The 115,343-nt window shown below is 71.4% G+C and carries 96 protein-coding genes and 2 pseudogenes (1 of these 98 running past the window's edge); 63 read left to right on the top strand and 35 right to left on the bottom strand.

Translation table 11 applies throughout. The features are described 5' to 3' along the window. Together ACIP79_RS13870 and ACIP79_RS13865 are read right to left on the bottom strand one after the other, a co-directional pair. Nucleotides 1-766, bottom strand: the 5' portion of a protein-coding gene (locus ACIP79_RS13870; RefSeq protein WP_387180441.1) for an AAA family ATPase. The gene continues 275 nt to the left of window position 1, outside the view; 766 of the gene's 1,041 nt are visible here — the first part of the coding sequence; it begins with the start codon at nucleotides 764-766; its stop codon lies beyond the left edge, outside the window. Between the two features lie 261 nt (nucleotides 767-1,027). Further along, complete coding sequence (locus ACIP79_RS13865; protein ID WP_401222878.1) at nucleotides 1,028-1,579, bottom strand: beta-class carbonic anhydrase; 552 nt, start codon at nucleotides 1,577-1,579, stop codon at nucleotides 1,028-1,030. A 447-nt stretch (nucleotides 1,580-2,026) separates the two neighbouring features. Here ACIP79_RS13865 and rsmH point away from each other — a divergent pair, with 447 nt between their 5' ends. From rsmH to ACIP79_RS13785, 16 genes are all read left to right on the top strand, one after another. Next, the gene (rsmH, locus tag ACIP79_RS13860) at nucleotides 2,027-2,983 is read left to right on the top strand and encodes a 16S rRNA (cytosine(1402)-N(4))-methyltransferase RsmH (RefSeq protein WP_383681438.1); all 957 of its coding nucleotides are present in this window, start codon (nucleotides 2,027-2,029) and stop codon (nucleotides 2,981-2,983) included. A gap of 56 nt (nucleotides 2,984-3,039) precedes the next feature. Further along, a complete protein-coding gene (locus tag ACIP79_RS13855; RefSeq protein ID WP_401222876.1) occupies nucleotides 3,040-3,585 on the top strand; it encodes a hypothetical protein in 546 nt (181 codons plus the stop codon). Between the two features lie 5 nt (nucleotides 3,586-3,590). After that, entirely contained in the window at nucleotides 3,591-5,543 is a 1,953-nt protein-coding gene (locus tag ACIP79_RS13850) for a peptidoglycan D,D-transpeptidase FtsI family protein (RefSeq protein ID WP_401222874.1), read from the top strand. A gap of 188 nt (nucleotides 5,544-5,731) precedes the next feature. Continuing rightward, on the top strand, nucleotides 5,732-7,255 hold the full coding sequence (locus tag ACIP79_RS13845) for a UDP-N-acetylmuramoyl-L-alanyl-D-glutamate--2,6-diaminopimelate ligase (protein ID WP_401223412.1): 1,524 nt from the start codon (nucleotides 5,732-5,734) through the stop codon (nucleotides 7,253-7,255). Between the two features lie 4 nt (nucleotides 7,256-7,259). Then, nucleotides 7,260-8,666, top strand: coding sequence for a UDP-N-acetylmuramoyl-tripeptide--D-alanyl-D-alanine ligase (gene murF, locus ACIP79_RS13840; protein WP_401222872.1), 1,407 nt, complete (start codon nucleotides 7,260-7,262; stop codon nucleotides 8,664-8,666). Further along, nucleotides 8,663-9,736 (top strand): phospho-N-acetylmuramoyl-pentapeptide-transferase, encoded by a 1,074-nt coding sequence (gene mraY / locus ACIP79_RS13835; protein ID WP_401222870.1) that lies wholly within the window; start codon nucleotides 8,663-8,665, stop codon nucleotides 9,734-9,736. Before murF ends, mraY begins: the two co-directional genes overlap by 4 nt. Then, the gene (gene murD / locus ACIP79_RS13830) at nucleotides 9,718-11,154 is read left to right on the top strand and encodes a UDP-N-acetylmuramoyl-L-alanine--D-glutamate ligase (RefSeq protein WP_401222868.1); all 1,437 of its coding nucleotides are present in this window, start codon (nucleotides 9,718-9,720) and stop codon (nucleotides 11,152-11,154) included. The genes mraY and murD overlap by 19 nt, the downstream gene beginning before the upstream one ends. Nucleotides 11,155-11,299: 145 nt before the next feature. Further along, nucleotides 11,300-12,667, top strand: a complete 1,368-nt coding sequence (gene ftsW, locus ACIP79_RS13825; protein ID WP_401222866.1) for a putative lipid II flippase FtsW — start codon at nucleotides 11,300-11,302, stop codon at nucleotides 12,665-12,667. A 6-nt stretch (nucleotides 12,668-12,673) separates the two neighbouring features. Beyond that, entirely contained in the window at nucleotides 12,674-13,765 is a 1,092-nt protein-coding gene (gene murG / locus ACIP79_RS13820) for an undecaprenyldiphospho-muramoylpentapeptide beta-N-acetylglucosaminyltransferase (protein ID WP_383681447.1), read from the top strand. A gap of 25 nt (nucleotides 13,766-13,790) precedes the next feature. Beyond that, complete coding sequence (locus tag ACIP79_RS13815; protein WP_401222864.1) at nucleotides 13,791-14,576, top strand: cell division protein FtsQ/DivIB; 786 nt, start codon at nucleotides 13,791-13,793, stop codon at nucleotides 14,574-14,576. 275 nt (nucleotides 14,577-14,851) lie between these two features. After that, nucleotides 14,852-16,045, top strand: coding sequence for a cell division protein FtsZ (gene ftsZ / locus ACIP79_RS13810; protein ID WP_387180452.1), 1,194 nt, complete (start codon nucleotides 14,852-14,854; stop codon nucleotides 16,043-16,045). Next, on the top strand, nucleotides 16,042-16,779 hold the full coding sequence (gene pgeF, locus ACIP79_RS13805) for a peptidoglycan editing factor PgeF (protein WP_401222863.1): 738 nt from the start codon (nucleotides 16,042-16,044) through the stop codon (nucleotides 16,777-16,779). Before ftsZ ends, pgeF begins: the two co-directional genes overlap by 4 nt. Nucleotides 16,780-16,785: 6 nt before the next feature. Then, nucleotides 16,786-17,505, top strand: a complete 720-nt coding sequence (locus ACIP79_RS13800) for a YggS family pyridoxal phosphate-dependent enzyme (protein ID WP_401222861.1) — start codon at nucleotides 16,786-16,788, stop codon at nucleotides 17,503-17,505. 129 nt (nucleotides 17,506-17,634) lie between these two features. Then, entirely contained in the window at nucleotides 17,635-18,276 is a 642-nt protein-coding gene (locus ACIP79_RS13795) for a cell division protein SepF (RefSeq protein ID WP_383681456.1), read from the top strand. A gap of 62 nt (nucleotides 18,277-18,338) precedes the next feature. Further along, complete coding sequence (locus ACIP79_RS13790; protein ID WP_028803186.1) at nucleotides 18,339-18,623, top strand: YggT family protein; 285 nt, start codon at nucleotides 18,339-18,341, stop codon at nucleotides 18,621-18,623. A gap of 46 nt (nucleotides 18,624-18,669) precedes the next feature. Further along, nucleotides 18,670-19,911 carry a DivIVA domain-containing protein gene (locus ACIP79_RS13785; protein WP_401222859.1) on the top strand — a complete coding sequence of 414 codons (1,242 nt, stop codon included), beginning with the start codon at nucleotides 18,670-18,672 and terminating at the stop codon, nucleotides 19,909-19,911. 261 nt (nucleotides 19,912-20,172) lie between these two features. Here the strand turns inward: ACIP79_RS13785 and ileS are convergent, their stop codons facing one another. Continuing rightward, the gene (ileS, locus tag ACIP79_RS13780; RefSeq protein ID WP_401222857.1) at nucleotides 20,173-23,316 is read right to left on the bottom strand and encodes an isoleucine--tRNA ligase; all 3,144 of its coding nucleotides are present in this window, start codon (nucleotides 23,314-23,316) and stop codon (nucleotides 20,173-20,175) included. A gap of 606 nt (nucleotides 23,317-23,922) precedes the next feature. Between ileS and ACIP79_RS13775 the strand changes: the two genes are divergently transcribed. The 5 genes from ACIP79_RS13775 (at nucleotide 23,923) to ACIP79_RS13755 (ending at nucleotide 28,900) form a co-directional block, all read left to right on the top strand. Further along, complete coding sequence (locus ACIP79_RS13775) at nucleotides 23,923-24,918, top strand: TraR/DksA C4-type zinc finger protein (RefSeq protein WP_401222856.1); 996 nt, start codon at nucleotides 23,923-23,925, stop codon at nucleotides 24,916-24,918. Between the two features lie 99 nt (nucleotides 24,919-25,017). Beyond that, nucleotides 25,018-25,713 carry a signal peptidase II gene (gene lspA, locus ACIP79_RS13770; protein WP_401222854.1) on the top strand — a complete coding sequence of 232 codons (696 nt, stop codon included), beginning with the start codon at nucleotides 25,018-25,020 and terminating at the stop codon, nucleotides 25,711-25,713. An 85-nt stretch (nucleotides 25,714-25,798) separates the two neighbouring features. Beyond that, nucleotides 25,799-26,743, top strand: coding sequence for an RluA family pseudouridine synthase (locus tag ACIP79_RS13765; RefSeq protein WP_401222853.1), 945 nt, complete (start codon nucleotides 25,799-25,801; stop codon nucleotides 26,741-26,743). Further along, the gene (locus ACIP79_RS13760; RefSeq protein WP_401222851.1) at nucleotides 26,740-27,207 is read left to right on the top strand and encodes a GNAT family N-acetyltransferase; all 468 of its coding nucleotides are present in this window, start codon (nucleotides 26,740-26,742) and stop codon (nucleotides 27,205-27,207) included. The genes ACIP79_RS13765 and ACIP79_RS13760 overlap by 4 nt, the downstream gene beginning before the upstream one ends. A gap of 100 nt (nucleotides 27,208-27,307) precedes the next feature. After that, nucleotides 27,308-28,900 carry a Na+/H+ antiporter gene (locus ACIP79_RS13755; RefSeq protein WP_401222850.1) on the top strand — a complete coding sequence of 531 codons (1,593 nt, stop codon included), beginning with the start codon at nucleotides 27,308-27,310 and terminating at the stop codon, nucleotides 28,898-28,900. Between the two features lie 558 nt (nucleotides 28,901-29,458). Here ACIP79_RS13755 and ACIP79_RS13750 read toward each other — a convergent pair. Continuing rightward, nucleotides 29,459-30,574: a mechanosensitive ion channel family protein gene (locus ACIP79_RS13750; RefSeq protein ID WP_401222848.1), complete on the bottom strand. Its 1,116-nt coding sequence runs from the start codon at nucleotides 30,572-30,574 to the stop codon at nucleotides 29,459-29,461. Between the two features lie 122 nt (nucleotides 30,575-30,696). Here ACIP79_RS13750 and ACIP79_RS13745 point away from each other — a divergent pair, with 122 nt between their 5' ends. Further along, complete coding sequence (locus ACIP79_RS13745) at nucleotides 30,697-31,266, top strand: dienelactone hydrolase family protein (protein ID WP_383685673.1); 570 nt, start codon at nucleotides 30,697-30,699, stop codon at nucleotides 31,264-31,266. Between the two features lie 32 nt (nucleotides 31,267-31,298). Here ACIP79_RS13745 and ACIP79_RS13740 read toward each other — a convergent pair whose 3' ends face one another. The 4 genes from ACIP79_RS13740 to ACIP79_RS13725 form a co-directional block, all read right to left on the bottom strand. Continuing rightward, nucleotides 31,299-32,969: an alkaline phosphatase D family protein gene (locus ACIP79_RS13740; protein ID WP_401222846.1), complete on the bottom strand. Its 1,671-nt coding sequence runs from the start codon at nucleotides 32,967-32,969 to the stop codon at nucleotides 31,299-31,301. A gap of 258 nt (nucleotides 32,970-33,227) precedes the next feature. Then, nucleotides 33,228-34,040 (bottom strand): thioredoxin domain-containing protein, encoded by an 813-nt coding sequence (locus ACIP79_RS13735; RefSeq protein ID WP_383685677.1) that lies wholly within the window; start codon nucleotides 34,038-34,040, stop codon nucleotides 33,228-33,230. A 94-nt stretch (nucleotides 34,041-34,134) separates the two neighbouring features. Next, entirely contained in the window at nucleotides 34,135-34,824 is a 690-nt protein-coding gene (locus ACIP79_RS13730) for a hypothetical protein (protein ID WP_401222844.1), read from the bottom strand. A 67-nt stretch (nucleotides 34,825-34,891) separates the two neighbouring features. After that, on the bottom strand, nucleotides 34,892-36,220 hold the full coding sequence (locus ACIP79_RS13725) for a DUF2252 domain-containing protein (protein WP_401222842.1): 1,329 nt from the start codon (nucleotides 36,218-36,220) through the stop codon (nucleotides 34,892-34,894). 293 nt (nucleotides 36,221-36,513) lie between these two features. Between ACIP79_RS13725 and dnaE the strand changes: the two genes are divergently transcribed. Further along, nucleotides 36,514-40,050 (top strand): DNA polymerase III subunit alpha, encoded by a 3,537-nt coding sequence (dnaE, locus tag ACIP79_RS13720; RefSeq protein ID WP_383685683.1) that lies wholly within the window; start codon nucleotides 36,514-36,516, stop codon nucleotides 40,048-40,050. Nucleotides 40,051-40,204: 154 nt separating this feature from the next. Here the strand turns inward: dnaE and ACIP79_RS13715 are convergent, their stop codons facing one another. Then, complete coding sequence (locus ACIP79_RS13715) at nucleotides 40,205-40,384, bottom strand: hypothetical protein (RefSeq protein ID WP_399212636.1); 180 nt, start codon at nucleotides 40,382-40,384, stop codon at nucleotides 40,205-40,207. Nucleotides 40,385-40,607: 223 nt separating this feature from the next. Here ACIP79_RS13715 and ACIP79_RS13710 point away from each other — a divergent pair, with 223 nt between their 5' ends. The 4 genes from ACIP79_RS13710 (at nucleotide 40,608) to ACIP79_RS13695 (ending at nucleotide 44,628) form a co-directional block, all read left to right on the top strand. Then, on the top strand, nucleotides 40,608-41,825 hold the full coding sequence (locus tag ACIP79_RS13710) for an NYN domain-containing protein (RefSeq protein ID WP_401222840.1): 1,218 nt from the start codon (nucleotides 40,608-40,610) through the stop codon (nucleotides 41,823-41,825). A gap of 204 nt (nucleotides 41,826-42,029) precedes the next feature. Further along, on the top strand, nucleotides 42,030-43,004 hold the full coding sequence (locus ACIP79_RS13705; RefSeq protein WP_401223410.1) for an ABC transporter ATP-binding protein: 975 nt from the start codon (nucleotides 42,030-42,032) through the stop codon (nucleotides 43,002-43,004). 111 nt (nucleotides 43,005-43,115) lie between these two features. Beyond that, a complete protein-coding gene (locus ACIP79_RS13700) occupies nucleotides 43,116-43,937 on the top strand; it encodes an ABC transporter permease (RefSeq protein WP_401222838.1) in 822 nt (273 codons plus the stop codon). A gap of 34 nt (nucleotides 43,938-43,971) precedes the next feature. Beyond that, nucleotides 43,972-44,628 (top strand): AAA family ATPase, encoded by a 657-nt coding sequence (locus tag ACIP79_RS13695; RefSeq protein ID WP_401222836.1) that lies wholly within the window; start codon nucleotides 43,972-43,974, stop codon nucleotides 44,626-44,628. A 296-nt stretch (nucleotides 44,629-44,924) separates the two neighbouring features. Here the strand turns inward: ACIP79_RS13695 and ybaK are convergent, their stop codons facing one another. The 4 genes from ybaK to ACIP79_RS13675 form a co-directional block, all read right to left on the bottom strand. Further along, nucleotides 44,925-45,425 (bottom strand): Cys-tRNA(Pro) deacylase, encoded by a 501-nt coding sequence (gene ybaK, locus ACIP79_RS13690; RefSeq protein WP_401222835.1) that lies wholly within the window; start codon nucleotides 45,423-45,425, stop codon nucleotides 44,925-44,927. A 17-nt stretch (nucleotides 45,426-45,442) separates the two neighbouring features. Next, nucleotides 45,443-46,183, bottom strand: coding sequence for an LON peptidase substrate-binding domain-containing protein (locus ACIP79_RS13685; RefSeq protein WP_401222833.1), 741 nt, complete (start codon nucleotides 46,181-46,183; stop codon nucleotides 45,443-45,445). A gap of 11 nt (nucleotides 46,184-46,194) precedes the next feature. Further along, on the bottom strand, nucleotides 46,195-47,214 hold the full coding sequence (locus tag ACIP79_RS13680; RefSeq protein WP_401222831.1) for a hypothetical protein: 1,020 nt from the start codon (nucleotides 47,212-47,214) through the stop codon (nucleotides 46,195-46,197). Between the two features lie 222 nt (nucleotides 47,215-47,436). Next, nucleotides 47,437-49,017 (bottom strand): oxidoreductase, encoded by a 1,581-nt coding sequence (locus tag ACIP79_RS13675; protein WP_401222829.1) that lies wholly within the window; start codon nucleotides 49,015-49,017, stop codon nucleotides 47,437-47,439. A 191-nt stretch (nucleotides 49,018-49,208) separates the two neighbouring features. Between ACIP79_RS13675 and hisD the strand changes: the two genes are divergently transcribed. The 11 genes from hisD to ACIP79_RS13620 all read left to right on the top strand — a co-directional run bounded on the left by hisD (nucleotide 49,209) and on the right by ACIP79_RS13620 (nucleotide 61,142). After that, on the top strand, nucleotides 49,209-50,531 hold the full coding sequence (hisD, locus tag ACIP79_RS13670; RefSeq protein WP_383687025.1) for a histidinol dehydrogenase: 1,323 nt from the start codon (nucleotides 49,209-49,211) through the stop codon (nucleotides 50,529-50,531). Beyond that, entirely contained in the window at nucleotides 50,528-51,637 is a 1,110-nt protein-coding gene (locus ACIP79_RS13665) for a histidinol-phosphate transaminase (protein ID WP_401222828.1), read from the top strand. Before hisD ends, ACIP79_RS13665 begins: the two co-directional genes overlap by 4 nt. Continuing rightward, nucleotides 51,634-52,227 (top strand): imidazoleglycerol-phosphate dehydratase HisB, encoded by a 594-nt coding sequence (gene hisB / locus ACIP79_RS13660; protein WP_266465344.1) that lies wholly within the window; start codon nucleotides 51,634-51,636, stop codon nucleotides 52,225-52,227. Before ACIP79_RS13665 ends, hisB begins: the two co-directional genes overlap by 4 nt. Next, nucleotides 52,224-52,388: a hypothetical protein gene (locus tag ACIP79_RS13655; protein WP_383687021.1), complete on the top strand. Its 165-nt coding sequence runs from the start codon at nucleotides 52,224-52,226 to the stop codon at nucleotides 52,386-52,388. Before hisB ends, ACIP79_RS13655 begins: the two co-directional genes overlap by 4 nt. Continuing rightward, nucleotides 52,385-53,035, top strand: coding sequence for an imidazole glycerol phosphate synthase subunit HisH (gene hisH / locus ACIP79_RS13650; RefSeq protein WP_401222826.1), 651 nt, complete (start codon nucleotides 52,385-52,387; stop codon nucleotides 53,033-53,035). Before ACIP79_RS13655 ends, hisH begins: the two co-directional genes overlap by 4 nt. Before the next feature lie 3 nt (nucleotides 53,036-53,038). Next, complete coding sequence (gene priA, locus ACIP79_RS13645) at nucleotides 53,039-53,767, top strand: bifunctional 1-(5-phosphoribosyl)-5-((5-phosphoribosylamino)methylideneamino)imidazole-4-carboxamide isomerase/phosphoribosylanthranilate isomerase PriA (protein ID WP_401222824.1); 729 nt, start codon at nucleotides 53,039-53,041, stop codon at nucleotides 53,765-53,767. Next, nucleotides 53,764-54,162, top strand: coding sequence for a RidA family protein (locus ACIP79_RS13640; protein ID WP_401222823.1), 399 nt, complete (start codon nucleotides 53,764-53,766; stop codon nucleotides 54,160-54,162). Before priA ends, ACIP79_RS13640 begins: the two co-directional genes overlap by 4 nt. After that, the gene (gene hisF / locus ACIP79_RS13635; protein ID WP_401222821.1) at nucleotides 54,159-54,914 is read left to right on the top strand and encodes an imidazole glycerol phosphate synthase subunit HisF; all 756 of its coding nucleotides are present in this window, start codon (nucleotides 54,159-54,161) and stop codon (nucleotides 54,912-54,914) included. The genes ACIP79_RS13640 and hisF overlap by 4 nt, the downstream gene beginning before the upstream one ends. A gap of 861 nt (nucleotides 54,915-55,775) precedes the next feature. Then, nucleotides 55,776-56,669: an alpha/beta hydrolase family protein gene (locus ACIP79_RS13630; protein ID WP_401223408.1), complete on the top strand. Its 894-nt coding sequence runs from the start codon at nucleotides 55,776-55,778 to the stop codon at nucleotides 56,667-56,669. Between the two features lie 580 nt (nucleotides 56,670-57,249). Then, nucleotides 57,250-59,616, top strand: coding sequence for a LuxR C-terminal-related transcriptional regulator (locus tag ACIP79_RS13625; protein WP_401222819.1), 2,367 nt, complete (start codon nucleotides 57,250-57,252; stop codon nucleotides 59,614-59,616). A gap of 122 nt (nucleotides 59,617-59,738) precedes the next feature. Beyond that, entirely contained in the window at nucleotides 59,739-61,142 is a 1,404-nt protein-coding gene (locus ACIP79_RS13620) for a PucR family transcriptional regulator (protein ID WP_401222817.1), read from the top strand. A gap of 738 nt (nucleotides 61,143-61,880) precedes the next feature. Here the strand turns inward: ACIP79_RS13620 and ACIP79_RS13615 are convergent. Next, the gene (locus ACIP79_RS13615; protein WP_387180502.1) at nucleotides 61,881-62,516 is read right to left on the bottom strand and encodes a TIGR03085 family metal-binding protein; all 636 of its coding nucleotides are present in this window, start codon (nucleotides 62,514-62,516) and stop codon (nucleotides 61,881-61,883) included. 156 nt (nucleotides 62,517-62,672) lie between these two features. On the opposite strand from ACIP79_RS13615, the gene hisI reads away from it, so the two are divergent. The 11 genes from hisI to lgt all read left to right on the top strand — a co-directional run bounded on the left by hisI (nucleotide 62,673) and on the right by lgt (nucleotide 71,994). Next, nucleotides 62,673-63,086, top strand: a complete 414-nt coding sequence (gene hisI, locus ACIP79_RS13610) for a phosphoribosyl-AMP cyclohydrolase (protein ID WP_401222815.1) — start codon at nucleotides 62,673-62,675, stop codon at nucleotides 63,084-63,086. A gap of 11 nt (nucleotides 63,087-63,097) precedes the next feature. Further along, complete coding sequence (locus tag ACIP79_RS13605) at nucleotides 63,098-64,585, top strand: anthranilate synthase component I (RefSeq protein WP_401222814.1); 1,488 nt, start codon at nucleotides 63,098-63,100, stop codon at nucleotides 64,583-64,585. Between the two features lie 52 nt (nucleotides 64,586-64,637). Next, on the top strand, nucleotides 64,638-65,300 hold the full coding sequence (locus ACIP79_RS13600; protein ID WP_401222812.1) for a TIGR02234 family membrane protein: 663 nt from the start codon (nucleotides 64,638-64,640) through the stop codon (nucleotides 65,298-65,300). Between the two features lie 197 nt (nucleotides 65,301-65,497). Continuing rightward, complete coding sequence (locus ACIP79_RS13595; protein WP_401222810.1) at nucleotides 65,498-65,737, top strand: HGxxPAAW family protein; 240 nt, start codon at nucleotides 65,498-65,500, stop codon at nucleotides 65,735-65,737. A gap of 94 nt (nucleotides 65,738-65,831) precedes the next feature. Then, a complete protein-coding gene (locus tag ACIP79_RS13590) occupies nucleotides 65,832-66,287 on the top strand; it encodes a DUF2752 domain-containing protein (RefSeq protein WP_401222809.1) in 456 nt (151 codons plus the stop codon). 175 nt (nucleotides 66,288-66,462) lie between these two features. Next, nucleotides 66,463-67,272, top strand: a complete 810-nt coding sequence (gene trpC, locus ACIP79_RS13585; protein ID WP_383687060.1) for an indole-3-glycerol phosphate synthase TrpC — start codon at nucleotides 66,463-66,465, stop codon at nucleotides 67,270-67,272. A 7-nt stretch (nucleotides 67,273-67,279) separates the two neighbouring features. After that, complete coding sequence (trpM, locus tag ACIP79_RS13580; protein WP_401222807.1) at nucleotides 67,280-67,531, top strand: tryptophan biosynthesis modulator TrpM; 252 nt, start codon at nucleotides 67,280-67,282, stop codon at nucleotides 67,529-67,531. Between the two features lie 298 nt (nucleotides 67,532-67,829). Next, on the top strand, nucleotides 67,830-69,116 hold the full coding sequence (gene trpB / locus ACIP79_RS13575; protein WP_401222805.1) for a tryptophan synthase subunit beta: 1,287 nt from the start codon (nucleotides 67,830-67,832) through the stop codon (nucleotides 69,114-69,116). Then, a complete protein-coding gene (gene trpA / locus ACIP79_RS13570) occupies nucleotides 69,113-69,928 on the top strand; it encodes a tryptophan synthase subunit alpha (protein ID WP_401222804.1) in 816 nt (271 codons plus the stop codon). The genes trpB and trpA overlap by 4 nt, the downstream gene beginning before the upstream one ends. 117 nt (nucleotides 69,929-70,045) lie before the next feature. Next, on the top strand, nucleotides 70,046-70,822 hold the full coding sequence (locus tag ACIP79_RS13565; RefSeq protein ID WP_401222802.1) for a DsbA family protein: 777 nt from the start codon (nucleotides 70,046-70,048) through the stop codon (nucleotides 70,820-70,822). A gap of 119 nt (nucleotides 70,823-70,941) precedes the next feature. Beyond that, nucleotides 70,942-71,994 (top strand): prolipoprotein diacylglyceryl transferase, encoded by a 1,053-nt coding sequence (lgt, locus tag ACIP79_RS13560; protein ID WP_401222801.1) that lies wholly within the window; start codon nucleotides 70,942-70,944, stop codon nucleotides 71,992-71,994. 91 nt (nucleotides 71,995-72,085) lie between these two features. Here lgt and ACIP79_RS13555 read toward each other — a convergent pair whose 3' ends face one another. From ACIP79_RS13555 to ACIP79_RS13525, 7 genes are all read right to left on the bottom strand, one after another. After that, entirely contained in the window at nucleotides 72,086-72,925 is an 840-nt protein-coding gene (locus tag ACIP79_RS13555; RefSeq protein ID WP_401222800.1) for an HpcH/HpaI aldolase/citrate lyase family protein, read from the bottom strand. Beyond that, nucleotides 72,922-74,124: a CaiB/BaiF CoA transferase family protein gene (locus ACIP79_RS13550; protein ID WP_401222798.1), complete on the bottom strand. Its 1,203-nt coding sequence runs from the start codon at nucleotides 74,122-74,124 to the stop codon at nucleotides 72,922-72,924. Before ACIP79_RS13550 ends, ACIP79_RS13555 begins: the two co-directional genes overlap by 4 nt. Beyond that, entirely contained in the window at nucleotides 74,121-75,032 is a 912-nt protein-coding gene (gene rbsK / locus ACIP79_RS13545; RefSeq protein ID WP_401222796.1) for a ribokinase, read from the bottom strand. The genes ACIP79_RS13550 and rbsK overlap by 4 nt, the downstream gene beginning before the upstream one ends. Further along, nucleotides 75,029-76,435, bottom strand: coding sequence for an ADP-ribosylglycohydrolase family protein (locus tag ACIP79_RS13540; RefSeq protein ID WP_401222795.1), 1,407 nt, complete (start codon nucleotides 76,433-76,435; stop codon nucleotides 75,029-75,031). The genes rbsK and ACIP79_RS13540 overlap by 4 nt, the downstream gene beginning before the upstream one ends. 17 nt (nucleotides 76,436-76,452) lie before the next feature. After that, the gene (locus tag ACIP79_RS13535; RefSeq protein ID WP_401222794.1) at nucleotides 76,453-77,607 is read right to left on the bottom strand and encodes an ADP-ribosylglycohydrolase family protein; all 1,155 of its coding nucleotides are present in this window, start codon (nucleotides 77,605-77,607) and stop codon (nucleotides 76,453-76,455) included. Between the two features lie 7 nt (nucleotides 77,608-77,614). Then, on the bottom strand, nucleotides 77,615-79,087 hold the full coding sequence (locus ACIP79_RS13530; protein ID WP_401223406.1) for an ADP-ribosylglycohydrolase family protein: 1,473 nt from the start codon (nucleotides 79,085-79,087) through the stop codon (nucleotides 77,615-77,617). A 572-nt stretch (nucleotides 79,088-79,659) separates the two neighbouring features. Then, the gene (locus tag ACIP79_RS13525) at nucleotides 79,660-80,766 is read right to left on the bottom strand and encodes an ADP-ribosylglycohydrolase family protein (protein WP_401222792.1); all 1,107 of its coding nucleotides are present in this window, start codon (nucleotides 80,764-80,766) and stop codon (nucleotides 79,660-79,662) included. A gap of 300 nt (nucleotides 80,767-81,066) precedes the next feature. Here ACIP79_RS13525 and ACIP79_RS13520 point away from each other — a divergent pair, with 300 nt between their 5' ends. From ACIP79_RS13520 to ACIP79_RS13510, 3 genes are all read left to right on the top strand, one after another. Next, nucleotides 81,067-81,798 (top strand): VIT1/CCC1 transporter family protein, encoded by a 732-nt coding sequence (locus ACIP79_RS13520; RefSeq protein WP_383684523.1) that lies wholly within the window; start codon nucleotides 81,067-81,069, stop codon nucleotides 81,796-81,798. A gap of 399 nt (nucleotides 81,799-82,197) precedes the next feature. Beyond that, nucleotides 82,198-86,793 carry a glutamate synthase large subunit gene (gene gltB / locus ACIP79_RS13515; protein WP_401222791.1) on the top strand — a complete coding sequence of 1,532 codons (4,596 nt, stop codon included), beginning with the start codon at nucleotides 82,198-82,200 and terminating at the stop codon, nucleotides 86,791-86,793. Continuing rightward, nucleotides 86,786-88,246, top strand: coding sequence for a glutamate synthase subunit beta (locus tag ACIP79_RS13510; protein ID WP_401222790.1), 1,461 nt, complete (start codon nucleotides 86,786-86,788; stop codon nucleotides 88,244-88,246). The genes gltB and ACIP79_RS13510 overlap by 8 nt, the downstream gene beginning before the upstream one ends. Before the next feature lie 107 nt (nucleotides 88,247-88,353). Here ACIP79_RS13510 and ACIP79_RS13505 read toward each other — a convergent pair whose 3' ends face one another. From ACIP79_RS13505 to ACIP79_RS13485, 5 genes are all read right to left on the bottom strand, one after another. Then, complete coding sequence (locus ACIP79_RS13505) at nucleotides 88,354-88,800, bottom strand: hypothetical protein (protein ID WP_401222789.1); 447 nt, start codon at nucleotides 88,798-88,800, stop codon at nucleotides 88,354-88,356. A 9-nt stretch (nucleotides 88,801-88,809) separates the two neighbouring features. Further along, entirely contained in the window at nucleotides 88,810-89,139 is a 330-nt protein-coding gene (locus tag ACIP79_RS13500) for a hypothetical protein (protein ID WP_401222787.1), read from the bottom strand. After that, complete coding sequence (locus tag ACIP79_RS13495; RefSeq protein ID WP_401222785.1) at nucleotides 89,136-94,340, bottom strand: caspase family protein; 5,205 nt, start codon at nucleotides 94,338-94,340, stop codon at nucleotides 89,136-89,138. Before ACIP79_RS13495 ends, ACIP79_RS13500 begins: the two co-directional genes overlap by 4 nt. Before the next feature lie 88 nt (nucleotides 94,341-94,428). Beyond that, nucleotides 94,429-95,268 (bottom strand): chitosanase, encoded by an 840-nt coding sequence (locus ACIP79_RS13490; RefSeq protein WP_401222783.1) that lies wholly within the window; start codon nucleotides 95,266-95,268, stop codon nucleotides 94,429-94,431. Between the two features lie 97 nt (nucleotides 95,269-95,365). After that, nucleotides 95,366-96,277: a rhomboid family intramembrane serine protease gene (locus ACIP79_RS13485; RefSeq protein ID WP_401222781.1), complete on the bottom strand. Its 912-nt coding sequence runs from the start codon at nucleotides 96,275-96,277 to the stop codon at nucleotides 95,366-95,368. 288 nt (nucleotides 96,278-96,565) lie between these two features. On the opposite strand from ACIP79_RS13485, the gene ACIP79_RS13480 reads away from it, so the two are divergent. Both ACIP79_RS13480 and ACIP79_RS13475 read left to right on the top strand, forming a co-directional pair. Next, nucleotides 96,566-97,285: a vWA domain-containing protein gene (locus tag ACIP79_RS13480; protein WP_401222779.1), complete on the top strand. Its 720-nt coding sequence runs from the start codon at nucleotides 96,566-96,568 to the stop codon at nucleotides 97,283-97,285. Then, nucleotides 97,282-97,827, top strand: a complete 546-nt coding sequence (locus ACIP79_RS13475; protein ID WP_401222778.1) for a HutD family protein — start codon at nucleotides 97,282-97,284, stop codon at nucleotides 97,825-97,827. The genes ACIP79_RS13480 and ACIP79_RS13475 overlap by 4 nt, the downstream gene beginning before the upstream one ends. A 23-nt stretch (nucleotides 97,828-97,850) precedes the next feature. Here the strand turns inward: ACIP79_RS13475 and ACIP79_RS13470 are convergent. The 3 genes and pseudogenes from ACIP79_RS13470 to ACIP79_RS13460 form a co-directional block, all read right to left on the bottom strand. Next, nucleotides 97,851-98,378 (bottom strand): annotated as a pseudogene (locus ACIP79_RS13470) (acyl-CoA dehydrogenase family protein); the annotation flags it as partial. 699 nt (nucleotides 98,379-99,077) lie between these two features. After that, nucleotides 99,078-99,368: pseudogene (locus ACIP79_RS13465) on the bottom strand (acyl-CoA dehydrogenase family protein); the annotation flags it as partial. Further along, complete coding sequence (locus ACIP79_RS13460) at nucleotides 99,368-100,513, bottom strand: acyl-CoA dehydrogenase family protein (RefSeq protein WP_401222777.1); 1,146 nt, start codon at nucleotides 100,511-100,513, stop codon at nucleotides 99,368-99,370. The pseudogene ACIP79_RS13465 and the gene ACIP79_RS13460, both read right to left, overlap by 1 nt. 73 nt (nucleotides 100,514-100,586) lie before the next feature. On the opposite strand from ACIP79_RS13460, the gene ACIP79_RS13455 reads away from it, so the two are divergent. From ACIP79_RS13455 to ACIP79_RS13445, 3 genes are read left to right on the top strand one after another with little or no spacing between them, the layout of a single operon-like run. Continuing rightward, nucleotides 100,587-101,378 (top strand): SDR family oxidoreductase, encoded by a 792-nt coding sequence (locus ACIP79_RS13455; protein ID WP_401222775.1) that lies wholly within the window; start codon nucleotides 100,587-100,589, stop codon nucleotides 101,376-101,378. A 30-nt stretch (nucleotides 101,379-101,408) separates the two neighbouring features. Beyond that, the gene (locus ACIP79_RS13450) at nucleotides 101,409-102,056 is read left to right on the top strand and encodes a TetR/AcrR family transcriptional regulator (RefSeq protein ID WP_383684534.1); all 648 of its coding nucleotides are present in this window, start codon (nucleotides 101,409-101,411) and stop codon (nucleotides 102,054-102,056) included. 10 nt (nucleotides 102,057-102,066) lie between these two features. Continuing rightward, complete coding sequence (locus ACIP79_RS13445; protein ID WP_401222774.1) at nucleotides 102,067-103,224, top strand: acetyl-CoA C-acetyltransferase; 1,158 nt, start codon at nucleotides 102,067-102,069, stop codon at nucleotides 103,222-103,224. Here the strand turns inward: ACIP79_RS13445 and ACIP79_RS13440 are convergent. The 4 genes from ACIP79_RS13440 to ACIP79_RS13425 are packed head-to-tail and all read right to left on the bottom strand — an operon-like array spanning nucleotide 103,208 to nucleotide 106,630. After that, nucleotides 103,208-104,266 carry an NAD(P)H-dependent flavin oxidoreductase gene (locus ACIP79_RS13440; RefSeq protein WP_401222772.1) on the bottom strand — a complete coding sequence of 353 codons (1,059 nt, stop codon included), beginning with the start codon at nucleotides 104,264-104,266 and terminating at the stop codon, nucleotides 103,208-103,210. The genes ACIP79_RS13445 and ACIP79_RS13440 overlap by 17 nt on opposite strands. Further along, a complete protein-coding gene (locus ACIP79_RS13435; protein WP_401222770.1) occupies nucleotides 104,266-105,018 on the bottom strand; it encodes a CoA-transferase subunit beta in 753 nt (250 codons plus the stop codon). The genes ACIP79_RS13440 and ACIP79_RS13435 overlap by 1 nt, the downstream gene beginning before the upstream one ends. Continuing rightward, nucleotides 105,015-105,881 carry a CoA transferase subunit A gene (locus ACIP79_RS13430; protein WP_401222768.1) on the bottom strand — a complete coding sequence of 289 codons (867 nt, stop codon included), beginning with the start codon at nucleotides 105,879-105,881 and terminating at the stop codon, nucleotides 105,015-105,017. The genes ACIP79_RS13435 and ACIP79_RS13430 overlap by 4 nt, the downstream gene beginning before the upstream one ends. Next, a complete protein-coding gene (locus ACIP79_RS13425; RefSeq protein ID WP_401222766.1) occupies nucleotides 105,878-106,630 on the bottom strand; it encodes an enoyl-CoA hydratase family protein in 753 nt (250 codons plus the stop codon). The genes ACIP79_RS13430 and ACIP79_RS13425 overlap by 4 nt, the downstream gene beginning before the upstream one ends. 102 nt (nucleotides 106,631-106,732) lie before the next feature. Here ACIP79_RS13425 and ACIP79_RS13420 point away from each other — a divergent pair, with 102 nt between their 5' ends. Both ACIP79_RS13420 and ACIP79_RS13415 read left to right on the top strand, forming a co-directional pair. Further along, the gene (locus ACIP79_RS13420; RefSeq protein WP_401223405.1) at nucleotides 106,733-107,473 is read left to right on the top strand and encodes an SDR family oxidoreductase; all 741 of its coding nucleotides are present in this window, start codon (nucleotides 106,733-106,735) and stop codon (nucleotides 107,471-107,473) included. Nucleotide 107,474: 1 nt separating this feature from the next. Continuing rightward, nucleotides 107,475-108,404, top strand: a complete 930-nt coding sequence (locus ACIP79_RS13415; RefSeq protein WP_401222765.1) for an SDR family oxidoreductase — start codon at nucleotides 107,475-107,477, stop codon at nucleotides 108,402-108,404. A gap of 235 nt (nucleotides 108,405-108,639) precedes the next feature. Here the strand turns inward: ACIP79_RS13415 and ACIP79_RS13410 are convergent, their stop codons facing one another. Continuing rightward, on the bottom strand, nucleotides 108,640-109,386 hold the full coding sequence (locus ACIP79_RS13410) for an ankyrin repeat domain-containing protein (RefSeq protein ID WP_401222763.1): 747 nt from the start codon (nucleotides 109,384-109,386) through the stop codon (nucleotides 108,640-108,642). 72 nt (nucleotides 109,387-109,458) lie between these two features. After that, on the bottom strand, nucleotides 109,459-110,355 hold the full coding sequence (locus ACIP79_RS13405; RefSeq protein ID WP_401222762.1) for a hypothetical protein: 897 nt from the start codon (nucleotides 110,353-110,355) through the stop codon (nucleotides 109,459-109,461). Between the two features lie 271 nt (nucleotides 110,356-110,626). Between ACIP79_RS13405 and ACIP79_RS13400 the strand changes: the two genes are divergently transcribed. From ACIP79_RS13400 to pepN, 4 genes are all read left to right on the top strand, one after another. Further along, entirely contained in the window at nucleotides 110,627-111,409 is a 783-nt protein-coding gene (locus ACIP79_RS13400; protein ID WP_401223403.1) for a S1 family peptidase, read from the top strand. A gap of 197 nt (nucleotides 111,410-111,606) precedes the next feature. Further along, the gene (locus ACIP79_RS13395; RefSeq protein WP_401222760.1) at nucleotides 111,607-111,975 is read left to right on the top strand and encodes a chorismate mutase; all 369 of its coding nucleotides are present in this window, start codon (nucleotides 111,607-111,609) and stop codon (nucleotides 111,973-111,975) included. 139 nt (nucleotides 111,976-112,114) lie between these two features. Continuing rightward, nucleotides 112,115-112,669 carry a two-component system response regulator gene (locus tag ACIP79_RS13390; RefSeq protein WP_401222758.1) on the top strand — a complete coding sequence of 185 codons (555 nt, stop codon included), beginning with the start codon at nucleotides 112,115-112,117 and terminating at the stop codon, nucleotides 112,667-112,669. A gap of 68 nt (nucleotides 112,670-112,737) precedes the next feature. Next, nucleotides 112,738-115,239 (top strand): aminopeptidase N, encoded by a 2,502-nt coding sequence (gene pepN, locus ACIP79_RS13385; RefSeq protein ID WP_401222756.1) that lies wholly within the window; start codon nucleotides 112,738-112,740, stop codon nucleotides 115,237-115,239. Nucleotides 115,240-115,343: the final 104 nt, after the last annotated feature.

The raw sequence follows: 115,343 nt of genomic DNA, 5'->3' as shown, positions 1-115,343 counted from the left end.
TGGCGCGCGGCGAGGCGCCGAGTCTGAGATCGGGGTGCGTGCGCGTGGCCCCGACCAGCTCCACCGCGTACCGCCGTACCGCGTCGGCGACGTGGACGCTGCGGACCGCGTCGATCAGCTTCACGATCTCGTGCGCGTGCGCCACCGGCTGGAGGTCGTCCAGGGGGTTGACCCCGCCGTGGATGTCCAGCATCTGCAACTCGGCCTCCGCGCTGGGATAGCCGATGGAGACGCGGGCCATGAAACGGTCGCGCTGGGCCTCGGGCAGCGGGTAGGTGCCCTCCATCTCCACGGGGTTCTGCGTGGCCACCACCATGAAGGGGCTGGGCAGTTCGTAGGTGGTCCCGTCGATGGTGACCTGGCGCTCCTCCATCGACTCCAGGAGTGCCGACTGGGTCTTGGGCGAGGCGCGGTTGATCTCGTCGCCGATCACGATCTGCGCGAAGATCGCGCCAGGCTTGAACTCGAAGTCCCGGCGCTGCTGGTCCCAGATGGACACACCTGTGATGTCCGAGGGCAGCAGGTCGGGCGTGAACTGAATACGGCGCACCGAGCAGTCGATGGACTGCGCCAGCGCCTTGGCGAGCATGGTCTTGCCCACGCCCGGAACATCCTCGATCAGAAGATGGCCCTCGGCGAGCAGCACGGTCAGCGAAAGCCGTACGACCTCAGGCTTGCCCTCGATCACCCCTTCCACCGAACTGCGGACACGCTCCACAGTGGCGGTCAGATCCGTAAGGCTCGCTCGATCGTCATAGGTCGTCACCCGGCCCTCCTCGGCCCTTTCGCGGGCCGACGCCCTGTGCGGACCGGCCCACCTCGAAACACGGACACCACGCGGGAAAAGTTCCGCGTGACGCCACAACCGCATTCTTGTTGCCGTTACCGGTTCGTGTCATCCGCCTGTGGATAACTGGCCGCGATATGTCTGTCTTGTGACTCTTTAGGGATCGAAGGGTCATGATTTTTTAGTGAAGAGAGAGTCCCACGGGGGTTCCGGCGGCCGTCGCCGGGGCCGGTGGCGGGGTCAGGCCGGGTCGATCTCGCGCAGCAGACCGGTCGTGACGTCGAAGACGAAGCCCCGCACGTCGTCCGTGTGCAGCAGGAACGGAGAGGTGCGCACGCGCTGCATCGACTGCCGTACGTCCTGCTCGACGTCCCGGAAGGCCTCGACCGCCCAGGCGGGGCGCTGGCCGACCTCCATCTCCAGGTCGTGCCGGAACTCCTCGGTGAGCGACTCCAGGCCGCAGCCCGTGTGGTGGATGAGGGCGACGCTGCGGGTGCCGAGTGCCCGCTGGCTGATCGTGAGGGAGCGGATCACGTCGTCGGTGACCACGCCGCCGGCGTTGCGGATGGTGTGGCAGTCGCCCAGCTCAAGGCCGAGGGCGGCGTGCAGGTCGAGCCGCGCGTCCATGCACGCGACCACCGCGACGTGCAGGACGGGGCGGGCGTCCATCCCCGGATCGGCGAACGCGGCGGCGTACCGCTGGTTCGCCGCGACGAGGCCGTCGGTGACGGTGCTGCCGTCGCGGGATATGGCGCCTTCGGGCTCGGTGGGCACGGATGCGGAGGTCGTCATACCTATGACGGTACTGGTCACCCGGGAAGCGGTCCTGTCGTGAGAAGGGACAAAGAACGCCATCGTGGCTTGTTGTGAGGTAACCCACACGGGCGGTGCCGCCTCGCCCATATGGGTTGTTCTTTCCGATTTACGGCTTCATCGGGAGCGGGACTCACGACGCGCATGCCGGTTGATTGACCGTGAGACACCGTGGACTAAAGTGACGCGAAGCGGGAGGCGAGGCCCTCCCTGCTGGACTGTTTTCCCCGGAAACCCGGCGATCCACCGGCGTTTCCCCACGTGCGCGGCGCGTACGTACGGCTCGGCCTCCTCCCGTTCCCGGTCGGCTGACGCCAGTGTCCCGGCGTCGGCGGGCCTCCCCTTCTCCGGGGTCCCCCCAGCGTTCGCTGGGGGAGGGCGGGGACCCGGCGGTGCGTACGGCCACGCCGGATCTGAGAGGGCCCCTTGAGCCAGAGTCGACACGTCCCGGTGATGCTCCAGCGGTGCCTGGACATGTTGGCCCCGGCCCTGACCGGGCCCGGCGCCGTCGTCGTCGACTGCACCCTGGGACTCGGCGGCCACAGCGAGGCGCTCCTCACCCGCTTCCCCGAGGCCCGGCTCGTGGCCCTGGACCGTGACAAGGAGGCGCTGCGCCTCTCCGGGGAGCGGCTCGCCCCCTTCGGTGACCGCGCCACCCTCGTGCACGCCGTCTACGACGAACTCCCCGACGTACTCGACCGCCTCGGCACCCCCCGCGTCCAGGGCGTCCTGTTCGACCTCGGCGTCTCCTCCATGCAACTCGACGAGGCGGACCGCGGGTTCGCGTACGCCCAGGACGCTCCGCTCGACATGCGCATGGACCAGACGACCGGCATGAGCGCGGCCGAGGTACTCAACACCTACCCGCCGGGCGAACTGGTGCGGATCCTGCGGGCGTACGGCGAGGAGAAGCAGGCCAAGCGGATCGTGTCCGCGGTCGTGCGCGAACGCGACAAGGAGCCCTTCAGCAACAGCGCCCGGCTCGTCGAGCTGATCCGCGACTCGCTGCCCCAGGCCGCCAAGCGCACCGGCGGAAACCCCGCCAAGCGCACCTTCCAGGCGCTGCGCATCGAGGTCAACGGCGAACTCAGCGTCCTGGAGAAGGCGATTCCGGCAGCCGTACAGGCGCTCGCGCTCGACGGGCGGATCGCCGTCCTGTCGTACCACTCGCTGGAGGACCGGCTGGTGAAGCAGGTGTTCGCGGCCGGCGCCGCCAACACGGCGCCGCCCGGCCTGCCGGTCGTACCGGAGCGCTACCAGCCCCGGCTCAAGCTGCTCACGCGCGGTGCCGAACTTCCCACCGAGGAAGAGGTCGCCGAGAACCGGCGGGCGGCTCCCGCCCGGCTGCGCGGTGCCCAGCGCATCCGGGAGGAAGCCGAGTGAGGCGCGGGGAGAGGGAGGGCGAGTGAGTCGGAAACCCGAACCCACAGGGAGGGCGCGTGCGTAGGAAACCCGAACTGAGAGGGCGGGCGGCCCGGCTCGCCCGGCTTCTCCCGGCCGGTGCCGGAACAGCCGCCCGTACTCCCTTCGTCCTGCTGGTGGTGCTGCTGCTCGGCGGCGGCCTCATCGGTCTCCTCGTGCTGAACTCCGCGATCAGCGCCGGGTCTTTCCAGCTCGACGACCTGCAGAAGGACACCAAGACGCTCACCGACGAGGAACAGGCGCTCCAGCGGGACGTGGACGCCTACGCGGCCCCCGACGCCCTCCAGCTCCGGGCCCGCGAACTGGGCATGGTCCCCGGCGGCGACCCGGCGTTCCTCGGCCCGGACGGCAGCGTCAAGGGCGTCCCCGGAGCGGCCGCCGGGCAGTCCGCCGCGTACCGGCCGGTGATGCGCCCGCCCGAGGCGCTCGCCCCCGGACCGGGCCCGACCCCCGTTCCGACCGTGCCCCCGGCGCCTGCCCCGGAGCCGACGCCTTCCGTGGCAGCCACCACCGAACAGCCCTCCATCCCGTCCGCGCAGCTCCCCACGATCCCCGGCAGGTGACGGAAGTGTCCGACAGGGAACCGCCGCGCCGCCGAGTGCCCGGCCCCGCCAGGCCCGTACGTCCCCAAGGCCGACGACGCCCGGGGCCAGGGGCCCGCCCACCGCGCCGCCCCGCCTCGTCGAGGCCGAGCGGCCCCCGTGTCATCCGCCTCGGCAGCCCGCGCCCCCGGCTCCGCATGGTCAGCCTCGCGCTGACCCTGGTGATGATCGCCTTCGTCGTACGGCTGCTCCAGGTGCAGGCCGTGGACGCGAGCACCTATGTCGCCAAGGCCGAGCAGAACCGGTACGTGGGGCGCACGCTCGCCGCCGAGCGCGGCGGGATCACGGACCGCAACGGCGTCGAACTGGCGGCCAGCGTGGACGCGTACGACATCACGGCCGACCCCACCCTGTTCACCGAGAAGGCCACGAAGACGAAGGACGCGCCCGAACAGGCCGCGGCGCTGCTCGCCCCGATCCTCGGCCAGGACGTGGACAAGGTCGCCAAGAAGCTGAGGACGAAGAACACCCGCTACACCCTGCTGGCCAACCGCCAGACCCCCCAGGTCTGGAAGCAGATCAAGGACCTGAGGAACACGCTCGCGGCCAAGGCCGAGACCGACCCGGGCACGGTCAACGTCCTCGGAGGCATCGTCGCGGTCCCCGCCAGCAAGCGCGTGTACCCGAACGGCGATCTGGCCGCCGGGATACTGGGCTGGGTCAACGCCGACGGCAAGGGCGGCGGCGGTCTCGAGCAGGCGCTGAACAAGGAACTGGCGGGCAAGGACGGCGAGATCCGCTACGCGCAGTCCGGCGGCCTCCAGGTCCCCACCGCGGGTTCCACCGAGACGCCCGCCGTGGCCGGCTCCGACTTCGAGCTGACCATCGACCGCGACATCCAGTGGGCCGCGCAGAACGCCATCTCCGAGCAGGTGAGGAAGTCCCAGGCGGACAGCGGGTACGTGATAGTGCAGGACACGCGGACCGGCGAGATCCTCGCCATGGCCAACTCGCCCGGCTTCGACCCGAACGACCTCTCCGAGGCCGACCCGGCGGCCCTCGGCAACGCGGCCGTCCAGGACGCCTACGAGCCCGGTTCCACCGCCAAGGTCATGTCGATGGCCGCCGTACTGGAGGAGAACGTCGCCACGCCAGCCACGCACGTGGTCGTGCCCAACCGGCTCCAGCGGGGCGACCGCCTCTTCCAGGACGACATCGACCACCCGACCTGGAACCTGACGCTCAACGGCGTGCTCGCCAAGTCCAGCAACATCGGCACCATCCTGGCGACCGGACAGCTCGGCAAGACACAGAAGCAGGCCAACCAGGTCCTCTACTCGTATCTGCGCAAGTTCGGCATCGGCGGCTACACCGGGCTGGGCTTCCCCGGTGAGACGAAGGGCATCCTCGCCGCACCGCAGGACTGGTCGACCTCGCAGCAGTACACGATTCCTTTCGGCCAGGGCGTGTCCATCAACGCGCTCCAGGCGGCCTCCGTCTACTCGACGATCGCCAACGGCGGAGTGCGCGTCGAACCCACGCTGGTGCGCGGCACGAAGGGGGCCGACGGCCGCTTCACACCCGCCGCCGAACCGAAGAAGACCAGGGTCGTCAGCCAGAAGACGGCGAAGACCCTCGCCCAGATGCTGGAGTCCGTCGTCGACGACGAACAGGGCACCGGTACCAAGGCGCGCATTCCCGGCTACCGCGTCGCGGGCAAGACGGGTACGGCCAACCGCGTGGATCCGGCCACCGGCAAGTACAACGGCTACACGTCGTCGTTCGCCGGGTTCGCACCCGCCGACAACCCCCGGATCACCGTGTACTGCGCCATCCAGAACGCCACCAAGGGCAGCTACTTCGGCGGCCAGATCTGCGGGCCCATCTACAAGGAGGTGATGGAGTTCGCCCTGAAGACCCTTCAGGTACCGCCCACCGGGGCCGAGGCCGCGAATCTCCCCGTGACCTTCACGCCCTGATCAGCACGGAAACAAGCCAGGAACAGCTCGTGACAACGATCACCCCCGATCCCGGGAACCACGCCGTGCCGCACCTCCCGCCGGACGGCCCGTCCACGCCCTCACTTCGCTCCGGCGGGGGTGCGCCCGGTACGCTCACCGCCGTGCCAGACGCTGATCAGTCCCAAACCACCCAGAAGGGCGTTCCTGTGACATATCCGGGGCCGCCACGACCGGTTCAGAACTCCGCCACCCCGCTGGCGGAACTCGCCGATCAGCTCGGTGTCGACGCGCCGGGGAGCGCCGCCGGAGAGGTCACGGGGATCACCCATGACTCCCGCGCCGTGCGCCCCGGCGATCTGTACGCCGCGCTGCCGGGCGCCCGACTGCACGGCTCCGACTTCGTCACGCAGGCGGCGGGCCTCGGTGCCGTCGCCGTGCTGACGGACCCGACCGGCGCCGAACGCGCCGCGGCCACCGGCCTGCCGGTCCTCGTCGTCGAGGACCCGCGCGGCCGGATGGGCGAGCTGGCGGCCACGATCTACGGCCACCCCGGACGCGACCTGCTCCAGATCGGCATCACCGGGACCTCCGGCAAGACCACCACGGCCTATCTCGTCGAGGGCGGGCTGCGGACGGTCCGCTCCACCGGCCTGATCGGCACCGTCGAGATGCGGATCGGCGACGAGCGCATCAAGTCGGAGCGCACGACGCCCGAAGCCACCGACCTCCAGGCGCTGTTCGCGGTCATGCGCGAACGCGGGGTCGAGGCGGTCGCCATGGAGGTCTCCAGCCACGCCCTGGTCCTCGGCCGGGTCGACGCCTGCGTCTTCGACATCGCCGTCTTCACCAACCTCAGCCCGGAACACATGGAGTTCCACTCCGACATGGAGGACTACTTCCGGGCCAAGGCGCAGCTGTTCACGCCGGAACGCAGCAAGCTCGCCGTGGTCAACGTCGACGACGAGTACGGGCGCCGGCTGGCCAAGGAGGCCACCGTCCCGGTCGTCACCTTCTCCGCGGAGGGCCACCCCGACGCCGACTGGCGCGCCGAGGACGTCGAAGTGGGCCCCATGGACTCGACGTTCACCGCCATCGGCCCCAAGGGCGAGCGGATCACCGCCAGGTCGCCGCTCGCCGGCCCCTTCAACGTGGCGAACTCGCTCGCCGCGCTGGTCTCCCTCGCCGTGGCCGGCCTCGACCCGCAGACCGCCGCCGACGGCATCGCCGCCGTACCGGGCGTACCGGGCCGGCTGGAGCGCGTGGACGCGGGCCAGCCCTATCTGGCGGTGGTCGACTACGCGCACAAGACGGACGCCGTCGAATCGGTGCTGCGCGCGCTGCGCAAGGTGACGACCGGTCACCTGCACGTGGTGCTCGGCTGCGGCGGCGACCGCGACACGACGAAGCGGATGCCGATGGGTGCCGCCGTCGCGCGCCTCGCCGACACCGCCGTACTGACCTCCGACAACCCCCGCTCCGAGGATCCCCTCGCGATCCTCGCCACGATGCTCGCGGGGGCGGCGGAGGTGCCGGCGCACGAGCGCGGTGAGGTCCAGGTCTTCGAGGACCGGGCCGCCGCCATCGCCGCCGCCGTCGCCCGCGCGCGGCCGGGCGACACCGTCCTGGTCGCGGGCAAGGGCCACGAGCAGGGCCAGGACATCGCCGGGGTGGTGCGTCCCTTCGACGACCGCCAGGTGCTTCGCGCAGCTATCCAGAAGACCCAGGGATGAACTTGTGATCGCCCTCTCCCTCGCCGAGATCGCAGCAGTCGTCGGCGGGCAGACCCACGACATACCGGATCCGGCGGTACAGGTCACCGGACCCGTCGTCATCGACTCCCGAAAGGTGGAGGACGGCAGCCTCTTCGCCGCCTTCGCGGGCGAACGCGTGGACGGCCACGACTTCGCCCGGGCGGTCGTCGAGGCGGGCGCGGTGGCCGTACTGGCCTCCCGGCCCGTCGGTGTCCCCGCGATCGTCGTGACGGACGTCCAGCGGGCCCTCGGCGCCCTCGCGCGCCATGTCGTCGAACGGCTCGGCGCGACCCTCGTCGCCCTCACCGGCTCGGCGGGCAAGACCAGCACCAAGGACCTCATCGCGCAGGTACTGCGCGGCAAGGCGCCGACGGTCTTCACGCCGGGCTCCTTCAACAACGAGATCGGCCTGCCGCTCACCGCGCTCAGCGCCACCGAGGACACCCGTTTCCTCGTGCTGGAGATGGGCGCCCGGGGCATCGGCCACATCCGCTACCTGACGGAGCTCACCCCGCCGCGCGTCGGCCTCGTCCTCAACGTCGGGACCGCCCACATCGGCGAGTTCGGCGGACGCGAGCAGATCGCCCAGGCGAAGGGCGAGTTGGTCGAGAACCTGCCCGAGGACGGCGCCGCGATCCTCAACGCCGACGATCCCCTCGTACGCGCCATGGCATCCCGCACGAAGGCGCGTGTGATTCTCTTCGGAGAGTCCGACGAAGCGGACGTACGTGCCGAGAACGTCCGTCTCACGGAGAGCGGACAGCCCGCCTTCAGCCTTCGCACACCCTCCGGGTGCAGTGACGTGACCATGCGCCTGTACGGTGAGCACCACGTGTCGAACGCGCTCGCCGCGGCCGCCGTCGCCCATGAGCTGGGCATGTCCGCAGACGAGATCGCCGGTGCGCTCTCCGAGGCGGGCACCCTCTCCCGCTGGCGGATGGAGGTCACCGAGCGCCCGGACGGCGTGACGGTCGTCAACGACGCCTACAACGCGAACCCCGAGTCCATGCGAGCCGCCCTGCGCGCGCTCGTGGCCATGGGCGGAGGGCGTCGTACGTGGGCGGTGCTCGGTCAGATGGCCGAGCTCGGGGACGAGGCGCTCGCCGAGCACGACGCGGTCGGGCGGCTCGCCGTCCGACTCAACGTCAGCAAGCTCGTCGCGGTCGGGGGCAGGGAAGCGTCCTGGCTCCAACTGGGCGCATATAACGAGGGTTCGTGGGGTGAGGAGTCGGTGCACGTGTCCGACGCACAGGCGGCTGTCGACCTGTTGCGCAGTGAACTGCGCCCGGGGGACGTCGTGCTCGTGAAGGCGTCCCGGTCGGTCGGTCTCGAACGGGTGGCGCTCGCGCTGCTCGAAAGCGGCACCGAGGGTGAGGTTGCCGCCCGATGATGAAGCAGATCCTGTTCGCAGGAGTCATTGGCCTCTTCCTGACCCTGATCGGCACTCCGCTGCTGATCAAGCTGCTGGCCCGCAAGGGCTACGGCCAGTACATCCGCGACGACGGCCCGCGCGAGCACCACCACAAGCGCGGTACGCCGACCATGGGTGGTATCGCCTTCATCCTGGCGACGGTCATCGCGTACTTCATGTCCAAGGTGATCACGGGCTACGCGCCGACCTTCTCGGGTCTGCTGGTGCTCGGCCTGATGGCGGGCATGGGCCTGGTCGGCTTCCTGGACGACTACATCAAGATCGTCAAGCGGCGCTCGCTCGGTCTGCGGGCCAAGGCGAAGATGGCCGGCCAGTTGATCGTCGGTATCGCCTTCGCGGTGCTGGCCCTCCAGTTCGCCGACAACCGCGGCAACACCCCGGCGTCCACGAAGCTCTCCTTCGTCCAGGACTTCGGCTGGTCCATCGGCCCGGTGCTGTTCGTGGTCTGGGCGCTGTTCATGATCCTGGCCATGTCCAACGGCGTGAACCTGACGGACGGTCTGGACGGCCTGGCCACCGGCGCCGCGACGATGGTGTTCGGCGCCTACACCTTCATCGGTGTCTGGCAGTTCCAGGAGTCCTGTGCCAACGCGCAGACCCTCACCAACCCAGGCGCCTGCTACGAGGTGCGGGATCCACTGGACCTCGCGGTCGTCGCCTCGGCCCTGATGGGCGCCTGCTTCGGCTTCCTGTGGTGGAACACCTCGCCGGCCAAGATCTTCATGGGTGACACCGGTTCGCTGGCCCTCGGCGGCGCGCTCGCCGGTCTGGCGATCTGCTCCCGCACGGAGATCCTGGTCGCCCTGCTCGGCGGCCTGTTCGTCCTCATCACCATGTCGGTGGTCATCCAGGTCGGCTCCTTCAAGATGACCGGGAAACGTGTCTTCCGCATGGCGCCACTCCAACACCACTTCGAACTAAAGGGGTGGTCCGAAGTCCTTGTCGTGGTCCGCTTCTGGATCATCCAGGGCATGTGCGTGATCGTCGGTCTCGGCCTCTTCTACGCAGGATGGGCAGCCAAGAAGTGACCAACTGGCAGGGCAGGAACGTCACCGTCGCCGGTCTCGGCGTCTCCGGGATCCCGGCGGCCAGGGCGCTCCACGGCCTCGGCGCGGTCGTCACCGTCGTCAACGACGGCGACGACGACCGCTCCCGGGCCCAGGCGGCGGAACTGGCGGCGCTCGGGATCACCGTGCGCCTCGGAGACGGCGCCACCCTGCCGGAGGGCACCGACCTCATCGTCACGGCGCCCGGCTGGAAGCCCGACAAGCCGCTGTTCACCGCGGCCGCCGAGGCCGGCGTCCCGGTGTGGGGGGACGTCGAACTGGCCTGGCGGCTCAGGGGCCGCGACGGTAGAGAAGCAGCCCCCTGGCTGGCGGTCACCGGCACCAACGGCAAGACCACCACCGTCCAGATGCTCGCCTCGATCCTGAAAGCCGCGGGGCTGCGCACGGCGGCCGTCGGCAACATCGGGGTCTCGCTGCTCGACGCGGTCCTCGGCGAGGAGACGTACGACGTCCTCGCGGTGGAACTGTCCAGCTACCAGCTCCACTGGGCGCCCTCCCTGCGCGCCCACTCCGCCGCCGTGCTGAACCTCGCCCCCGACCACCTCGACTGGCACGGCTCCATGGAGGCGTATGCCGCCGACAAGGGCCGTGTCTACGAGGGCAATCGGGTCGCCTGTGTCTACAACGTGGCCGACAAGGCCACCGAGGAACTGGTGCGCGAGGCGGACGTCGAGGAGGGCTGCCGGGCGATCGGCTTCACCCTCGGCGCGCCCGGACCCTCCCAACTCGGTGTCGTGGACGGCATCCTGGTCGACCGCGCCTTCGTCGACAACCGGCAGAAGAACGCCCAGGAGCTGGCGGAGGTGTCGGACGTGAATCCGCCCGCACCGCACAACATCGCCAACGCGCTTGCGGCGGCGGCCCTGGCGCGCGCCTTCGGGGTGCCCCCCGTGGCCGTACGGGACGGTCTGCGGGCCTTCCGGCCGGACGCCCACCGCATCGCGCACGTCGCCGACGTGGCCGGCGTCTCCTACGTCGACGACTCCAAGGCCACCAACACCCATGCGGCGGAAGCCTCTTTGGCCGCCTACGAGTCGATCGTCTGGATCGCGGGCGGTCTCGCCAAGGGCGCGGCCTTCGACGAACTGGTCGCCAAGTCGGCAGAGCGGCTCCGGGGCGTGGTGCTGATCGGCGCCGACCGGGCCCTCATCCGGGAAGCGCTCACGCGACACGCGCCGGAAGTACCGGTCGTCGACCTCGGCCGGACCGACACTGGGGCGATGCTCGCGGCGGTCCAGGAGGCGCGAGGGCTCGCGAAGGCGGGCGACACGGTGCTGCTGGCGCCGGCTTGCGCTTCCATGGATATGTTCGCCAACTACAACAAGCGCGGTGACGCTTTCGCGGAAGCGGTTCGCGAACTCGGCGCCGCGAGCGCCTGACGGCGGGCTCTGCCGCTGACCCGGGCGCCCGGGACCCTTGGGAGCGACGCGTGACGCCATCGTGGTCGGTGTATCTCCGGCGGACTGCCGCCGGTGGCACGACGCTGTGCCTGACTGTCCCGCCCCGCCGCGACAGGGGCCGATGATGCCCGGCAGCCGCACCGGCCGCCCCCCGGTCCAGCGGGCCCCGAGACGGCCCCTCGCCGCCCGGCCGCCGCACGACAACCCCGTACGCACCTTCTACGTACGCGTCCGCAAAGCCTGGGACCGGCCGCTGACCGCGTACTACCTCATCCTCGGCGGCAGCCTGCTGATCACCGTGCTAGGCCTGGTGATGGTCTACTCGGCCTCCCAGATCACGGCGTTGCAGCTGTCGCTGCCGGGCTCCTACTTCTTCCAGAAGCAGTTCCTGGCGGCCTGCATCGGAGGCGTGCTGATGCTCGCCGCCTCGCGGATGCCGGTACGGCTGCACCGGGCGCTGGCGTACCCGATCCTGGCCGGCTCCGTCTTCCTGATGATCCTCGTGCAGGTGCCGGGGATAGGAGTGGCGGTCAACGGCAACCAGAACTGGATCTCCGTCGGCGGCCCCTTCCAGCTCCAGCCGAGCGAGTTCGGCAAGCTCGCGCTCGTGCTGTGGGGCGCGGACCTGCTCGCCCGCAAACAGGACAAGCGGCTGCTGACGCAGTGGAAGCACATGCTGGTGCCGCTGGTCCCGGTCGCCTTCATGCTGCTCGGGCTGATCATGCTCGGCGGCGACATGGGCACCGCGATCATCCTCACGGCCATCCTCTTCGGGCTGCTGTGGCTGGCCGGAGCGCCCACCCGGCTCTTCGCGGGCGTGCTCTCCATCGCCCTGACGCTCGGCTTCATCCTCATCAAGACCAGCCCGAACCGGATGGCCAGGCTCGCCTGCATCGGCGCTACCGACCCCGGCCCGAACGACCAGTGCTGGCAGGCGGTGCACGGCATCTACGCCCTGGCCTCCGGCGGGCTCTTCGGGTCAGGCCTCGGCGCCAGCGTGGAAAAATGGGGCCAACTGCCCGAAGCGCACACGGACTTCATCTTCGCCATCACCGGGGAGGAACTGGGCCTGGCGGGGACACTGTCGGTGCTCGCCCTCTTCGCGGCTCTAGGCTATGCGGGTATCCGCGTGGCCGGACGCACGGAGGACCCCTTCGTGAGGTATGCCGCGGGAGGCGTGACCACCTGGATCACGGCCCAGGCCGTGATCAACGTAGGTGCGGTGCTCGGTCTGCTGCCGATCGCCGGTGTCCCGCTCCCACTGTTCTCGTACGGGGGTTCCGCGCTGCTGCCGACCATGTTCGCCATCGGACTGCTGATCGCCTTCGCCCGCGAGGACCCCGCGGCACGGGCGGCGCTCGCGATGCGGCAACCCCGCTTTGGCAGAAAGCGGGCTGCGGTGAGAGGCTCCGCGGGGGAAAACGCGGGGCCTCGGAGATGGAACACAATGCGACGGCGTGCCTCGGCGGCGCGTTCGTCCGGAGAGCGGTGAATTAGGGTGCATGTCGTACTCGCCGGCGGGGGGACCGCCGGCCACATCGAGCCCGCGCTCGCCCTCGCGGACGCCCTGCGCAGGCAGGACCCGACCGTGGGAATCACGGCACTGGGCACGGAGCGCGGCCTTGAGACCCGACTCGTACCGGAGCGGGGCTACGACCTCGCGCTGATTCCCGCCGTCCCGCTGCCACGCAAGCCCACCCCCGAGCTGATCACCGTCCCGGGGCGGCTGCGCGGCACGATCAAGGCGGCGGAGCAGATCCTGGAGCGCAACAAGGCCGACGCGGTCGTCGGCTTCGGCGGCTACGTGGCGCTGCCCGGCTACCTCGCGGCCAAGCGCCTCGGGGTGCCGATCGTCATCCACGAGGCCAACGCCCGGCCGGGGCTGGCCAACAAGATCGGTTCGCGGTACGCGGCCCAGGTCGCCGTCTCCACCCCGGACAGCAAGCTCCGCGGCGCCCGCTACATCGGCATCCCGCTGCGCCGCTCCATCGCCACCCTCGACCGGGCCGCCGTACGCCCCGAGGCGCGCGCCGCCTTCGGGCTCGACCCCGCGCTGCCGACCCTGCTCGTCTCGGGCGGCTCCCAGGGCGCCCGGCACCTGAACGAGGTCATCGAGCGGGTCGCCCCGTACCTCCAGCAGGCCGGTATCCAGATCCTGCACGCGGTCGGCCCGAAGAACGAACTGCCGCAGGTGCACCAGATGCCGGGGATGCCCCCGTACATCCCGGTACCGTACGTGGACCGGATGGACCTCGCGTACGCCGCGGCCGACATGATGCTCTGCCGTGCGGGCGCGATGACCGTCGCCGAACTCTCCGCCGTCGGGCTCCCCGCCGCCTACGTCCCGCTGCCCATCGGCAACGGCGAACAGCGGCTGAACGCCCAGCCGGTGGTCAAGGCCGGCGGCGGACTGCTGGTCGACGACGCGGAACTGACGCCCGAGTGGATCCAGGGCAACGTCCTGCCCGTGCTCGGCGACCCGCACCGGTTGTACGAGATGTCCCGCGCCGCCAGCGAGTTCGGCCGCCGGGACGCCGACGACCTGCTCGTCGGCATGGTGTACGAGGCGATCGCCTCACGCCGTCACTAGGGACGCATGAGGGAAGGCAGGGAGCGTGGCCGGACCGACGACCGCCGAGCGCGGTGAACGGCAGAAGGTGGAATCCGGCCCGCCCCGGCCGCCCCGTGCCGGGCGGCTGCCCCGGCTTCGTACGCTCATCATCCTTTTGTTCGCGGCCGTGTTGCTCGGTGCCGCTTCGGTGTGGGTTCTCTACGGCTCGAACTGGCTGCGCGTGGAGCGGGTGTCGGCCTCCGGGATGCGGGTGCTGACGGATCAGCAGGTGCGGGACGCGGCCGGTGTTCCGGTCGGATCGCCGCTGATTTCCATCGACACCGACGCCATTGAGGAACGACTTCGCCGGAAATTGCCCCGAATTGACTCGGTTGACGTCACCCGTTCCTGGCCGCATGGAATCGGACTGAAAGTGACCGAGCGCACTCCGGTCCTGATTGAGAAAAAGGGCGGAAAGTTCGTCGAAGTGGACGCCGAGGGTGTGCGGTTCGCGACGGTTTCGGCCGCACCGCATGGCGTGCCCCTTCTGGAATTGACGGTGTCCCGGTCGGCGGGTCTGCGCCGCTTCGGAGCCGACCGGCTGGTGCGCGAGGCGGTGACCGTCGCCGGTGACATTCCGGCCGCCGTCGCCCGCGACACCCAGGTCGTCAAGGTCCTCTCGTACGACTCCATCTCGCTGGAGTTGAAGGGCGGCAGGACCGTCGACTGGGGGAGCGGCGAGAAGGGTGCGGCGAAGGCCCGTACGCTCTCCGCTCTCATGAAAGCGGCTCCCGGGGCGCGGCACTTCGACGTGAGTGTTCCCACCGCCCCTGCGTCATCAGGGAGTTGACGCACATCTGCGCAGGCCAGCACCCTGGTTGGCCGCCGCTACGGCTGATCACATAGGGTGAAAAGAAAAACGGGAGGTTCGGCGTGTTCGTTGAACGTGCGCCACTTGTCGACTTAGTGTCCTGTTCGGAAGAGTCCAAGGAACAGACACACTGGTAACCCTAAACTTCAACGTTAGGGTTCGGGTCGGCGTTCGGACCGTCCCATTCGGCATCAGTCGTCGGATCGCGAACACGCGAGGCGACGACACGTAACTCGAGGCGAGAGGCCTTCGACGTGGCAGCACCGCAGAACTACCTCGCAGTCATCAAAGTCATCGGTGTCGGCGGCGGTGGTGTCAATGCCATCAACCGGATGATCGAGGTCGGTCTCAAGGGCGTCGAGTTCATCGCCATCAACACCGACGCGCAAGCTCTGTTGATGAGCGACGCCGACGTCAAGCTCGACGTCGGCCGGGAACTCACCCGCGGACTCGGCGCCGGAGCCAACCCGGCCGTCGGCCGCAAGGCGGCGGAGGACCACCGCGAGGAGATCGAGGAGGTCCTCAAGGGGGCCGACATGGTCTTCGTGACGGCAGGCGAGGGCGGCGGCACCGGTACCGGTGGCGCACCCGTCGTCGCCAACATCGCCCGCTCGCTGGGCGCCCTCACCATCGGCGTGGTCACGCGCCCCTTCACCTTCGAAGGGCGCCGCCGGGCCAACCAGGCGGAGGACGGCATCGCCGAACTCCGCGAAGAGGTCGACACCCTCATCGTCATCCCGAACGACCGGCTGCTGTCCATCTCGGACCGCCAGGTCTCCGTCCTCGACGCCTTCAAGTCGGCGGACCAGGTCCTGTTGTCGGGTGTTCAGGGCATCACCGATCTCATCACCACGCCCGGTCTGATCAACCTCGACTTCGCCGACGTCAAGTCCGTGATGTCCGAGGCCGGTTCGGCGCTCATGGGCATCGGCTCGGCCCGCGGCGACGACCGCGCGGTGGCCGCCGCCGAGATGGCGATCTCCTCGCCGCTCCTGGAAGCCTCCATCGACGGCGCCCGCGGCGTGCTGCTCTCCATCTCCGGCGGTTCCGACCTCGGTCTCTTCGAGATCAACGAGGCCGCCCAGCTGGTGAGCGAGGCGGCGCACCCCGAGGCCAACATCATCTTCGGCGCGGTCATCGACGACGCGCTCGGCGACGAGGTGCGGGTCACCGTCATCGCCGCCGGCTTCGACGGAGGCCAGCCGCCGACCAAGCGGGACAACATCCTCGGCTCGTCCTCGGCCAAGCGCGAGGAGCCCACCCCGGTGCGGTCCTCCTCCGACAGCCGTCCGTCCTTCGGCTCGCTCGGCAGCGTCACCCCCAAGGAGACGCCGGCGCCCGCGCCGGAGCCGGTCAACGAGATCCCGGTCTCCCCGCCGGTCCCGCCGTCCCGGTCGTACTCGGACAGCGCGGCCGAAGAGCTGGACGTGCCGGACTTCCTGAAGTGATAGGACAGCGCTCCGGAACGAGCACGGCGAGCGGCGCGCACTTCGCCTTCACCGACAGGTGGGGCGGGGTGAGCGCCGTTCCGTACGAGGAGCTCAACCTCGGCGGAGCGGTCGGCGACGACCCCGACGCCGTACGGACCAATCGTGAACTGGCCGCCGAGTCGCTGGGTCTGGACCCGGCGCGCGTGGTCTGGATGAACCAGGTGCACGGCAAGGACGTCGCCGTGGTGGACGGGCCGTGGGGAGACCGGCCGGTGCCGGAGGTCGACGCGATCGTCACGGCCGAGCGGGGTCTCGCGCTCGCGGTGCTCACCGCCGACTGCACGCCCGTACTGCTCGCCGACCCCGTCGCCGAAGTCGTCGCCGCCGCTCACGCGGGACGCCCGGGCCTGGTGGCGGGGGTCGTCCCCGAAGCCGTACGGGCCATGGTGAATCTGGGCGCCGAGCCGTCCCGGATCGTCGTCCGCACCGGGCCCACGGTCTGCGGCCGCTGCTACGAGGTGCCGGAGGCGATGCGCGCCGAGGTCGCCGCCGTCGAACCCGCAACCTACGGCGAGACGAGTTGGGGCACCCCGGCGGTCGACGTGGTCGCCGGTGTGCACGCGCAGCTCGAACGGCTCGGGGTGCGCGACCGGGAGAAGTCGCCGGTATGCACCCTCGAGTCGACGGACCACTTCTCCTACCGTCGGGACCGCACCACCGGGCGGCTCGCGGGTTATGTCTGGCTGGACTGATAGGACATGACGGACCGTAAGGCTCAACTCGCTGAAAACCTGGCGAAAGTGGAAGAGCGCATCGCCGCGGCGTGTGTCGGCGCCGGGCGCAAGCGTGAAGAGGTGACCCTGATCGTGGTCACCAAGACCTACCCCGCCAGTGATGTGCGGATCCTGTCCGGACTCGGTGTGCGTCATGTCGCCGAGAACAAGGATCAGGACGCGGCACCCAAAGCGGCGGAATGCTCGGATCTGCCCCTCTCGTGGCACTTCGTCGGTCAGTTGCAGACCAACAAGGTGCGTTCCGTGGTCGGTTACGCGGATGTGGTGCAGTCCGTCGACCGTGCCAGGCTCGTCACGGCTCTCTCGAAGGAGGCGGTGCGGGCGGAGCGCGAGGTGGGGTGTCTCGTCCAGGTCGCGCTGGACGCGGAGGAGGGCGGCCGGGGGGAGCGCGGAGGCGTGGGGGTCGGCGGAATCGGGGAGTTGGCGGACCTCGTCGCGCGGGCTCCGGGTCTCCGGCTGGACGGGCTGATGACCGTCGCCCCGCTCACCGGAGCCTATGCCGGGCACCAACAGGCGGCGTTCGAGCGGCTGATGGATTTGTCGACTGCTATGCGCCGCACCCATCCGGCTGCGAACATGGTCTCGGCAGGTATGAGTACGGACCTTGAGCAAGCCGTTGCGGCCGGAGCGACACATGTTCGCGTCGGTACTGCGGTACTCGGAGTCCGACCCAGGCTCGGGTAACGTCGCCAAGAAGTCGGACCACAGCAGAAAATATGGTCATTACCGCCGAAGGCGGGCATAACGACCTCGTGGATCGCGGGCACTTGGCAACTCGTCAGCCGATCCACCACAGAGCGGAGGACTCAGAGCATGGCCGGCGCGATGCGCAAGATGGCGGTCTACCTCGGCCTCGTGGAGGACGATGGGTACGACGGCAGGGGCTTCGACCCCGATGACGACTTCGAGCCCGAGCTCGACCCGGAGCCCGAGCGGGACCGGCGGCGGCACGAGCCGTCTCACCAGTCACACCAGGCGCATCAGTCCCAACGGGACGAATCGGTACGAGTGGTGCAGCCTCCGGCGCCACGTGATCCGGTGCCGCATTCCTCTTCGCTGGCCGCGGAATCCCAGCGTCCGGCGCGGATCGCGCCCGTGGCATCCATCACACAAGAACGTCAGAGCATGGAGAAGAATGCCCCGGTGATCATGCCCAAGGTCGTGTCCGAACGAGAGCCTTACCGGATCACCACATTGCACCCCCGGACCTACAACGAGGCCCGTACCATCGGGGAACACTTCCGTGAGGGCACCCCGGTGATCATGAATCTGACTGAGATGGATGACACAGACGCGAAGCGACTTGTCGACTTTGCGGCCGGTTTGGTGTTTGGTCTCCACGGCAGCATCGAGCGGGTGACGCAGAAGGTGTTCCTGTTGTCGCCTGCTAACGTCGATGTCACGGCGGAGGACAAGGCCCGTATCGCAGAGGGCGGGTTCTTCAACCAGAGCTGAGACGCAGTACCGGAGTCAAGGTACGGAAACGTACGGAAACAGGGGAGAGGGAAGCACGGATCATGAGCGTGGTCGGGCAGGTTCTCTACATCGCGCTGATGTGTTTCCTCATCGTGCTGATCTTCCGGTTGGTCATGGACTACGTCTTCCAGTTCGCCCGCTCATGGCAGCCAGGCAAGGCAATGGTGGTCGTTCTGGAGGCCACCTACACTGTCACTGATCCACCGCTCAAGCTTCTGCGGCGGTTCATCCCGCCGTTGCGTCTCGGGGGCGTGGCGCTCGACCTGTCCTTCTTCGTACTGATGATCATCGTCTACATCCTGATCTCCGTCGTGAGCCGGCTGTGAACGATACGGTCTTGCCGAATGCCGACGACTACGTTGAGGTGAAGAGATGCCGTTGACCCCCGAGGACGTGCGGAACAAGCAGTTCACGACCGTCCGCCTCCGAGAAGGCTATGACGAGGACGAGGTCGATGCCTTCCTCGATGAGGTCGAAGCCGAGCTGACTCGTCTGCTTCGAGAGAACGAGGACCTGCGCGCCAAACTGGCGGCGGCCACGCGCGCGGCTGCGCAGAACCAGCAGCAGGGCATGCGCAAGCCGCCCGAGCAGCAGGACCAGCAGCAGGGCCCGCCGCAGGGTATGCGCGGTCCGGGTGGCCCCGTGCCCGCCGGGATATCGGGTCCGCCGCAGCAGCAGATGGGCGGCCCCATGGGCGGCCCGCCCCAGCTGCCGAGCGGTGCGCCGCAGCTGCCCGCGGGACCCAGCGGCCAGGGTGGTCCGCAGGGCCAGGGCGGTCCGATGGGTCAGGGACCCATGGGCCAGGGCCCGATGGGTCAGGGTCCGATGGGACAAGGCCCGATGGGTCAGGGTCCGATGGGACAAGGCCCCATGGGCGGTCCCGGTCAGCAGATGCAGCAGATGCCCGGCCAGATGCAGCCGCAGATGCAGCAGCAGATGGGTGGCCCGATGGGCGGACCCATGGGTGGCCCCATGGGCGGTCACGGACCGCAGATGGGACAGCCCGGTCAGGGTCCCGGTGGCGACAGCGCCGCCCGTGTGCTCTCGCTGGCCCAGCAGACCGCCGACCAGGCGATCGCCGAGGCCCGTTCCGAGGCCAACAAGATCGTCGGCGAGGCCCGCAGCCGTGCCGAGGGTCTGGAGCGCGACGCGCGCGCCAAGGCCGACGCGCTGGAGCGGGACGCCCAGGAGAAGCACCGCGTAGCGATGGGCTCCCTCGAGTCCGCCCGTGCCACGCTGGAGCGCAAGGTCGAGGATCTGCGCGGCTTCGAGCGTGAGTACCGGACCCGGCTGAAGTCCTACCTCGAGTCCCAGCTGCGTCAGCTGGAGACCCAGGCCGACGACTCGCTGGCCCCGCCGCGTGCTCCGGCGGCCGCGTCGCTGCCGTCGCCTTCCGCGCCCTCCATGGCTCCGGCCGGTGCGAGTGCGCCGTCCTACGGCGGTGGACAGATGGGTGGCGGTCCCTCTCCGGTTCCGCCGTCCTACGGCGGGCAGCAGCAGATGTCGCCGGCGATGACCCAGCCGATGGCGCCGGTGCGGCCGCAGGGGCCTTCGCCGATGCAGCAGGCGCCCTCGCCGATGCGTGGGTTCCTCATCGATGAGGACGACAACTGACGGGCAGCGGTACGCCATAGGCGTCGGCAGCGTTCAGGGCGGGGCCCCGGGATATCCCGGGGCCCCGCCCTTTTGCGGAACGGTGAAGGCCCGGCCCACCAGGGTTCTGGTGGGCCGGGCCTTCTTGTGCGCCGGCGGGAAGGGGCGGAGGGTTGTTCGCCCCCTCCGCCCCTTCCCTTCCCGTCTCTGGGGGCTGCGCCCCCAGGCCCCCCTTCGCGCTTCGCGCTCGTCCTCAAACGCCGGGCGGGCTGAAGGGGGGTGTTACTCCTTGCGGAGGCGGAACGTCAGGGAGAGGGGTTCGTCGGTGAACGGGGTTCCGTAGGTGTCGTCGGCCTCGCCCTGGGTGAAGTCCGTGGCGAGGACCTCGTCGGCGATGAGCTGGGAGTGCTCGGCCAGGGCGGCGAGGACGGCGGGGTCCGTGGCGGTCCAGCGCAGTGCGATGCGGTCGGCCACGTCGAGGCCGCTGTTCTTGCGGGCCTCCTGGATCAGCCGGATCGCGTCACGGGCGAGGCCCGCCCGGCGCAGCTCCTCGGTGATCTCCAGGTCGAGGGCGACCGTCGCGCCGGAGTCGGAGGCCACCGACCAGCCCTCGCGCGGGGTCTCCGTGATGATCACCTCGTCCGGGGCCAGCGTCACCGTCTCGCCGTCGACCTCGACCGAGGCCGTTCCCGCGCGCAGGGCGAGGGAGAGCGCGGCGGCGTCGGTCTCGGCCACGGCCTTCGCCACCGCCTGGACGCCCTTGCCGAAGCGCTTGCCGAGGGCACGGAAGTTCGCCTTGGCCGTGGTGTCGACCAGGGAGCCGCCCACGTCGCTCAGTGACGCCAGCGAGCTCACGTTCAGCTCTTCGGTGATCTGTGCGTGCAGCTCGCGGTCCAGGGTCTCGAAGCCCGTGGCCGCGACCAGCGCGCGGGACAACGGCTGACGGGTCTTGACGCCCGACTCCGCGCGCGTGGCGCGGCCGAGCTCCACGAGACGGCGTACGAGCACCATCTGCCTGGACAGCTCCGGGTCGATGACGGAGAGGTCCGCCTCCGGCCAAGAGGACAGGTGTACGGACTCGGGGGCGTCCGGGGTGACCGGCACCACGAGGTCCTGCCAGACCCGCTCGGTGATGAACGGGGTCAGCGGGGCCATCAGGCGGGTCACGGTCTCGACGACCTCGTGCAGGGTGCGCAGCGCCGCCTTGTCGCCCTGCCAGAAGCGGCGGCGGGAACGGCGTACGTACCAGTTGGACAGGTCGTCGACGAACGCCGACAGCAGCTTTCCGGCGCGCTGGGTGTCGTACGCCTCCAGGGACTGGGTCACCTGATCGGTGAGCGCGTGGAGCTCGGAGAGGAGCCAGCGGTCCAGGACGGGGCGGTCGGCCGGGGCCGGGTCCGCCTCGCTGGGTGCCCAGCCGGACGTACGGGCGTACAGGGCCTGGAAGGCGACCGTGTTCCAGTACGTGAGGAGGGTCTTGCGGACGACCTCCTGGATGGTGCCGTGGCCCACCCGGCGTGCCGCCCAGGGGGAGCCGCCGGCCGCCATGAACCAGCGGACCGCGTCGGCGCCGTGCTGGTCCATCAGCGGGATCGGGTCCAGGGTGTTGCCCAGGTGCTTGGACATCTTGCGGCCGTCCTCGGCGAGGATGTGGCCCAGGCACACGACGTTCTCGTACGACGACTTGTCGAAGACGAGGGTGCCGACCGCCATCAGCGTGTAGAACCAGCCGCGGGTCTGGTCGATGGCCTCCGAGATGAACTGCGCCGGGTAGCGGCTCTCGAAGAGCTCCTTGTTCTTGTACGGGTAGCCCCACTGCGCGAACGGCATCGAACCCGAGTCGTACCAGGCGTCGATGACCTCCGGGACGCGGGTGGCCGTGCTCTGGCACTGGGGGCACGCGAAGGTGACCTCGTCGATGTACGGGCGGTGCGGGTCCAGTTCCGACAGGTCGGTACCGGTCAGCTCGGAGAGTTCCGCGCGGGAGCCGACGCAGGTGAGGTGGCCCTCGTCGCAGGTCCACAGGGGGAGCGGGGTGCCCCAGTAACGGCTGCGGGAGAGCGCCCAGTCGATGTTGTTGTTCAGCCAGTCGCCGAAGCGGCCGTGCTTGACGGACTCCGGGAACCAGTTGGTCTTCTCGTTCTCCTGGAGGAGCCGGTCCTTGATGGCGGTGGTGCGGATGTACCAGGACGGCTGCGCGTAGTAGAGGAGCGCGGTGTGGCAGCGCCAGCAGTGCGGGTAGCTGTGCTCGTACGGGATGTGCTTGAAGAGCAGTCCGCGGTCCTGGAGGTCCTCGGTGAGCTTCTCGTCCGCCTTCTTGAAGAAGACGCCGCCCACGAGGGGGACGTCCTCCTCGAAGGTGCCGTCCGGGCGGACGGGGTTCACCACGGGCAGTCCGTACGCGCGGCAGACCTTGAGGTCGTCCTCACCGAAGGCGGGGGACTGGTGGACCAGACCCGTGCCGTCCTCGGTCGTCACGTAGTCGGCGTTCACCACGTAGTGCGTGGGTACGTCGGTGGGGAACTCGATCAGCTCGAAGGGACGTTGATAGGTCCAACGCTCCATCTCGGCGCCGGTGAAGGAGTCGCCGGTGGTCTCCCAGCCCTCGCCGAGGGACTTCTCGACGAGGGGGGCGGCGACGACGAGCTTCTCCTCGCCGTTCGTCGCCACGACGTAGGTGACATCGGCGTGGGCGGCGACAGCGGTGTTGGAGACGAGCGTCCAGGGGGTCGTCGTCCAGACCAGGAGCGAGGCCTGGCCGGCGAGGGGACCGGAGGTGAGCGGGAAACGGACGTACACGGACGGGTCGACGACCGTCTCGTAGCCCTGGGCCAGCTCGTGGTCGGAGAGGCCGGTGCCGCAGCGCGGGCACCAGGGGGCGACGCGGTGGTCCTGGACCAGCAGGCCCTTGTTGAAGATCTCCTTGAGCGACCACCACACGGACTCCACGTACTCGGGGTCCATCGTGCGGTAGGCGTCGTCGAGGTCGACCCAGTAGCCCATGCGGGTCGTCAGCTCGGCGAAGGCGTCGGTGTGGCGGGTCACGGACTCCCGGCACTTGTCGTTGAACGCGGCGATGCCGTACGTCTCGATGTCCGGCTTGCCGCTGAAGCCCAGCTCCTTCTCCACGGCCAGCTCGACGGGGAGGCCGTGGCAGTCCCAGCCGGCCTTGCGGGCCACGTGGTAGCCGCGCATGGTGCGGAAGCGCGGGAAGACGTCCTTGAAGACGCGCGCCTCGATGTGGTGGGCTCCCGGCATGCCGTTCGCGGTGGGCGGGCCCTCGTAGAACACCCATTCGGGGCGGCCCTCGGACCGCTCCAGGGTCTTGGCGAAGACCTTCTGCTCGCGCCACAGGTCGAGCACGGCGTGCTCGAGGGCGGGCAGGTCGACCTGGGCGGGCACCTGGCGGTACGTCGGCGCTGTCATCAGCGAGCTTCCTCCAACGGACTTGCTGCCTTCCGTCGGAGGGACGAGAGCCTGAGCGGCTGCCTTGCAGCCGCCGCGGACGCCGTGTGCGGCGCGCTCCCGCGGTACCACCCTCCTTGGCCCTCCGGCGCTCTGTGCGCACCGGTGAGCCCCCTCATTGGGGTCGCGATACCGGGTCTACTGGCCTTCGCCGCTGGGCGGTGGCTTTCTTCCGGTGGCTCCGGGGTGATCTTCGCGTCGCGCTCGCCCCCGGGCTTCCACCGTCCCCGGGTCGCTCCTGGCCGCCTACGCCGCTACTCGTCCCCATCCACGCTTCTCGCTCGACCCAGTGTACGGCGCCGGGGGGACAGCGCCCGACCGGTTTTTCGGGGTGCCCCGGTGGCCTGCGAGGTGACCCGAATGGCGAGGGGCCGAGTTCCGGATTCCGGGACGCCGGACTCGACGGATTACCCGGCGGGGAGCTGGGCACAACGCATGCAGGCTCGTCGCGCGGGACCCGCGGGGCGGCCGGATCGTTGGTGCGTCCCGTTGCCGTGGGTCAGAAGTCGATTTATCGTCCCAGCACGATTCGCGAGCGTGATCACAATATGTGAAGGGGCCGCGGCCATGGTGGCGAAGAAGACCGCCGTACAGCAGTCGGCGTCCGGCAGTTCCACGGGTCCGGCGGCCAAGGATGTGGGTGGAAAGAAGAGCGCGCAGGCGGCACCGGCGGAGGCCGGGACCGGTGCGAAACCGGTGAAGAACGCCTCCGGGAAGGCGGCGAGGCCGACCGGGGCGAGTGCCGCGGCCGAATCGGCAGGGACGGCGACGGAGGCGACCGGGAAGGCGGCCGCCGCGAAGACGGCCGCCAAGAAGGTCACTGCCAAGAAGGCCACGGCCAGGAAGACCACCGCCAGGAAGGCGGTGGACGCGAAGAGCGCCGGGAAGAAGGTCTCGGCGGCGGCGGTCGCTCCCGGGGAGACGGAACCGGCGAAGGGCGCCGGCACGCAGGGCGCCATCACGAAGAGGGCCGGTGCGAAGCGCGCCGCCAAGAAGAGCAGCGGCACGGCGAAGAAGGCGGTCGCGTCCGCGGCCCAGGACGCGGCGGAGGCCGCGAAGACGACGGGAGCCACGACGGTGGTTGCGAAGAAGACTCCTGGTACGGCCACGGCGGCGAAGAAGCCCGGTCCGGTCCCCAAGGCGCGGGTCTCCGCGGTGGTGGTGTCCGGCGAGCTCGCGGTGCGCCCCGGCGAGGACCCCTGGACCCCGGAGGAGGCCGCGGAGGCGCGCGCGGAGCTCCAGTCCGAGGCGTTGCGGCTGAGCTCCGAGATCTCCTCGTCCGAGGCGGCGCTCGCGGGCCTGATGCGGGACTCCGGCGACGGCGCGGGCGACGACCAGGCGGACACCGGCACCAAGAACATCACGCGCGAGTCCGAGATGGCGCTCAACGCCAACGCGCGCGAGATGCTGGAGCAGACCGAGCGGGCGCTCCAGCGGCTCGACGCGGGCACGTACGGGCTCTGCGAGAACTGCGGCAACCCCATCGGCAAGGCGCGGATGCAGGCCTTCCCGCGCGCCACCCTGTGCGTCGAGTGCAAGCAGAAGCAGGAGCGGCGCTACTGATCGCCGTCCGACCGGCGCGGGAGGGCTCCTGAGCACGTGGGCGCCAGGGGGTGTGTCGTACCCTCGTCCTCAGTCAGGAACCTAGGTTGAGGGACTCACGTGGCAGAGGCGGAGCGCATCATCGGTACGCCGGACATCCCAGGGGCGGCGGGGTCCGGGCCGGAGCAGCCCGACGAGAACGCGGCGTCGGGCGACCGGTCCGGTCCGGACGGGCCGGACCCGGCCGGGCGGGCCGGTGCGGACGCGGGCGAGAACGCGGCCGAGCGGTCCGGCGCCGCCGAGGACGGGAGCCCGCAGGAGCGGCCGAAGGGCAAGCGGCGGATCGCGGTCCTGTTCACCGTCGCCGCGCTGGCGTACCTCCTCGACCTCGTCAGCAAGATGATCGTGGTCGCGAAGCTGGAGCACCACGACTCGATCGAGGTCATCGGGGACTGGCTGAAGTTCGAGGCCATCCGCAACGCCGGTGCGGCCTTCGGGCTCGGCGAGGCCTTCACCATCATCTTCACGGTGATCGCGGCGGCCGTCATCGTGGTGATCGCACGGCTCGCGCGCAAGCTCTACAGCCTGCCCTGGGCGATCGCGCTCGGCCTGCTGCTGGGCGGCGCGCTGGGGAACCTGACCGACCGGATCTTCCGCTCGCCGGGCGTCTTCGAGGGCGCGGTCGTCGACTTCATCGCGCCCAAGCACTTCGCCGTCTTCAACCTGGCCGACTCGGCGATCGTCTGCGGCGGCATCCTGATCGTGCTGCTGTCCTTCCGCGGCCTCGACCCGGACGGGACCGTCCACAAGGGCTGAGCGGGCGGGCGTACGGCGTCCTGGGAGCGCACTGACGTTCGGGCCGTGGTCGGGCGGTGTCCGGCCCGTCCGGCATACTCGACGGGTGAGTACCGTTCCCGAGATCCGCAACCTGCCCGTGCCCGACGGTCTGGAGGGCGAGCGTGTCGACGCCGCCATCTCCCGTATGTTCGGCTTCTCCCGCACGAAGGCCGCCGAGCTGGCCGCGGCGGGGAAGGTCATGGTCGACGGCTCGGTGGTCGGCAAGTCGGAGCGGGTGCACGGCGGTGCCTGGCTGGAAGTCGAGATGCCGCAGGCGCCCGCGCCCGTGCAGATCGTCGCGGAGCCCGTCGAGGGCATGGAGATCATCCATGACGACGACGACATCGTCATGATCGTCAAGCCCGTCGGTGTCGCCGCGCACCCCAGCCCCGGCTGGACCGGGACCACCGTCATCGGCGGCCTCGCCGCCGCGGGCTACCGGATCTCGACCTCCGGTGCCGCCGAGCGCCAGGGCATCGTGCACCGGCTCGACGTCGGCACCTCGGGCCTGATGGTGGTGGCCAAGTCGGAGCGCGCGTACACGTCGCTGAAGCGGCAGTTCAAGGAGCGCGTCGTCGACAAGCGCTACCACGCGCTGGTCCAGGGCCACCCGGACCCGATGAGCGGCACGATCGACGCCCCGATCGGGCGCCATCCGAACCACGACTACAAGTGGGCCGTGACGGCGGAGGGCAAGCCCTCGGTCACGCACTACGACCTCATCGAGGCGTTCCGCTCCGCCAGCCTCCTCGACATCAAGCTGGAGACCGGGCGCACGCACCAGATCCGCGTCCACATGTCCGCCCACCGGCACCCCTGTGTGGGCGACCTGACCTACGGCGCGGACCCGACGCTGGGCAAGCGGCTCGGCCTCACCCGCCAGTGGCTGCACGCGGTGCGGCTCGGCTTCGAGCACCCCGGTGACGGCCAGTGGGTGGAGTTCGCGAGCGAATACCCCGAGGACCTGCGCAAGGCCCTCGACAAGGTCCGTGAGGAGAGCAACGCGTGAGTGGGTCGTACACCGTGCGGGTCGCCGAGGACGCCGCCGACCGCGAGGCGTGCTTCGCGGTGCGCAAGGAGGTCTTCGTCGGCGAGCAGGGTGTGCCCGAGGACATCGAGTACGACGCGTACGACGACGGGGCCCTGCACGTGCTCGCCGTCCGTGACGACGGGCTGCCGCTGGGCACGGGCCGGCTCCTGTACGGCGAAGCCGCCGCGGCGAAGACCGACGGTGACCTGACGGTCGGCTCGCTCGGACGGCTCGCCGTGAAGCGGGAGGCGCGTGGGCTCGGCGTCGGTGTCGCGCTCGTACGCGCCATCGAGGACGCGGCACGCGCGCGTGGACTGGCCGCGGTGGACCTGCACGCGCAGACGCACGCGCTCGGGTTCTACGAGCGGCTCGGGTACGTGGCCTACGGCGCGGAGTTCCCGGACGCCGGGATCGCGCACCTGGCGATGCGCCGAGAGCTCTGAGCCCGGCCGCGAGACTGTCGTCGGCGCATTGTCGTAGCGGCGTGGCACGCTGGGGGTCTGGATCTTCCCTGATCTCCCCGACCTGGCCGGAGTGTTGACCGTGGATCAGCTGGCCCTGTTGTTCGCGCTGTTGCTCGGGGCCATCCTCAGTGTCCCGGTGGGTAATCGGCTGGGGCTGCCCGCGCCGGTGCTGATGACGCTCCTCGGGATCGTCCTCGCCCTGCTGGACTTCGTCCCCAACGTGGATATCCCGCCCGACCTGATCCTGCCCGCGCTGCTGCCGCCCCTGCTCTACGCCGCGGTGCGGCGGACCTCGTGGAGACAGTTCGCGGCCAACAAGCGGCCGATCTTCCTGCTGGCCGTGGCGCTGGTGTTCGTCACCACCGCCGTCGTTGCCGTGGTCGCGAGCGCGATCGTGCCCGGTCTGCCGATCGCCGCGGCGGTGGCGCTCGGCGCCCTCGTCGCGCCTCCCGACCCGGTCGCCGCCACCGCCGTCGCGGGACAGCTCGGGCTGCCGCGCCGACTGGTGTCGACCCTGGAGGGGGAGGGCCTCTTCAACGACGTGACGGCCATCGTGCTCTACCACGTCGCGATCGCCGCGGCCGTCAGCGGCAGCTTCTCACCGTGGCGGGCGGGCCTCGACTTCGTCCTGTCCGCCGTCATCGCGCTCGCCGTGGGACTCGCCCTCGGCTGGGGCACGAACAAGCTGATGGGTCTGCTGGACGACGCCACCCTGCACATCGGCCTGACCCTGCTCGTACCGTTCGCCTCCTACGTACTGGCCGAGGAACTGCACGGCTCCGGGGTGCTCGCGGTGCTCATCACCGCGCTGTTCCTCGCCGAGTACGCCACCGATGCCGACGACGTCCTGATCCGGCTCGCCGGGCAGTCGTTCTGGGACGTGGTGGACACGCTGGTCACCGGCGTGGCGTTCGGGCTGATCGGGCTCGAACTGCACAACGCGATCAACACCGCGTCCGGCCGGTGGGGCGAGATGCTGGGCTGGGCCGCCGCCATCGTCGGCGTCGTCGTGTTCGTACGCCTCGCGTGGCTGCTGCCGGCGACCTGGCTGACCAAACGGCTGCACGCCAAGCGGGACTACGACGAGGACATCCCGATCACCTGGCGGGAGACCGTCGTGATGTGGTGGTCGGGAATGCGCGGGGTGGCCTCGGTGGCCCTGGCGCTGGCGATCCCGCTGAAGACGGACGACGGGTCGCCCTTCCCGAACCGGGACGTGATCGTGTTCATCGCGTTCGGGGTGATCATGGCGACGCTCCTGGTCCAGGGGCTGACGCTGCCCTGGCTCGTCAAGAGGCTCGGCGTGCAGGCCGACACCAAGAGCGAGATGGCCTTCGAGAGGGAGCTCGCGGTCCGGGCGGCGAAGGCCGCGCGGACGAGGCTGAAGGAGATCGAGGCGGCGGAGGAGCTGCCGGACGAGCTGTCCGAGCAGCTCCGGCGCCGGGCCCTCGACATCGGGCTGCGGATCAGCCCGGACCTGGGGGTGGCCGACGACGAGCGCCGCGAGCGGCACCAGCAGCGGGTCGAACGGATCAAGAGGTTCCGGCGCGTCCAGGAGGAGATGCTCAGCGCGGCCCGGCACGAGATGCTGTCCGCGCGCGGCGAGCCCGGGGCCGACCCGGAGATCGTGGACCGGGTGCTGCGACATCTGGACGTGCGCAGCTTGAAGTGAGTGTGGGCGGGCGGCGCTTGTGGGGGTGGCGGGCTGAGGGGCGGGCGGCTTTCGCGGGAGTGGCGGGCCGGCGGGCGGGCGGCGCTTGTGGGGTGTCGGGCCGAGGGGTGGGCGGCTTTCGCGAGGGCGGCGAACCGGCGGGCGGGCGGCATTTGTGGGGGTGGCGGTTCGATGGGTGGGTGGCGGGTCGAGGGGGAGCGCGTTGTCGACTGGCGCTACCACGCGCTGGTCCAGGGGCACCCGGACTCGGGCGGTTTCGCAGGGGTGGCGGGTCGAGAGGGAGCCCGTTGTCGGCAAGCGGTACTGCGTGCTGGTCCAGGGTTGGCCGGACTCGGCGGCTTTCGCAGGGGTGGCGGGTCGATGGGCGGGCGGCACTGGCAGCGGTGCGATGACGACCGGGCTCGGTGAAGACAGGGGCCCGGTGACCACAGAGGCCGGGTGAAGACAGGGGTGCGGGACGACAGGGGGCCGGGACCACAGAGGCCCGGTGACCACGGGGGTCCGGTGGGGGCGATGGTGCGGAACGCGGGTGTCGCGTTCCGCGTTCCGCACCTGGGGTCAGCCCCGGCCCTGTCCGGTCCGTGGCGGCTCGGTGGCCCGGGGGCGGTCCGGACGTGGGGCGTTGCCGTTGACGCGGCTCGGCGGCAGGAGCGCGTCCGCCGTGTTGACGCGGGGGAGCGCGTAGGGGTGCTCCTCGGTCAGCCAGCGGATCAACCGCTCGCGGACCGTCACCCGTACCGTCCAGATGTCGTCCGCGTCCTTCGCGGTGACCAGCGCGCGTACCTCCATGGTGTTGGGGGTCGAGTCCGTCACCGCCAGTCCGTAGTCGCGGCCGTCCCAGGCCGGGCAGTCGTGCAGGATGTCCCGCAACTGCTCGCGCATCGCCTCCACGGGGGCGGAGTGGTCGACCTGGAAGAAGACGATGCCGGTCATCTGGGCGCTGCCGCGCGACCAGTTCTCGAAGGGCTTGGAGACGAAGTACGAGACCGGCATGGTGATCCGGCGCTCGTCCCACGTCCGTACCGTCAGGAACGTGAGGGTGATCTCGTCGACCGTGCCCCACTCGCCGTCCACCACGACCGTGTCGCCGAGGCGCACCATGTCGCCGAAGGCGATCTGCAGTCCGGCGAACATGTTGGCGAGCGTGGACTGGGCGGCGACACCGGCGACGATGCCGAGGATGCCGGCCGAGGCCAGCAGGGAGGCACCGGCCGCGCGCATCGCCGGGAACGTGAGCAGCATCGCGGCGACCGCCACCACGCCCACGATCGCCGAGACGACACGCTGGATCAGGGTCACCTGGGTGCGCACCCGGCGGACCCGCGCCGGGTCGCGGTGGGCGTTCGCGTAGCGGGAGTACGAGGTCTCCACGATCGCCCCCGCTATCCGCACGACCAGCCAGGCCGTGGACCCGATGAGGACCAGCGACAGGATCCGGCCGGTGCCGGCCGAGTGTTCACGGGCGATGTGGGCCTGGTCGTAGGAGCCTCTGAGCAGGGCCACGCACAGCACGAGCTGGAAGGGGATGCGGGCGCCGCGCAGCAGCCCCCAGAGGCTGCGCTCGCCGCGCCGGGCGTCGGCCCGCCGCAGCAGTAGGTCGACGGCCCACCCGATGAGCAGCGTGAGCACGACCGAGCCGCCGAGGACGATCAGAGGGCGCAGTACGTTCTCCATGCCTGAGACCGTAACCGGCCCCGGGGGCACATGAACATGTGTTCTTGGCCCGGTCCGGGGTATCGCGTGGCCGGTCCAGGCCCGATCGGGCGTTGTCGGTGCGGGCTGGCACCATGGGACCCATGAACATCATGCTCTTTCACTCGACCTACGGGCTCCGGCCCGCGGTGGGCGCCGCGGCGGACCGGCTGCGGGCGGCGGGCCACGAGGTGTGGACTCCCGACCTCTTCGAGGGGCACACCTTCGAGACCGTGGAGGAGGGCATGGCCTTCAACGACGGGATCGGCAAGGACGAGCTGCTGAGGCGCGCGGTGCTGGCCGCCGCGCCCTACTCCGACCGCGGTGTGGTGTACGCGGGGTTCTCGCTCGGCGCCTCCGTCGCGCAGACCCTCGCGCTCGGCGACGAGAAGGCCCGCGGCCTGCTGCTCCTGCACGGCACGTCGGACATCGCGGAGAACGCCTCGGTGGACGACCTGCCCGTCCAGCTGCACGTCGCCGAGCCCGACGCCTTCGAGACGGACGACTGGCTGAGCTCCTGGTATCTCCAGATGGGCAGGGCCGGAGCCGACGTGGAGGTCTACCGGTACGCGGGCGCCGGGCACTTGTACACCGACCCCGACCTGCCCGACTACGACGCCGAGGCCGCCGAGGCCACCTGGAAGGTGGCGCTCGGCTTCCTCGACACCCTGTAGCCGGCGGCCACGCGAAGGGCCCGGCGCTCCCGTCACACGGGGTCGTACGTGCGCTCCACCTTCTGCGTGCCGTTGCGCGTGCGGTACGAACGGGCCCAGGAAGAGGTCGCGTTCGCCTTCGTGCGGTCGGAGAGCACGTAGTAGTCCATCTGCGCGCGGTCGGCGGTGATGTCCAGGACGCCGTAGCCGTGGCGGTCGGTGTCGACCCAGTGGACGTGCCGGTTGGCGAGGCGGATGACCGGCTCCGCGACGGCCGACACGGAGCCCTCGGAGACCTTGAGGATGTCGTCGAGGTTGTCGGAGGTCACCGAGGTGACGACGAACTCCGTGGCGGCGGACGGGGACAGCGGGTACGTGCCGGCGTCGACCGGCACGTCGTTGGCCCAGGCCATGTGGATGTCGCCGGTCAGGAAGACGGTGTTGCGGATCGCGTTGGACCGCAGGTGGGCCAGGATCTCGCGGCGGTCGTCCGTGTAGCCGTCCCACTGGTCGGTGTTGAGGGCCAGGCCCTCCTTGGGAAGGCCGAGCAGCTCCGCGAGCGGCTTGAGGATACCGGCGCCGAGCGAGCCGATGGCGAACGGCGAGATCATCACCGAGTTGCCGACCAGCCGCCAGGTGGTGTCCGAGGACTTGAGTCCCGACTTCAGCCAGTCGAGCTGCGCCCGGCCGGTGATCGTACGCTCCGGGTCGTCGACCGAGCCGCTGCCCGTGGACGCCTGCTGCGAGCGGAAGGAGCGCAGGTCCAGCAGCGAGAGGTCGGCGAGCCTGCCGAAGCGCAGGCGGCGGTAGGTGGTGCCCGCGATCGCCGGGCGGACCGGCATCCACTCGAAGTAGGCCTGCTTCGCGGCGGCCTGGCGTGCGGACCAGGCGCCCTCCGTGCCCTCCGTGTGGTTCTCGGCGCCGCCCGACCAGGCGTCGTTGGCGAACTCGTGGTCGTCCCAGATCGCGACGACGGGGGCCGCCGCGTGCAGCGCCTGAAGGTCGGGGTCGGTCTTGTAACGCCCGTGCCGGACGCGGTAGTCGGCGAGGGTGGTGATCTCGTGGGCCGGGGCGTGCGGGCGTACGACGGTGTCGCGGGTGCCGTACTCGCCCGCCGCGTACTCGTAGATGTAGTCGCCGAGGTGCAGCCAGGCGTCGAGGTCGCCGCGGGCGGCGAGATGCCGGTACGAGGAGAAGTAGCCCGCCTCCCAGTTGGCGCAGGAGACCACGCCGAAGCGCAGGCCGCTCACGGCGGCGTCGGCCGCGGGGGCGGTGCGGGCGCGGGCGGCGGGCGACTCGGCGCCGCCCGCCGAGAAGCGGAACCAGTAGTCCGTGGCCGGTCGCAGGCCGCGGATGTCCGCCTTCACGGTGTGGTCGGTGGCCGCGGACGCGGTGACGGAACCTTTGGCGACGACGGTGCCGAACGCCTTGTCCGTGGCGACGGTCCAGGTCACCTCGGTGTCCGGGCCGAGCCCGGAGCCGGGTACTGCCTCGGAGGTGGGCGTCACCCGGGTCCACAGCAGAATGCCGTCGGGCAGCGGATCGCCGGAGGCGACGCCGTGCAGGAAGGCGGGGGTCTCGGTGGCGGCGCGGGCCGGCAGGGATGCTGCGAGCGGGGCCGCGAGGACGGCGGTGGCGGCCGCGGCCTTGACGACCGTACGGCGGCGCGGGGCGCGGGAGTCGGGGGCGCCGGGGGAATCGGATGATCTGAGGCGACTGGTCACGAGCGAGCAGGTTACCGGCCAGTACGAGACGGGAGCGGGCGAACTCCGAAAAGTTCGCCCGCTCTTCGACTGCCGGACCCGTCAATTCACGGGAGCGCCTGGCCCGTCGGGTGCCGGGCACCGCGCGGTGGCCGCTACTGCCGGATCCGCGCGGAGGCCGCCCCTGCCCGGCCCACGCGGAGGCCGCCGCAGCCGAGCCCGCCGCTGCCGCACCCGTCACGGTCTCGGGCCGTCAGGGTCTCGGCCCGTCCAGGCCGGTCAGGCCTTGAGCGCCGCGTCGATCGCCGTGGTGAAGTCGGCCACCGTCATGGGGGCGTTCTGGCCGTCGGAGCCGGTGAGCGTCTTGCCGTCCATCTTCAGGGTGGGCGTGCCCTGCACCCCGCTGTCGTCGAACTTCGAGGACATCTCCAGCGCCCACTTGTCGTAGGTGCCGTTCTTGACGGCCGTCTGGAACTTGGTGTTGCCCTTCAGCGCGGAGACGGTGTCCGCCACCTCGATGAGGTAGGAGTCCTTCTTGAACTTGTCGTCGGACTCCTCGGGGTGCCACTTCGACGAGTACAGCGCGGTCTTGTACTCGAGGAACGCCTCGGGGCTGACGTTCAGCGCGGCGCCCAGGGCGCTGAGCGCGTTCTTCGAGCCCTCGCCGGTCAGGCTGTTGTCGAGGAAGGTGGCGCCGATGTACTGGACCTTGTAGTCGCCGGCCTCGATGCCCTTGTCGACGGTCGCGCCGACCGTCTGCTCGAACTGGGCGCAGATCGGGCAGCGCGGGTCCTCGTACATTTCGAGGGTCTTCTTCGCGGTGCTCTTGCCGACGACGACGGTCGTGCCGTTCGTGCCCGTGGTGTTGGCGGGCTTGACGAGCTTGTCGTCCTTCGCGGCCTCCCAGTAGTCGGGCTTGTTGCCCTGGACGACCGCGTAGCTTATGCCGCCGGCTATCGCGAGGACGCCGACTATGGAGCAGGCCACGATGACCTGGCGCTTGATCTTGTCGCGCTTGGCCTGGCGCTCACGCTCGACGCGCAGACGCTCACGGGCGGCCGTCTTCGCGGCCTTGCTGTTCCGCTGGCTCATATCGGTGATCTCCAGATGGGACGCGCACACGTCGTATGCGGGACACGTATGGGGGACTGCTGGTGCTCGGGTGCTGTCGCTCAGGCGGGCTCGGTCACGCGAAAGCGACGGAACTCGGCGGTCCGCGCCGTCCCAGGGAGTGCACGAACAGGCGGGTGCGGGCGGTGACCGCCGCGCGGGTGGGGCGGGGCAGCCGGCGTACCGGAGCGAGCAGCCGCACGGTCACCGCGGCGACCGCGATCAGCAGCGGCCGGAAGGTGGCCGCGCCGGCCGCGCGCAGCAACTGCTCGAGCGCCCGCTCGCCGCGGCGCAGCCAGGCGGCGGCGAGGAGTCCGACACCGACGTGCGCGCCGAGCAGCAGCCAGGCGGCGGACGCGTCGGCGTGGGTGAGCAGGGCGGCGGCGCGGTCGCCTCCGGTGCCGGTCACCCGGGTCAGCGGGGCGCCGACGGTGCCCCCGCCGCACAGCAGGTCCAGGCCGACCGAGCGCAGCGGGCCCGCGACCGGGCCGCCCGCCCTGCCGTAACAGACGTGCTGGCCCGCGGTGAAGACGGTGTCGGCGGCCAGCTCCAGCGGGATCAGCAGGGCGGCGATGCGGCCGAAGCCGCGCTCGCGGCCCCCCAGGGCGTAGGCGAGGACGAAGACGGCGGCGGCGATCACGGCCACCGTCCCCATCGGCAGCGGGACCCGCGACAGCAGCACGTGCGACGCGGTGCTGAGTGTCACGACCATGGCCGTGAACAGCACCGCGCGAACGGCTCTGAGGTGGGTCCCGGATATGTCCATAGCGGGGAGAGTGTGTCACGTGCTCCTGTAAGGGACCCCTAAAGGGTCTCTGTGAGTTGCCCCCGCGCTACAGACCCGGAATCCGTCCGTTACGGAACAGGTCCACGAAGATCTGGTGGTCGGCGCGCGCCCGTGCGCCGTAGCTGTGCGCGAAGTCCACCAGGAGGCCGGCGAAACCGTCCTCGTCGGCCGCGATCGCCGCGTCGATGGCCCGCTCCGTGGAGAAGGGCACCAGCTCCGAGTGGCCGCTCTCGTCGTCCGCCGCCGCGTGCATCGTGGCCGTGGACCGGCCCAGGTCGGCGACGACCGCGGCGATCTCCTCCGGGTCGTCGATGTCGCCCCAGTCCAGGTCCACCGCGTACGGCGACACCTCGGCGACGAGCTGGCCCGAGCCGTCCAGCTCGGTCCAGCCGAGCCACGGGTCGGCGTGCGCCTGGAGGGCGCGCTGCGAGATCACCGTGCGGTGGCCCTCGTGCTGGAAGTACTCGCGGATCGAGGAGTCCGTGATGTGCCGGGAGACGGCGGGGGTCTGGGCCTGCTTGATGTAGATCACCACATCGTTCTCCAGGGCGTCGCTGTTGCCCTCCAGGAGGATGTTGTACGAGGGGAGGCCCGCCGAGCCGATGCCGATGCCGCGGCGGCCGACGACGTCCTTCACGCGGTAGGAGTCGGGGCGGGTCAGCGAGGACTCCGGCAGCGTCTCCAGATAGCCGTCGAAGGCCGCCAGGACCTTGTAGCGGGTCGCCGCGTCCAGCTCGATGGAGCCGCCGCCGGGCGCGAAACGGCGCTCGAAGTCACGGATCTCGGTCATCGAGTCGAGCAGCGCGAAGCGGGTCAGCGAACGGGCGTCACGCAACGCGTCCAGCAGCGGGCCATCGGCGGTGTCCAGCGTGAAGGGCGGCACCTCGTCGCTCTTGGCGCCGGTGGCCAGGGCGTGGATCCGCTCGCGGTAGGCGGCGGCGAAGGTACCCACCAGGCCGGAGATCTGCTCGTCGCTGAGCGCCTTCGCGTAGCCGATCAGCGCCAGGGATGCCGCGAGGCGCTTGAGGTCCCAGGTGAAGGGTCCGACGTAGGCCTCGTCGAAGTCGTTCACGTTGAAGATCAGGCGGCCCTGGGCGTCCATGTACGTGCCGAAGTTCTCGGCGTGCAGGTCGCCGTGGATCCACACGCGCGAGGTGCGCTCGTCGAGGTAGGGGCCGCCCCGCCGCTCCTGCTCCAGGTCGTGGTAGAAGAGGCCCGCCGTGCCGCGGTAGAAGGCGAAGGCGGAGGCCGCCATCTTCCGGAACTTCACGCGGAACGCGGCCGGGTCGGCGGCCAGGAGCTCGCCGAAGGCGGTGTCGAAGACGGCGAGGATCTGCTCGCCGCGTTGCTCGTCGCTGAGCTGCGGGACCGACATCGCTGGGTGCCTCCTGGTGCAGGTGGTGCTTGACGTGTGGGACAGGCTTCGGGACCGGTGTCCCGTCCACTTCCAACGGGCGACGGAACGCCGGAGTGCCCGGATCCCCCGGACGAGTACGCGCGCTCTCCACGAGCACGCGTTCCGCACGGGTACGCGCTCTCTTCACGAGTACCCGCACGAAGGTACGCGGGACCGCCCGCGGAGTGTCAGCGCACCGGCATAGACTTCGACGCTGTCCCCCCAGACTGTCCGCAGCCTGTCGCCGAACGTTCTCCTTGGAGGCCGAAACCGTGTCGAAGCCGCCGTTCACGCACCTGCACGTCCACACCCAGTACTCGCTGCTGGACGGTGCCGCGCGGCTCAAGGACATGTTCAACGCCTGCAATGAGATGGGCATGTCGCACATCGCCATGAGCGACCACGGCAACCTCCACGGGGCGTACGACTTCTTCCATACGGCGAAGAAGATGGGCGTCACGCCGATCATCGGCATCGAGGCGTACGTCGCCCCGGAGTCCCGGCGCAACAAGCGCAAGATCCAGTGGGGCCAGCCGCACCAGAAGCGGGACGACGTCTCCGGTTCGGGTGGTTACACGCACAAGACGATCTGGGCGGCCAACAGCACGGGCCTGCACAACCTCTTCAAGCTCTCCTCGGACGCGTACGCCGAGGGCTGGCTCCAGAAGTGGCCGCGGATGGACAAGGAGACCATCTCCCAGTGGTCGGAGGGGCTCATCGCCTCCACCGGCTGCCCCTCCGGTGAGCTCCAGACCCGGTTGCGGCTCGGCCAGAAGGACGAGGCACTCAAGGCGGCGGCCGAGTACCAGGACATCTTCGGCAAGGACCGGTACTTCCTGGAGCTGATGGACCACGGCATCGAGATCGAGCGCCGGGTCCGTGACGGCCTGCTGGAGATCGGCAAGAAGCTCGGCATCCCGCCCCTGGTGACGAACGACTCGCACTACACGTACGCGCACGAGGCGACCGCGCACGACGCGCTGCTGTGCATCCAGACCGGCAAGAACCTCTCGGACCCCGACCGCTTCCGCTTCGACGGCACCGGCTACTACCTGAAGTCCACGGACGAGATGTACGCCGTCGACTCCTCGGACGCCTGGCAGGAGGGCTGCGCCAACACCCTCCTGGTCGCCGAACAGATCGACACCACCGGCATGTTCGAGGCGAAGAACCTCATGCCGAAGTTCGACATCCCGGAGGGGTTCACCGAGGTCACCTGGTTCAAGGAGGAGGTCCGCCTCGGCATGGAGCGGCGCTTCCCCGGCGGCGTCCCCGACGACCGGCAGAAGCAGGTCGAGTACGAGATGGACGTCATCATCCAGATGGGGTTCCCGGGGTACTTCCTCGTCGTCGCCGACTTCATCATGTGGGCCAAGAACCAGGGCATCGCGGTGGGCCCGGGACGTGGTTCGGCGGCCGGGTCGATCGTCGCTTACGCCATGGGCATCACCGACCTCGACCCGATCCCGCACGGTCTGATCTTCGAGCGGTTCCTCAACCCCGAGCGCGTCTCCATGCCCGACGTCGACATCGACTTCGACGAGCGTCGGCGCGTCGAGGTGATCAGGTACGTGACCGAGAAGTACGGCGCCGACAAGGTCGCCATGATCGGCACGTACGGAAAGATCAAGGCGAAGAACGCCATCAAGGACTCCGCGCGCGTGCTGGGCTACCCGTACGCGATGGGCGACCGCCTCACCAAGGCCATGCCCGCCGACGTCCTCGGCAAGGGCATCGACCTCAGCGGCATCACCGACTCCTCGCACCCGCGCTACAGCGAGGCGGGCGAGATCCGGGCGATGTACGAGAACGAGCCGGACGTCAAGAAGGTCATCGACACCGCCAAGGGCGTCGAGGGCCTGGTCCGGCAGATGGGCGTGCACGCGGCCGGCGTGATCATGTCCAGCGAGCCCATCGTCGACCACGCCCCGGTCTGGGTGCGGCACACCGACGGCGTGACGATCACGCAGTGGGACTACCCGCAGTGCGAGTCGCTCGGCCTGCTGAAGATGGACTTCCTCGGCCTGCGCAACCTGACGATCATGGACGACGCCGTCAAGATGGTGAAGTCCAACAAGGGCGTCGACCTCGACCTGCTGGCCCTCCCGCTGGACGACCCGACGACCTTCGAACTGCTCCAGCGCGGTGAGACCCTCGGCGTCTTCCAGTTCGACGGCGGCCCCATGCGCTCCCTGCTGCGCCTGATGAAGCCCGACAACTTCGAGGACATCTCCGCCGTCTCGGCGCTCTACCGTCCCGGCCCGATGGGCATGGACTCGCACACCAACTACGCCCTGCGCAAGAACAAGCTGCAGGAGATCACGCCGATCCACCCGGAGCTCGAAAAGCCCCTGGAAGAGGTCCTCGCGGTCACCTACGGCCTGATCGTCTACCAGGAGCAGGTGCAGAAGGCCGCCCAGATCATCGCCGGTTACTCACTCGGCGAGGCCGACATCCTGCGCCGCGTGATGGGCAAGAAGAAGCCCGACGAACTGGCGAAGAACTTCACCATCTTCCAGGCCGGCGCCCAGAAGAACGGCTACAGCCCCGAGGCCATCAAGGCGCTGTGGGACGTGCTGGTCCCCTTCGCCGGATACGCGTTCAACAAGGCGCACTCGGCCGCGTACGGACTGGTCTCGTACTGGACCGCCTACCTGAAGGCGAACTACCCCGCCGAGTACATGGCGGGACTGCTCACCTCGGTCAAGGACGACAAGGACAAGTCCGCGGTCTATCTGAACGAGTGCCGGCGCATGGGCATCAAGGTGCTCCCGCCGAACGTCAACGAGTCGGAGCAGAACTTCGCCGCGCAGGGCGACGACGTGATCCTCTTCGGCCTCTCCGCCGTCCGCAACGTCGGGACGAACGTGGTCGAGTCGATCATCAGGAGCCGCAAGGCCAAGGGGAAGTACGGCTCGTTCCCCGACTACCTCGACAAGGTCGAGGCGGTCGCCTGCAACAAGCGCACCACCGAATCACTGATCAAGGCGGGCGCGTTCGACACGATGGGGCACACCCGCAAGGGCCTCACCGCGCAGTTCGAGCCGATGATCGACAACGTGGTGGCGGTCAAGCGCAAGGAGGCCGAGGGGCAGTTCGACCTCTTCGGGGGCGGCGACGAGGACACCAGCGAGCCCGGCTTCGGACTGGACGTCGAGTTCACGACCGACGAGTGGGACAAGGTCTACCTCCTCGCCCAGGAGCGGGAGATGCTCGGTCTGTACGTCTCCGACCACCCGCTCTTCGGCCTGGAGCACGTGCTGTCCGACAAGGCGGACGCCGGTATCTCCCAGCTCACCGGGGGCGAGCACGCGGACGGCGCGGTGGTGACCATCGGCGGCATCATCTCCGGTCTCCAGCGCAAGATGACCAAGCAGGGCAACGCCTGGGCGATCGCCACGGTGGAGGACCTCGCCGGCTCCATCGAGTGCATGTTCTTCCCCGCGACCTACCAGCTGGTGTCGACCCAACTCGTCGAGGACGCCGTGGTGTTCGTCAAGGGGCGCCTCGACAAGCGCGAGGACGTGCCGCGTCTGGTCGCGATGGAACTCCAGGTCCCCGACCTGTCGAACGCGGGCACCAACGCGCCGGTGATCCTCACCATCCCGGCGACCAGGGTCACGCCGCCGATGGTGAGCCGGCTCGGTGAGATCCTCAGTCACCACAAGGGCGAGAGCGAGGTCCGCATCAGGCTCCAGGGCCCGCTGAAGACGACGGTGCTGCGGCTCGACCGGCACCGGGTGAAGCCGGACCCGGCGCTCTTCGGCGACCTCAAGGTGCTGCTCGGACCGGCCTGCCTGGCCGGCTGACACAACTGGCGGGCACCGGCGGGCGACTGCCGACCGGCTGCCTGCCGGCCGTCGACCGACGTACGCGAGGGGCGCATCCGGATCCGGATGCGCCCCTCGGCGTGTGCACGGGCCACGACGGCCCGTTCGGGCTTCAACAGCCCAGCGTGCGGCCTTAGTTGTGGCCGAAACGCTTCTGGTGCTTACGGGCGACGTCCGCCGGGCTGCCCTGGATCTGCGGCATCGGCGACTGCTGCGCCTCGGTCGAGGACCGGTCGGCCTGCTCCTGCGCACGCTCGGCCTGCGAGGAGCGGTCCTGCTGCCCGCCCTGCTTACGGTTCTTGTTCTTGGCCATGGTGATTGCCTCCCACGGGGGTTATAGGGGCCAGGGCCGGAATCAGACTCACATAGGCTGAGAAGCGGCGCATTTCGGAGAATTACCGTGCGTAATAAGCCCTGTCGGGGGGTGATGTCCGGATACGCCACGCCGAAGATCGAGTTCCGGCCGTTAACCTCCGCGTGGTCGGGCAGACTCGAAGGAAGCCCGAAGCAAACCTCCCGGAAAGAGGGTGGACCGCGTGGACCGCTGCATCGTCCTGGTGGACGCCGGGTATCTGCTCGGGGCTGCCGCCAGCCTCCTCGCCGGGGACTCCTCCCGATCCCGGATCACCGTCGACCACGCCGCCCTCATCCAGGGCCTGCGCGAGCGTGCCGAGTCCGACACGGAACGGCCGCTGCTGCGCATCTACTGGTTCGACGGCGCCCCCGACCGCGTACCCCAGCCCGAGCACCGCAGACTCCGCGTGATGCCACGTGTCACGGTGCGCCTCGGCGCGCTGACCCGCAGCGACGGGCGGTGGGCCCAGAAGGGCGTCGACGCCGCCATGCACGCGGAGCTGACCGAACTGGCCCGCAACCGCGCCTGCTCCGACGTCGTCCTGGTGACCGGCGACGGCGATCTGCTGCCGGGCATGATGGCGGCCAAGGAGCACGGGGTCGCCGTACACCTGTGGGCCGTGCAGGCCGCCGACGGGGACTACAACCAGTCCGAGGACCTGGTGGCCGAGGCAGACGAGCGGCGGGTGCTCGACCGGGCCTGGATCACCAAGGCCGTACGCGCCAAGGAGATCGGCGGGATCTGCGCGCCGCCGCCGGCGCCGCGACCCGAGATCGCCGCGATCCTCTCCGCGCCGCTCCCCGAGTCCGCGCACACCGGCACGTCCGAGCGGACCACGCAGGAGGCGGAGCACGCCTCGGCGGCCGAGTCGGCCAACGGCGCGGAGGAGCGGGCGCCCGCCGCCAAGGGCGTACCCACCCCGAAGGATCTGGCCGCGCTGCGCGGGCCCGGCACCCAGCCCGCGCAGCATCCCGCGAGCGCGACCCTGCGCTGGTCCTCCGACAAGGGCTGGGTCGAGCGGCCGGGCGGCGCCGCCGAGTCCGCGGAGGCCGCCTCGCTGCCCACCCTCGCGCAGCTCACCTCCGCCGAGCAGCGCTGGGCGGACCGCGAGGAGGACATCACCACGGTCGGCGGCGATCCCTACGAGGTCGGGCAGGTCTTCGCGCGCCGCTGGATGGGGCGGCTCATCGACCAGAGCCATCTCCAGAAGCTGTCCACGATGTACCCGCGCGTGCCGCACCGGGTGGACGGCGAACTGCTGCGCTACGCGGCCCGTTTCGGCCTCCTCGCGCACAAGGACGACCAGATCGACGAGCACGACAGGTACGCGATCAGGGCGGGCTTCTGGCGTGAGATCGACGTGCGGACGGCGGCGGAACACGCGCCGGCGGGGGACTGAGCGGGAGAGGGCGACGGCCTTCTCGGTGACCAGGCCAGAGCGCCGGAACAGGTGTTCCGAGGGCTGGTCACAGGCCCGGAAGCGGCCTCGCGGCGGGTCCGGCCGAGGACCCGGGCTCATAACGGGGCACAGGACCCCGTAGTCTCGTCCTTCGTGAGTACGCGCACGGCAGGGGCAGTCCGCAACGGGCACAGGGGTGATGTCGTGTGCGCGGTGCGCGGGCTCACCAAGACCTACCCGGCCGCGCGCGGCCGGCGCGGCATCCCCGCCACGCCGGAGATACGGGCCACCGACGGGGTACGTCTGGACATCAGGCGCGGTGAGATCTTCGGGCTGCTCGGGCCGAACGGCGCCGGCAAGTCGACCCTCGTACGGCAGCTGACCGGGCTCCTGCGTCCCGACAGCGGCAGCGTAGAGATCCTCGGGCACGACATCGTGCGCCACCCCGAGCGGGCGGCGCGGATCCTCGCGTACCTCGGCCAGGAGTCCACCGCGCTCGACGAGATGACCGTGTCGCTCGCCGCGGAGACGACCGCGCGGCTGCGCGGGCTCGAACTCCGCGCGGCGCGGGCCGAGCGCGACGCCGTCCTGGAAGAGCTGGGTCTCACCTCGATCGCGGGCCGTCCCCTCAAGAAGCTGTCCGGCGGACAGCGGCGGCTCGCCTGCGTGGCCGCCGCCCTGGTGGGGGAGCGGCAGCTGCTCGTCCTGGACGAGCCGACCACCGGCATGGACCCGATGGCCCGCCGCGCGGTCTGGGGCGCCGTCGACCGGCGCCGGGCCGAGCGCGACACGACCGTACTGCTGGTCACCCACAACGTCATCGAGGCCGAGACGGTCCTGGACCGGGTCGCCGTCCTCGACCGGGGCCGGGTCATCGCCTGCGACACCCCGGCCGGGCTGAAGGAACAGGTCGCGGGCGAGGTGCGCGTCGAGCTCGTCTGGCGCGAGCGTGCCCCGCTGCACGTCCCCGAGGTCGCCGCGCTGCGTGAGCGCGCCGTCGAGTCCGGCAGGCGCTGGACCCTGCGGCTGGGCCCCGAGGAGGCCCGCGCGGCCGTCGCCACGGTCACCGGCGGCGCCGCCTTCGCCGCCCTGGACGATTTCACCCTGGCCACGCCGAGCCTGGAGGATGTGTACCTGGCGCTGGGCGGCGCCGCCACGCAGGGACTGGTGAAGGCGTGAGCGACGTGGTGAAGGCGTGAGCGACTTGAGTGTGCGGAGCACGGAATCCGTACGGACTGTCATGGGCCGTGAGAACAGGACTGCTGCCGGAGTGAAGAGGAGCAGCTCGACGTGAGTGTCGTACCCGCTGAGGTGCTGCCGGGCAGTGTGCTGTCCGTGGCCGAGGAAGTCTCCGATGCCGCGGAGCTGGGGCCTCGGGCGCGGCTGTGGCCGGCCCTGGCCGCCGTGTACCGGGCGCAGCTGTCCCGGGCGCGCGTCGCGCGGATCCCGCTGCTGTTCGTGGCCACCTTCCAGTCCGTCGGGATCATGATCCTGATGCGGGGTGTGGTGGACGGCGGGGGCGAGGCGCGGGCCGTGGTGGCCGGGTCGTCGGTCCTGGTGGTGGCCTACGTCGGGCTCAACCTGCTCGCCCAGTACTTCGGACAGCTGCGCGCCAGTGGCGGACTCGACCACTACGCGACGCTGCCTGTGCCGCCGGCCGCCGTGGTGCTCGGCGCGGCGGGCGCGTACGCGTCCTTCACCGTGCCGGGGACCGTCTTCACCGCCGTCTTCGGCTGTGTGCTCTTCGGCCTGCCCCTGACCAACCTGTGGGTGCTCGTCCTGGTGATCCCGCTGGCGGGGGCCGCGCTCGCCGGGCTCGGCGCGGCGTTGGGGCTGCTCGCACCGCGCCCCGAACTCGCCACCCTGCTCGGGCAGTTGGGCATGTCGGCGGCGCTGCTGCTGGGGGTGCTGCCGGCGGACCGGCTGCCGACGGTGGTCCAGTACGCGCGTGACCTGGTGCCCTCGACGTACGGCGTGGAGGCCTTCGCGCGGACGTTCGGGGACCATCCCGACTGGGCCGCCGTCCTCGGGAACCTCGCCGTCTGCGCGGGTGTCGGGGTGGCCTCGCTGGCTCTGGCGACCTGGGCGTACCGCCGGGCGGCCGTCCGGTGACGCGGCCGACAGGCGGGCCTGGCACGATGTCAGGGTGACCGCTCCGCTGACTCCGCCTCCGCCGCCGCATCACCAGCCCTCGCACGACGCCTGGCAGGTTCCGCCCGCCCATGGCGCGGCGGGAGTGTCCGGGTACGAACAGGACGGCCCCGGGATGAAGACCGAAGTGCGCGAGGCCGCCGTGATCGCGGTGGCCGTGGCGGTCAGCGGGGTGCTGCTCGGGCTGCTGTGGTGGTGGCTGGCGCCGTCGGTGCCGTTGATCGCGGACGACAGCGCGGTGTATCTCAAGGACAGCGAGGGCGAGCAGGCCATCGGGGTCGACGGAACGTTCACTCTGCTGGCGCTGGGGTTCGGTGCGGTGAGTGCGCTGGTGGTGTTCCTGCTGCGGCGGCGCGGGGGTGTGCCGCTGGTGGTCGGGCTCGCGGTCGGGGGAGTGCTCGGGTCGTTGCTCGCGTGGCGGATCGGGGTGTGGCTCGGGCCCACCACGGATGTGGTCGCGCATGCCAAGGAAGTGGGCAAGGGGGTCACCTTCTCCGCGCCGTTGAAGCTGGGGGCGAAGGGGGCGTTGATGGCTTGGACGCTGGGGGCGCTGGTGGTGCATATCGGGCTCACCGCGTTGTTCGGGCCGCGGGATCCTGATCCCTTCCTCAGCCCTTACGGGGATGCGCCGGGCGTGCCGCCTGCCGTCTAGGCGCCGTGGGGTGGGTCGGCCTGGGTTTTTCGCCCCCTCCGCCCCTTCCCGTCCCGTCTCCGGGGGCTGCGCCCCCAGGCCCCCCTTTCGCGCTTCGCGCTCGTCCTCAAGCGCCGGACGGGCTGGAAAGATTTACGCCGGACGGGCTGGAATGATCTACGCCGGACGGGCTGGAAAGATTTACGCCGGGCGTCTTCCGTGGTTCGCTCGGCCCTTTCTGGTGCGCCACTTGCGTTTGCGGGTTTTCTTCGACATGTCTCTCGTGCTTAGCCGAGGACGAGGGGTACGTCGAGGGGTCAGGGGCGGCCGATGGGGGCGGACACGGCGCCGGTGAGGGTCTGGAGGTCGGCGGGGGAGAGTTCGACCTCCAGGCCGCGGCGGCCGGCCGAGACGCAGATCGTGGGGTGGGCGGCGGCCGAGGCGTCCAGGACGGTGGGGAGCCTCTTGCGCTGGCCGAGCGGGGAGATGCCGCCGCGGACGTATCCCGTGGTGCGCTCGGCGGCCGCCGGGTCCGCCATGGTCGCGCGCTTGCCCCCCACCGCGGTGGCCAGGGCCTTCAGGTCGAGGGTGCCCGCGACGGGGACGACCGCGACCGTCAGGGTGCCGTCCACGTCGGCGACCAGCGTCTTGAAGACCCGTTCGGGTGAGACGCCCATCGCCTCGGCGGCCTCCTCGCCGTAACTGGGGTGGGCGGGGTCGTGCTCGTAGGCGTGGACCGTGAACGCGACGCCCGCCGCCGTCAGGGCCACGGTCGCCGGGGTGCCCCCGGCCTGCTGTTTCTTCGACTTCTTCGCCATCGGCCTTCTCGGATGTGTCAGTTGAGACTCGTCGGGCCGCGCGTCAGGTCCGCCGCCGGCAACGACGGCAGATTACGGATGATCGCGGTCTCCGCGCGCAGGAGTTTCAGCTCCTCGCGCAGCCGGGCGGCGGTGTCGGGGGCCTGGAGGAGCTGCTGCCTCGCCGGGACGTCCAGCATCGCGGCGGCCGCGACGAGGTAGGAGACGACCGCCGGTTCGTCCGGAAGGTCGGCTCCGGTGGTCAGGGAACGCTCCCGGGCGCCCGCCAGTCGCTTCTGGTACTGCCGGAAGGCCCGCAGGACGCCCTCAGCGAGCGCCCCGGCCTCCTCGCCGGGGTCCTCGGGCAGCTCCTCCAGTTCGGCCGTCAGAAACGCGCCGGAGGCGTCCACCGAGAGCAGGCGCACTCGGGTCGTCCCCGTCGCCAGCACCTCGAAGCTGCCGTCGTCGCGCTCCCGGATGGTCGCCGCGTCCGCGACGCAGCCCACCTCGTGGAAGGCCTTGGCCGGGTCGTCGCCGAACCCGGCCGCGGGCCCGCGCCGGGGTTCCGCGGTCTGGTCCGGCATGCCGGGTGCGGTGGGGGCGACCTCGTGGCCGTCGCGGATGGCGACGACGGCGAACCGGCGCGGTTCGTCTTCGGGGGTCTTCAGCAGATCGCGCATCATGGCGCGGTAGCGCTCCTCGAAGATGTTCAGAGGAAGCACGAGCCCCGGGAACAGAACCGAGTTCAGGGGGAAGAGCGGGAGCCGGACGGTGGTCACGACGGGAGAGCCTAATGGTCGCCGGAGCGGGCGCGTCCGCCGCGCTCACTCCGTGGATGGAGAGGCATACCCGCGGCGACCTCCAGACGGACGCCGTCGCGCAGCTCCAGGAACTGTCCCAGGGGGTCGTCCGAGACCCGGTCCCACGGGAACGAGGTCACGTACGGGCCGATCGCGCGCAGCTGTTCCAAGGCGTCCTCCCAGCGTTCCAGTCTGACCAGCACGTACGTGAGGAGGTTGCGGACCTCCGCGGGCCAGGCGTCGCCTGAGGCGTACGCCGAGGAGACCCCGATCGCCAGGTCGGCCGCCGCGTCCAGGCGCTCGCGCGGCACCGGGGCGCCGCCGCCCTCCGTCAGGTACGCGAAGGCGGCCCGCACCGGCAGGGCCTGCACCAGCGAGCCGGGCAGCGCGTCCTGGGCGGCCCGCTCGGCGAAGTCGAAGCACTCGCGGTGCGAGCCGTACCAGGCGGCCGACAGATACCGCAGGGCGGCCACATGGCAGCCGTAGTGGTGCGGGGAACGGCGTACGGCCTCGCCCCACAGCTGCTCGAACTCGGTGTGCCCGGCGTTCGTGCCGCGGGCCTGGTCGAGTGCGATCCGCCAGGGTACCGGGTCACGCGGATCGCCCTCCGCGGCGGCGGCGATCAGCGGGCCGACCTCGCGCAGCAGTTCGACGCGGGCCGGGGACTCCCAGCCCCGGGACACCGCGAGCTCGGCCTTGACCAGCAGGGCGTCCGGGTCGTGCGGGGAGGCGGCCTGCCATTCCCGCAGCCACTCGTCACGGGAGCGGGCGAAGGTGGCGAGGCGCATCGCGTACCGGTCGCGGTTCTCCCACTCGGCGGCCTCGCGTGTGGTCGTGAGCAGCTTGGCGGCGGGGGCGTACTCGCCGCGGCCGGCCGCCACCAGGGCGGGGCCGAGCCGCGCGTCCGGGACGTCGAGCAGCACCTCCTCGTCGGCCGGCAGCCCGGCGGCGAGGCGCGAGGTGTTCCGGGCCATCCGGGCGGTGCGGATGAACGCGCGTAGCAAAGCCATGGTGGAGACCATTGAAAGCAGCCGTTCGGGGCTGTGACAGGGAGACGCGGTGAAGCTTTCGTAACCCCCGATTGGTTGTACGGTCGTCGGTCAAGGGAGAGTAAAAGGTGACGGGTGCTCTACTGTCTGTCAGCTGTCAGCTGTCGGGTCGCCGCCGACGGGGTCGGGGCGGGGCGGGGCGGAGTGGATCGGGGCTGCCCCCGCCCTCTCACCCCCGCCCCCTCACCCCCGCCGCAGCAGCCGCGTCGCCCCCGCCGCGACCGTCGTCGCCAGGATCCAGCCCAGCAGGATCACCACGGCGGCCAGCCACTGCCAGCCGCCGCGCAGTTGCCAGAAGCCGACCTGGCCCAGGTCGATCACCGGAAGCAGCAGGTCGAGGGCGAACAGGGACGGGTTCCACGGCGGATGTTCGCCGTTCTTGAGCGGTGGGTGGTCGGCGTGCCGGAAGGCGAGGGACGTCGCCGCCCACAGCACCGCCATCCACAGGGCGGCCCGCCCCGGCCGGTACCCGTAGGCGACCGTCCAGTCCTGGGCGTACCCCCAGATCTTGGCGGCGAGCGGCAGCGTCTCGCGGCGGCGGCGCTGCTTGGCGAGCAGCACCTGGCGGGCGTCCTCGTCCTCGCCGGAGTTGCGCAGCACGGTGGCCAGCCGCTCGTAGGGCTCGGGGTTGTACTCGGCGGTCGCCGCGGCCACCCACTCCAGGCGCCGGGCCAGCGGGAAAGCGCCCTGCGGCACGAGGTTCTCGTAGCTGAAGCCGCCCATGTGGAGGGCGCCGGGCCCCGGCCAGCCGGCCGCGCTGTCCACCAGGTTGACCACCTTGGCGCCCGACAGCACCACCTTGCCGCGCTCCGGTCTCTCCCCGAGGAAGCGCAGCTCGGGGGTCTGGACCCGGCGCAGCGACAGTTCCTGGTCGTCGTCGAAGGTGAAGCGGGCCCGTTCCAGGTCGAGCGCGTCCCCGAACCGCCCGTCGTCCAGCCGTATCCCGCCCCGGCACTCGAACCGCTGCACCACCGTGCCGCGCGCCGGGGTCGTGCCGCTGGTCACCAGCGGATTGCTGACGCCCGCCGGGGTCATGTAGAGCGTGCGGTTGACGGTCAGCTGGGGCGCGTTCAGCGCGAGGCGGGTGTACGGGTTGCTCAGCCTGCTGCCGCGCAGGCTGAGCGAGACGCCGACGCTGGCCCCGCGCAGGCTCAGCTCGCCGTGCGACTCCAGCATCTCCGCCTGGAGGTCCTGGCCCACGGTCATGCCGTCACCGGTGATCGAACGCCCGCGCCGGTCGCGGTAGACCACGGCCTGGTTGAGCAGCAGGTCCGTGCCGATGTGCGCGTCGGTGAGGCGTACGCCGTTGTGGAAGCGGCAGCGCGGCAGATGCAGATCCCCCTCGGTGTGCACCCGGGCCGCCTCCAGCCGCGGCACCGAGCAGTTCACCAGCCGTACGGTCCGGAACCGTGCCTCCGGCAGCAGGATCTCCTTCTCGAACCTGCACGCCTTCAGCTCGACGTACGGCTCCACGGTGCCGCCCGCGAGATCGAGCACGTCGGTGATCTGCACGCCGGTCAGCTTCAGGGAGGCGACCCGGCCCTGGAGGGCGGGCGGTCCGTCGAGGAGCAGCCACGCCACGATCCGGGCCCGCACACTGCGCTCGGGGCCCCAGGGATGGCCGCCGTGCGGATCGTCGGCGAGCGTGTCGCCGCTCCGCAGGTCGTACACGCTGCCGTTGCGGAAGGACTGCCACATTCCGGCCTCGGCGGCGGTCAGCTCGTCCGGCAGGTCCCCGCCCCGGACGCCGGCTCCCTCGCTCACGGCTCCTCCCTTCCTCCCCGGCTCCTGGCGTCAGCCCCTGGTTGCTCGCGTTGCTCGCGGGTTTCGGACAACCGTTCAATGCCCGCCCGGTGACGTCCCGAACGCTAACGGTGAAGCTGATCTTCCACGGCTTGTATCAGACATTGATACGGGCGTCCGGGGCCCGTTCGCCGTCTGAGAGAATTGGCCCTGTGATCTCCCGAATCGACCTGCGCGGCGACGCCCTCCCCGAGGGTGCCGCCCTGCGCGACCTGCTGCCCCGAGCCGACTTCGACGTCTCGGCCGCCCTGGAGAAGGTGCGTCCGATCTGCGAGGCCGTGCATCATCGGGGAGACGCGGCGCTGATCGACTACGCGGAGAAGTTCGACGGAGTACGGCTGGAATCCGTACGGGTCCCGGCCGCGGCCATCGCCGACGCCCTGGAGCGGCTCGACCCCGCCGTGCGCGCGGCCCTGGAGGAGTCCATCCGCCGGGCCCGTCTGGTCCACCGCGAACAGCGCCGGACGACGCACACCACCCAGGTCGTGCCCGGCGGCTCGGTCACCGAGAAGTGGGTGCCCGTCGACCGCGTCGGGCTGTACGCGCCGGGCGGACGCTCCGTCTACCCGTCGTCCGTGATCATGAACGTGGTCCCGGCACAGGAGGCGGGCGTCGAGTCCATCGCGCTCGCGTCGCCGGCCCAGTCCGAGTTCGGCGGCCTGCCGCACCCGACGATCCTCGCCGCCTGCGCCCTCCTCGGCGTCGACGAGGTGTACGCGGCCGGCGGCGCCACGGCCGTCGCGATGTTCGCGTACGGCACCGAGTCCTGCCCCTCCGCCGACATGGTCACCGGCCCCGGCAACATCTGGGTCGCCGCCGCCAAGCGCTACTTCACCGGAAAGATCGGTATCGACGCCGAGGCCGGGCCGACCGAGATCGCCGTCCTCGCGGACGACACCGCCGACCCGGTGCACGTCGCCTCCGACCTGATCAGCCAGGCCGAGCACGACCCGCTCGCCGCCGCCGTCCTGGTCACCGACTCGGTGTCCCTCGCGGACGCCGTGCAGAAGGAGCTGGAGCCGCAGGTCGCGGCCACCAAGCACATCGAGGACCGGATCGTCCCGGCGCTGAACGGCCGGCAGTCCGCGATCGTCCTCGTCGACGGCATCGAAGAGGGCCTGCGCGTCGTCAACGCGTACGGCGCCGAGCACCTGGAGATCCAGACGGCGGACGCGGCGGCCGTCGCCGACCGGGTCAGGAACGCAGGAGCGATCTTCGTCGGCCCCTGGGCCCCCGTCTCGCTCGGCGACTACGCGGCGGGCTCCAACCACGTCCTGCCCACCGGCGGCTGCGCCTGCCACTCCTCGGGCCTGTCCGTCCAGTCCTTCCTGCGCGGCGTCCACATCGTCGACTACACGAAGGACGCCCTCGCCGACGTCGCCCACCACGTGGTGACGCTCGCCGAGGCGGAGGACCTGCCCGCGCACGGCGCGGCGGTCAAGGCCCGGTTCGGATGGCAGGTGCCGGGCCAGTGACCTTCGGAATCGACGACCTCCCGGTCCGCGACGAACTGCGCGGCAAGACCCCGTACGGCGCGCCCCAACTCGACGTCCCCGTACGCCTGAACACCAACGAGAACCCCTACCCGCTGCCCGAACCGCTCGTCGAGCGGATCGCCGAGCGGGTCCGCGAGGCGGCCAGGAACCTCAACCGCTACCCCGACCGCGACGCGGTCGAGCTGCGCACGGAGCTGGCCGGGTACCTGACGAAGACCGGCGGACACCCGGTCGCCGCGGAGAACGTCTGGGCGGCCAACGGCTCCAACGAGGTCATCCAGCAACTGCTCCAGACCTTCGGCGGACCCGGCAGGACCGCGATCGGTTTCGAGCCCTCGTACTCGATGCACGCGCTCATCGCGCGCGGCACCGGGACGGGCTGGATCTCCGGTCCGCGGAGCGAGGACTTCACCATCGACCTCGCCGCCGCCGAGCGGGCGATCGCCGAGCACCGGCCGGACGTCGTCTTCATCACCACCCCCAACAACCCCACGGGCAACGCGGTGCCGCCGGGGACGGTACTCGCGCTGTACGAGGCCGCGCAGGCGGCGAAGCCGTCCATGGTCGTGGTCGACGAGGCCTACATCGAGTTCAGCCACGGCGACTCGCTGCTGCCCCTGCTCGAAGGTCGGCCGAATCTCGTCGTCTCGCGGACGATGTCCAAGGCGTTCGGCGCGGCCGGGCTGCGCCTCGGCTATCTCGCCGCCCACCCGGCGGTCGTCGACGCCGTCCAGCTCGTACGGCTGCCGTACCACCTGTCGGCCGTCACCCAGGCGACCGCGCTGGCCGCCCTGGAGCACACCGACACCCTGCTGGGGTACGTGGAGCAGCTCAAGGCCGAGCGCGACCGGCTGGTCGCCGAACTGCGCGCGATCGGCTACGAGGTGACCGAGTCGGACGCCAACTTCGTGCAGTTCGGGCGGTTCGCCGACGCCCACGAGGCCTGGCGGAAGATCCTCGACCGGGGCGTCCTGGTCCGGGACAACGGCATCCCGGGACGGCTGCGGGTCACCGCCGGAACTCCCGCCGAAAACGACGCGTTCCTGGACGCGGTACGTGAACTGAAGAAGGAGCAGAACGCATGAGCCGCGTCGGAAGAGTGGAGCGGGTGACGAAGGAGACGTCGGTCCTCGTCGAGATCGATCTCGACGGAACCGGCAAGGTCGACGTGTCGACAGGGGTCGGGTTCTACGACCACATGCTCGACCAGCTCGGCCGGCACGGTCTCTTCGACCTGACCGTGAAGACCGAGGGCGACCTGCACATCGACTCGCACCACACCATCGAGGACAGCGCCCTCGCCCTCGGCGCCGCCTTCAAGCAGGCGCTCGGCGACAAGGTCGGGATCTACCGATTCGGCAACTGCACGGTCCCCCTGGACGAGTCGCTCGCCCAGGTCACCGTCGACCTCTCCGGCCGCCCCTACCTCGTGCACACCGAGCCCGAGAAGATGGCGCCGATGATCGGCGAGTACGACACGACGATGACCCGGCACATCCTGGAGTCCTTCGTCGCGCAGGCCCAGGTCGCGCTGCACGTGCACGTGCCCTACGGACGCAACGCGCACCACATCGTGGAGTGCCAGTTCAAGGCGCTGGCCCGCGCGCTGCGGTACGCCTGTGAGCGTGACCCGCGCGCCGCCGGCATCCTCCCCTCCACGAAGGGCGCGCTGTGACCGGCCTGTCGAGCATCCTGATCGTCGTCGGACTCTTCCTGCTCGGCGGCGTGTACTCCTTCGTCAAGCAGAAGATGCCGGCGAGCCTCATCGTGCTGGTCTCGATCGGCGCCGCGATGTGTCTCGTCGCGGGCGTGATGCGACTGGCGGTGTGGAGTTGACCAGCTCCGGAAAGAAGCGGCAGGTCGTCGTCTTCGACTACGGCTTCGGCAACGTCCGTTCCGCCGAGCGCGCCCTCGCACGGGCGGGCGCCGAGGTCGAGATAACGCGTGACTACGACAAGGCGATGAACGCCGACGGGCTGCTGGTGCCGGGCGTCGGCGCGTTCGCCGCCTGCATGAAGGGCCTGCGGGAGGCGCGCGGCGACTGGATCGTCGGCCGGCGGCTGGCCGGCGGACGCCCGGTGATGGGCATCTGCGTCGGCATGCAGATCCTCTTCGCACGCGGCATCGAGCACGGCGTGGAGACCGAGGGCCTCGACGAGTGGCCCGGCACGGTCGAGCCGCTCCAGGCCGACATCGTGCCCCACATGGGCTGGAACACCGTCGAACACCCGGCCGGCTCCGAGCTGTTCGCGGGCCTCGACGCCGACGCGCGCTTCTACTTCGTGCACTCCTACGCCGTCCACGACTGGTCCCTGGAGGTCGGGAACCCGGCGCTGCGGGCACCCAAGGTGGCCTGGTCCACGCACGGCAAGCCCTTCGTGGCCGCGGTCGAGAACGGCGCCCTGTGGGCCACCCAGTTCCACCCCGAGAAGTCCGGCGACGCCGGAGCCCAGCTGCTCACCAACTGGATCGGAACCCTGTAGACAATGGCCAAGCTCGAACTCCTCCCCGCCGTCGACGTCCGTGACGGCCAGGCGGTCCGCCTCGTCCACGGCGAGTCCGGCTCGGAGACCTCGTACGGCTCCCCCCTGGAGGCGGCTCTCGCCTGGCAGCGGTCGGGCGCCGAGTGGCTGCACCTCGTCGACCTGGACGCCGCGTTCGGGACCGGCGACAACCGCAAGCTCATCGCCGAGGTGGCCGGCGCCATGGACATCAAGGTGGAGCTGTCCGGCGGCATCCGCGACGACGACACCCTCGCCGCCGCCCTCGCCACCGGCTGCACCCGCGTCAACCTGGGCACCGCCGCCCTGGAGACCCCCGAATGGGTCGCCGGGGTCATCGCCGAGCACGGCGACAAGATCGCGGTCGGTCTCGACGTACGTGGCACGACCCTGCGCGGCCGGGGCTGGACCCGCGACGGCGGCGACCTCTACGAGACGCTGGCGCGCCTGGACTCCGAGGGCTGCGCGCGGTACGTCGTGACGGACATCGCCAAGGACGGCACGCTCCAGGGGCCGAACCTGGAACTGCTGCGCAACGTGTGCGCGGCGACCGACCGGCCCGTCGTCGCCTCGGGAGGCGTGTCCTCCCTGGACGACCTGCGCGCGATCGCCGAGCTCGTGCCCCTGGGCGTCGAGGGCTCGATCGTCGGGAAGGCCCTGTACGCGAAGGCCTTCACCCTGGAAGAGGCGCTGGAAACGGTGGCTGCCCTGTGAGCGGCGTACGACGAGTCAGGACCGGCGCGCCCTGGGAGGATGCCTTCGGGTACTCCCGCGCGGTGGAACTGCCCAACGGCCTGGTGCTGGTGGCCGGTTGCACCTCCGTGGTCAACGGCGAGATCGCCGCCGGTGACCCCTACGAGCAGACGGTCAACTCCTTCAACGTGGCGTTCGGGGCCCTGGAGCAGCTCGGCCTCGGGCGCGAGGACGTCGTCCGTACGCGCATGTACATCACCCACGCCCGGGACGTCGAGGACATCGGCCGCGCGCACAAGGAGCTGTTCGACTCCGTGCGCCCCGCCGCCTCGATGATCATCGTCTCCGGTTTCGTGGACCCGAGCCTGGTCGTCGAGGTCGAGGTGGAGGCGTACCGCGGGGAGCCGGCGTCATGACCCTGGCGGTTCGAGTCATCCCCTGCCTGGACGTCGACAACGGCCGGGTGGTCAAGGGCGTCAACTTCCAGAACCTGCGCGACGCGGGCGACCCCGTCGAGATGGCCAAGGTGTACGACGCCGAGGGCGCCGACGAGTTGACGTTCCTTGACATCACGGCGTCCTCCGGCAACCGCGAGACCACCTACGACGTGGTGCGCCGTACGGCCGAGCAGGTGTTCATCCCGCTGACCGTGGGAGGCGGTGTCCGCACCGCCGAGGACGTGGACAAGCTGCTGCGGGCCGGCGCCGACAAGGTCGGGGTCAACACCGCCGCGATCGCCAGGCCCGATCTCATCCGTGAGATCGCGGAACGGTTCGGCCGGCAGGTGCTGGTGCTGTCGGTGGACGCGCGCAGGACCGAGGGCGGCTCCTTCGAGGTCACCACGCACGGCGGTCGCCAGGGCACCGGCATCGACGCCGTCGAGTGGGCGCACCGGGCCGCCGAGCTGGGCGCGGGGGAGATCCTGCTCAACTCGATGGACGCGGACGGCACGAAGGACGGCTACGACATCGAGATGATCGAGGCCGTACGCAAGCACGTGACCGTTCCGCTGATCGCCAGCGGCGGCGCCGGGCGGCTCGGGCACTTCCCGCCCGCCATCGGCGCGGGCGCCGACGCGGTACTCGCCGCGTCCGTCTTCCACTTCGGCGATCTGCGGATCGGCGAGGTGAAGGACACGCTCCGGGAGGCGGGGCATCCCGTCCGCTGATCTTCCCGCGTCGTCGCCCACGGCCCGCCCCCGGCAGCTTCCGCCGCCGGGGGCGGGCCGGTTTTTGTGTGCGGGCCGCTTCGCGGGTGATGCCGCGACGGCGGGGCGGGGCGGGGGGCGGGGCTGAGGGCGCAAGACCGGTGCGGGTGGTGGTGGGGGGTTGGGGTGTGGGCGTGGCGGCGGTGTGAGTGGCGGGGGCTGTCGGCGCGAGACTGTTGCGGGGGTCGGGGTTGTCGGCGTGACGCCGGGGCGGGGGGTCGGGGCTGAGGCGCGACGGCAGTGCGGGTGGCGGGGACTGGCGGCGCCGCAGCTGTGCGGGGGCCGGGCTCTCGGCGCGACAGCGGGCGGGGGTCGGAGCTGTCGGTGTGACAGCGGTGTGGGTGGCGGGAGCTCGGCGGGAGACCGGTGTGGGTGGCGGGCAGTGGCGGCGCCCCAGCGGTGTGGGCGGCGAGGGCCTGTCGGGGTGACACCGGGCGGGGGCGGGGTTGTGGGCGTGGCGGTGGTGTGGGTCGCGGGGCTGGCGGCGCCGCAGCGGTGTAGGCGGGGGCTGTCCGGGTGACACCGGGCGGGGAGCGGTGCTGTGGGCGTGGCGGTGGTGTGGGTTGTGGGGGCTGTTGGCGTAACACCGGTGATTCTGCCGATGTACGGAGCCGGGGCCGGGACGACAGTTGCCAGCGCAACCACCGAGACGGACCTCGCCGCGTCGCAGCGTGCGCCTTCCACCCTCATGTCATGGCCGCGTCACGGCCGCGGCGCGGGTCCGTCGCCCCTCACCGAGAGGATGCACCCACCGTGCAAGAGTCGAACCGCGCAATCCCCGCCGCACCCGCCCCCCACCGCCCCAACCGGCTCACCGGCCGGCTGGCGCGGACCGGTCTCGCGGCCCTGCTGGCCGCAGGCGGCCTCGTCGCCGCGCAGGCCACCGGAGCGCAGGCGATCAACGCCCCGGCCGCCGAGACGCGGGCCGCCGCGAACCCGTACGAGCGCGGCCCCGCCCCCACGGTCTCCAGTATCGAGGCGTCCCGTGGGTCCTACGCCGTCTCCCAGACCAGCGTCTCCTCGCTGAGCGTGAGCGGCTTCGGCGGCGGCACCGTGTACTACCCGACCTCGACCAGCGACGGCACGTTCGGCGCGGTGGTCATCTCGCCCGGGTTCACCGCCTACCAGTCGTCCATCTCCTGGCTCGGGACGCGCCTCGCCTCCCAGGGCTTCGTGGTGTTCACCATCGACACCAACACCACTCTCGACCAGCCCGACAGCCGCGGACGGCAGCTGCTCGCCGCGCTCGACTACCTGACCCAGAGCAGTTCCGTGCGGACCAGGATCGACAGCACCCGGCTCGGCGTCATGGGCCACTCGATGGGCGGCGGCGGCACGCTGGAGGCCGCGAAGAGCCGTCCCTCGCTCCAGGCGGCGATCCCGCTCACCGGGTGGAACACGGACACCACCTGGCCGGAGGTCAGGACGCCCACTCTGATCGTGGGTGCCGACGGCGACACGATCGCGCCGGTGGCCTCGCACTCCGAGCCCTTCTACCGGAGCCTGCCGAGCTCGCTCGACAAGGCGTACCTGGAGCTGAGGGGCGCCAGCCACTTCACGCCCAACAGCTCGAACACGACGATCGCGAAGTACAGCATTTCGTGGCTCAAGCGATTCATCGACAATGACACCCGCTACGAGCAGTTCCTCTGCCCGCTGCCGCAGACGTCGCTGACCATCGCCGAGTACCAGGGCAACTGCCCGCACACCTCCTGACCGCGCGCGGCACGGTCTGATCCCGTGCGTGAGTGACGGCCGCCGTTCCGGCGGCCGTCGCCTGCGTGCGGGGGCGGGTGTCCGAGGGCTCACCGGTCGGGCTCCGGGTTGTGCGGGCGCACAAGCCTTGCCCGTCCCGTCTGGGAGCCCGCCCATCCTTCGTCCCAGGCGGACGGTATCCGCCCTGTTCACGGGGGGTTCGGGGGCGTGCGGGAGCAGGCGAAGGCGGGGCTTCCGCCTTCGTTTACGCGGAAGTAACGTAACGGTCGTGACGGGAAACGCGACTGCGCGAAGTCCACTCCGGACGGTGACCCGGAGCGCATTACCGGCGCCCTCCAGGGGGGTGACCACCGAGCAGGGCCGGAGCCGCGCGCCCGCTCGGCCACCCTCCCCCGGACGCGCGCCGCAAACCCTCCCCGCCCCGGCTTCCGCAGCCCCGACGCCCGCCTCGGCCGGGCCCGCGGCGCACCCCGGAACCGACCCGGCGGGGCAGGGGAGTCCGGGCGGGCGGCTGAGGACGCCGAAGTGTCCGGAGCCACGGGGGGACCGTGACGGGGGGAGCCCCGTATACGACTTCGGCGTGGCGGACGACCTCGGCGTGACCGGCGCCGGTGCTCCCGGCGTGACCGAGGCCGACGCTCCCGACGCGGCCGAGGCCACGGGCGTACCGGGGCCACGGGCCGCGGGGGAAGCGGAGTCCGGCCTGCCGGGGAGGCCTTCGCCCCGTGCTGGTGGGCGCTCGCCCGGCGCGGGTGGACATTCGGCCCGTACGCCGTCCGCCGCCGAGTCGGCTGAGTCGGCCGAGTCGGCTGATCACAGGAGTGGTCGGCCGGGACCGGAAGCGGAGCCGGACGGAGCCGTCGTCGACCTGGCGCTGTTGGTCGCGGTCGAGCGGGAGCGGGACGCGAGGGGCGCCGGGGCGGATGCCGCGGTGGTGCTGAGGGCGGCCGAGGCGGGCGGGGTCGACCCGGGCGCACTCGACGCCGCCGAGGCCGCGGGTCGACTCCGGCTCGACGGAGGCCGGATCGGGATCGTCGACGCGTACCTGGCCGGCACCCTCTACGAGAACGCCCCGCGCGCTCGGAGGCGCGCCGCCCACCGGCTGCTGGCCGACGCCCACACCGGTGGCCCCAGCGCGCTGCCCGTACTGTTCCACCGGGCCTCGGCGGCCACGGCTCCCGCGCCCGACATCGGCGACGCACTCGCCGCCGCCGCGTCGACGCGGGGGGACGGACCGACCCCCGCGGAGCGTTCGGCGGCATGGGCGCGGTCCGCCGAACTCGCCGCCGACGAGGGGCAGCGCGCCGTCCGCCTGATCAACGCCGCCGATCAGGCCAGACTGGCGGGACTGCCGCACCGCGCGCGGGAGTTGCTCGCGCCCGCGTGGTGCGAGGGTGCGCCCGACGCCGTGCGCGGAGCGGCCCAGCTGGTGAGCGGGCAGCTCGCGCTCCAGGACGGCCCGGTCGCCGACGCCCGCGAAGCGCTGCTCCTGGCCGCCGAGTTGCTGGGTCCGGCCGATCCCCCGCGTGCGCTGGCCGCACGGCTCGCAGCCCTGGACGCGGCCTGGGCGATGGGCGACGCGGCGGCGTACCTGGACGCGCTGGACCACACGCCGGAGCAGCCGCAGCCGCAGCAGTCGAAGCAGCCGCAGCAATCGGATCAGCCGCAGCGATCGGAGCAGCCGGGACAGCGGGAACAGCGGGAACAGCCCGAACAGCCGGAACCCGACGCACGGCTCGCGGCCTACCGGGCGGGGATGTCCGCGGTGATGCACGGCCGCCTGGACAGCGGACGAGACCTGTTGCGGGAGGTGGTGGCCGGGGCGGCGGCTGAAGGCGTCCCCGACGGCCCGGACGTCCTCCTGCGGGCCGGCGCCGCCGCCCTCGTCGCCGGTGACCTGGCCGCCGCCGACCGGGCCAACTGCCGTGCGCTCGCGGTCGCCAGGGCCCGAGGCCCGTACGTCCTCGTCGCCCAGGCACTGGAACGCCTGGCCTACGGGGAACTGCGCGTCGGCCGGCACGCCCGTGCCCGCGCCCACGCCGAGGACGGCCTGCGCACCGCCCTCGGCGCCGGGCAGGACAACCTCGCCGCCCACCACCACGCGATCCTCGCCCTGGTCGCGTCCGTCGAGGGGTCCTCGGAGGCCGTCGAGGAGCACGCGACCGCCGCCGAACGGGTCGCCGCGCCGCACGGCCTCGCGCAGGCCGCCACGCTGTCCCAGTGGGCACGGGCCCGCGCCGATCTCGCCCGGGGCAGGCTCCCCGAGGCGGCGGCCCGGCTCGGCCCGCTGGTCGGTGCGGGCCCGCGTCAGGGGCACTTCGCGGTACGGATGCTCGCCGTTCCGTGCTTCGTGGAGGCGGCGGCCCGTACCGGCCGGGCGGCGGAAGCGCGGTCGGCGGTGGCGGAGTTCGCCCACTGGGCCGGGCAGGGCGCCGATCCGCAGGCTCCCGCCCAACTGGCCCGCTGCCGGGCGCTGCTGAGCGGCCCCGAGGACTGCGAGGCACTGTTCGCCGCCGCACTCGCCCGTCACGACGACGCGGACGGGGACTTCGAACGAGGCCGCACCCAACTCCTCTACGGATCCTGGCTGCGGCGGCAGCGCAGACCGGTCGAGGCCCGCGGCAGACTGCGGGACGCGCTGGTCTCCTTCGAGCGTGGCGGCGCGCTCGGCTGGGCCACCCAGGCGAGGGCCGAGCTGCGGGCCTCCGGGGACGGCGGAGCGGCTGAACCGACAGGCCCGCTCCGGCTTCTGACCCCCCAGCAGCTGCGAATCGCCCGCTGTGTGGCGGAGGGAGCGACCAACCGCGAGGTGGCGCTGCGCCTGTCGGTGAGCACCCGCACCGTGGACCACCACCTGCGCAATGTCTTCGCCGCGCTCGGGGTCCGTTCCCGGGTCGAGCTGTCCCGCTGGGTGGACCGGGCGGAGAAGACCGACGCACACCCCTAGGTACCGACTGGGCGGTATGTCATCCTGCGGGATCAGGAGGTCCGGAGTGCCCTGAGTGCCGCGCGTCCGCGCGTCGGCCGACCGGGCGGGCCGGACTGAGCCGACTCCTGTGGAGGACAGCGATGCAGCAACTCGTACCCGCCCATGTCCGGACCCTGCCCGGACCACGGCCCCTGGTGCCGGCCGCCCGTTCGGCCGTCGACGCGGAGGCCCTCTCGGTTCTGCACCGCGCCGCCCGGGCGCTGATGGCGGGGCTGCCCGAACTCACCGAGCGGCTGATGGTCCTGCTGCGGGAGCGCGAACCGGCGTACCGCGCGGCCATGGAGGCCGACGCCGACAGCGTGCGCGACGAGGTGCAGCGCTCGTTGCGGCTCAACATCGGATCCCTCATCCGCCCCGGTGAACTGCGGGAGGCGGCCCATCGCTGCTCCTGGGCCATCGGCAGGGCACGGGCCGAACGCGGACTGCCGCTCGACGCGTTGCTGCGTGCCTTCCGGCTGGGCGGCGGCATGGTCTGGCAGGGGCTCGTCGACGAGACGACCCGGCGCCACCCCTCCGACGCGCGTCTGCTCATCCATGTGGCCGCCGACGTGTGGAACTTCGTCGACGACCACTGCACCGTCGTCGCCGACGCCTACCGGCAGACCGAGCGCGAGCTGATGTGGCGCCGGGAGAACCGGCTGCGGCTGATGACGGCCGCGCTGCTCGACGGCACCGCGCGCATCGCCGACCTGCCCGCCACCGCCGCCGCCCTCGGTCTGCCCGAACGGGGCCGGTACGCGGTCGTGCTGGCCCGGCTGCCCGTCGGGCAGGCGTTCACGGACGCGCGGAGCCAGGTGCACCTCTCCGGCCTGCGGGTCCTCTGGTACCGCGACGCCGACCGGGACAGCGGCGGGAGCTACGGCATCGTCCTGCTCGGCGGTCACCCCCACGACGGGGACGAGGCCGGGCACGGCCACGAGAGCGGGCTCGTCGATGCCGGAGCCGATGCCGGGGCCGGCGTCGGTCCCGAGCCGGACGGCCGCGAGGGGGAGCGCCACCGGACGTACGGGTTCGAGATGGACGCCGGGGAGATCGCCCGCCGGCTGACCGCCCCGTCCGTGGCCCGGGTCGGGGTGAGCCCGGTGGTGGACGGGCTCGCGGCGATCGGCGACGCCCGCCGCCTGGCGGACACGGCGCTGCGGGCCTGTCCGCGGTCCGGGGGCACCGTCGTACTGGAGGAGCATCTGCCCGCCGCGCTCGTCGTCTCCGCTCCGGTGCTCGGGGCGGCGCTCGCCGAGCGGGTGCTCGGGCCGCTGCTGCGGCTGGACCCGGCCGACCGGGACATCATGCTGGACACGCTGACGGCCTGGCTCGCCTGCGACGGGTCCGCCCAGCGGGCCGCCGGGGAGCTCTACTGCCACCGCAACACGGTCCTGAACCGGCTCCGCCGCTGCGAGCAGCTCACCGGCCGCTCGCTGACCCGGCCCGCCGACGTGGTGGAACTGTCCCTCGCCCTGACCGCCCACTCGCTGCTGGACCTGTAACCGCGTCCCCCTTCGTCCCGTCATGTGGCAGAAGAGTCGCGCAGCCGCCCTCGGCCGCGCGGCAACGACCTTCGCCGCCCCGGGCCTGCTGATCGCCGCGTCCTTGCGGCTCCTCGACTCCGTGCGGATGGCGGATCCGCCGGTCGGGGAAGGGGCCTGGGGCGACGGCGGGGCAGGGGACACGGGGGTGCCACGGGTGCCACGGGTGCCGTGGCGGCCGGGGAGGGCTCTGACGACGTGCGTGGAGGCGAAGGGGGCCGCCGTGATGCCGCTGACCCTGCGGGGCCGGCTGCCGCGGGCGGGGCGGGTGGCGCCGGTGGCGATCCTGCCGGACAGTGTCACCGCGGCGGGCGCACTCGGCGTTGTCGTCGCGTGCGGCGGGCGCACCCGGCGTTGTCGTCGCGCTCTCGACGCCGTGCCCGAGCTCCCCGGCCGCCGCCTCGGCGCGGTCCGCCACGCGGAAGCCGACGCCACGCGGAAGCCGACGCCGACGCCGACGATCGGCGCCCTCGCCCTTGTCCCCACGGCCACCGCGGCAGCCGGGGTCGCCCTGCTCACAGGGCCGTCGGCCGGACTCGGCGGAGCCCTGTGCGCCGCGCTGCTCCAGACCCAGGCGGACCCCGCCCACCTCGGCCGGGTCAGCTCCGTGTCCGGCATCGTCAGCCTCGGCCTCGCCCCGCTGAGCATGCCGCTGACCGCCGCCGCGATCGGCTGGTGGGGCACCGGGCCCGTCTTGAGTCAGATCCCGAGCTGCTTCGACTCGTGCAGCTTGGCGATCGCGTCCTTGTCGCCCTCCAGCGCGACATCGGCCGCGTCCTGCCGGCCGAACACGAACATCAGCAGCTCCGAGGGCTCGCCGGTCACCGTCACGACCGGCGCCCCCTTGTGCGCGACCGCCGTCTGCCCGTCCGGCCGCCGCAGCACCAGGCCGGTCGGCGCGCTCCGCCCCGACAGGCGGGCCGTGCGCTCCAGACGGGACCACAGGGCGTCCTGGAACACCGGGTCCAGCACGCGAGGCGTCCAGCCGGGCCGGGCACGGCGTACGTCCTCGGTGTGGACGTAGAACTCGACGGTGTTCGCCGCCTCGTCGATCTGCTTCAGGTTGAACGGGGAGAAGCGCGGCGGGCCCGTACGAATGAGCTGGATCAGCTCCTCGTACGGCTTCTCGGCGAACTCCGACATCACCCGCTCCAGACGGGGCGCGAGCTGTTTGATCCACGTCCCGCCCGCGGCGTCGGCGCGGCGCTCGCGCACCACCACGTGCGCGGCGAGATCACGGGTGTTCCAGCCCTCGCACAGGGTGGGGGCGTCCGGTCCCTCGGCCTCCAACAGGTCGGCGAGGAGAAGTCGTTCACGCTTGGCATGGGTCGACATGCCACCAAGCCTACGACCGCCCCACCGGTCCGCCCAGTGGACATCGGCCAGAAGTGCCCAGGAGTCCGCTCCCCTGTGGACAACCGGCGGGCCCCACCCGGTCCGGCCTGTGGACAACCGCCGGGCGCTCCCCACCGGCGCGGCACAATGGACCGCATGACCAGTACGCCCCCGCCCAGCAGGCCCCACAGCCTGGACCCCGCCCTCGCCGCCCGCCTCAAGCGCGGCGCCGACGGACTCCTCCCCGCCATCGCCCAGCAGTACGACACCGGTGAGGTGCTGATGCTCGGCTGGATGGACGAGGAGGCGCTGCACCGCACGCTCACCACGGGCCGCTGTACGTACTGGTCGCGCAGCCGCCGTGAGTACTGGGTCAAGGGCGACACCTCCGGCCACTTCCAGCACGTGAAGTCCGTCGCCCTGGACTGCGACGCCGACACGGTCCTCGTGAAGGTCGACCAGGTGGGGGCGGCGTGTCACACCGGCGCCCGCACCTGCTTCGACGCCGACGTGCTGCTCGGCGTACACCCCGAGGGCGCCGATTCAGGCGTACCCGCACGGGATCAGTAAGGTCAGCCGCCATGGACCTCGAGACGTTCCGCAAGCTGGCCACCGACCGCCGTGTGATCCCCGTCAGCCGCAAGCTCCTCGCGGACGGCGACACGCCGGTCGCGCTCTACCGCAAACTGGCCGCGGAACGCCCCGGCACCTTCCTCCTGGAATCGGCCGAGACCGGCCGTACGGCGCTCGCGTGGTCGCGCTACTCCTTCGTGGGCGTCCGCTCGGCCGCCACGCTCACCGAGCGGGACGGGCAGGCCCACTGGCTCGGCACCCCGCCCGTCGGCGTCCCCCTCGACGGCGACCCGCTCGCCGCGCTGCGCGCCACCATCGAGGCCCTGCACACCCCGCACGGCGAGGGCCTGCCCCCCTTCACCGGCGGCATGGTCGGCTATCTGGGGTACGACATCGTGCGCCGCCTGGAGAAGATCGGGCCCGGCGAGCAGGACGACCTCAAGCTCCCCGAGCTGACCATGCTGCTCACCAGCGACCTGGCGGTCATGGACCACTGGGACGGCTCGGTCCAGCTCATCGCCAACGCGATCAACCACAACGACCTCGACACGGGCGTCGACGAGGCCTACGCCGACGCCGTCGCCCGCCTGGACGCCATGGAGGCGGACCTCTCGCGCGCGGTCTCCCAGCCGCCCGCCGCGCTTCCCCCCTCCGAACTGCCCGAGTACACCGCGCTCTGGGGCGGCCCGGACTACCAGGACGCGGTCGAGGACATCAAGGAGCGCATCCGCGCCGGGGAGGCCTTCCAGGTCGTCCCCTCCCAGCGCTTCGAAACGCCGTGCACGGCAAGCGCGTTGGACGTGTACCGCGTGCTGAGGGCGACCAACCCCTCCCCGTACATGTACCTCTTCCGCTTCGACGGGTTCGACGTCGTCGGCTCGTCCCCGGAAGCCCTGGTCAAGGTCGAGGACGGACACGCGATGGCGCATCCCATCGCCGGCACCCGGCCGCGCGGCGCCACCGTCCAGGAGGACCAGGCCCTCGCCGACGAGCTGATCGCCGACCCCAAGGAGCGTGCCGAGCACCTCATGCTCGTCGACCTGGGGCGCAACGACCTGGGGCGGGTCTGCGAACCGGGCTCCGTCGAGGTCGTCGACTTCATGTCCATCGAGCGGTACTCCCACGTGATGCACATCGTCTCGACGGTGACCGGCCGGGTCGCGGCGGGACGTACCGCCTTCGACGTCCTGACCGCCTGCTTTCCCGCGGGCACCCTGTCCGGCGCGCCCAAGCCGCGCGCGATGCAGATCATCGACGAGCTGGAGCCCTCCAGAAGGGGGCTGTACGGCGGCTGCGTCGGCTATCTCGACTTCGCGGGCGACTCCGACACCGCCATCGCCATCCGTACGGCACTGCTGCGGGACGGCACCGCCTACGTACAGGCAGGGGCGGGCGTGGTCGCCGACTCCGACCCGGTCGCCGAGGACAACGAGTGCCGCAACAAGGCGGCGGCGGTGCTCCGCGCCGTGCACACGGCCAACCGGCTCGGGCAATAGGACAAGACTCACGTGAACCCCGGGTGACGTATCGCCCGGGGTTCAGGCGATAGTGGAGTACGTGACTGCTGTTCCGCACCCCCGATCCGAAGCCGCCGAAGCCGCCGAACCCACCCGGTCCGGCCGCCGCAGCCTCGCCGTCGCCCTGCTCAGCGGCGCCCTCGGCGCGGCTCTGGCACTGCTGGCGACCCGGCAGAACTGGGCGTCGGGCACCGCCTCGGTGGCCGGCGGCGACTTCCCGCTGACCGCCTCGGGCAGCGACGTCACGGGCGTGCCCGCGGCGCTCGCGATAGTCGGCCTCGCCGCGCTCGTCGCCGTCTTCGCGGTCCGCCGCTCCGGACGCTTCCTCGTCTCCGCGCTGCTCGCCCTCGTCGGCGTGGGCATCATCGTCGCGGCCGTGCTCGGCGCCGGCGACAGCTCGGCCCTCGACGAGAAGGCGGCGGCGGCCTCCGGCGACACCGCCGCCTCCGCCGCCGCGCTCAGCCACACCGCCTGGCCCTACGCGGCCGCCGCGGGCGGCGTCCTCATCCTCCTCGCGGGGCTGCTGGCGCTGCGCTACGGCCGGTCGTGGCCCACGATGTCGGGCCGCTACGAGCGCGACGGGACGCCCCGGCCGCGCAAGGCCAAGCCGGTCGACCCGGACCGCCCGGAGGACATCTGGAAGGCGCTCGACCGCGGCGAGGACCCGACCGGGCCGGACCCGGCGGGGACCTGAGCACCGCGGAGACCGCTTCCCCGAGGGCCTGAGGTCCCGGGGCCCGCGTCACCACCCGAAGGAACCGACGCGCGAGGGACTCGACGCGCGAGGTGTGCCCCCCCGCTCACAGCACGCCCGTGAGTACGGGACAATGGCCGTAGAGCCTCCGACTCACCACACGTACGCAGCACATCCACAGCAACGAGGAGCAAGTCATGGCGGGCAGCAGCCACGGTCACACCCCGGCCGCCTGGACCGGTGTCATCATCGCCTTCATCGGTTTCTGCGTCTCCGGTGCCTTCACGGTGCTGGCCGACCCGCTGGGCTTCTGGGCCGGTCTGGTCATCGTGGCCCTCGGCGGTGTCGTCGGAATGGTCATGCAGGCGGCGGGCCTGGGCAAGGCCAAGACCAAGTCCGGGCACCCGGCCGGCGAGACCGTGGGCGCCGAGAGCTGACAGCGGTCCCGTAGAGCTTGTGGGAGGCGGTTCCGGCGCGTTCGCCGGGGCCGCCTCCCGCGCGTACGGGCGTTGCGGGCGGGGGAGGGGCACAATGCGTGGGGTGAACGCCGAATCCCAGAGGGTGACACAGCGCGCGGAGTCCGGAGCCGCCGCCGTGCTGCGCCGGGTCGCCGTGCCCGGCGGAGTGCTCGCGGCCGTCGTCGGCGCCTTCGCCTACGTCGGGACCGTCGATCCCAACCAGCCCGGCCACTACCCCGTCTGCCCGCTGCTGCGGCTCACCGGCGTGTACTGCCCCGGCTGCGGCGGTCTGCGGAGCGCGCACGCCTTCGTGCATGGCGACCTCGTCGCGGCGCTCACGGACAACGCGCTCGCCGTCGTGGCGTTCCTGGGGTTCGCGGTGGTGTGGACCGTCTGGGTGGTCCGGGCGGCGCGCGGCCGTCCGGCACGGATCGAACTGGGACGAGTCCACCTGTGGACCATCGGCATATTGGCCCTGGTCTTCACGGTTGTCCGGAACCTGCCCTTCGGTGGCTGGCTGCACCCTTGATCAAATGGCAAAGGTCCAGGTAGTGGGACCGGCGTCAACCGGATGCGAGGTCTACGCCCTCCTCCGGATACCATCGCAGTGACGCGTCTGACACGTCCGAACCGTCCGAGGCGGTGAACCCGGGTCAGCCGCTCAACCGCTTCAACTCTTCACCGCAGGGAAGGGGGCCGCTCGCGTGAGTGTGCTCGACGAGATCATCGACGGAGTCCGGGCCGACCTCGCGGAACGGCAGGCGCTCGTCAGCCTCGACGAGCTCAAGGAACGCGCGGCGAAGGCCCCGGCCGCCAAGGACGGCGTCGCCGCCCTGCGCGGTGACGGCGTCAAGGTCATCTGCGAGGTCAAGCGCTCCAGCCCCTCCAAGGGCGCGCTCGCCGCGATCGCCGACCCGGCCGGACTCGCCGCGGACTACGAGGCCGGTGGCGCGGCCGTCATCTCGGTCCTCACCGAGCAGCGCCGCTTCGGCGGTTCGCTGGCCGACCTGGAGGCCGTTCGGGCCAAGGTCGACATCCCCGTACTGCGCAAGGACTTCATCGTCACGTCGTACCAGCTGTGGGAGGCACGCGCGTACGGCGCCGACCTCGCGCTGCTGATCGTGGCCGCCCTCGACCAGCCCGCCCTGGAGTCCCTCATCGAGCGCGCCGAGTCCATCGGGCTCACCCCGCTCGTCGAGGTGCACGACGAGGACGAGGCCGAGCGGGCGGTGGACGCCGGCGCGAAGGTCATCGGTGTCAACGCGCGCAACCTCAAGGACCTCAAGGTGGACCGCTCCACCTTCGAGCGCGTCGCCCCCGAGATCCCGGCAGGCGTGGTCAAGATCGCCGAGTCCGGCGTCCGCGGTCCGCACGACCTCATCGCCTACGCCAACGCCGGCGCAGACGCGGTCCTGGTGGGCGAGTCGCTCGTCACCGGCCGCGACCCCAGGACCGCCGTCTCCGACCTGGTCGCCGCGGGCGCCCACCCCGCCCTGCGCCACGGACGGGGCTGACCCACCGGTGCCCGTCCCGTCCTACGCCATCCACCGTCCGGGCTCGCGCCCCGAGGGCGGTCCGGTGTGTGTGGGGTCGGCCGAGGCGCGCTCTGCCTCGGCCGCCCGGGACGCCTATGCCCGTCTCGCCCGAGGCTGCCGCCCGCGTGGCTGTCGGGCGCCCGCTCGTCGCGTTCACGGACGGCGGGTGCGTTATGTCATCGGAGACGAGCCCGGTCAGGTCAACGGCATGCGATGGCGTCTCTCGCGCGCACGCTGACGCCGTTCCGGGCGGTCGCACCCTGAGGTCTCAGGGTGGGCCGACCTGAGGGAACTCCGGCTTCGCCGTCCGGTTCGGGCTTCGCCCGTCGTGGTGGAAGCCCGGTTCGGCACCGCCGATCACCGCCGTCGGGCTTCTCGCCGTCGCGGCGGACAGAACCGCCCCGGGCGGATCGATCGGTCCGGTGAGAGTGGTCCCCCCGTGGGGCCCGTCGCCGGGGCACGCGTGCGTACGTCGTCGATAACGTGAACCCCTGACCGACCCGTGACCGGGGCCGACGCCCCTGCGAGGTAGCCGCATGCCCAGCGAGTTCTTCATTCCCGACCCCGAGGGTCAAGTTCCCAGCGCCGAGGGGTACTTCGGCGCGTACGGCGGCAAGTTCATCCCAGAGGCGCTGGTCGCAGCCGTGGACGAGGTCGCCGTCGAGTACGACAAGGCGAAGTCGGATCCCGAGTTCGCCCGTGAGCTCGACGATCTGCTCGTCCACTACACCGGCCGGCCCAGCGCGCTGACCGAGGTGCCGCGCTTCGCCGAACACGCGGGCGGGGCGCGGGTGTTCCTCAAGCGGGAGGACCTCAACCACACCGGATCCCACAAGATCAACAACGTCCTCGGGCAGGCCCTGCTCACCCGGCGGATGGGCAAGACGCGCGTCATCGCGGAGACCGGGGCGGGCCAGCACGGCGTCGCCACCGCTACCGCCTGCGCGCTGTTCGGCCTCGAATGCACCATCTACATGGGCGAGATCGACACCCAGCGGCAGGCACTCAACGTCGCCCGGATGCGCATGCTGGGCGCCGAGGTCATCGCCGTGAAGTCCGGCAGCCGGACCCTCAAGGACGCCATCAACGAGGCGTTCCGCGACTGGGTGGCGAACGTCGACCACACCCACTACCTCTTCGGGACCGTGGCCGGACCGCACCCCTTCCCCGCGATGGTCCGCGACTTCCACCGGGTCATCGGCGTCGAGGCGCGGCGGCAGATCCTGGAGCGCGCGGGACGCCTCCCCGACGCCGCCGTCGCCTGCGTCGGCGGCGGCTCCAACGCCATCGGGCTCTTCCACGCCTTCATCCCCGACACCGGCGTACGCCTGGTCGGCTGCGAGCCCGGCGGGCACGGAGTGGAGACCGGGGAGCACGCCGCGACCCTGACCGCCGGTGAACCCGGCATCCTGCACGGCTCGCGGTCCTACGTCCTCCAGGACGAGGAGGGGCAGATCACCGAGCCGTACTCCATCTCGGCCGGACTCGACTATCCCGGCATCGGCCCCGAGCACTCCTACCTCAAGGACAGCGGCCGCGGCGAGTACCGCGCGGTCACCGACGACGCGGCGATGCAGGCCCTGCGCCTGCTCTCCCGCACCGAGGGCATCATCCCGGCGATCGAGAGCGCCCACGCGCTGGCCGGCGCCCTGGAGGTCGGCAAGGAGCTGGGCAAGGACGGGCTGATCCTCATCAACCTGTCCGGCCGCGGCGACAAGGACATGGACACGGCCGCCCGCTACTTCGGCCTGTACGACACCGACGCGTCCGTCGCCGCGGACGCCGAGGCCCAGCACGCCGAGATCGAGGGGGACGCCAAGTGAGCGGCAACATCCAGCTGTTGGGCGACACGCTCGCCGGCGCCAGGGCGGAGGGACGGTCCGCGCTCATCGCGTACCTGCCCGCCGGGTTCCCCACCGTCGACGGCGGGATCGACGCCGTCAAGGCCGTCTTCGACGGGGGCGCCGACATCGTCGAGGTCGGACTCCCGCACAGCGACCCCGTCCTGGACGGCCCCGTCATCCAGACCGCCGACGACATCGCCCTGCGCGGCGGAGTCAAGATCGCCGACGTGATGCGGACGGTCCGGGAGGCGTACGAGGCCACCGGCAAACCGGTGCTCGTGATGACGTACTGGAACCCGATCGACCGCTACGGCGTCGAGCGCTTCACCGCCGAACTGGCCGAGGCGGGCGGCGCCGGCTGCATCCTGCCCGACCTGCCGGTGCAGGAGTCGGGGCTGTGGAGGGAGCACGCGGAGAAGCACGGGCTCGCGACCGTCTTCGTCGTGGCGCCCAGCAGCAAGGACCAGCGGCTCGCCGAGATCACCGCGGCCGGCTCCGGCTTCGTGTACGCCGCCTCGCTGATGGGCGTCACGGGCACCCGGGCGTCGGTGGGCGCACAGGCGCAGGACCTGGTGGCACGCACCAAGGCCACCACCGCACTGCCCGTCTGCGTCGGCCTCGGCGTCTCCAACGCCGAACAGGCCGCGGAGGTGGCCGGCTTCGCCGACGGGGTGATCGTGGGATCCGCCTTCGTGAAGCGGATGCTGGACGCGCCCGACGAGCGGGCGGGCCTCGACGCCGTGCGCGAGCTCGCCACCGACCTCGCCAAGGGTGTGCGCGGAGCGCGGTAACAGACGGCGCCTATATGTACGAAGGGGATAATCCACTCACGGATAATCCACTCACTCGAACGGGTGGACCTGGGACCGGGGAGGCGCGCTGCGCCTCCCCGGTTCGTTCTGCCGGATGTGAGCGAGAAGAACCGTGACGGAAAGCGCAATGCCCGCGAGCGGCTGGCAGTGGAGCGAGAGAAGCAGAAGATCGCGGAGAAGCGCCGGCGCGCGCTGATCGTGGGGGCGTCGGTGGTCTGTGTCCTTGGCCTGGCCGCGGTGGTGGGCGTGGTCGCCGCCAACTCCGGCAAGGACAAGAAGAGCGACGCGGCGGGCCCGGTCGTGACGCCCTCGGGCGCGACCGGCAAGGACAGCCTCGCCATCCCCGTCGGGAAGGACGGCGCCAAGTCCAACCTCACGGTGTGGGAGGACTTCCGCTGCCCGGCGTGCAAGTCCTTCGAGAGCGCCTACCGCTCGACGATCCACGAGCTGGTGGAGGCCGGACAGCTGAAGGTCCAGTACCACCTCGTCACGATCATCGACGGGAACATGGGAGGCAGCGGCTCCCGCAAGGCCGCCAACGCCGCCGCCTGCGCCCAGGACGCCGGAAAGTTCACGGCGTACCACGACGTGCTGTACGACAACCAGCCCGAGGAGACCGACGACGCCTTCGCCGACAACGGCAAGCTGATCGAGCTGGCGGGCAAGGTCGACGGCCTGGACACCGCCGCGTTCCAGAAGTGCGTCAACGACGGCACGCACGACAGCTGGGTCGCGAAGTCGAACGCCGCCTTCGGCACCAGCGGCTTCAACGGCACACCGACCGTGCTGCTCGGCGGCACGAACATCTACGCGGACCAGTCGATGACCCCGGCGAAGCTGAAGCAGATGGTGGAGACGGCGAACAAGGGCTGAGCCCTTTTCGCGGCGCGGGCGCCCCCGGCTTCTCGCAGGCCGGGGGCGCGTCCCGTTATGGAGCCGTTGCCGGGCTGCCCGCCGTGGGCCGCGTCCGGCACGGTAGCGTCGACCCTGCCATGGAACTTGCCTACATTCCCAGTCCGTCGCAGGGTGTGCTGCATCTCGGCCCCATTCCGCTGCGCGGCTACGCGTTCTGCATCATCATCGGCGTCTTCGTAGCCGTCTGGCTCGGCAACAAGCGCTGGATCGCCCGCGGTGGGCGGCCCGGCACGGTGGCCGACATCGCCGTCTGGGCCGTGCCGTTCGGCCTGGTCGGCGGCCGGCTCTACCACGTGATCACGGACTACGAGCTGTACTTCAGCGAGGGCCGCGACTGGGTGGACGCCTTCAAGATCTGGGAGGGCGGGCTCGGAATCTGGGGCGCGATCGCCATCGGTGCGGTGGGTGCGTGGATCGGCTGCCGCCGGCGCGGCATCCCGCTGCCCGCCTGGGCGGACGCCCTCGCCCCCGGCATCGTCTTCGCCCAGGCCATCGGGCGCTGGGGCAACTGGTTCAACCAGGAGCTGTACGGCAAGGCGACGGATCTGCCCTGGGCGCTGAAGATCACCTCAGCGACCGACGGGCGGGTGCCTGGCACGTACCACCCGACATTCCTGTACGAGTCCCTGTGGTGCGTCGGTGTGGGCTTCCTGGTCATCTGGGCCGACCGCCGCTTCAAGCTCGGGCACGGACGGGCGTTCGCCCTGTACGTCGCGGCGTACTGCGTCGGCCGCTTCTGGATCGAGTACCTGCGGGTGGACGACGCCCACCACATCCTGGGCCTGCGTCTGAACAACTGGACCGCGATCGTGGTGTTCGTCCTCGCGGTGGTCTACCTCGTGCTGTCGGCCCGGATGCGGCCGGGGCGCGAGGAGGTCGTGGAGCCCCTCGCCGAGAGTGAGGGCGAGGGTGACGCGGCGGACGCGGTCGACCTGGAGAAGGGCGAGTCCGCGGAGTCGGCGGCCGAGACGGAGGCGGCGGATTCCGGCGCCGACGGCGATTCCGGCACCGGCACCGGCACCGGCACCGACGCCGACCCCGAGAAGCCTGCGGATTCCTCGGAGCCCTCGGAGCCCTCGGAGTCCGAGAAGGTCCCGGCGGACGAGGCGGAGTCGGCCAAGAAGGGCTGACGGGTTTTCTGTACGACGGTACGACCGGGAAGGGCGCCGAATCCGGGATTCGGCGCCCTTCCTCGTGTGCGGCCCGCGGGCTCCGGCGGGCTCAGCGTCGGTGGCGGGCCAGGGCCAGGGTGCGGTGGGCGCCGGCCACCACCGCCGCGTCCACGAAGGTGCCGTCGGGGAGGGCCTGGGCGCCCGGATCGGCTGCTGCTGCCTTGAGGACGGCCTCGGCCCTCTCGATCTCCTCCGGCGCCGGGAGATAGGCCCGCTCGATCACCGGGAGCTGGCGGGGGTGGATGGCGGTGCGGCCGAGGAAGCCCAGGTCACGGCCGTGCGTGCAGGAGGCGGCGAGGCCGTCGAGGTCCCGGACGTCGGGGTGGACGGACTGGACGGGCGGGGCGAGACCGGCGGCGCGGGCGGCCACGACCACCCGGGCGCGGGACCAGTCGAGGCCCGCGTCCCCTCGTACGCCCAGGTCGGCCCGTAGGTCCGCCTCGCCGAGAGCGATGCCGCGCAGGGCCCGGTGGGAGGTGGCGACGGCGAAGGCCTGTTCCACGCCGAGGGCCGTTTCCAGCAGGGCGTACAGCGGGATCGCGCCGCCGTCGGAGGAGGGCGCGGCCTCCGCGACCCGTACGACCTCGGCGGGTGAGGTCACCTTGGGCAGGCGGAGTCCCGACAGGCCGGGCAGGGGGGAGAGGGTCTTGAGGTCGGCTTCCGCGTAGGGGCCGTCCAGGGCGTTCACGCGGACGTGGACCGGGACCGGCGGTGGTTCGCAGAGCAGTTCCGCGGTGGCCGCGCGGGCGTACTCCTTGCGGTCGGGGGCCACCGCGTCCTCCAGGTCGACGAGGACGACGTCGGCGCCGGACACCAGCGCCTTGGCGACGGTCTCCGGGCGGTCGCCGGGGACGTACAGCCAGGTGAGGGGGAAGGGCGGGGCGGTCACAGGGCGCCCTCCGATCTGAGAGCGCCGATCTCCGGTTCCGTCAGGCCGAGTTCGGTGAGGACCGTGTCGGTGTCGGCGCCGTGCGGGCGACCCGCCCAGTGGATCGCGCCGGGGGTCGCGGAGAGCCGGAAGAGGACGTTCTGCATGCGCAGGGGGCCCAGTTCGGGGTCGTCGACGGTGGTGAGGGTGCCCAGTGCCTGGTACTGCGGGTCCGTCATCACGTCCCGTACGTCCTGGATCGGAGCGACCGCCGCCTCCGCCTTCTCGAAGGCCTCCAGGACCTCCGCGCGGGTGCGGCACGCGATCCACGCGCCGACCGCCTCGTCCAGGACGTCGGCGTGCCGCGCGCGGTCCGCGCCGGTGGCGAACCACGGCTCGTCGATGAGTTCCGGGCGGCCGACCAGCCGCATCAGGCGTTCCGCGATCGACTGGGCAGAGGTGGAGACCGCGACCCAGGAACCGTCCGCCGTCCGGTAGGTGTTGCGGGGCGCGTTGTTCGCGGAGCGGTTGCCGGTGCGGGGCTGGACATGGCCCAACTGGTCGTACCAGAGCGGCTGCGGGCCGAGGACGGTCAGGATCGGTTCGATGATCGCCATGTCGACGACCTGGCCCTCGCCGGTGCGCTCGCGGGCGGTCAGCGCCGTCATCACGGCGTACGCCGTCGCCAGGCCCGCGATCGAGTCGGCCAGGCCGAAGGGCGGCAGGACCGGCGGGGCGTCCGGCTCGCCGGTGATCGCGGCGAAACCGCTCATCGCCTCCGCGAGCGTGCCGAAGCCGGGGCGGTGCGCGTACGGGCCGAACTGGCCGAAGCCGGTGACCCGGGCGAGCACGAGACGGGGGTTCGCCGCAGAGAGCTCCTCCCAGCCGAGGTCCCACTTCTCCAGCGTGCCGGGGCGGAAGTTCTCGATGACCACGTCGGCGGTGGCGGCGAGGCGGAGCAGGGTCTCGCGGCCGCCGGGCTTCGACAGGTTGAGAGTGATGGTGCGCTTGTTGCGGCCCAGGAGCTTCCACCAGAGGCCGACGCCGTCCTTCGAGGGGCCGTGACCCCGTGACGGGTCGGGCTTGGCCGGGTGCTCGATCTTGATGACCTCCGCGCCGAAGTCGCCGAGCATGGTCGCCGCGAGCGGGCCGGCGAACAGGGTGGCGAGGTCGAGGACGCGCAGGCCGGTGAGGGGCGCCTGCCCCGGGCTCCCGGTCATGAGGCGGACCGCGGGTGCCGGGAGGCCTGGGCCTCGATCTCGGAACGGTAGGGCATCGAGGACGACGCCCCGATCCGCTGCACCGACAGCGACGCCGCCGCCGACGCCCAGACGAGGGCCTCCGGCATCTCCCGGCCCTCCGCGAGCGCCACGGCGAGGGTGCCGACGAAGGTGTCGCCCGCGCCGGTCGAGTCCACCGCGGTCACCTTGGGCGCGGGCACGATCAGGGGCTCGGCGCCCCGGGCCGCGTAGAGACAGCCCGCCGCTCCCAGGGTGATGACGACCTCCGGGACCTGGTCGAGCAGCGCGGCGGCCGCCTCGTGGGGCTCGGTGGCGCCGGTGAGCGCCGCGGCCTCGTGCTCGTTGGGCACCAACAGGTCGATCATGGGCAGGAGTTGGGCCGGCAACTCCTGGACGGGCGAGGGGGTCAGGAGGGTGCGTACGCCGTGGCTGCGCGCGGCCTCGGCGCCGGCGAGGACCGCGGACGGCGGGATCTCCAACTGGAGCAGGAGCGCGTCGGCGGTGGCGATCAGGCCCTCGTCGCCGGGGGCGAGGGCGGTGACGGTGCCGTTGGCGCCGGGGATGACGACGATCGCGTTGCCGCCCTCGTCGTCGACGACGATGTGCGCGGTGCCGGACGGGCCCTCGGTGGTGCGCAGATGGTCGGTGTTCACGCCCGAGTGCTCCAGCGTGGAGCGGAGTTGGCTGCCGAAGGCGTCGACGCCCACCGCGCCGATCAGCGAGACGTCGGCGCCCGCGTGCACCGCGGCCACCGCCTGGTTGGCGCCCTTGCCGCCGGAGATCGTCCGGAACTCCCGTCCCGTCACGGTCTCCCCGCGCTGCGGCGCCTTCGTGACGTACGCGACGAGGTCCATGTTCGTGCTGCCGAGCACGGCGATATGGGTCATGGGCGGGGTGCCTCCCGGCGGGTGAGCAGGTGGGTCGTTCGGGCGAGTTGGTCGAATCCGGTGCCGTCGAAGTCGGCGATCGACGTGGCCAGACGGTTCTTGAGCGGGCTGGTCCAGTGGTCGGGAAGCGCGGCGGGGTCTCCCGCGAGCAGGCCCGCGACGCTTCCGGCCGTCGCGCCGTTCGAGTCCGTGTCCCAACCGCCGGACACCGCACGGCAGATGGAGCCGGAGAAGTCGCCGTCGGCGTGGGTGAGGGCCGCGGCGATCAGGGCGGTGTTGGGGATGGCGTGGACCCAGTGGTAGGCGCTGTGGGTGGCGTGGAGTTCGTCCACGACGGTGTCGAAGTCGGCGGTGGCGCGGGCGAGCCCGATCGCGTGCCGGACCGCTCCGGCCAGACGGGAGGCGGGCGGTACGACGGTGAGTCCGGTGCGGAGACAGGCGTGGACGTCGCTCGTTCCGGTGGCCGCCTCGGCGATGGCGGCGGCCGTGAACATCGCCGCGTGGACGCCGTTCGCGGTGTGGGTGAGGACGGCGTCCCGGTGGGCCTGTTCCGCGGCGGCGGCCGGGTCGCCCGGGTTGGTCCAGCCGTGCACGTCCGCGCGGATCAGGGCGCCGATCCATTCGCGGAACGGGTTGCGCCGGCTGGCCGTCTCCGGGGGTTCGATCCCGCTGAGGAGGTTGCGGTAGGCGACGCGTTCCGCGGTGAACGTGCGGCCCGCGGGGAGTTCGTCCAGCCAGAGCCTGGCGACGTCCGCGGTGGTGAAGTCCCTGCCGTACCGCTGGAGCAACAGGAGGTTCAGGAGCGGGTAGTTGAGGTCGTCGTCCTCCGGCATGCCGTCGATGTTCTCGGCGAGGGAGGTGGGGGCGGAGCGCCTGTTCCAGGGGTACGCCGCCGCCAGCTCCGGTGGGACGCCCCGGGCCGTGAACCAGGTGCGCAGCGGCCAGTTGCCGGTGGCGCGCGCGAGGTCCCGAATCCCTCGCAGGGGGAGCTTCTCCACCGGTTTGCCCAGGAGGCAGCCCGCGGCCCGGCCCAGCCAGGCGGCTTCCAGGCCGGCCCGGCTCGGGGCGGACGTCCCGCTCGGGGCGGACGTCCGGACCGCGGCGGGCGCGGGCCAGTCCGGGCAAAGGGACTTGATCTCGGCCAGGTCCGTGGGTTCGGCGTGTGCCAACTCGCCCGGCAGGTCCGCGAGTTCGTCCAGCAGGTCGTCCGCCAGTGCACGCAGGCCCGGTGCGGCCGGTGACGGGGACGCGCCCGCGCGGGACGGGGCCCGCGTACCGCCCGCCGCGTGCCAGCGGGCCGCGATCTCCGACGCGTCGCGGCCGTCCTGGGCCGCCTGGGCTAGTTCGTGACCGACGAGGTCCTCGGGCTGGACCCAGGTCAGACGCAGGGCCGGCGGCGGCACCGGTCTCCCGGCGCCCGTCACCGGGAGCCCGCCAGTTCGGCGAACGCCGCCTCGTGAGCGCGCCCGCGCCGTACGTCCCGCTCGAAGATCTCCCGAGTCACCTCCGTGAGCGACCTCGCGGGAGCGTCGAGGTCCAGGCGGCTCGACTCGGCGACCGTCTTGGCCCAGTCACGGGGGATCTCCGAGCCGAGGGCGCCGGCGACGGCGCCGGACATGGTGGCGATGGAGTCGCAGTCGCGGCCGTAGTTCACGGAGCCGAGGACCGCGTGCGAGTAGTTGCCCTTCGCGATGACCAACATGCCCAGGGCGATGGGGAGTTCCTCGATGGAGTGCAGCCGGGAGGGACGCCGGGCGCCGAGGGAGGGGGACCGGTAGTCGGGGCCCACCGTGTCGTACGGGGCCACCGCCTCACGGAGCGGTTCGAGCGCCGACTCGAAGTTGGTGTGGCGGGCGGCGACCTCGCAGACGGCCTCGATGGCGGCGCGCGTGCCGTCCTTCGCCAGCTCCAGGCAGGCGGCGACGACCGAGTCCGGCGTCGCACCCGGTACGCAGGCCGCCGCCACCGCCGCCGCGAACACCCCGGCGGCCTCGCGGCCGTACGAGGACTGGTGGGCGCCCGCGAGGTCGAGCGCCTCGGCGTACGCCCTCGCCGGGTTGGCGGCGTTGACCAGGCCGACCGGGGCCATGTACATCGCGGCACCGCAGTTGACGATGTTGCCGTTGCCCGCCTCACGGGGGTCGATGTGGCCGTAGTGGAGGCGGGCGACCAGCCACTTCTCCGCGAGGAAGATCCGTTGCAGGGGGAGCGCCTCGGCCTCCAGCTCGGGGATCCAGCGCTGGGTGCCCATGAGGTCGGGGACCAGGTGCTCGGCTACGGCGTACGCGTCGAGGTGGTCGCGGACGGTGGCGTACACGCGTACCAGCGCGTGGGTCATCAAGGTGTCGTCGGTGACGTGTCCATCGCCCTTGTGGTACGGGGCGATGGGGCGGGCCGTGCGCCAGGCGTCGCCGTTCCAGGGGCCGACGATGCCGTGCACCCGGCCGCCGTGGCGTTCCACGATCTGCGCGGGGGTGTAGCCCTCGACGGGGCCGCCGAGGGCGTCACCCACGGCGGCCCCGACGAGGCTTCCGGTGATCCGCTCTTCCAGACTTGCTGCTCCTTTGGGCGTCATGCCCGAATCATCCCTCTGGGGTGGTCAGTTCCGTAGCTTCGAGAAGATCGGCGAGTCCGATCAGATCGGTGCCGGTCAGGCGGGGCAGGACGCAGCCGGAGAGGGTGCGGCAGGCGTCGCGCCAGGAGGCCGGGATCGCGGCGCCGCCGCCGAGGGCGCCGGTGAGGGCGCCCGCGAGGGCGGGGGCCGAGTCGGCCACCCGGGACAGACAGGCGGCGGCCGGCACCGCCTCGGCGATCCGGCCGTGCGCGGCGGTGGCGAGGGCGAGGGCGACGGGGACGGTCTCCGCCGCCGCGATGCCGTAGCTGTACACGTGATCGACGATCTGGTGTTCAAGGAGCGGGACCAGGGCGAAGGTGCTCTCGCTGGCGCGGGCCAGTTTCAGGGCGTGCCGGGCGTTGCGGCCGATCTCCGTCGACTCGGGGAGTTCGGCGAGGGCGGCGTCCGCGCAGGCGTCGACGTCGGCTCCGGCGAGGGCGAGCGCGACGGCGGCGGCCATCGCGCGAGCGCCGTGCACGCCGTCGGCGTCCTGGGTGTAGCGGGCGTCGAACTCGGCCAGCTCGGCGGCGAGCCGGGGGTCGCCCGGGTGGGCCACGGCGAGCACGCAGGCCCGTACGCAGGCCGCGTCGTCGAAGTAGTGGGGGTTGTCGTGGCCCGTCGCGGGCGGGCGCAGGCCGGTGGCGAGGTTGCCGAGGCCGGCCCGTACGGAGATCCGGGCGCGGAGGGGGAGGAGGGCCGACTCGACCTCGGGGGCGCGGTCGGCCGCGGCGGCGACCTCGCTGGCGATCGCGTTCCACGACAGGTCGATGGACGCGCGCAACCGCCGCTCCCGGCTCAGGTCCCCGAGCGCGGTCGCGTCCCCCGCCCGCAGGACCGCCTCCGCCGCGAAGGCCGCCCACTCCGCGTCGTCCGACGGGCCGAGCCGCAACGGCTCCGGCGGCTGGTTCAGCGCGATCGGCACCGGCAGCGTCGTCGTCGCGTTCTGCTCCGCGAAGGTGTCCAGCTCCCGCGTCAGCCGCCGCGTCCACTCGGGCATCCGCGCGGCCCGATGCCGCGCGGCGGGCCATCCCGCGGCGTCCCCCGCCGCGAGCCCGAGAAGCAGCCCCTCGATCCGGCGGGGCCGCCCCGAGGAGGCGGCGTCCTCCCTCGCGCCGGGGACGGAAGCCGGCCCGATGACGACGCTCGCCGGGTGACCGGCGGTCTCTGTCGAGAGGGCTGCATCGGGGGCTTGGGGTGGGGTGGCGCTTGTCGGGGGGGCGGCGCTTGCGGGGTGGGTGGGAGGCGCGGGGGTCGCCGGGCGTACGGGGTCCGCCGGGGGCGCGGGTTCCGTGGAGGGCGTGAGATCTGCCGGGGGCGTGGGGTCCGCGGAGATCGCGGGGTCCGACACGGGCGCGAGGTCCGCGGAAGGTACGGGGTCCGCCGGGGGTGTGGGGTTTGCGGAGGGTGCGGGGGTCGCCGGGGGTGTGGGGTCCGTGGAGATTGCGGGGTCTGCCGGGGGTGTGAGGTCCGCGAAAGGCACGGGGCCCGCCGGGGGCGTGAGGTCTGCGGAGATTGCGGGGTCTGCCGGGGGTGTGAGGTCCGTAGAGGGTGCGAAGTTCGCGAAAGGTGCGAGGTTCGCGAAAGGTGTGGGTTCCGGGGAGGGTGAGGGGTCCGCCAGGGGCACGGGGTCCGCGGAGATCGCGGGATCCACCAGGGGCGCGAGGTCCGCGAAAGGCACGGGGCCCGCTAGGGATACGGGGTCCGCGAAAGGCACGGGGCCCGCTAGGGATACGGGGTCCGCGAAAGGCACGGGGCCCGCCAGGGATACGGGGTTCGCGGAGAGTGCGGGGGCCGCCGGAGGCGTGAGGTCCGCGGAGGGCGCGGGGTCCGCCGGGGGCACGGGGTCCGTAGAGGGTGCGAGGTTCGCGGAAGGTGTGGGTTTTGGGGAGGGGGTGGGGCTTGGAGGGGGTGTGAGGTTTGCCGGGGGTGTGGAGTCGGGGGGCGGGGTTGGGTCCGTGGCGTCTGCCGAGAGGGCTGAGGTTTCGGTCGGGGCGTCTCCGGCCAGGCCGGGGGTCATCGTCGTACCTCGGGGGTGTCGGTGGTCAGGGGGAAGGTGTCCTGGGTCGGCCAGGCGCTGTCCGGGATCGGGTCACGTACGAGACCGCCCGCGGCCCACTTGCTGTCGTCTCCCGGGGTGAGGAGTTCCGCGATGTCCAGGACGTGGTGGCCCTCCATGGAGGGGAGGCAGCTGCCGACGGCGGGGCCGATCGCCGCGGCCCAGGCGGCCGGGATGGAGGAGGCGCCCCGGGTCGCTCCCGCCAGGGCGCCCGCCACCGCGGCGGTGGTGTCCGCGTCGCGGCCCATGTTCACCGCCGTGAGGACGGACTCGGTGAAGTCACCGTCGGCCGCGGCGTACGCGCCGAAGGCGAGGGCGACGGCCTCGGGGGCGAGGTCGGTCCACGGGTAGCCGCCGATCACCACCGCGGAGCGGACCGCGCGTTCGCCGCGGTGGGCGACGGCGACCGCGCGGCGCAGGGAGCGCGCGGTCCAGGAGTCCTCCGGGATGACGGCCAGCGCGGAGGCGACGACGGCGATGGCCGGGGCGCCCGCCATCGCCGCCGCGACCCCCGCCGCGACCGCCTGCCCGCCGTAGATGCCCTCCCCGTCGTGGCTCACCGAGCCGTCGATCGCCACCAGGCGCGCCGCCTCGGCGGGGCGGCCCGCGGCGAAGACCCCGAAGGGCGCCGCACGCATCGCCAGCCCGTCGCTCCACGCGTGCCGGTGCTGCGCGGAGATCGGCGCGGCGAGACCGCGGCGGAGGTTCTCCAGGGTGCCCCGCTCACTGAAACCGGCGCCCCGGAACGGGCCCTCGTCCTGGTCCGCGATCCACTGGTGCCAGGCCGCCTCGACATGGGCCACGGTGAGCGCCGAGCCGTGCCGCGCCAGCAGCAGACCCGAGAAGATCGCGTACTCGGTGTCGTCGGTCCCGGCCGGGTGCTCCGCGACGTACCCCGTGATCCGGCCCCACTTCGCGCGGATCTCGGACGGTTTCATGTTCTCGGCGGGCGCGCCCAGCGCGTCTCCGACGGCGAGGCCGAGCAGCGCGCCGCGCGCCCGTTCGCGGAGTCCGGCGGCGTCGCCGGGGGCCGGGGCCGAGGGAATGCAGGCGATGGAAGCCATACGGTGCTTCTCCTCTCAGGGCTCCGTCGCCGCCGTTCGCGACGAGTCAACGCGCAAGAGCCTGGGAGACCCGCGCGGAACCCTTTGCGGATCTGTCCCACTTCCGCGGTTCGGCAGAGCCTCACGCGCCCCAGCGTCACCCGGTCGACATCTGGGCATCCACCGTCGCGGATGAGCGAAAAACCGTAAACGCGCAGGTAAGCGCAGCCTTTCCTTGCTGGCGAGCGCGAAATTATCGGCGTAGTTTTGGCGTTGTCGAAAAGTAGAACCCATCCAACTTAAGGACGTGAGGGGACCCGCATGGCCATCATCGAGACCGAGGCGACGCTGCACGAGGCGCACCGGGACAACCACACCCACCGGGACGTCAACGGCGGCTGGCTGCGCCCGGCGGTGTTCGGAGCGATGGACGGCCTGGTCTCCAACCTGGCGCTCATGACCGGCGTCGCGGGCGGAGCCGTCTCGCACCGGACGATCGTGATCACCGGGCTCGCGGGTCTCGCGGCCGGCGCCTTCTCCATGGCGGCCGGCGAGTACACCTCCGTCGCCTCGCAGCGCGAGCTCGTCGAGGCCGAACTCGACGTCGAGCGGCGGGAGTTGAGGAAGCACCCGAAGGACGAGGAGCGGGAGCTCGCCGAGCTGTACCAGGGCCGCGGTGTCGAGGAGAAGCTGGCGCGCGAGGTCGCCCGGCAGCTGTCCCGCGACCCCGAACAGGCCCTGGAGATACACGCCCGCGAGGAGCTGGGCATCGACCCGGGCGACCTGCCCTCCCCGGCGATCGCCGCGGTGTCGAGCTTCGGCGCCTTCGCGCTGGGCGCCCTGCTCCCCGTACTGCCCTATCTCCTCGGCGCGACCGCCCTGTGGCCCGCCCTGCTCCTCGCGCTGATCGGGCTCTTCGCGTGCGGCGCGCTCGTGGCCAGGGTGACCGCGCGGACCTGGTGGTTCAGCGGGCTGCGGCAGCTCGTCCTGGGAGGTGCCGCGGCGGGTGTGACGTACGCCCTGGGCAGTTTGTTCGGTGCGGCCGTAGGATGACAGGCCGACCACCTATGCAAGGGACTGCATAAGTAGTCGTTACTCAGCGGTTTCGAACGCTTAACCACTGGGCATGACCCGTAAGCGCTGTGGGCAATGAAGCCCGCTCCGCACCACCGTGGCCGGTGATGTTGCCTGCCGCGCCCCGGGTCGACGGACACTGATCTGTCCGCTCAGACCCCCCTTGATCCTCACCGCTGCGCGGAACCCTGCCGCGACTCTCCGGTGTCCGCATGTTGGAACGTAGTATCCGGTTACCGAGAACCGCTCCATCATGTAACCTGCACGAAATTTTGCGCACATAGAGCAGAGGGCCAGAGTCGTCCCTCGGCACCCGCGCCCCCAGAGCCTTCAGAGCCTGGGAGGCGCCCCAAAGCCACGACGACGACGGGAGAGCCGATGCGTACGCCGCGCCAGCCGTCCCAGCACTCCACGAATGGCCAGAAGTGGTCCTTCATGGATGCTCGCCCTGCCGCGCAGGGTATGTACGACCCCCGCAACGAGCACGACGCCTGTGGCGTCGGCTTCGTGGCCACCCTCACCGGTGAGGCGAGCCACGCGCTGGTCGAGCAGGCGCTCACGGTTCTGCGCAACCTGGAGCACCGAGGAGCCACCGGCGCCGAGCCCGACTCGGGCGACGGCGCGGGCATCCTCTCCCAGGTGCCGGACGCCTTCTTCCGTGAGGTGGCCGGATTTGAGCTGCCCGCCGCGGGCGCGTACGCGGTCGGGATCGCCTTCCTGCCCGAGGACGGCCTCACCGACGCCGTCTCACGGATCGAGACGATCGCCGCCGACGAGGGCCTCACCGTCCTCGGCTGGCGCGACGTCCCCGTCGCCCCCGGACTGCTCGGTGTCACCGCGCGTTCGACCATGCCCTTCTTCCGCCAGGTCTTCGTGACCGACGGCGTCTCGGAAGGCATCGACCTCGACCGCAAGGCCTTCGTGCTGCGCAAGCGCGCCGAGCGCGAGGCCGACGTGTACTTCCCGTCGCTCTCCGCCCGCACCATCGTCTACAAGGGCATGCTGACCACCGGCCAGCTGGAGCCCTTCTTCCCGGACCTGTCCGACCGCCGCTTCGCCTCCGCGATCGCGCTCGTGCACTCCCGCTTCTCCACGAACACCTTCCCGAGCTGGCCGCTCGCCCACCCGTACCGCTTCGTCGCGCACAACGGCGAGATCAACACGGTCAAGGGCAACCGCAACTGGATGGCGGCCCGCGAGTCCCAGCTCGTCTCCGACCTCTTCGGCGACCAGGACAAGCTCGACCGCGTCTTCCCCATCTGTACGCCCGAGGCGTCCGACTCCGCCTCCTTCGACGAGGTGCTCGAACTCCTGCACCTCGGCGGCCGGTCCCTCCCGCACTCCGTGCTGATGATGATCCCGGAGGCCTGGGAGAACCACGCCTCCATGGACCCGGCCCGCCGCGCCTTCTACCAGTTCCACGCCACGATGATGGAGCCCTGGGACGGCCCGGCCTGCGTCACCTTCACCGACGGCACCCAGGTCGGCGCGGTCCTGGACCGCAACGGTCTGCGCCCCGGCCGCTACTGGGTCACCGACGACGGCCTCGTCGTCCTCGGCTCCGAGGTCGGCGTCCTGGACATCGACCCCGCGAAGGTCGTCCGCAAGGGCCGCCTCCAGCCCGGCAGGATGTTCCTGGTCGACACCGCCGAGCACCGCATCATCGAGGACGACGAGATCAAGGCGGGCCTCACCGCCGAGAAGCCGTACGCGGAGTGGCTGGAAGCCGGCGAGATCGAGCTCTCCGACCTCCCCGAGCGCGAGCACATCGTGCACACCCACGCCTCGGTCACCCGCCGCCAGCAGACCTTCGGCTACACCGAGGAAGAGCTGCGGATCATCCTCGCGCCGATGGCGAACACCGGCGGCGAGCCGCTCGGCTCGATGGGCACGGACTCGCCGATCGCGGCCCTGTCCGAGCGCCCCCGGCTGCTCTTCGACTACTTCACCCAGCTCTTCGCGCAGGTCACCAACCCGCCGCTGGACGCCATCCGCGAGGAACTCGTCACCTCGCTGCGCTCCTCCCTGGGCCCCGCGAGCAACCTCCTGGAGCCGACCGCCGCGTCCTGTCGCAGCGTCACGCTGCCCTTCCCGGTGATCGACAACGACGAGCTGGCCAAGCTCATCCACATCAACGCCGACGGCGACATGCCCGGCATGAAGGCCGCCACCCTGTCCGGCCTCTACCGGGTCTCCGGCGGCGGCGACTCGCTGGCCGCCCGGATCGACGAGATCTGCACCGAGGCCGACGCCGCCATCGAGAACGGCGCCCGGCTGATCGTCCTGTCCGACCGGCACTCCGACGCCGAGCACGCGCCGATCCCCTCGCTGCTGCTCACCGCCGCCGTCCACCACCACCTGATCCGCACCAAGCAGCGCACCCAGGTGGGCCTGCTCGTCGAGGCGGGCGACGTCCGCGAGGTCCACCACGTGGCCCTCCTCATCGGCTTCGGCGCCGCGGCCGTCAACCCCTACCTCGCCATGGAGTCCGTCGAGGACCTCGTCCGCGCGGGCACCTTCCTCCAGGGCATCGAGCCCGAGCAGGCCATCCGCAACCTGATCTACGCGCTCGGCAAGGGTGTCCTGAAGGTCATGTCCAAGATGGGCATCTCGACCGTCGCCTCCTACCGTGGCGCCCAGGTCTTCGAGGCCGTCGGCCTGGACCAGGCCTTCGTGCAGAAGTACTTCAGCGGCACCGCGACGAAGATCGGCGGCGCCGGTCTCGACGTCATCGCCAAGGAGGTCGCCGCCCGGCACGCCAAGGCGTACCCCGCCTCCGGCATCGCGCCCGCGCACCGCGCCCTCGACATAGGCGGCGAGTACCAGTGGCGCCGCGAGGGCGAGCCGCACCTGTTCGACCCGGAGACGGTCTTCCGCCTCCAGCACTCCACGCGCTCCGCCCGCTACGACATCTTCAAGAAGTACACGGGCCGGGTGAACGAGCAGTCCGAGCGGCTGATGACGCTCCGCGGGCTCTTCGGCTTCAAGTCGGACCGCCCCGCGATCTCCATCGACGAGGTCGAGTCGGTCGAGGACATCGTCAAGCGCTTCTCCACCGGCGCCATGTCGTACGGCTCCATCTCCAAGGAGGCGCACGAGACCCTCGCCATCGCCATGAACCAGCTGGGCGGCAAGTCCAACACGGGTGAGGGCGGCGAGGACGCCGACCGGCTCTACGACCCCGCGCGCCGCTCCTCGATCAAGCAGGTCGCCTCCGGACGCTTCGGTGTGACGAGCGAGTACCTCGTCAACGCCGACGACATCCAGATCAAGATGGCGCAGGGTGCCAAGCCCGGCGAGGGCGGCCAGCTGCCCGGCCACAAGGTGTACCCCTGGGTCGCCAAGACCCGGCACAGCACCCCGGGCGTGGGCCTCATCTCCCCGCCCCCGCACCACGACATCTACTCCATCGAAGACCTCGCCCAGCTGATCCACGACCTCAAGAACGCCAACCCGCAGGCCCGCATCCACGTGAAGCTGGTCTCCGAGGTCGGCGTCGGCACGGTCGCCGCCGGTGTCTCCAAGGCCCACGCGGACGTGGTGCTCATCTCTGGTCACGACGGCGGCACGGGCGCCTCTCCCCTCACCTCCCTGAAGCACGCGGGCGGCCCCTGGGAGCTCGGCCTCGCCGAGACCCAGCAGACCCTGCTGCTGAACGGCCTGCGCGACCGGATCGTCGTACAGACCGACGGCCAGCTGAAGACCGGCCGTGACGTCGTCATCGCCGCGCTGCTCGGCGCCGAGGAGTTCGGTTTCGCGACCGCGCCGCTCGTCGTCTCCGGCTGCGTCATGATGCGCGTCTGCCACCTGGACACCTGCCCGGTCGGCATCGCCACCCAGAACCCGGTGCTCCGCGAGCGCTTCGCCGGCAAGGCCGAGTACGTCGTGAACTTCTTCCGGTTCATCGCCGAGGAGGTCCGCGAGATCCTCGCCGAGCTGGGCTTCCGCACCATCGAGGAGGCCGTCGGCCGCGCCGAGAACCTCGACGTGGAGCGGGCGGTCACCCACTGGAAGGCGCAGGGCCTGGACCTGAGCCCGCTGTTCTACGTGCCCGAGCTGCCCGAGGGCACCGCGCTGCACCAGGTCATCGAGCAGGACCACGGCCTGGAGAAGGCGCTCGACAACCAGCTCATCAAGCTGGCCGCCGACGCGCTGGCCGCGGACTCCGCGACCGACGCCCAGCCGGTCCGCGCCCAGGTCGCGATCCGCAACATCAACCGCACGGTCGGCACCATGCTCGGCCACGAGGTGACGAAGAAGTTCGGTGGCGCCGGCCTGCCCGACGACACCATCGACATCACCTTCACCGGCTCGGCGGGCCAGTCCTTCGGCGCCTTCGTGCCGCGTGGTGTGACGCTGCGCCTGGAGGGCGACGCCAACGACTACGTCGGCAAGGGCCTCTCTGGCGGCCGGGTGATCGTCCGTCCCGACCGGGGCGCCGACCACCTCGCCGAGTACTCGACGATCGCGGGCAACACCATCGCGTACGGCGCGACGGGCGGCGAGATCTTCCTGCGCGGCCGCACCGGCGAGCGCTTCTGCGTCCGCAACTCCGGCGCGACGGTCGTGGCCGAGGGCGTGGGCGACCACGGCTGCGAGTACATGACCGGCGGTCACGCGGTCGTCCTCGGCGAGACGGGGCGGAACTTCGCCGCCGGTATGTCCGGCGGTATCGCCTACGTCCTCGACCTGAACCCCGAGAACGTGAACGTGAGCAGCGCCGGAGCCGTCGAGACCCTCGACGACGCCGACGTCAAGTGGCTGCACGACGTGGTGCGCCGGCACGCGGAGGAGACCGCGTCGACGGTCGCCGGGAAGCTCCTCGCGGAGTGGCCCGCGTCGGTCGAGCGTTTCAGTAAGATCATCCCCAGCACGTACAAGGCAGTGCTCGCCGCCAAGGACGCCGCCGAGCGAGCCGGACTCCCTGAGTCCGAGATCACCGAGAAGATGATGGAGGCGGCGACCAATGGCTGATCCCAAGGGATTTCTGAACCACGGCCGCGAGGTCGCCAGGACCCGCCCGGTCGGCGAGCGCGTCAAGGACTGGAACGAGGTCTACGTTCCCGGCTCGCTGCTCCCCATCATCAGCAAGCAGGCCAGCCGCTGCATGGACTGCGGCATCCCGTTCTGCCACAGCGGCTGTCCGCTGGGGAACCTGATCCCCGAGTGGAACGACTACGCCTACCGCGAGGACTGGACCGCCGCCTCCGAGCGGCTGCACGCCACGAACAACTTCCCGGAGTTCACCGGCCGGTTGTGCCCCGCTCCCTGCGAGTCGGCGTGCGTGCTCGGTATCAACCAGCCCCCCGTGACCATCAAGAACGTCGAGGTCTCGATCATCGACAAGGCGTGGGACAGCGGCGATGTCGCGCCCCAGGCCCCGGAGCGACTCTCCGGCAAGACGGTCGCGGTCATCGGCTCGGGTCCGGCCGGCCTCGCCGCCGCCCAGCAGCTGACCCGGGCCGGTCACACGGTCGCCGTCTACGAGCGCGCGGACCGCGTCGGAGGCCTCCTCCGGTACGGCATCCCCGAGTTCAAGATGGAGAAGCGGCACATCAACCGGCGCATCGAGCAGATGCGCGCGGAGGGCACCAAGTTCCGTACGGGCGTGGAGATCGGCCGTGACATCGACGCGGCGAAGCTGCGCAAGCGGTACGACGCCGTGGTCATCGCGGCGGGTGCCACGACGGCCCGTGATCTCCCGGTCCCCGGGCGGGAGTTGACCGGCATCCACCAGGCGATGGAGTACCTGCCCCTCGCCAACAAGGTGCAGGAGGGCGACTTCGTGGCGCCCCCGATCACCGCCGCGGGCAAGCACGTCGTGGTCATCGGCGGCGGCGACACGGGCGCGGACTGCGTGGGCACCGCCCACCGTCAGGGCGCGGCCTCGGTCACGCAGCTGGAGATCATGCCGCGGCCCGGCGAGGAGCGGAACCCGGGCCAGCCGTGGCCGACGTTCCCGATGCTCTACAAGGTCACCTCCGCGCACGAGGAGGGCGGCGAGCGCGTCTACGCCGTCTCCACCACGCACTTCGAGGGCGACGAGGACGGCAACGTCCAGTGGCTGCACCTCGGCGAGGTCGAGTTCGTCGACGGCAAGCTGACCAAGAAGCCGGGCACCGAGCGCAAGATCCCCGCTCAGCTGGTGACGCTCGCGATGGGCTTCACCGGTACGGACGTCGAGAACGGCCTGGTCTCCCAGTTCGGCCTGGAGCTGGACGCGCGCGGCAACATCGCCCGCGACGCCGACTTCGCGACCAACGTCCCCGGCGTGTACGTCGCCGGTGACGCGGGCCGCGGCCAGTCCCTCATCGTCTGGGCCATCGCGGAGGGCCGCTCGGCCGCCCGCGGGGTCGACCGCTACCTGACCGGCGTCAGCGACCTGCCGGCCCCGATCCGCCCGACGGACCGCTCAATGATGGTCTGAGCCCCACCCCAACACACGTCCCGTACAAAGGCGTACGGAACTGAACGCGGCGCCTGCCTTGTCCCCGACCGGACGGTGGTGGGCGCCGTAGTGCGTCCGGACGTCCGCTACCCGCCCGGCGCCACCCAGGTGACGATCACGGCGCCGGCCACGGCCAGAACGCCGAGGAGGCCCAGCCAGCGGGCGGCTTCGACCAGGCGCCAGACGCGCCGGGTGCGCTGCCTCTCGTAGCGCAGCAGTCTGGTGGGCTCCGAGTAGGTCTGCTCACCCGGTCTGCCGTGCACGGCGAGAACGCTGAGCCAGGAGGCGGCGACCAGAGCGAGGAAGCCGAGCGTGAGCAGGGAGACGACGGACCAACGCGGTCCGGCGGAGAGCTTGCTCAGGTTCTCCTGCCCCTTGAGCACGAAGACAGCGGTGAGCAGGCCGGTCAGCGAGGACAGAAAAGTACGGTAGCCCTCCGCCTGCTGGAGGGCGAGGCGCAGTTGCTGATGCGGGTCCCGCTGGGCATCGGCTCTCAGTTCCGCCTCGCGCAGTTGCTCCTCGGAGAAGGTCACGGGGTCTGGTCAGCTCCCGCCGGTCAGGTGGGCGGGCGGCGGGGCGAGGGTCAGCCAGGCGCCGCAGCCGCGCGCGTTCGCCGGGCGCGGCTGGTGGTAACTCTCGCAGCGGCAGGACGTCCGCCACGGCTCGGGTCCCGGATCCTTACGGCGGCCGAGGAAGCCGCCCTTGGGAATCAGCGGCTGGACGGGGCCGAAGGTGCGTTTTGTCGCGCAGCCGCAGACCGGGCAGGTGCCGCTGGCCGTGAACTCCCTGTCGCCGTCGTTCTCCTGGACGGTCCACTGGAAGGTGAGGAGGGCGTCGTGACTGACATGCCGGTACTCGATGGCTGAACTCATGAGGCGTCATCCTCCGGGGTGGCTACCGTCAACTCGAACAGGGAGGCGTAGCGGTCGAGGCGCTCCCGCACACCGGCCTCGTCGAGCCCTGTCTCCTCGGCGCACAGACGGACGTGTTTCCCGGAGACCTCGCCGGACAGCGCGGGGGCACGGCCGGTCAACTCGGCGCTGAGCAGTACGACGTCCTGCCAGTCGGGCCGCAGCTCCGCCTCTTCGGCGTCCGGCGGGCGGACCTTGACGTCGAGTCCCAGGCAACGGAAGGGCGCGTAGCGCTCGTACGCGCGGCCCAGTGTCCAGCCGAAGCGCCCGGCGACCAGCACGAGTTCGAGCGCGCCCAGGATGCCCGGACCGAGGAGACCCTTGTCGAAGGCGGCGTGGTCGAAGCGGGTCGGTGTGAAGTCGGCGAAGAACTCGGCGTCGGGGCCGAGGAAGAGTCCGGGGGGCGCGGGCGCGCCCAACGGGGCGAAGGTGGCGAGGTGCTGGACGGAGTCAGCCAGGGGGTGACGGCTGCGCTCGGCGTGCTTCAGCAGGTCGGGGATGGTCAGGGCGTCGCGGAAGCGGATGGGGGCCTCCGCGAGCAGGTCCAGAGTTGGCCCCAGGGTGCGGACGTCCTCCACGGTTGCCCACAGCTCGCGGGTCTCGGAGGGCAGCGGTTCGATTCTCAGTGGCAGAGGCTTCTCAACCTGGGTCAGGTCGTCGAAGACGACACCGAGTTCCTTTCCCTGAAAGGCCGCGAGAGCCATGACATAAGCGAGCGAGGCGCCGTCTTCGTCGAAGTCGCCGCTGAACGTCAGGAAGGAGCCGCTTCCGGTGATCCGGCCTGCGTTAGGAAAAGGGAACAAAAGGCGGTCAGAAACCGTGACCGCGCGCTCCATCGCAGCCCTGTCAACGGACGCTGTATCGGCCAGTCCGCAGGCTTCTAGAGCATCCAGCGCCTTCGGGAAGTCGGATTCGTCGTCGGCCCAAGCGCGATAGCAGCCGACCATCGTCCACGGCCCTATGGGCGGGCGCGTCGAGTAGGCATCGCTCTCCCGCAGCAGGTTGGTGAGCCAGTAGGGCGCCTGCCAGTCAGCGGCCGTCGGGGGCACCTCAGCGGCCCAGGCTCCGGAGACCGGTGTCGCCGCGTTGATCCGCTCCACCACGTCTCCCACGGTGGTGTCGACCTGCTGAGCCGTCTCCAGCAGGTGGAGTAGGGGTATCCGGCCTTCGTACCAGGGTCCCTGACGACCCAGGTCTTCGGAGAGCAGGAGCTGTTGTTCGGCGGGAAGGGATCCCGACTTGCGTGCCTCATCCGTGGGGTCGCTGTCGAGACTGAATCCCAGTGGTTGGAACTGCTTCACGAAATGGGCGAGTTCAGTCGGTGACAGGGGTGGAGTCGAGCGGCTGAGCAGGTCGACGGGGCCCACGGCACCGGACATCCAGTTCCCAAAGTATTCCCAGGGAGAGGAGTGGTTGCCGCCCGGCGTGGTGAGACGCGCACCTTCGGTTGTGGTCACTCTTCTCCCGGCGAGCTCGGAATCGAGCAGGGGAGGGGCAGGCAGCGCCGGGTCCACGCGCCGCAATTCCGCGAGGTGTTCCGCCACCTCACCCAGCGGTAGATCGTGCAGAGCTGCGACGGCGAGCAGGGGAGCGTGTGTCGCGGGTGGCCTCTTCCTGAGCAACTCGTGGGAGCGCCTCAAAAACCAAGGAGCTTTGTCCTCGTGCAGGTCACGGACGTAGTTCTCCAGGCTTCGATAGGCCGAGTGGAGATCGGCCGACGGCTGGTCGACCACCCATGCGTCCAGGGAAGGGATGTCCGCCACAGCCGGCACCTCGATCCCGGTGATCGCGTAGCGACGCAGCGCTCGCAGAGCCAGGCGCAACGAGGTCCCTGCCTGGGCGGCCGCCTGAATCACCGAGACCCACTGGTTGGGCACGCCCGCACGGAAGAGCAGCGCGTCCAGTCCGATCGGAGAGGGATACCCGACGGGGCTGAAGTCCTCCTGGAGCTGACGGAGCCCCAGTCGGGTGGACTGCCAGTCGCGGAACAGACGGCTCTCCTGCGGGCGTTCGTCATCGAGTTCCACGGAGTTGTACGTGTCCATGGCCTGCTCGTCACTGGGCAGACAGCCCGTATCGGCGAGACGTACCTGCCTGGCTCCGAAGCGTTTCGTGCTCTCGGACTCCAATACCGCCGTGGTCTGCGGCGGCAGGGCGTTCAGTACGGCTATCGCCACCCGGGGTGCCTCGCGAGTCAGCCGCCAGAGCCAGGGGAGCGACACGTCCGTGCACTGCCCTACCGCGTCGGCCACCCCGGTCACCACTTCCGCAGTGATCAAATCCTCGTCGTACTCGAGAAGTTGATTGCGGTCCACGCTCGGCACTGGACTGTGCCGCTCGCGCAAGTTGATCACCCGCCCGTACACCTTCGGGGCGTCCCGGACGACCACGCCGTCGAGGAGGAGCTGTCCCTCGCCCTGCACCAGCCAGGCGTCTGAGTCCTTGCCGATCTCCAGGGGGCCGCCGTGCCAGCCGTCCCGGGGCTCCAGTCGTCCCGGCACCCAGCCGGCTCTCCGGACCGATTCCCTGTCGGGGGTGAACTCCTCGGCGGTCACCCGGTGTTCAGTCACCCACAGCAGGGACCGCAGCGTCTCCACCAGGGACGGGTGTTTCTCGCCCTCCTGGGGTTCCGCCAGATACATCCGCACCCGGGTGCCGCCGTCCTCGGGGACCTCGGGGTCGCGTGAGACGTTGATCTGGAGGAGACCCGAGCCCGACTGGATGTCCGCCCGCTGTGCCGGCTCCGTGCCCGCCTGTCCGAACCGGTCCACGGCCTTCGTCCAGACGACGACCTCGTCCGCGAGCATGAAGTAGCTGAACACCCCGATGCCGAAACGCGAGTTCATCGTGCGCACGGAGATGCCCTCGCGGCGCCAGTTGCGGCGCTCCTGGACGAACGCCGGGTCCTGCTCGAAGCGTTTGCCGGCGCGGGCGAACATCGAGGTGAGCCTGGTGCGGGTCATCCCCGAGCCGTTGTCCAGGCACTCGATGTAGGCGCGTCCGTCGTGCCAGCCCTGGGTGAAGGTGATGGTGCCGTCCCAGTCCGTGCGCAGTCGGCCGTACTGGCGGCGCATGTCCCGGTAACGGCAGGCGTCGAGGGCGTTCTGGTAGAGCTCGCGCACCGCCAGCATCCGGTCTCCGTAGAGCTGGGTGCCCATGAGGAGCGGGCGAATCTCGTCCTCCGCGAGGCGGAAACGCTCCAGTGGCTCCTTGTAGCGGCCCGGCAGGGCCCGGAGTTCGGCGGCCGTGACCTGGTCGGGCAGGCCGCGCATCAGCGGGTCCGCTCCGGCGTGCGTACGGAAGGCCCGTACCGTGGCGTCGGCCGCGAAGGTGAGTTCTTCGAGCGCCGCGTGCAGCGCGGGGTGCGGGCAGTTGAAGCGGACGGCGAGGCCGTAGGTGTGCGCCGTGCGGCCCTCGGCGGTCTCGTAGTCGAAACCTTCCAGCGCGGCGGCCACCTGTCTGGCCACGATGGGTTCGTGGGCGCCGAGATGGTCGACCAGCACGCTGGAGAGCCGGCGCGGATCGGCGGCGAGCAGCCCCGCCGTCCACAGCAGGCGGGCCAGTTGCTCACCGCGCCACTGGTTCCCGCGGACCGGCTTGGCCGTGATCCATCCCTCGCCGTGGGCGGTGTCGTTGATACGAGGGCTCTGGTCGGGCTTCACCGTGAGATGGCCGAGCACCTGGCGTACCTGCCGGTCGATCTCCTGGTGCTGCTCCTCGGTGCGCGGACCGGCGGCCGGACTGTCGGCGGCCGCCTTGACCGCCTTCGCGACCAGGTCGATCAGCGCGTCGACGGCAGGGTAGTCACCGGGGTGTTCCCATTCCCACAGGCGGTCCCAGTCGGCGATGAACCTGTGCCGCAGCCAGTGGTCGGCGGCGGCGGTGGCCTCCTTGAGCTTGCGCCCTCGCAGCGTGTCGGCGGTGCGCACCACCTGAGTGTGAGCACGGCAGACGTCGCGCGCGGCATCGCGTACGAGGGCGCGATGGTCGTCGGACGTCTCGTCCCTCCCGCGCGGGCCGACGTCGATCCTGCCGTCGGGCAGCAGCCCGCGCAGTTCGTCCAGGGCGATGGTGACCACCCCCTCCTGGACGACCGCGGCTGCCAGCAGACAGGCCGTCTCGGCGGGGGAGAGCAGTTCGTCCCGCTGGAGACCGGCCCGGCCCACCAGCGCGCTGAGCCGCTCCTCGACCCGTGCCGGGTAGCGCGGATCGGACCAGGGATCGTCGCGGTGGGCGGCCGTGCCCGCGCTGGTGTCCACCACCCAGCGCACCAACTCGGCGAGGCACTCTTTGACGCGCTCGTGGGCGGCCGGGTCACCGGAAGTGTGCTCCCACAGGCCGGAGTCCCGGATGACCCGGGTCCACTCCTCGGTCTGCTCCGATCCCTCGCAGATCACCGGGTCGCGGTGCTCCCCGTCCCCGGTCGGCCAGGGCGACCGCTTGGCGACGGTCGGTGGCTCGACCTGCGTGTACTCGTCGGCGATGCGGTGCAGTTCGCCCTCGGTGTAGCGGACGACCTCGTGGAAGGTGGTCGGCGGGGTGACCCGCGACAGGGCCTGGGCGAAGGCCTGCGCGAACCAGCTGCCAGCCGCAGGATCCGCGTAGGACCGCTGTCCGGAACCACAGCTGTAGAGCCAGTAGCCGTCGTGATCGGAGAGCCGCCCGCCCGCCTCTTCGGCGACGTACTGCTGCGCGGTGGCCGTCCGGCAGATGTCGAGGCAGACGATCGCGGTGACTCCGGGCGGCAACCGCCTGAGCAGCACACCGGGGTCGGCCCTGAGCAGGGTGTTCGGATCGAGTCCGGCGCTGCCGTCCGGCAGCGGCCATTCGGCCTGGCTGTCGGCGAGGACGAGATGGTCCCGGCCGTTGACCGTCTCACCGTGCCCGGAGAAGTAGATCAGGGCGGTGTCACCCGGCTCGCAGGACGCGAAAAGCTTGGACACCGCGCCGATCACGGGACCGAGGCCTGGCTCGCCGCACTCGACCGCGACGGTGTAGCCGGACTCCTCGAGAGCGGCGCGGACCATCTTCACATCGCTGTCGACGATCTCGAGCGGTGGGTAGCGGTCGGCGAGATCCGGGTGTTCCGAGAGGTACCGCGTGTTCTTCACACCGATGAGCAACGCACGTCTGCTCCCGCCGGTCGTCTCGTCCCCAGTCACCCGTGCCGTCCCCCTCCGCCGCCGCACCGGAAACCTTCATCATTCCAGCAAACGACCGATGAGGAAGGGGAGTTGGCGCGGCGGCCGGTCAGCGCACCTGGTACGTCTCCCCGTACACCTTCCACTCCAGCGGAGTGTCCAGGTCCAGGTTGCCGTCGTTGAGGAACTGCCGTTGGGCGGTGTCGATTCGGGTGGTGTCGCGGTGGGCGTTCTGGGACTTCATCGTGGAGCGGCGGATGTCGAGGAAGATGTCGAGGTAGGCCTTCTCGGAGCCGCCCTCGGCGGGGGTGTCGGCCTCGGCCATGGCGCGTTTCCGCAACCCGTAGAAGCCCTTCGCGCCGGTGCCGGGGCCGTGCATGACCATGGCGTCGTAGTAGATGAACTGGCCCAGGGTGCCCAGGCCGTCGAGTTCGGCGCGGCGGACCGCGGGGTCGAAGTAGACGCGGTCGCGTACGGCGTCCTGCGCCTCGCGGAAGGCGGCCACCGAAGCCTCCTCGCGCCAGGCGGTGGTGAAGCCCGGGTCGAGGCCCTCGTGCGAGTCCGTGCCGTCGACCTCGCGCAGGGCGGGGAGATAGCGGGCGAGACCGTTGTCCGGGTGGTCCTCGGTGTAGCCCTCGACCAGGACGAGCAGGTCGTGGGTGCCCGTGCAGAAACCGATGATGCCCGCCGTGTAGCCCTGCCCGTCGTCGATGTCCTCGATGTAGGCGTACGCGCTGCGCCAGTCCAGCGTGGAGTTCTCGGCGCTCGCCACGATCTTCTGCGCCAGTTCCTTCTTCGCGGGGCTGCCGAGACCGGTGCCGTCCGCGCTCGACCGACGGTCCCGCGAGGGCGCCGCGTCGTCCGGGTCGGAGAGGGCCGGCACGGAGAGACAGGCGGCTGTGGCGACCAGAGGGAGCACCGCGAGCAGCAGAAGACCAGCACGTTTCATATGCCCAGGGTAGGGAGCGCCCGGCCCTTTCCCGCGCAATCCACCGGAAAGGCCTCGGACTCACAGGTTGGGCGGTCGCCCCGGCCTCCCTGGCCGCTCAGCCCGTCAGGGAGGACACCTTGGCGACGGTCAGCATCACCAGCAGCACCAACAGGCCTGTGCACACCCCTGCCTGTATCAGCGTGCGGCGCCTGTCACGGGGCGCGTACGCGTACGCCATGGTGACCACGCAGCCCGCGAGCAGGCCGCCGAGGTGGCCCTGCCAGGAGGTGAAGGCGGCCGAGAGCAGCAGCCAGAGCAGCAGGCCCGCCATGAAACGGTTGACGTCGCGCATGTCGGCGCCGAGCCGGCGGGCCATGACGTAGTACGCGGCCCCGAGCCCGAAGATCGCGCCGGAGGCGCCGACCGTGGCCGTGCCGGGCGCGACCAGCAGGACGAGGACGGAGCCGCCGAGCGCGGAAAGGAAGTAGAGGGCGACATAGCGCGAGCGGCCGAGCTGGGACTCCACCACGCGGCCGATGTTCCACAGCGAGACCATGTTCATCACGATGTGGAGAATCCCGAACGTGCCCTCCGTGGGCGGCAGATGGAGGAAGGCTCCGGTCAACAGCCGGTACCACTCCCCGTCCACGACCCCCTCCGGGTGGAAGTCCGAGGGGTAGACGGACTGCCAGACGTAGTGGAGGCCGTCCGGTCCCACCAGCCCCGCGCCCAGCATCTGGAACCGGTCCACGACCGCCGGACGCACCACCTCGGCGAGGTAGGCCAGCACGTTGAGACCGATCAGGACGTACGTGACCACGGGCGTCGTCGAGATCCGGCCACCGAACGCCGTGCGGGCCTCGCGGACGGACCGGGCGCCCTCCTTCACACACTCGGGGCACTGGTGGCTGACGGACGCCTCGCGCATGCAGTCCGGGCAGATGTAACGGTCGCACCGGGTGCAGCGCACATGCGACTCCACCCGCGGATGGCGATAGCAGGTGGTGACGGTGGACTCGGGCTCCACGTCGGCTCCTCGGAAGGGGGGTTGCGGGTGTTGACGGCGGGACGGAAGCCGGTCGGGCCGGGTGAGCCGGTGGGCTGGGAGAGCCGGTGGGGCTGCGGAGGTCCGGTGGGGCCGCGGCGAACAAAATAGCGAACGTGGGTGTGCGGTGGGCCAGGTGGGGGAGGTCAGGGGGCTTCGCGGCGTGGCGCACTTCCGTGGGGTCGTGGTCCGTCGTGCGGTCTCGCGTGCTCTGTCCGGCCGGGGTGACGTAATCTCGGCCTCCGCAATCGCGCGCGACGGGAGCCTCGCATGGCCGGAATCAGCCTGACCAAGGTGGAGGAGACCGCGCCCGCGCTGGTCAGTCTGTACAAGAGCGCGGGGGTGTCCCTCACCAAGCACGGGCTGAGCGGTCGGCGGGCCGCCGTGTACCTGGTCGTCGACTACTCCGGGTCGATGAAGCCGTACTACCAGAACGGCAGTGTGCAGGCCCTCGCCGACCGGGTGCTGGGCCTGTCTGCGCACCTCGACGACGACGGGAGGGTCCCCGTCGTCTTCTTCTCGACCGACATCGACGCCGTCACCGACATCGCCCTCGCCGACCACCAGGGCCGCATCGAGCAGATCGTGTCCGGGCTCGGGCACATGGGGAAGACCAGTTACCACCTCGCCATGGACGCGGTCATCGACCACTACCTCGACAGCGGCTCCAAGGATCCCGCCCTCGTCGTCTTCCAGACCGACGGCGGCCCGATCAACAAGCTCGCCGCGGAACGGTACTTGTGCAAGGCGGCGAAGCTTCCGCTGTTCTGGCAGTTCATCGGGTTCGGGGATCCGAAGAGCAAGCAGTTCGAATTCCTGCGCAAGCTCGACGAGTTGGCGGTGCCGCAGAAGCGGGTCGTGGACAACGCCGGTTTCTTCCACGCCGGTTCGGACCCGCGGAAGGTGTCCGACAGCGAGCTGTACGACCGGATCGTGGGCGAGTTCCCGCAGTGGCTGGCGGCGGCGCGGGCGGAGGGGATCGTGCCGTGACGCGGCTTCTGCCCGCCGCCGAACGCGTGGCGGTGCCCTGGAGGAACGGCGGCGGCGTCACCCGCGAGATCGCGGCCCTGCCCGAGGGCGCGGGCATGGACGAGTTCGACTGGCGGGTGAGCCTCGCCGAGGTCGCCGCCGACGGGCCGTTCTCCGCCTTCCCCGGCGTCGACCGCATCCTGACCCTCGTCGAGGGCGCGGGCATGGACCTCACCGTGGGCGGGGAGCGGCGGCTCGTCGACTCCCGTTACGCACCGGGGGAGTTGCGTGGCGACGTCCCGACCGACTGCCGGCTCCTCGACGGCCCGGTCGTGAACCTCAACGTGATGTGGCGCAGGCACGGCGGCCGTACGTCCCCGACGGTCGCCGTCGTACGCGGTCGGCTCCCGCTTCCCGCCGGGCCCGCCCTGCTCGTCGCCCTCGACGGCCCCGCCGAGGTGGCCGGGCTGACGCTCGGGCCCTACGACGCCGTGCTGTCGTCCGGCAAGGGCGCGGTGCTGCACGCGGTGGGCCGTACCGCGGTGATCGGTCTCGCGCGGTAGCACCGAGCCGCGTCGGACCGGTCTCACCCGCGGGGACCGGCGGCCGTACGGGCGGCGAGGACTTCGGCCCTGCACTCGGCGGGGCTGCCCCAAGCGGTGCGCAGCGCACGGGCCTTGGTGAGCCAGAGGGACAGGTCGTACTCGGCCGTGTAACCGATCGCGCCGTGCGCCTGAAGTGCCATACGGGCAGTGGCGTACGCCGCCTCACCGGCCGTCACCTTGGCCGCCGCGACGTCCGCCGGGTCCATGGAGAGCGCCGCGCCGAAGAGCAGGGGCCGCGCGAACTCCAGGGCGACCTTGGCGTCCGCGAGCCGGTGCTTCACGGCCTGGAACGAGCCGACGGGGACACCGAACTGCGTGCGCCGCTTGACGTACTCCACCGTCCTGTCGAGCAGGGCGAGTCCCACTCCCAACGCCTGGGCGGCCGTCGCGAGCCGGGCCCAGGTGAGGGCCTCGTCGGCGGCGCGCGTCACATGGGGGCCGGTGGCGAGGAGCTCCCCGCCGGGGTGGGGGAGGGAGAGGCGGCGGGCGGGATCCAGGGAGGGACGGAGGGCCGGATCGAGGGATGGGCGGAGGGCGGGATCGGGGGAGGGGTGGCGGGCGGAGGCTTCATCTCCGGCCGTGAGCAGGCTCGTTGAGCTGGTGCCGCTCGCATACGTGCTGGTGCTGGTGCCGGCGCTTCCGTGGACGGGCGGGTGCCGGACCGGCGGAGGCGGTGTCCGCGTCAGACGCAGTTGTGCGGGCGCGGTGGTGTCACGTGGGACGGGGCCGCGCCCTTGGGTGTCACGTGCGTCGGGGCACCGCCCGTGGGTGTCACGTGCGACCGGGCCACGCCCGAGGGTGCCACCTGCGACAGGGCCGCGCACACCGGTGTCACCCGTACCAGTGCCATGGGCGCCGGTGTCACGTGCACCGACGCCCTGCGCGCCTGCGTCACGGGCCCCGGTGTCACATCCACCGATGCCCTGCGCGCCGGTGTCATAGGCGCCAGTGTCAGGGGTGCCGGTGTCGTAGGCGCCGGCCTCACGCGCGCCTGCGTCACAGGCGTCGCCCTCACGCCCGCCGGTGCCGCCCCCGGCCGGGCACCCCTCGTGACCGGCACCGGCGTACGCCACCGTCAGACACACCTCCGCCGCGTCCGCGTCCAGGACGAACGGCCCTCCGCCCGGCAGCGCCACCGTCGCGAGTGCCTCACCCGAGGCGAGCGCCGGCAGGAGTCGCCCCGCGGGGTCCGACTCGCCGAGCCGGGAGAGCAGCGTGGCCGCCGCCACCGTCTCGACCAGTGGGCCCGGGACTCCGTGTCGGCCCAACTCGACGAAAGCGACGGCCAGTTCGACGGGCAGCGGGCCGACACCCTCGTACGCCTCCGGTATCGCCGTCGCGAAGACGCCCGTGTCGGCGAGGCGGGACCACAGGGCGCGGCCCGGCGCGTGATCGCCCGCGGCCCAGCTCCGGATGACGGCCGGGGTGTCCGCCGCGGTCAGCAGCGCGTTCAGGGAGTGGGCGAAGGCACGCTGCTCGGGGTCGAGGAGGAAGCGCATCAGCGGCGGCCCTTCGGGAGGCCGAGGAGACGCTCGGCGATGATGTCGCGCTGGATCTCGTTGGTGCCCGCGTAGAGAGGTCCGGCGAGGGAGAAGACATAGCCCTCGGACCAGTCGGTGTCCGCCAACTCGCCTTCAGGGCCCAGGAGATCGAGCGCCGTCTCGTGCAGCGCGATGTCGTACTCGGACCAGAAGACCTTGTTGAGGCTGGACTCGGGGCCGATCGGCTCTCCGGCGGCGGACCGGGAGGCGCCCGCGTAGGCGAAGAGCTGGTAGGCGCGGGCGCCGATCATCGCGTCGGCCACCCGGTCGCGCAGGGCCGTGTCCGCGGGGTCGGCGCGGGTGCGCCACAGGTCGACCAGCCGGTCGGCGGCGGCGAGGAAGCGGCCCGGTGAACGCAGCGTCAGACCGCGTTCGTTGCCCGCTGTCGACATGGCGATCGGCCAGCCCTGGCCCGGCTTGCCGATCACGTCCGCGTCGGGGACGAAGACGGAGTCGAGGAAGAGCTCGGCGAAGGCGGGTCTGCCGTCCAGGCGGCCGATCGGACGGACCGTCACGCCCGGTGCCCGCAGGTCGAACATCAGGTAGGTGAGGCCCTGATGGCGCTTCGGAGTGTCCGGATCGCTGCGGAAGAGGCCGAACGCGCGGTCCGCGAAGGCCGCCCGCGACGACCAGGTCTTCTGGCCGCTCAGCAGCCAGCCACCCTCCGTGCGCACCGCGCGGGAGGTGAGCGAGGCCAGGTCGGAACCCGCCTCCGGTTCGGACCACGCCTGCGCCCAGACGGTCCCGCCCGTGGCCATCGACGGCAGCACGCGCGCGCGTTGCTCCGCCGTCCCGTGTTCGAGAAGGGTGGGGGCGAGCAGGTTGATGCCGTTCTGGCCGACCCGGCCCGGCGCGCCCGCCGCGTAGTACTCCTCCTCGAACACCAGCCACCGCACGATGTCCACGCCCCGGCCGCCGTACTCCGTCGGCCACGACACCACCGACCAGCGGTCCGCGGCGAGTTCGGCCTCCCACGCGCGGTGGGTGGCGAAGCCCTCCTCGGTCTCCAGTGAGGGGAGGGCGGGGCACGGCACGTGGGCGGCGAGCCAGTCGCGGGCCTCGGCGCGGAAGGCCTCGTCGGCGGGGGAGTGGGCGAGATCCATGGGCAGCACCCTTCGGGGGAACCCTGCGGCGGCAACCTTCCCTAACAAGTGTTTGGTAGGTTAGCGTGGGGCCATGAACGACGTCGAGAGTCCGGCGTACGTCTCCGGGCACGGGCTCCTGAAGGGGCGCACCGCCGTCATCACCGCGGCGGCGGGCGCAGGCATCGGCGGGGCCACGGCGCGCAGGTTCCTGGAGGAGGGGGCCCGCGTGCTGCTCAGCGACGCGCACGCGCGGCGGCTCAAGGAGAGCGCCGAAGCCCTGGCCGGTGAGTTCGGCGCCGGGAGCGTCACCGCGCTGCCCTGCGACGTCACCGACGAGGACCAGGTCCAGGCCCTCTTCGGCGCGGCTCTGGAGCGGCACGGCGGCCTGGACATAGTCGTCAACAACGCCGGTCTCGGCGGCACGTCGGAGCTCGTCGACATGACCGACGAACAGTGGTCGCGGGTGCTCGACGTGACCCTGGGCGGCACCTTCCGCTGCACCCGGGCCGCACTGCGGCTGCTCAGGGAGCGCGGCGGCGGCGGTGTGATCGTCAACAACGCCTCCGTCGTCGGCTGGCGCGCCCAGGCCGGGCAGGCGCACTACGCCGCCGCGAAGGCGGGGGTCATGGCGCTCACCCGGTGCGCGGCGATCGAGGCCGCGGCGTACGGGGTACGCGTCAACGCCGTGTCCCCGAGCCTCGCCATGCACCCCCACCTGGTGAAGGTGACCACGCCCGAACTGCTCGACGAGCTGACGGCACGCGAGGCGTACGGGCGGTACGCCGAGCCCTGGGAGGTGGCCAACGTGATCGTGTTCCTGGCGTCCGGCTACTCCTCGTACCTCACCGGGGAAGTCGTCTCCGTCAGCAGCCAGCATGCGTAGGACCGGGGGCCGTATGACCACAATGGCCCCGTGCCTACCAAGAAGAAGCCCCCGGTGAGCGCCTCGCCCGAGCGGCGCCGCGAACTGCTCGACACGGCCGCCGAGGTCTTCGCCGAGCAGGGCTACAACGCCACCACCGTCCGCACGATCGCCGACCAGGCCGGAATGCTCGCGGGCAGTCTCTACTACCACTTCGACTCCAAGGAATCGATGCTGGAGGAGATCCTGCGGACCTTCCTCGACGAGCTCTGGGGCGGCTACGACACCGTCCTCGACGCCGAACTGGGCCCCAGGGAAACCCTGGAGGCACTGGTCACCGAGTCCTTCCGGGAGATCGACCGGCACCGCGCCGCCGTCGCGATCTACCAGAAGGAGTCCAGACAGCTCGCCGCGCAGCAGCGTTTCGCCTTCCTCACCGAGTCGCAGCGCAACTTCGAGAAGGCGTGGCTGAGCACGCTGGAGCGCGGTGTCGCCGCGGAGGTCTTCCGGGCCGACCTCGACATCCGGCTCACCTACCGGTTCGTGCGCGACACGGTGTGGGTCGCCGCGTCCTGGTACCGGCCCGGCGGGCACCACAGCCCTGAGGAGATCGCCCGGCAGTACCTGTCGATGGTCCTGGACGGCATCTCCGTACGCGAACAGCCCCCGTTCCGCCAGCCCATGTCCGGTTGTCCCTGAGGGAGTTGCCATGGCCGAGGCCTACATCGTCGAAGCGGTCCGTACGCCCGTCGGACGGCGCGGGGGAGGTCTCGGCGGCGTCCACCCGGCCGACCTCGGCGCGCATGTCCTCAAGGCCCTGGTCGAGCGGTCGGGTGTGGATCCGGCCGCCGTCGAGGACGTCGTCTTCGGCTGCCTCGACGCGGTCGGGCCGCAGGCGGGGGACATCGCGCGCACCGCCTGGCTTGCGGCCGGGCTGCCCGAGGAGGTGCCGGGCGTCACCGTCGACCGGCAGTGCGGCTCCTCCCAGCAGGCCGTGCACTTCGCCGCCCAGGGCGTCCTGTCCGGCACCCAGGACCTGGTGGTCGCGGGCGGCGTGCAGAACATGAGCCAGATACCCATCGCCTTCGCCTCCCGCCAGGCCACCGAACCGCTCGGCCTCACCCAGGGCCCCTTCGCGGGCAGCGAGGGCTGGCGGGCGCGCTACGGCGACCGGCCCGTCAACCAGTTCCACGGCGCCGAGCTGATCGCCGCCAAGTGGGGGATCAGCCGCCGCGACCAGGAGGAGTTCGCCCTCCGTTCCCACCGGCGGGCGGTCCGCGCCATCGACGAGGGCCGCTTCGCCCGCGAGAGCGTCGCGCTCGGCGAGGTCACGGTCGACGAGGGGCCGCGCCGGGACACCTCCCTGGAGAAGATGGCGGGCCTGAGCCCCGTCATCGACGGCGGTACGGTCACCGCGGCCTGCTCCTCCCAGGTCTCCGACGGCGCCGCCGCGATGCTGCTGGCCTCCGAACGGGCCGTACGGGAACACGGCCTGACCCCCCGCGCCCGCGTCCACCACCTCTCCGTGCGCGGCGAGGATCCCATCCGGATGCTGACGGCCCCCATCCCGGCCACCGCGCACGCCCTCAAGAAGACCGGCATGTCCATCGGCGACATCGACCTCGTCGAGATCAACGAAGCCTTCGCCCCCGTCGTCCTCGCCTGGCTCAAGGAGACCGGCGCCGACCCGGCCAGGGTCAACGTCAACGGCGGCGCGATCGCCCTCGGCCACCCGCTGGGCGCCACCGGTGTGCGGCTGATGACGACCCTGCTGCACGAACTGGAGCGCACCGGGGGGCGGTTCGGGCTCCAGACCATGTGCGAGGGGGGCGGCCAGGCGAACGTGACGATCATCGAGCGGCTCTGAGCGCCTCCAGACCCTTCAGCGTCTCCTCGGCCTCGGTCATGATCCGCTCCACCAGCTCCGCGCACGACGGCAGGTCGTCGATCACCCCGGCGACCTGCCCCGAGGCCATCACCCCCACGTCCGTGCGGCCGTCGACCATCGCGGACCTGAGCAGCATCGGGGTGTTCGCGGCGAGCAGGACCTGGCTCCAGGACAGGTCCTTGCCGTGCTTCATGGCGAGGCCGTCGCGGATCATCGCGGGCCAGGAGAGACCGGACATCCTCCGGAAGCCCGCCGCCCGGCGGACGGCCTGCGCGAGAGCCCTCGTACGGCCCGCCCTCTCCAGGGAGTCGACGAGGTCCGTGCGCAGCATGCGGTGCGGGAGGCCGTCGACCGCGGTGGTGACCGTGACGTCCCTGACCGTCGCCGCCAGGTACTTCGCCTTCACCGCGGCGGGCACCGTCGAGTCGGACGTCAGCAGGAAACGCGTGCCCATGGCGACCCCCGCCGCGCCGAACGCCAGCGCGGCCACCAGCCCCCGCCCGTCGTGGAAGCCGCCCGCCGCCACGACCGGTATGCCGACCGCGTCCACCACCTGCGGCAGCAGGACCGTCGTCGCCACCTCGCCGGTGTGTCCGCCGCCCTCGCCGCCCTGCACGATCACCGCGTCCGCACCCCAGGCGGCCACCTTCTCGGCGTGCCGGCGCGCCCCGACGGACGGGATGACGACCACACCCGCGTCCTTCAGCTCCTCGATCAGCTCCCGGGAGGGGGCGAGCGCGAAGGACGCCACCCGCACGCCTTCGTCGACGATGATCCGCACCCTGTCGCCCGCGTCCCTGGCGTCGGCCCGCAGGTTCACCCCGAACGGGGCGTCCGTGCGGGACCTGACCTCCCTTACGGCGCCCCGCAGTTGGTCGAGGGTCATCGTCGCGGAGGCCAGGATGCCCAGCGCGCCCGCGTCGGCCGCCGCGGACACCAGGCGGGGGCCCGCCACCCAGCCCATGCCGGTCTGCACGACCGGGTGGCGGACACCGACGAGCCGCGTGAGAGCGGTGTTCATCAGCGCCCGCCCGTCCTTGCGGCGCCGGGCACCTCGCGGTCCCGGGTGCCCTTCGGGTCGATGACCTCCCGGATCAACTCCAGCTCCTCCCGGGTCGGTTCACGCGTGCGGTCCACCTCGTCGCCGACGCTCAGCTCGAAGCCCGTCGCCTCCCTGACCCGCTGCACGGTGACGCCCGGGTGCAGGGAGGCGAGACGCATCGAGTGGTCGGGGGTGGCGAAGTCGAAGACGCCGAGGTCGGTCACCACACGTGGGACGCGGTGGAACCGGGTGGCGCTCGGGCCCGCGGCGGCGGCACGGTCGTACCCCACTCCGCACACCATGTCGACCTGCTCGACGAACACCCGCGTGGAATGCTTCGGGATCCAGTAACTGGTCGGGTTGTTCAGGGTGTTGACGGGTGCGCCGCGCACGCCGAGGAGCTGGCGGCTGGGTCTGGCCCAGTCGCCGACGCACGAGATGTTCTGGTTGCCGAAGCGGTCGATCTGGCTCGCGCCCATCATCACGTGACGTCGGCCGCCGGTCACCATCGTCAGATGCCGGCGGTAGGGAAGCCAGCCCTCCGGTGTCCCGTCGAGCCCGACGAGCATCGCCTCACCGTCGGTCAGCAGCAGGTCGGGGGAGAAGGTGCGCTTGGCGAGGCGGGCGCCGATGGACGGGATCAGGCCCATGGGGCTGGCGAGCACCTCGCCGTCGTCCCGCCAGGCCTCGGCGCACGCGATCACGCAGTACTCGGCCGGGGTCGCACTCATCGGTCCTGCTCCTTCCGCCAGGCCTGGACGGCGCTCTGATAGGCGTGCTCGTCGCCGTGGAGGAACCGCTCGGCGAACTCGGCGTACGGGGTCGTCGCGTACAGCTTCTGGAATGCCTCGTCACGTCCGTGGTCCGGGGCGCAGGACGTGAAGTGCGCGCCGTTCGGCGCCTCCACAACACCCGTGACGCTCGACCGGGTGAGCAGCAGGGTCTGCGGTGCGGCCTCCTTGGTCAGCTCCGCCGTGTCGACGATCCGCTCGCAGGAGACGTACGCGGCGTCGGCCGCCTCGCAGAACAGGTCGTCGAAGTACGGATCCGGGCCCAGATACTGGCCGTTGCCCAGCCGGTCCGCGCGGTTCATGTGGACCAGGGCCGCGTCCAGCCGCAGGGCGGGCATGGCGACGAACTCCTCAGTGATGCCGGTGACCTCGTCGGCGTACGGCGAAGTGATCTTCCGCAGCCCGGGGTTGACCCGCATCACGTCCGAGCCGAGCCCTGCGCGCACCGGCAGGAAGGGCAGCCGGTTCGCGGCGGCGCGCAGTCCCCACATGAACATCGCCTCGTCGACCTCCATCAGTTCGAAGGCCCCTCTCTCACGCGCCGCGCGGTAGTGCGGTTCGAGCGGGATCGAGTCGAGGGTCGCGAACGCGGTGACCAGCTTCCGTATCCGTCCGGCGGCGGCCAGCAGGCCCACGTCCGGGCCGCCGTACGAGACGACGGTGAGATCGGTGATCTGGGACCGGAGCACCGCTCTCACCAGGGCCATCGGTTTGCGGCGCGAGCCCCAGCCGCCGATGCCGAGGGTCATCCCGCTCTCCAGCCGGCCCACGGCTTCCTGGGCCGACATGGTCTTGTCGCTCACTGGGTGGCCTCCTTGCCGAAGGTGCCGCGGACGCGGTCGGCCACCCCGCTGAGGCCGGCCTCGTAGGTGAAGCCCTGCTCGAAGCGGTAGCTGCGGCGTACGTCGACGGGATCGATGCCGTTGATCGCGGCCTTGGCGAGCCGCAGGAGACGGCCGTCCTTCGCGGCGATCTCGCGGGCCAGCTCCAGGGCCGCCGCGGACAGTCCGGCGCGCGGCACGACCTGCCACACCGAGCCGTGCGCGTGCAGCTCGGCGGCGGTCACGGTGCGCGAGGTGTAGTACAGGACACGCATCAGGTGCTGCGGCACCAGGCGCGCCAGATGGGTGGCCGCGCCGAGCGCCCCGCGGTCCAGCTCGGGCAGCCCGAAGACCGCGTCCTCGCTCGCCACGATCGCGTCCGCGTTGCCGACGAGGCCTATCCCGCCGCCCAGACAGAAGCCCTGGACGGCCGCGACCACCGGGACCTCGCACTCGTAGACCGCGGCGAATGCCTCGAAGCAGCCTCTGTTCGCGCCGATGAGCACGTCTCGGCCCGTGGTGTCCCGCTGTATCTCCTTGATGTCCACGCCCGCGTTGAAACCGCGGCCCTCGGCGGCCAGCACGACACAGCGGGTCCCGGGATCGCGGCCCGCCGCGCGGACGGCGTCGGCCAGGTCGAACCAGCCCCGCACCGGCAGCGCGTTCACCGGCGGGAAGTCGGCCGTGACGACGGCGATCCCCTTTTCCGGGTTCGAGACGGAGACACCCATGGGCACATCAGCTACCTTCGGCTATCTTTCCACCAAACGTTTGTTAGGTGAGATTTCGAAGCTAGCAGCGAACGCAGCCCAGCGGGAGGGCCTGTGGACAACGTGGATCTCGGCGGCAGGACCGTCGTCGTCACGGGCGGTACCCGCGGGGTCGGGGCCGGGATCGCGCGGGCCTTCGCGCGGGCGGGCGCCGAGGTGCTGGTCTGCGCGCGCAGACCACCCGAAGTGCCGCTCCCGGGCGCCGGGTTCACGGCCGTGGACCTGCGCGACCCGTCCGCCGTCCGCGACTTCTTCGCCGCCCTGCCGCGCCTCGACGTACTGGTGAACAACGTGGGCGGCGCGCCCTACCGGCCCCTCGCCGAGGCGGAGGCCGAACGCCACGCGCGGGTGATCGAGCTCAACCTCACCGTGCCGCTGACCGCCTCCATCGCCGCGTACGGGCATCTCCGCGAGGCCAGGGGCTCGGTCGTGATGATCGGCAGCGTGAGCGGGGGACGCCCGTCGCCCGGGACGGCGGCGTACGGGGCGGCCAAGGCGGGGCTGGAGAGCCTGGCGCGTTCGATGGCCGTCGAGTGGGCCCCCGACATCCGCGTCAACACCCTCGTCGTCGGCATGGTCCGCACCGAACGCGCGCACCTGCACTACGGGGACGAGGACGCCGTGGCCGCTGTCGCCAGGACCGTGCCGCTCGGCCGCCTCGCCGAGCCCTCCGACATCGGCCGGGCCGCCGTCTTCCTCGCCTCGGACGCCGCCGCGTACATCAGCGGGGCGAGTCTGCTGGTCCATGGCGGGGGCGAGCGGCCCGCCTTCCTCGACGCCGCGACCGCCAACAAGGAGAGCTGAGATGAGCGGACCGTTGCTGTGCGAGGGGCGCGTCGTCGCCATCACCGGCGCGGGGCGCGGGCTCGGCCGGGCGCACGCGCTCGCGTACGCCGCCGAGGGCGCCCAAGTCGTCGTCAACGACCTCGGCGTCGGTCTGGACGGTACACCCGGCCCCGGATCTCCCGCCGCCCAGGTCGTCGACGAGATCCGTTCGGCGGGCGGTACGGCGGTGGCCCACGGCGGCGACATCGCGACCACCGAGGGCGCCGCCTCCCTCGTCCGCACCGCCCTGGAGACGTACGGGCGTCTCGACACCCTCGTCAACAACGCCGGGTTCCTGCGGGACCGGATGCTGGTCAATCTCGACGAGGACGACTGGGACGCCGTGACGCGGGTCCATCTGAAGGGGCACTTCCTGCCGTTGAAGCACGCGGCGGCGTACTGGCGGGCCGAGGCCAAGGCCGGGCGGCGGCCCGCGGCGCGGGTCGTGAACACCAGTAGCGGGGCCGGGCTGTTGGGGTCTGTCGGGCAGGGGAACTACAGCGCGGCCAAGGCCGGGATCATCGGGCTGACGTTGGTCGCCGCGGCCGAGCTCGGGCGGTACGGGGTCCAGGTGAACGCGATCGCGCCGGCCGCGCGGACTCGGATGACCGAGGGGGCGTTCGCGGAGGCGATGGCTGTGCCCGACGGTGGGGGTGGGGGCGGGGGTGTCTTCGACGCGATGGCGCCGGGGAACGTGTCGCCGCTGGTGGTGTGGCTGGGGTCCGTGGCGAGTGCCGGGGTCACCGGGCGGGTTTTCGAGGCCGAGGGTGGGCGGATCACCGTGATGGAGGGGTGGCGGGCGGGGCCCGGCGTGGACGGGGCCTCCCGGTGGACTCCGGCCGGGGCCGGGGACGCCGTGTTGGCGTTGTTGGCTCGGGCGGAGGTTCCTGGGGCGGTGTACGGGGTGTAATGACCTGCGGTTTATCGCCCCCTCCGCCCCTTCCCGTCCCGTTCCTGGGGCTGCGCCCCCAGACCCCCGCTGTCGCGCTGACGCGCTCGTCCTCAATCGCCGGACGGGCTAGAGATAGCCCCTCCGGCGTTTGAGGAGCGGGGGTTCGGGGGCGGAGCCCCCGAGTACGGGACGGGTAGGGGCGGAGGGGGCGAAAGAATCCCCCAGCTCCGCCCCGCTCAGGAACCCGTCCCGCTCAGGAACCCGTCCCGCTCAAAGCCGCTTCCAGCAGGGCGGCTATCTCCGCGTGGCCCGTCTGCTGGTCGTTGCCGGCGAGCGGGTTGCCCTCGGGGTCGAGGAGTTGGACCTCGACGATGTCGCCGCCGTCCCGTGGATAGCGGTGGGTGACGAAGTCGCGGTCGGGGCCGTAGGCCTGCTCAAGGCCCGCGCGGAGTTCGGCCTCCACGTCGAGGACCAGCCAACGGCGCGCCTCCGCGAGGGACTCGGACCGGGCGCGCGCCCCGTGGGCGAGGAGAGCGCGTACGCAACCGGGGGACCCCCGGCGGGCGGCCGCCACCAGCGGAGGCTCGCCGGTCGGACCGGGACGGTCGGGATCGGCCCCGCCCGCCAGGAGGGCCTCGGTGACGGCGACATGGCCGCACCGCAACGCCCACGCGAGCGCCGTGAACCCGAACCCCTCCACCGTGTCGGGACCCGCCCCGGCCGCGAGCAGGGCCCGTACGACCTCGGTGTGCCCGCCGCACGCGGCCCCGCACAGCGGAGCGTCGGAGCCCGAGCTGAGCCGGTCGGGCGCGGCGCCGGCCGCCAACAGCAGTCGTACGATGTCGGGTTGGTCGCTCACCGCCGCCAGGTACAGCGCCGTCTGGCCGTCCTCGTCCACGGACTCCGGATCCGCCCCGGAGCGCAACAGCCCTACCACCGCGTCCTCGTCACTCTCGTACACAGCGGTGAAGAGAAGCTCCGTGGAGTCGTTCGTGCTCATCCTTCGACCCTCGCTCCCGAAGGCCGCGTAAGCAAAGGCTTTTGGGGTGTTCTGGCTCACCCCACCCGCCACTCAGGTGTCGCACTCCAGCACCGTCCGGCACAGCGCGCAGCGGGCCCGGACCCGGCCGCGTACCGGCACCCGGATCCGCTGGTGGCAGGTCGGGCACGGGAACGACACCCGCAGCGGACCGGGGCCGTCGGGGGTGAAGGTGTAGGGGACGCCGGGCGGCGGGCCGGCAGCGGGGTGGTCGGTGGCGTAGCGGCGGTCCTTGGCGTAGCGGCGGCGGCCCGTCCAGCCGGCGGCGGTCAGCGGCGGCTGCTGCTCGTCACGGCGGGCCTGCGCCATGCCCTTGTTGTACGCCGTGTAGGCCTGCGGGCTGGTGAACCAGATCGAGGGGTCCTCGCCGAAGACCAGGGCGCGCTTGGCCAGGACGTACCCGAACTCCTCCGGCGTCAGATAGCCGAGCTTCTGCGAGGAGTCCGCGTCCTCGCGGTAGGCGTCGAGAAGGAGCCAGCCCGCGCCGAGGTAGGCCGCCGCGGTGTCCGTGAGGATCTCGGTGTCTCTGGTGCCGGGGAAGGCGAGGTCCAGGCGGTGCAGGTACACGTGCATGACCTCGTGGGCGAGGGCGGCACCGATGTCGCGGCGATGGGTACGAAACCGGTCGTTGAGTTCGATGAAGTACTCGGGGCCCGCGGCGAGTTCGACGTTCGCCGCGTGCGTCATCTCGCGGAAGCCGATGATCATCCGGGCGTCCGGCAGCCGGTAGTGCAGCACCATCTCGCGGGCCACGCGCTGGGCGCCCAGATGAAGGTCGTCGAGGTCGCTGAAGGCCACGTCGGCGGGGGCCACGCTGGTCGAGAAGGTGTGGACGGTGTCGTAGGAGAGCCGTTTGTAGAGCGCGGTGATCGAGGCCCGCACCGTGTCGAGGTGTGGGTAGCCGTGCTCGACGGGTCCGCCGTTCGCCACGTCCGCACCCCCTGAAGGCGACTGCCTTCCACTGTAGGCCGGGGTTCCGGCGGACGACGCGGCCCGGACGGGGGCGGGGAAGCGGAGGTGGCCGGAATGAGGCCCTTGCCGGGGTCGCGGGGCGCTCTCCATAATCCGCAACAGCTTGGCAGGAACATGCCATGCCTTTCGGGTCGGCAGGCGCTACCGGCGCCGCGGCCCAGTGCTGTGCGTGACGTGCGGCTCCCCGCCGCGCGTTCAACCCCCCACGAAGGGAAGCACGTTGAAGTTTCTGAAGAAATTCACCGGAGTCAAGAGAGCGCTCGCCATCGGCGCCGTCCTCCTCGCGGCCGTCTCCCTCCAGCCGCTGTCCAGCGCACAGGCCGCGCCCTCGCCCGTCGTCGGCGGAACCCGGGCCGCGCAGGGTGAGTTCCCGTTCATGGTCCGGCTCTCCATGGGCTGCGGCGGCGCGCTCTACACCCAGCAGATCGTGCTCACCGCCGCGCACTGCGTGAACGGCACCGGCGCCAACACCAGCATCACCGCCACCGCCGGTGTCGTCGACCTCCAGTCCACCAGCGGCCGGGTCCAGGTCAGGTCCACCTACGTCTACCGCGCCCCCGGCTACAACGGCAACGGCAAGGACTGGGCGCTCATCAAGCTCGCCTCGCCCATCACCACCCAGTCCACCCTGAAGATCGCCACGACCACGCAGTACAACACCGGCACCTTCACCGTCGCCGGCTGGGGCTCGGCCAGCGAGGGCGGCGCCCAGCAGCGCTACATGCTGAAGGCGACCGTGCCCTTCGTCAGTGACGCCACCTGTCGCTCGTACAGTGGCTACAGCGGTCTGGTCGCCGGTGACGAGATCTGCGCCGGTTACGCGGCGGGCGGCGTCGACACCTGCCAGGGCGACTCCGGCGGCCCGATGTTCCGCCGGGACAGCGCGAACGCCTGGATCCAGGTCGGCATCGTCAGCTGGGGCATCGGCTGCGCGCGGGCCAACGCTCCCGGTGTCTACTCCGAGGTCTCGACGTTCGCATCGGCCATAGCGAGCGCCGCGGCGACTCTCTGACCTTCGTCTGCCCTTCGTCTGACCTTCGGCGGATCCCCGGTTCCTGAGCTCCACGCCGGCCCGTGGGCGTCCGTGACCCGTTCGGTGTCGCGGACGTCCTGGGCGCGGGCGCCGGTCCGGCGTCCGCGGGGCCGGCGCTGGGGCTGGGGCTGGGACCAGGAGAAGGGGAGCGGGGGCGCCCCTTACGCTTGGCTCCCATGAGCACCAGCAACACCAACGAGACGGCCGACGGCGCGAGCGGCCAGGTCGACCCGGCCGTCCGGGCCGAACTGGCGCGGCTGCGCGACAGCATCGACAACATCGACGCCGCCGTCGTCCACATGCTCGCCGAGCGCTTCAAGTGCACCCAGCAGGTGGGTCACCTGAAGGCCGCCTACCAGCTGCCGCCCGCCGACCCGGCCCGCGAGGCGCACCAGATCGCCCGGCTGCGCCGCCTCGCCGAGAACGCCAAGCTGGATCCGGCCTTCGCCGAAAAATTGCTCAATTTCATCATCGCCGAGGTCATCCGCCACCACGAGCGCATCGCGGACGGCGTCGAGGGCCCCACGGCGGCCATGGGGGAGTGACACCGGGCGGGTCGACCGTGCATCCTGCGCTGAGCACTCTGCGTCGCGTTCGTTTCGAGCACTCCTTGTCAACCACGGACACACCCTGTGTGTCCGTACGGGCATAAGCTGGTATGTCCAAACGAGGGGACGTCGGGCCATGCCTTCGGATGCCAGGATCCTCATCGTCGACGACCACGAGGACACGCTGTACGCCCTGGAGAGCGCCCTGGCCCCGCTGGGATACCTGCTGTCCCGGGCCACCAGCGGCGACGACGCCCTCAAGGAAGTCCTGCGCGGCCAGGTCGGGCTGCTCGTCCTGGACGTACGGATGCCCGGCGTCAGCGGCCTCGACGTCGTGCGCTACCTGCGCCGCCTGGAGCAGACCCAGCACATCCCCGTCCTCCTCGTCACGGGCTTCGGATCCGACGCCGAACTGACCTCCGCCGCCTTCGGCCTCGGCGTCGCCGACCTCGTCATGAAGCCCATCGACCCCTGGACACTGCGCACCAAGGTCCGCTACCTGTACGACAGCCACCAGCGCTACCAGAGCCTGGAACGCGAGGTGCGCGAACTGCGCGCCCTGGTCAAGGAACACATCCCGGACGTCACCCTCCCCCGCGAGGACACCCGCGTCCCCGTCCAGCGCGACGCCCACCACGGGGAGCCGAAGCAGGACCGAGCCCCCGTCGGCGAGCAGCCACGCAAACAGTGACGGAACCCCGCGAGGACAAATGGGGTACGGCGGACCGCCTCTGTGCGCTGTCGCCCTCATCAGGCAGCATGTCCCCCATGTCCGTACTGACGCGCGACGAAGCGCAGACCCGTGCCAAGCTCCTCGACGTCCACCACTACGGGATCGCACTCGACCTGACGGGCGGGGACGACACCTTCGACTCCCGGACCGTCATCCGGTTCACCGCCCGCGCCGACGCGGACACCTTCGTCGAGCTGAAGCCCGCCGAGCTGCGCTCCGTCACCCTCGACGGGCAGCCCCTCGCCCCCGAGACCCTCGACGAGAACCGGCTGCCGCTCAAGGGCCTGACCGCCGGCGAGCACGAGCTGCGCGTCGACGCCGCCATGCGCTACTCCCGCACCGGCGAGGGCATGCACCGCTTCACCGACCCCACCGACGGCGAGACCTACCTCTACACCCAGCTCTTCATGGAGGACGTCCAGCGCGTCTTCGCCGCCTTCGACCAGCCCGACCTGAAGGCCGTCTTCGAGCTGTCCGTCACCGCGCCCGAAGGCTGGACCGTCCTCGCCAACGGCGTCACCGAACACCTCGGCGACGGACGCTGGGAGGCCGCCGCGACCCCGCTGATCTCCACCTACCTGGTCGCCGTCGCCGCGGGCCCCTGGCACTCCGTACGCACCGAGCACCGCGGCCTGCCCTTCGGCATCCACTGCCGCCGCTCGCTGGCCCCCTCCCTGGACGCCGACGCCGACGAGATCCTCGACATCACCCGGGCCTGCTTCGACCGCTACCACGAGAAGTTCGACGAGCCCTACCCCTTCGACTCCTACGACCAGGCGTTCGTCCCCGAGTTCAACGCCGGAGCCATGGAGAACCCCGGACTCGTCACCTTCCGCGACGAGTTCATCTACCGCTCCGCCGTCACCGACACCGAGCGCCAGACCCGCGCCATGGTCATCGCCCACGAGATGGCCCACATGTGGTTCGGCGACCTCGTCACCCTGCGCTGGTGGGACGACATCTGGCTGAACGAGTCCTTCGCCGAGTACATGGGCTACCAGACCCTCACCGAGGCGACCCGATTCACCGAGACCTGGACCGACTTCGGCGTCAGCCGCAAGCCCTGGGGCTACGACGCCGACCAGCGCCCCTCCACCCACCCCGTCGCCCCCGACCCGGCCGCCGTCCCCGACACCGCGTCCGCCATGCTCAACTTCGACGGCATCTCCTACGCCAAGGGCGCCTCCGCCCTGCGCCAACTCGTCGCCTGGCTCGGCGAGAAGGACTTCCTCGCCGGGATCAACACCCACTTCGCCCGGCACAGGTTCGGCAACGCCACCCTCGCCGACTTCATCGACTCCCTCGCCGGAGCGACCGAGCGCGACGTGCACGCCTGGGCCGACGCCTGGCTGCGCACCACCGGCGTCGACACCCTCACCACCACCGTCACCGAGAACAGCCCCGGCTGGTCGCTCACCGTCGACCGCGACGGCAGCCGCCCGCACCGCGTCGAGGTCGGCCTCTACGACCGTGAACCCACCGACGGCCGCGCCCTCGTCCTGCGCGAACGCGTCAACCTCGAACTCCCCATGGGCCAAGCGGCCCAGGACTTCCCCGGCCACCGCCCCGCCCTGATCGTCCCCAACGAGGCGGACCTGACCTACGCCAAGATCCGTCTCGACGAGGCCTCGCTGGAGACCGTCCTGCGCGGCCTCTCCGCGATTCCCGACGGTCTCACCCGCGCGGTCGTCTGGAACACCCTGCGCGACATGGCCCGCGACGGTGAACTCGCCCCCGGCGACTACCTGGAGACCGCCGCCGCCCACCTGCCCGAGGAGACCGACCTCGCCCTCGTCCAGGGCGTCCTGTCCTTCGCCGCCGCCCAGGTCGCCGACCGCTACGTCCGTCCCGAGGACCGGCCCGCCGCCCTCGCCACCCTCAGCTCCCTGTGCCGGGACCTCATCCGCCGCACCGAGGACGGGTCCCACCCCGGTCTGCGCCTCACCGCCGTACGCCACTTCATCGACGTCGCCGCCCATCCCGACACCATCAGCGCCTGGTTCTCCGAGGGCACCGTGCCCGGCGGTCCCGAGCTCGACCCCGAGCTGCGGTGGCGGATCCTGGCCCGGCTGGCCGTTCTCGGCGCGATCGACGACGCCGTCATCGAGGCCGAACTCGTGCAGGATCCCAGTGCCACCGGGCAGGAAGGGGCCGCCCGTTGTCGTGCGGCGCTGCCCGATCCGCAGGCCAAGCGGGCGGCGTGGGAGTCGATGTTCGCCACCGACGACCTCTCCAACTACCTCTTCACCGCCACCGCCCAGGGATTCTGGCAGCCCGAACAGGGCGATCTCGTCCGCGAGTACGTCGAGCGGTACTGGCCCGACTCCGTCGCCCTGGCCACGCGGCGTGGGCCCGCGATCGCCGAGGCCGCCGGGCGCTGGGCGTTCCCCGTCTACGCCGTCACGTCCGACACCCTCGCGCTCGGCGAGGCCTGTCTCCGCGACGCCGAGCCGATCCCGGCGCTGCGGCGCAAGCTCGCCGATCAACTGGATGACCTTGCGCGGGCGTTGAGGGTGCGGGAGGCGTAACCGGTTTTCTCGCCCCCTCCGCCCCTTCCCGTCCCGTTCCTGGGGGCTGCCGCCCCCAGACCCCCGCATCGCGCTGACGCGCTCGTCCTCAATCGCCGGACGGG

Source organism: Streptomyces sp. NPDC088747 (genome assembly GCF_044751025.1).
GTDB lineage: Bacteria > Actinomycetota > Actinomycetes > Streptomycetales > Streptomycetaceae > Streptomyces.
Note: the sequence above shows the minus strand (reverse complement) of the source record. Positions and strands in the feature narration are given on the sequence as shown.

Bases quoted from the DNA above. Each gene is read 5' to 3' on its own strand.
- ACIP79_RS13785 (WP_401222859.1), top strand. From the start codon at position 18,670: ATGCCGTTGACCCCCGAGGACGTGCGGAACAAGCAGTTCACGACCGTC.
- ACIP79_RS13790 (WP_028803186.1), top strand. From the start codon at position 18,339: ATGAGCGTGGTCGGGCAGGTTCTCTACATCGCGCTGATGTGTTTCCTC.
- ACIP79_RS13525 (WP_401222792.1), bottom strand. From the start codon at position 80,766: ATGGCTTCCATCGCCTGCATTCCCTCGGCCCCGGCCCCCGGCGACGCC.
- ACIP79_RS13455 (WP_401222775.1), top strand. From the start codon at position 100,587: ATGAACGACGTCGAGAGTCCGGCGTACGTCTCCGGGCACGGGCTCCTG.
- ftsW (WP_401222866.1), top strand. From the start codon at position 11,300: ATGCCCGGCAGCCGCACCGGCCGCCCCCCGGTCCAGCGGGCCCCGAGA.
- ACIP79_RS13745 (WP_383685673.1), top strand. From the start codon at position 30,697: ATGAACATCATGCTCTTTCACTCGACCTACGGGCTCCGGCCCGCGGTG.
- ACIP79_RS13520 (WP_383684523.1), top strand. From the start codon at position 81,067: ATGGCCATCATCGAGACCGAGGCGACGCTGCACGAGGCGCACCGGGAC.
- rbsK (WP_401222796.1), bottom strand. From the start codon at position 75,032: ATGACCCATATCGCCGTGCTCGGCAGCACGAACATGGACCTCGTCGCG.
- ACIP79_RS13775 (WP_401222856.1), top strand. From the start codon at position 23,923: ATGGTGGCGAAGAAGACCGCCGTACAGCAGTCGGCGTCCGGCAGTTCC.
- ACIP79_RS13500 (WP_401222787.1), bottom strand. From the start codon at position 89,139: ATGAGTTCAGCCATCGAGTACCGGCATGTCAGTCACGACGCCCTCCTC.
- ACIP79_RS13795 (WP_383681456.1), top strand. From the start codon at position 17,635: ATGGCCGGCGCGATGCGCAAGATGGCGGTCTACCTCGGCCTCGTGGAG.
- ACIP79_RS13735 (WP_383685677.1), bottom strand. From the start codon at position 34,040: ATGAGCCAGCGGAACAGCAAGGCCGCGAAGACGGCCGCCCGTGAGCGT.
- ACIP79_RS13615 (WP_387180502.1), bottom strand. From the start codon at position 62,516: ATGTCGACCCATGCCAAGCGTGAACGACTTCTCCTCGCCGACCTGTTG.
- pepN (WP_401222756.1), top strand. From the start codon at position 112,738: ATGTCCCCCATGTCCGTACTGACGCGCGACGAAGCGCAGACCCGTGCC.
- ACIP79_RS13490 (WP_401222783.1), bottom strand. From the start codon at position 95,268: ATGAAACGTGCTGGTCTTCTGCTGCTCGCGGTGCTCCCTCTGGTCGCC.
- hisB (WP_266465344.1), top strand. From the start codon at position 51,634: ATGAGCCGCGTCGGAAGAGTGGAGCGGGTGACGAAGGAGACGTCGGTC.
- ACIP79_RS13550 (WP_401222798.1), bottom strand. From the start codon at position 74,124: ATGACCGGGAGCCCGGGGCAGGCGCCCCTCACCGGCCTGCGCGTCCTC.
- ACIP79_RS13725 (WP_401222842.1), bottom strand. From the start codon at position 36,220: ATGTCGGTCCCGCAGCTCAGCGACGAGCAACGCGGCGAGCAGATCCTC.
- ACIP79_RS13410 (WP_401222763.1), bottom strand. From the start codon at position 109,386: ATGAGCACGAACGACTCCACGGAGCTTCTCTTCACCGCTGTGTACGAG.
- ACIP79_RS13595 (WP_401222810.1), top strand. From the start codon at position 65,498: ATGGCGGGCAGCAGCCACGGTCACACCCCGGCCGCCTGGACCGGTGTC.
- ACIP79_RS13750 (WP_401222848.1), bottom strand. From the start codon at position 30,574: ATGGAGAACGTACTGCGCCCTCTGATCGTCCTCGGCGGCTCGGTCGTG.
- ACIP79_RS13440 (WP_401222772.1), bottom strand. From the start codon at position 104,266: ATGAACACCGCTCTCACGCGGCTCGTCGGTGTCCGCCACCCGGTCGTG.
- ybaK (WP_401222835.1), bottom strand. From the start codon at position 45,425: ATGGCGAAGAAGTCGAAGAAACAGCAGGCCGGGGGCACCCCGGCGACC.
- ACIP79_RS13535 (WP_401222794.1), bottom strand. From the start codon at position 77,607: ATGACGCCCAAAGGAGCAGCAAGTCTGGAAGAGCGGATCACCGGAAGC.
- ACIP79_RS13445 (WP_401222774.1), top strand. From the start codon at position 102,067: ATGGCCGAGGCCTACATCGTCGAAGCGGTCCGTACGCCCGTCGGACGG.
- hisI (WP_401222815.1), top strand. From the start codon at position 62,673: ATGACCAGTACGCCCCCGCCCAGCAGGCCCCACAGCCTGGACCCCGCC.
- hisF (WP_401222821.1), top strand. From the start codon at position 54,159: ATGACCCTGGCGGTTCGAGTCATCCCCTGCCTGGACGTCGACAACGGC.
- ACIP79_RS13435 (WP_401222770.1), bottom strand. From the start codon at position 105,018: ATGAGTGCGACCCCGGCCGAGTACTGCGTGATCGCGTGCGCCGAGGCC.
- ACIP79_RS13390 (WP_401222758.1), top strand. From the start codon at position 112,115: ATGCCTTCGGATGCCAGGATCCTCATCGTCGACGACCACGAGGACACG.
- mraY (WP_401222870.1), top strand. From the start codon at position 8,663: ATGATGAAGCAGATCCTGTTCGCAGGAGTCATTGGCCTCTTCCTGACC.
- ACIP79_RS13510 (WP_401222790.1), top strand. From the start codon at position 86,786: ATGGCTGATCCCAAGGGATTTCTGAACCACGGCCGCGAGGTCGCCAGG.
- ACIP79_RS13590 (WP_401222809.1), top strand. From the start codon at position 65,832: ATGCGTGGGGTGAACGCCGAATCCCAGAGGGTGACACAGCGCGCGGAG.
- gltB (WP_401222791.1), top strand. From the start codon at position 82,198: ATGCGTACGCCGCGCCAGCCGTCCCAGCACTCCACGAATGGCCAGAAG.
- ACIP79_RS13715 (WP_399212636.1), bottom strand. From the start codon at position 40,384: ATGGCCAAGAACAAGAACCGTAAGCAGGGCGGGCAGCAGGACCGCTCC.
- ACIP79_RS13800 (WP_401222861.1), top strand. From the start codon at position 16,786: ATGACGGACCGTAAGGCTCAACTCGCTGAAAACCTGGCGAAAGTGGAA.
- ACIP79_RS13460 (WP_401222777.1), bottom strand. From the start codon at position 100,513: ATGGATCTCGCCCACTCCCCCGCCGACGAGGCCTTCCGCGCCGAGGCC.
- priA (WP_401222824.1), top strand. From the start codon at position 53,039: ATGGCCAAGCTCGAACTCCTCCCCGCCGTCGACGTCCGTGACGGCCAG.
- ACIP79_RS13680 (WP_401222831.1), bottom strand. From the start codon at position 47,214: ATGGCTTTGCTACGCGCGTTCATCCGCACCGCCCGGATGGCCCGGAAC.
- trpB (WP_401222805.1), top strand. From the start codon at position 67,830: ATGCCCAGCGAGTTCTTCATTCCCGACCCCGAGGGTCAAGTTCCCAGC.
- lgt (WP_401222801.1), top strand. From the start codon at position 70,942: ATGGAACTTGCCTACATTCCCAGTCCGTCGCAGGGTGTGCTGCATCTC.
- ACIP79_RS13730 (WP_401222844.1), bottom strand. From the start codon at position 34,824: ATGGACATATCCGGGACCCACCTCAGAGCCGTTCGCGCGGTGCTGTTC.
- ACIP79_RS13415 (WP_401222765.1), top strand. From the start codon at position 107,475: ATGAGCGGACCGTTGCTGTGCGAGGGGCGCGTCGTCGCCATCACCGGC.
- ACIP79_RS13425 (WP_401222766.1), bottom strand. From the start codon at position 106,630: ATGGGTGTCTCCGTCTCGAACCCGGAAAAGGGGATCGCCGTCGTCACG.
- ACIP79_RS13395 (WP_401222760.1), top strand. From the start codon at position 111,607: ATGAGCACCAGCAACACCAACGAGACGGCCGACGGCGCGAGCGGCCAG.
- ileS (WP_401222857.1), bottom strand. From the start codon at position 23,316: ATGACAGCGCCGACGTACCGCCAGGTGCCCGCCCAGGTCGACCTGCCC.
- ACIP79_RS13620 (WP_401222817.1), top strand. From the start codon at position 59,739: ATGCAGCAACTCGTACCCGCCCATGTCCGGACCCTGCCCGGACCACGG.
- murD (WP_401222868.1), top strand. From the start codon at position 9,718: ATGGGCAGCCAAGAAGTGACCAACTGGCAGGGCAGGAACGTCACCGTC.
- ACIP79_RS13605 (WP_401222814.1), top strand. From the start codon at position 63,098: ATGGACCTCGAGACGTTCCGCAAGCTGGCCACCGACCGCCGTGTGATC.
- ACIP79_RS13865 (WP_401222878.1), bottom strand. From the start codon at position 1,579: ATGACGACCTCCGCATCCGTGCCCACCGAGCCCGAAGGCGCCATATCC.
- ACIP79_RS13480 (WP_401222779.1), top strand. From the start codon at position 96,566: ATGGCCGGAATCAGCCTGACCAAGGTGGAGGAGACCGCGCCCGCGCTG.